The 115,343-nt window shown below is 42.7% G+C and carries 90 protein-coding genes, 5 tRNA genes, 3 rRNA genes, 1 pseudogene and 1 other annotated feature (1 of these 100 cut by a window edge); of the genes and pseudogenes, 31 read left to right on the plus strand and 68 right to left on the minus strand.

What is annotated here, in order from left to right; translation table 11 throughout:
- Positions 1–149 precede the first annotated feature (149 nt).
- Together I1A42_RS01035 and I1A42_RS01040 are read left to right on the plus strand one after the other, a co-directional pair.
- A protein-coding gene (locus I1A42_RS01035) for an IS630 family transposase (protein WP_196122387.1) occupies positions 150–1,176 on the plus strand; the annotation gives its coding sequence in 2 pieces (ribosomal slippage) (positions 150–599 and positions 601–1,176; 1,026 coding nt in all).
- 15 nt (positions 1,177–1,191) lie between these two features.
- A pseudogene (locus tag I1A42_RS01040) lies at positions 1,192–1,590 on the plus strand (transposase); the annotation flags it as partial.
- 80 nt (positions 1,591–1,670) lie between these two features.
- Here I1A42_RS01040 and I1A42_RS01045 read toward each other — a convergent pair.
- The 9 genes from I1A42_RS01045 to rluD form a co-directional block, all read right to left on the minus strand.
- Positions 1,671–1,747: transfer RNA gene (locus I1A42_RS01045), tRNA-Trp, on the minus strand.
- A gap of 8 nt (positions 1,748–1,755) precedes the next feature.
- Positions 1,756–1,832, minus strand: a tRNA-Asp gene (locus I1A42_RS01050).
- A 97-nt stretch (positions 1,833–1,929) separates the two neighbouring features.
- Positions 1,930–2,045, minus strand: a 5S ribosomal RNA gene (rrf, locus tag I1A42_RS01055).
- Between the two features lie 111 nt (positions 2,046–2,156).
- A 23S ribosomal RNA gene (locus tag I1A42_RS01060) occupies positions 2,157–5,046 on the minus strand.
- A gap of 345 nt (positions 5,047–5,391) precedes the next feature.
- Positions 5,392–5,467, minus strand: a tRNA-Ala gene (locus tag I1A42_RS01065).
- Positions 5,468–5,558: 91 nt separating this feature from the next.
- A 16S ribosomal RNA gene (locus tag I1A42_RS01070) occupies positions 5,559–7,111 on the minus strand.
- Together the 16S, 23S and 5S rRNA genes with 3 tRNA genes alongside form the textbook arrangement of a ribosomal RNA operon.
- Positions 7,112–7,584: 473 nt before the next feature.
- Positions 7,585–10,158: an ATP-dependent chaperone ClpB gene (clpB, locus tag I1A42_RS01075; protein ID WP_161157089.1), complete on the minus strand. Its 2,574-nt coding sequence runs from the start codon at positions 10,156–10,158 to the stop codon at positions 7,585–7,587.
- A gap of 120 nt (positions 10,159–10,278) precedes the next feature.
- On the minus strand, positions 10,279–11,007 hold the full coding sequence (gene pgeF / locus I1A42_RS01080) for a peptidoglycan editing factor PgeF (RefSeq protein WP_196122391.1): 729 nt from the start codon (positions 11,005–11,007) through the stop codon (positions 10,279–10,281).
- A 24-nt stretch (positions 11,008–11,031) separates the two neighbouring features.
- Positions 11,032–12,006 carry a 23S rRNA pseudouridine(1911/1915/1917) synthase RluD gene (gene rluD, locus I1A42_RS01085; RefSeq protein WP_161157091.1) on the minus strand — a complete coding sequence of 325 codons (975 nt, stop codon included), beginning with the start codon at positions 12,004–12,006 and terminating at the stop codon, positions 11,032–11,034.
- Positions 12,007–12,164: 158 nt separating this feature from the next.
- On the opposite strand from rluD, the gene bamD reads away from it, so the two are divergent.
- From bamD to yjjX, 6 genes are all read left to right on the plus strand, one after another.
- Positions 12,165–12,893, plus strand: coding sequence for an outer membrane protein assembly factor BamD (gene bamD / locus I1A42_RS01090; RefSeq protein ID WP_161157092.1), 729 nt, complete (start codon positions 12,165–12,167; stop codon positions 12,891–12,893).
- Positions 12,894–13,260: 367 nt separating this feature from the next.
- A complete protein-coding gene (gene hpf / locus I1A42_RS01095; protein ID WP_161157093.1) occupies positions 13,261–13,575 on the plus strand; it encodes a ribosome hibernation-promoting factor, HPF/YfiA family in 315 nt (104 codons plus the stop codon).
- Between the two features lie 105 nt (positions 13,576–13,680).
- Positions 13,681–13,802 (plus strand) — a sequence feature (Phe leader region).
- Positions 13,803–13,816: 14 nt separating this feature from the next.
- Entirely contained in the window at positions 13,817–14,992 is a 1,176-nt protein-coding gene (gene pheA, locus I1A42_RS01100; protein ID WP_196122393.1) for a prephenate dehydratase, read from the plus strand.
- A gap of 184 nt (positions 14,993–15,176) precedes the next feature.
- Positions 15,177–16,220, plus strand: coding sequence for a polyamine ABC transporter substrate-binding protein (locus I1A42_RS01105; protein ID WP_230389323.1), 1,044 nt, complete (start codon positions 15,177–15,179; stop codon positions 16,218–16,220).
- Entirely contained in the window at positions 16,204–18,561 is a 2,358-nt protein-coding gene (locus tag I1A42_RS01110; protein WP_196122395.1) for a putative bifunctional diguanylate cyclase/phosphodiesterase, read from the plus strand. Before I1A42_RS01105 ends, I1A42_RS01110 begins: the two co-directional genes overlap by 17 nt.
- On the plus strand, positions 18,524–19,054 hold the full coding sequence (yjjX, locus tag I1A42_RS01115; protein WP_161157097.1) for an inosine/xanthosine triphosphatase: 531 nt from the start codon (positions 18,524–18,526) through the stop codon (positions 19,052–19,054). Before I1A42_RS01110 ends, yjjX begins: the two co-directional genes overlap by 38 nt.
- A gap of 48 nt (positions 19,055–19,102) precedes the next feature.
- Here the strand turns inward: yjjX and trpR are convergent, their stop codons facing one another.
- Both trpR and I1A42_RS01125 read right to left on the minus strand, forming a co-directional pair.
- Positions 19,103–19,405, minus strand: coding sequence for a trp operon repressor (trpR, locus tag I1A42_RS01120; protein ID WP_161157098.1), 303 nt, complete (start codon positions 19,403–19,405; stop codon positions 19,103–19,105).
- 54 nt (positions 19,406–19,459) lie between these two features.
- Entirely contained in the window at positions 19,460–21,403 is a 1,944-nt protein-coding gene (locus tag I1A42_RS01125; RefSeq protein ID WP_161157099.1) for a transglycosylase SLT domain-containing protein, read from the minus strand.
- Between the two features lie 285 nt (positions 21,404–21,688).
- On the opposite strand from I1A42_RS01125, the gene ettA reads away from it, so the two are divergent.
- Together ettA and I1A42_RS01135 are read left to right on the plus strand one after the other, a co-directional pair.
- Positions 21,689–23,356 (plus strand): energy-dependent translational throttle protein EttA, encoded by a 1,668-nt coding sequence (ettA, locus tag I1A42_RS01130; RefSeq protein WP_161157100.1) that lies wholly within the window; start codon positions 21,689–21,691, stop codon positions 23,354–23,356.
- Between the two features lie 170 nt (positions 23,357–23,526).
- Positions 23,527–23,889: a PilZ domain-containing protein gene (locus I1A42_RS01135; RefSeq protein WP_329604794.1), complete on the plus strand. Its 363-nt coding sequence runs from the start codon at positions 23,527–23,529 to the stop codon at positions 23,887–23,889.
- A 52-nt stretch (positions 23,890–23,941) separates the two neighbouring features.
- On the opposite strand, the gene tyrA is transcribed toward I1A42_RS01135, so the two are convergent.
- Together tyrA and I1A42_RS01145 are read right to left on the minus strand one after the other, a co-directional pair.
- Positions 23,942–25,069 (minus strand): bifunctional chorismate mutase/prephenate dehydrogenase, encoded by a 1,128-nt coding sequence (gene tyrA, locus I1A42_RS01140; protein WP_196122397.1) that lies wholly within the window; start codon positions 25,067–25,069, stop codon positions 23,942–23,944.
- A 13-nt stretch (positions 25,070–25,082) separates the two neighbouring features.
- Complete coding sequence (locus I1A42_RS01145; protein WP_196123757.1) at positions 25,083–26,159, minus strand: 3-deoxy-7-phosphoheptulonate synthase; 1,077 nt, start codon at positions 26,157–26,159, stop codon at positions 25,083–25,085.
- Between the two features lie 243 nt (positions 26,160–26,402).
- Between I1A42_RS01145 and I1A42_RS01150 the strand changes: the two genes are divergently transcribed.
- Both I1A42_RS01150 and btsR read left to right on the plus strand, forming a co-directional pair.
- Complete coding sequence (locus I1A42_RS01150; protein ID WP_196122399.1) at positions 26,403–28,100, plus strand: sensor histidine kinase; 1,698 nt, start codon at positions 26,403–26,405, stop codon at positions 28,098–28,100.
- Entirely contained in the window at positions 28,093–28,815 is a 723-nt protein-coding gene (gene btsR / locus I1A42_RS01155) for a two-component system response regulator BtsR (protein WP_161157105.1), read from the plus strand. The genes I1A42_RS01150 and btsR overlap by 8 nt, the downstream gene beginning before the upstream one ends.
- Before the next feature lie 5 nt (positions 28,816–28,820).
- Here btsR and nagZ read toward each other — a convergent pair whose 3' ends face one another.
- Complete coding sequence (gene nagZ / locus I1A42_RS01160) at positions 28,821–29,804, minus strand: beta-N-acetylhexosaminidase (protein WP_196122401.1); 984 nt, start codon at positions 29,802–29,804, stop codon at positions 28,821–28,823.
- 105 nt (positions 29,805–29,909) lie between these two features.
- Between nagZ and I1A42_RS01165 the strand changes: the two genes are divergently transcribed.
- Entirely contained in the window at positions 29,910–31,022 is a 1,113-nt protein-coding gene (locus I1A42_RS01165; RefSeq protein ID WP_196123758.1) for an anhydro-N-acetylmuramic acid kinase, read from the plus strand.
- A gap of 17 nt (positions 31,023–31,039) precedes the next feature.
- Positions 31,040–31,966: an N-acetylmuramic acid 6-phosphate etherase gene (gene murQ / locus I1A42_RS01170; protein ID WP_161157107.1), complete on the plus strand. Its 927-nt coding sequence runs from the start codon at positions 31,040–31,042 to the stop codon at positions 31,964–31,966.
- 44 nt (positions 31,967–32,010) lie between these two features.
- Here murQ and I1A42_RS01175 read toward each other — a convergent pair whose 3' ends face one another.
- Positions 32,011–33,849: a cation:proton antiporter gene (locus tag I1A42_RS01175; protein WP_161157133.1), complete on the minus strand. Its 1,839-nt coding sequence runs from the start codon at positions 33,847–33,849 to the stop codon at positions 32,011–32,013.
- Positions 33,850–33,878: 29 nt separating this feature from the next.
- Entirely contained in the window at positions 33,879–34,217 is a 339-nt protein-coding gene (locus I1A42_RS01180) for a DUF2799 domain-containing protein (protein ID WP_161157108.1), read from the minus strand.
- 236 nt (positions 34,218–34,453) lie between these two features.
- On the opposite strand from I1A42_RS01180, the gene I1A42_RS01185 reads away from it, so the two are divergent.
- Positions 34,454–35,926, plus strand: coding sequence for a carbon starvation CstA family protein (locus I1A42_RS01185; RefSeq protein ID WP_161157109.1), 1,473 nt, complete (start codon positions 34,454–34,456; stop codon positions 35,924–35,926).
- Positions 35,927–36,003: 77 nt separating this feature from the next.
- On the opposite strand, the gene ispH is transcribed toward I1A42_RS01185, so the two are convergent.
- The 6 genes from ispH to murJ all read right to left on the minus strand — a co-directional run bounded on the left by ispH (position 36,004) and on the right by murJ (position 43,599).
- The gene (gene ispH / locus I1A42_RS01190; protein ID WP_161157110.1) at positions 36,004–36,966 is read right to left on the minus strand and encodes a 4-hydroxy-3-methylbut-2-enyl diphosphate reductase; all 963 of its coding nucleotides are present in this window, start codon (positions 36,964–36,966) and stop codon (positions 36,004–36,006) included.
- A 31-nt stretch (positions 36,967–36,997) separates the two neighbouring features.
- Positions 36,998–37,429: an FKBP-type peptidyl-prolyl cis-trans isomerase gene (gene fkpB / locus I1A42_RS01195; protein WP_161157111.1), complete on the minus strand. Its 432-nt coding sequence runs from the start codon at positions 37,427–37,429 to the stop codon at positions 36,998–37,000.
- A gap of 173 nt (positions 37,430–37,602) precedes the next feature.
- Positions 37,603–38,109, minus strand: coding sequence for a signal peptidase II (gene lspA, locus I1A42_RS01200; RefSeq protein WP_196122404.1), 507 nt, complete (start codon positions 38,107–38,109; stop codon positions 37,603–37,605).
- Positions 38,110–38,124: 15 nt separating this feature from the next.
- Positions 38,125–40,968 (minus strand): isoleucine--tRNA ligase, encoded by a 2,844-nt coding sequence (gene ileS / locus I1A42_RS01205; protein ID WP_196122406.1) that lies wholly within the window; start codon positions 40,966–40,968, stop codon positions 38,125–38,127.
- A 62-nt stretch (positions 40,969–41,030) separates the two neighbouring features.
- The gene (gene ribF, locus I1A42_RS01210; RefSeq protein ID WP_196122408.1) at positions 41,031–41,966 is read right to left on the minus strand and encodes a bifunctional riboflavin kinase/FAD synthetase; all 936 of its coding nucleotides are present in this window, start codon (positions 41,964–41,966) and stop codon (positions 41,031–41,033) included.
- A 70-nt stretch (positions 41,967–42,036) separates the two neighbouring features.
- The gene (gene murJ, locus I1A42_RS01215) at positions 42,037–43,599 is read right to left on the minus strand and encodes a murein biosynthesis integral membrane protein MurJ (protein WP_196122410.1); all 1,563 of its coding nucleotides are present in this window, start codon (positions 43,597–43,599) and stop codon (positions 42,037–42,039) included.
- Between the two features lie 259 nt (positions 43,600–43,858).
- On the opposite strand from murJ, the gene rpsT reads away from it, so the two are divergent.
- The gene (rpsT, locus tag I1A42_RS01220) at positions 43,859–44,119 is read left to right on the plus strand and encodes a 30S ribosomal protein S20 (protein WP_161157116.1); all 261 of its coding nucleotides are present in this window, start codon (positions 43,859–43,861) and stop codon (positions 44,117–44,119) included.
- 127 nt (positions 44,120–44,246) lie between these two features.
- Here rpsT and I1A42_RS01225 read toward each other — a convergent pair whose 3' ends face one another.
- The 7 genes from I1A42_RS01225 to rppH all read right to left on the minus strand — a co-directional run bounded on the left by I1A42_RS01225 (position 44,247) and on the right by rppH (position 51,146).
- Positions 44,247–44,549 (minus strand): ArsR/SmtB family transcription factor, encoded by a 303-nt coding sequence (locus I1A42_RS01225; RefSeq protein WP_161157117.1) that lies wholly within the window; start codon positions 44,547–44,549, stop codon positions 44,247–44,249.
- 251 nt (positions 44,550–44,800) lie between these two features.
- A complete protein-coding gene (nhaR, locus tag I1A42_RS01230; protein ID WP_161157118.1) occupies positions 44,801–45,691 on the minus strand; it encodes a transcriptional activator NhaR in 891 nt (296 codons plus the stop codon).
- A 169-nt stretch (positions 45,692–45,860) separates the two neighbouring features.
- The gene (locus tag I1A42_RS01235; protein ID WP_196122412.1) at positions 45,861–46,712 is read right to left on the minus strand and encodes a thymidylate synthase; all 852 of its coding nucleotides are present in this window, start codon (positions 46,710–46,712) and stop codon (positions 45,861–45,863) included.
- Positions 46,713–46,721: 9 nt separating this feature from the next.
- Entirely contained in the window at positions 46,722–47,540 is an 819-nt protein-coding gene (gene lgt, locus I1A42_RS01240; RefSeq protein ID WP_196122414.1) for a prolipoprotein diacylglyceryl transferase, read from the minus strand.
- A gap of 33 nt (positions 47,541–47,573) precedes the next feature.
- A complete protein-coding gene (locus I1A42_RS01245; RefSeq protein WP_196122415.1) occupies positions 47,574–48,368 on the minus strand; it encodes a sulfite exporter TauE/SafE family protein in 795 nt (264 codons plus the stop codon).
- A gap of 12 nt (positions 48,369–48,380) precedes the next feature.
- Complete coding sequence (gene ptsP, locus I1A42_RS01250) at positions 48,381–50,618, minus strand: phosphoenolpyruvate--protein phosphotransferase (RefSeq protein WP_196122417.1); 2,238 nt, start codon at positions 50,616–50,618, stop codon at positions 48,381–48,383.
- Between the two features lie 9 nt (positions 50,619–50,627).
- Complete coding sequence (gene rppH, locus I1A42_RS01255) at positions 50,628–51,146, minus strand: RNA pyrophosphohydrolase (protein WP_161157123.1); 519 nt, start codon at positions 51,144–51,146, stop codon at positions 50,628–50,630.
- 596 nt (positions 51,147–51,742) lie between these two features.
- On the opposite strand from rppH, the gene mutH reads away from it, so the two are divergent.
- Positions 51,743–52,408, plus strand: a complete 666-nt coding sequence (mutH, locus tag I1A42_RS01260) for a DNA mismatch repair endonuclease MutH (protein WP_161157124.1) — start codon at positions 51,743–51,745, stop codon at positions 52,406–52,408.
- Positions 52,409–52,420: 12 nt separating this feature from the next.
- Here mutH and I1A42_RS01265 read toward each other — a convergent pair whose 3' ends face one another.
- On the minus strand, positions 52,421–52,723 hold the full coding sequence (locus tag I1A42_RS01265; RefSeq protein WP_161157125.1) for a DUF6482 family protein: 303 nt from the start codon (positions 52,721–52,723) through the stop codon (positions 52,421–52,423).
- A 220-nt stretch (positions 52,724–52,943) separates the two neighbouring features.
- On the opposite strand from I1A42_RS01265, the gene I1A42_RS01270 reads away from it, so the two are divergent.
- Positions 52,944–53,978, plus strand: coding sequence for an NADP(H)-dependent aldo-keto reductase (locus tag I1A42_RS01270; protein WP_161157126.1), 1,035 nt, complete (start codon positions 52,944–52,946; stop codon positions 53,976–53,978).
- A gap of 387 nt (positions 53,979–54,365) precedes the next feature.
- Here I1A42_RS01270 and I1A42_RS01275 read toward each other — a convergent pair whose 3' ends face one another.
- The 6 genes from I1A42_RS01275 to brnQ form a co-directional block, all read right to left on the minus strand.
- Positions 54,366–54,620 (minus strand): DUF1127 domain-containing protein, encoded by a 255-nt coding sequence (locus I1A42_RS01275; protein WP_196122419.1) that lies wholly within the window; start codon positions 54,618–54,620, stop codon positions 54,366–54,368.
- Between the two features lie 130 nt (positions 54,621–54,750).
- A complete protein-coding gene (locus I1A42_RS24960; RefSeq protein ID WP_268982040.1) occupies positions 54,751–54,876 on the minus strand; it encodes a hypothetical protein in 126 nt (41 codons plus the stop codon).
- Positions 54,877–55,146: 270 nt separating this feature from the next.
- Complete coding sequence (gene vpsR / locus I1A42_RS01280; RefSeq protein ID WP_161157128.1) at positions 55,147–56,484, minus strand: cyclic-di-GMP-binding transcriptional regulator VpsR; 1,338 nt, start codon at positions 56,482–56,484, stop codon at positions 55,147–55,149.
- Positions 56,485–56,783: 299 nt separating this feature from the next.
- Positions 56,784–58,316, minus strand: coding sequence for a lysine--tRNA ligase (gene lysS, locus I1A42_RS01285; protein WP_161157129.1), 1,533 nt, complete (start codon positions 58,314–58,316; stop codon positions 56,784–56,786).
- Between the two features lie 34 nt (positions 58,317–58,350).
- Positions 58,351–59,449 (minus strand): peptide chain release factor 2 gene (gene prfB / locus I1A42_RS01290; RefSeq protein WP_161157130.1). Its coding sequence is split into 2 segments (ribosomal slippage): positions 58,351–59,373 and positions 59,375–59,449, totalling 1,098 coding nucleotides; the frame shifts between segments, so codons are not numbered across the junction.
- 290 nt (positions 59,450–59,739) lie between these two features.
- Positions 59,740–61,056: a branched-chain amino acid transport system II carrier protein gene (gene brnQ / locus I1A42_RS01295; RefSeq protein WP_196122421.1), complete on the minus strand. Its 1,317-nt coding sequence runs from the start codon at positions 61,054–61,056 to the stop codon at positions 59,740–59,742.
- 322 nt (positions 61,057–61,378) lie between these two features.
- Between brnQ and I1A42_RS01300 the strand changes: the two genes are divergently transcribed.
- Both I1A42_RS01300 and srmB read left to right on the plus strand, forming a co-directional pair.
- Positions 61,379–62,092 carry a tRNA1(Val) (adenine(37)-N6)-methyltransferase gene (locus tag I1A42_RS01300; protein ID WP_196122423.1) on the plus strand — a complete coding sequence of 238 codons (714 nt, stop codon included), beginning with the start codon at positions 61,379–61,381 and terminating at the stop codon, positions 62,090–62,092.
- A gap of 86 nt (positions 62,093–62,178) precedes the next feature.
- The gene (gene srmB, locus I1A42_RS01305; protein ID WP_196122425.1) at positions 62,179–63,405 is read left to right on the plus strand and encodes an ATP-dependent RNA helicase SrmB; all 1,227 of its coding nucleotides are present in this window, start codon (positions 62,179–62,181) and stop codon (positions 63,403–63,405) included.
- Positions 63,406–63,531: 126 nt separating this feature from the next.
- On the opposite strand, the gene prfC is transcribed toward srmB, so the two are convergent.
- Positions 63,532–65,121 carry a peptide chain release factor 3 gene (prfC, locus tag I1A42_RS01310; RefSeq protein WP_196122427.1) on the minus strand — a complete coding sequence of 530 codons (1,590 nt, stop codon included), beginning with the start codon at positions 65,119–65,121 and terminating at the stop codon, positions 63,532–63,534.
- A gap of 202 nt (positions 65,122–65,323) precedes the next feature.
- Between prfC and I1A42_RS01315 the strand changes: the two genes are divergently transcribed.
- Entirely contained in the window at positions 65,324–67,384 is a 2,061-nt protein-coding gene (locus tag I1A42_RS01315) for a putative bifunctional diguanylate cyclase/phosphodiesterase (protein WP_196122429.1), read from the plus strand.
- On the opposite strand, the gene rimI is transcribed toward I1A42_RS01315, so the two are convergent.
- From rimI to ubiT, 4 genes are all read right to left on the minus strand, one after another.
- Positions 67,381–67,830: a ribosomal protein S18-alanine N-acetyltransferase gene (gene rimI, locus I1A42_RS01320; RefSeq protein WP_161153900.1), complete on the minus strand. Its 450-nt coding sequence runs from the start codon at positions 67,828–67,830 to the stop codon at positions 67,381–67,383. The two genes, I1A42_RS01315 and rimI, sit on opposite strands and share 4 nt — an antisense overlap.
- Positions 67,830–68,234: a DNA polymerase III subunit psi gene (locus I1A42_RS01325; RefSeq protein WP_161153899.1), complete on the minus strand. Its 405-nt coding sequence runs from the start codon at positions 68,232–68,234 to the stop codon at positions 67,830–67,832. The genes rimI and I1A42_RS01325 overlap by 1 nt, the downstream gene beginning before the upstream one ends.
- Positions 68,235–68,324: 90 nt before the next feature.
- Complete coding sequence (locus I1A42_RS01330; RefSeq protein ID WP_196122431.1) at positions 68,325–68,831, minus strand: GNAT family N-acetyltransferase; 507 nt, start codon at positions 68,829–68,831, stop codon at positions 68,325–68,327.
- Positions 68,815–69,342 (minus strand): ubiquinone anaerobic biosynthesis accessory factor UbiT, encoded by a 528-nt coding sequence (ubiT, locus tag I1A42_RS01335; protein WP_196123759.1) that lies wholly within the window; start codon positions 69,340–69,342, stop codon positions 68,815–68,817. The genes I1A42_RS01330 and ubiT overlap by 17 nt, the downstream gene beginning before the upstream one ends.
- A 187-nt stretch (positions 69,343–69,529) precedes the next feature.
- Between ubiT and I1A42_RS01340 the strand changes: the two genes are divergently transcribed.
- The 3 genes from I1A42_RS01340 to I1A42_RS01350 all read left to right on the plus strand — a co-directional run bounded on the left by I1A42_RS01340 (position 69,530) and on the right by I1A42_RS01350 (position 73,589).
- Entirely contained in the window at positions 69,530–71,587 is a 2,058-nt protein-coding gene (locus I1A42_RS01340) for an EAL domain-containing protein (protein ID WP_196122433.1), read from the plus strand.
- Between the two features lie 94 nt (positions 71,588–71,681).
- A complete protein-coding gene (gene ubiU / locus I1A42_RS01345) occupies positions 71,682–72,695 on the plus strand; it encodes a ubiquinone anaerobic biosynthesis protein UbiU (RefSeq protein ID WP_161153895.1) in 1,014 nt (337 codons plus the stop codon).
- A gap of 15 nt (positions 72,696–72,710) precedes the next feature.
- A complete protein-coding gene (locus tag I1A42_RS01350) occupies positions 72,711–73,589 on the plus strand; it encodes a U32 family peptidase (protein ID WP_196122435.1) in 879 nt (292 codons plus the stop codon).
- A 90-nt stretch (positions 73,590–73,679) separates the two neighbouring features.
- Here I1A42_RS01350 and I1A42_RS01355 read toward each other — a convergent pair whose 3' ends face one another.
- The 16 genes from I1A42_RS01355 to rlmE all read right to left on the minus strand — a co-directional run bounded on the left by I1A42_RS01355 (position 73,680) and on the right by rlmE (position 90,495).
- Positions 73,680–74,057: a MarR family transcriptional regulator gene (locus I1A42_RS01355; RefSeq protein WP_161153893.1), complete on the minus strand. Its 378-nt coding sequence runs from the start codon at positions 74,055–74,057 to the stop codon at positions 73,680–73,682.
- A 157-nt stretch (positions 74,058–74,214) separates the two neighbouring features.
- Positions 74,215–75,141, minus strand: a complete 927-nt coding sequence (gene nlpI, locus I1A42_RS01360; protein WP_161153892.1) for a lipoprotein NlpI — start codon at positions 75,139–75,141, stop codon at positions 74,215–74,217.
- A 235-nt stretch (positions 75,142–75,376) separates the two neighbouring features.
- A complete protein-coding gene (gene pnp, locus I1A42_RS01365) occupies positions 75,377–77,515 on the minus strand; it encodes a polyribonucleotide nucleotidyltransferase (RefSeq protein WP_161153891.1) in 2,139 nt (712 codons plus the stop codon).
- Between the two features lie 284 nt (positions 77,516–77,799).
- Positions 77,800–78,069 (minus strand): 30S ribosomal protein S15, encoded by a 270-nt coding sequence (gene rpsO, locus I1A42_RS01370; protein WP_161153890.1) that lies wholly within the window; start codon positions 78,067–78,069, stop codon positions 77,800–77,802.
- Positions 78,070–78,202: 133 nt separating this feature from the next.
- Complete coding sequence (gene truB, locus I1A42_RS01375) at positions 78,203–79,144, minus strand: tRNA pseudouridine(55) synthase TruB (RefSeq protein ID WP_161153889.1); 942 nt, start codon at positions 79,142–79,144, stop codon at positions 78,203–78,205.
- Complete coding sequence (gene rbfA, locus I1A42_RS01380; RefSeq protein ID WP_161153888.1) at positions 79,144–79,539, minus strand: 30S ribosome-binding factor RbfA; 396 nt, start codon at positions 79,537–79,539, stop codon at positions 79,144–79,146. The genes truB and rbfA overlap by 1 nt, the downstream gene beginning before the upstream one ends.
- A gap of 97 nt (positions 79,540–79,636) precedes the next feature.
- Positions 79,637–82,348 (minus strand): translation initiation factor IF-2, encoded by a 2,712-nt coding sequence (infB, locus tag I1A42_RS01385; RefSeq protein WP_161153887.1) that lies wholly within the window; start codon positions 82,346–82,348, stop codon positions 79,637–79,639.
- 23 nt (positions 82,349–82,371) lie between these two features.
- A complete protein-coding gene (gene nusA / locus I1A42_RS01390) occupies positions 82,372–83,859 on the minus strand; it encodes a transcription termination factor NusA (protein ID WP_161153886.1) in 1,488 nt (495 codons plus the stop codon).
- An 18-nt stretch (positions 83,860–83,877) separates the two neighbouring features.
- Positions 83,878–84,333, minus strand: coding sequence for a ribosome maturation factor RimP (gene rimP, locus I1A42_RS01395; protein ID WP_161153885.1), 456 nt, complete (start codon positions 84,331–84,333; stop codon positions 83,878–83,880).
- 205 nt (positions 84,334–84,538) lie between these two features.
- Positions 84,539–84,615 (minus strand) — tRNA-Met (locus tag I1A42_RS01400).
- Between the two features lie 54 nt (positions 84,616–84,669).
- Positions 84,670–84,752, minus strand: a tRNA-Leu gene (locus tag I1A42_RS01405).
- 26 nt (positions 84,753–84,778) lie between these two features.
- A complete protein-coding gene (secG, locus tag I1A42_RS01410) occupies positions 84,779–85,153 on the minus strand; it encodes a preprotein translocase subunit SecG (RefSeq protein WP_161153884.1) in 375 nt (124 codons plus the stop codon).
- A gap of 335 nt (positions 85,154–85,488) precedes the next feature.
- On the minus strand, positions 85,489–86,829 hold the full coding sequence (glmM, locus tag I1A42_RS01415) for a phosphoglucosamine mutase (protein ID WP_161153883.1): 1,341 nt from the start codon (positions 86,827–86,829) through the stop codon (positions 85,489–85,491).
- Between the two features lie 11 nt (positions 86,830–86,840).
- A complete protein-coding gene (folP, locus tag I1A42_RS01420; protein WP_161153882.1) occupies positions 86,841–87,692 on the minus strand; it encodes a dihydropteroate synthase in 852 nt (283 codons plus the stop codon).
- A gap of 77 nt (positions 87,693–87,769) precedes the next feature.
- Positions 87,770–89,767 (minus strand): ATP-dependent zinc metalloprotease FtsH, encoded by a 1,998-nt coding sequence (gene ftsH / locus I1A42_RS01425; RefSeq protein ID WP_196122437.1) that lies wholly within the window; start codon positions 89,765–89,767, stop codon positions 87,770–87,772.
- 98 nt (positions 89,768–89,865) lie between these two features.
- Positions 89,866–90,495: a 23S rRNA (uridine(2552)-2'-O)-methyltransferase RlmE gene (gene rlmE, locus I1A42_RS01430; RefSeq protein WP_161153880.1), complete on the minus strand. Its 630-nt coding sequence runs from the start codon at positions 90,493–90,495 to the stop codon at positions 89,866–89,868.
- A 119-nt stretch (positions 90,496–90,614) separates the two neighbouring features.
- Between rlmE and yhbY the strand changes: the two genes are divergently transcribed.
- Positions 90,615–90,911: a ribosome assembly RNA-binding protein YhbY gene (gene yhbY, locus I1A42_RS01435; RefSeq protein WP_161153879.1), complete on the plus strand. Its 297-nt coding sequence runs from the start codon at positions 90,615–90,617 to the stop codon at positions 90,909–90,911.
- Positions 90,912–90,971: 60 nt separating this feature from the next.
- Here the strand turns inward: yhbY and greA are convergent, their stop codons facing one another.
- Positions 90,972–91,445 carry a transcription elongation factor GreA gene (greA, locus tag I1A42_RS01440; protein WP_161153878.1) on the minus strand — a complete coding sequence of 158 codons (474 nt, stop codon included), beginning with the start codon at positions 91,443–91,445 and terminating at the stop codon, positions 90,972–90,974.
- Positions 91,446–91,982: 537 nt separating this feature from the next.
- Here greA and I1A42_RS01445 point away from each other — a divergent pair.
- Positions 91,983–93,017: a porin gene (locus I1A42_RS01445; protein WP_196122439.1), complete on the plus strand. Its 1,035-nt coding sequence runs from the start codon at positions 91,983–91,985 to the stop codon at positions 93,015–93,017.
- Between the two features lie 98 nt (positions 93,018–93,115).
- Complete coding sequence (gene dacB, locus I1A42_RS01450; RefSeq protein WP_196122441.1) at positions 93,116–94,522, plus strand: serine-type D-Ala-D-Ala carboxypeptidase; 1,407 nt, start codon at positions 93,116–93,118, stop codon at positions 94,520–94,522.
- Between the two features lie 37 nt (positions 94,523–94,559).
- Here dacB and I1A42_RS01455 read toward each other — a convergent pair whose 3' ends face one another.
- On the minus strand, positions 94,560–94,964 hold the full coding sequence (locus I1A42_RS01455) for a magnesium transporter (RefSeq protein ID WP_161153875.1): 405 nt from the start codon (positions 94,962–94,964) through the stop codon (positions 94,560–94,562).
- Positions 94,965–95,614: 650 nt separating this feature from the next.
- Complete coding sequence (gene tyrS, locus I1A42_RS01460; protein ID WP_196122443.1) at positions 95,615–96,802, minus strand: tyrosine--tRNA ligase; 1,188 nt, start codon at positions 96,800–96,802, stop codon at positions 95,615–95,617.
- 129 nt (positions 96,803–96,931) lie between these two features.
- On the opposite strand from tyrS, the gene I1A42_RS01465 reads away from it, so the two are divergent.
- Positions 96,932–98,233: a peptidoglycan DD-metalloendopeptidase family protein gene (locus I1A42_RS01465; protein ID WP_161153873.1), complete on the plus strand. Its 1,302-nt coding sequence runs from the start codon at positions 96,932–96,934 to the stop codon at positions 98,231–98,233.
- A gap of 91 nt (positions 98,234–98,324) precedes the next feature.
- On the opposite strand, the gene erpA is transcribed toward I1A42_RS01465, so the two are convergent.
- A complete protein-coding gene (gene erpA / locus I1A42_RS01470) occupies positions 98,325–98,666 on the minus strand; it encodes an iron-sulfur cluster insertion protein ErpA (protein ID WP_161153872.1) in 342 nt (113 codons plus the stop codon).
- Between the two features lie 435 nt (positions 98,667–99,101).
- Here erpA and hemL point away from each other — a divergent pair, with 435 nt between their 5' ends.
- The 3 genes from hemL (at position 99,102) to rsmC (ending at position 102,918) form a co-directional block, all read left to right on the plus strand.
- A complete protein-coding gene (gene hemL / locus I1A42_RS01475) occupies positions 99,102–100,391 on the plus strand; it encodes a glutamate-1-semialdehyde 2,1-aminomutase (protein WP_196122445.1) in 1,290 nt (429 codons plus the stop codon).
- Positions 100,392–100,700: 309 nt separating this feature from the next.
- Positions 100,701–101,786: an AI-2E family transporter gene (locus tag I1A42_RS01480; RefSeq protein WP_161153870.1), complete on the plus strand. Its 1,086-nt coding sequence runs from the start codon at positions 100,701–100,703 to the stop codon at positions 101,784–101,786.
- A 106-nt stretch (positions 101,787–101,892) separates the two neighbouring features.
- Positions 101,893–102,918, plus strand: coding sequence for a 16S rRNA (guanine(1207)-N(2))-methyltransferase RsmC (gene rsmC, locus I1A42_RS01485; protein ID WP_196122447.1), 1,026 nt, complete (start codon positions 101,893–101,895; stop codon positions 102,916–102,918).
- Between the two features lie 89 nt (positions 102,919–103,007).
- On the opposite strand, the gene I1A42_RS01490 is transcribed toward rsmC, so the two are convergent.
- The 7 genes from I1A42_RS01490 to hrpB form a co-directional block, all read right to left on the minus strand.
- On the minus strand, positions 103,008–104,237 hold the full coding sequence (locus I1A42_RS01490) for an ammonium transporter (RefSeq protein WP_161153868.1): 1,230 nt from the start codon (positions 104,235–104,237) through the stop codon (positions 103,008–103,010).
- A 29-nt stretch (positions 104,238–104,266) separates the two neighbouring features.
- Positions 104,267–104,605: a P-II family nitrogen regulator gene (glnK, locus tag I1A42_RS01495; protein WP_161153867.1), complete on the minus strand. Its 339-nt coding sequence runs from the start codon at positions 104,603–104,605 to the stop codon at positions 104,267–104,269.
- 216 nt (positions 104,606–104,821) lie between these two features.
- The gene (locus I1A42_RS01500; RefSeq protein ID WP_161153866.1) at positions 104,822–105,193 is read right to left on the minus strand and encodes a YacL family protein; all 372 of its coding nucleotides are present in this window, start codon (positions 105,191–105,193) and stop codon (positions 104,822–104,824) included.
- Positions 105,194–105,340: 147 nt separating this feature from the next.
- A complete protein-coding gene (acnB, locus tag I1A42_RS01505; protein WP_196122449.1) occupies positions 105,341–107,938 on the minus strand; it encodes a bifunctional aconitate hydratase 2/2-methylisocitrate dehydratase in 2,598 nt (865 codons plus the stop codon).
- A gap of 251 nt (positions 107,939–108,189) precedes the next feature.
- The gene (locus I1A42_RS01510; RefSeq protein ID WP_161153913.1) at positions 108,190–110,460 is read right to left on the minus strand and encodes a patatin-like phospholipase family protein; all 2,271 of its coding nucleotides are present in this window, start codon (positions 110,458–110,460) and stop codon (positions 108,190–108,192) included.
- 123 nt (positions 110,461–110,583) lie between these two features.
- Positions 110,584–112,920 carry a penicillin-binding protein 1B gene (gene mrcB, locus I1A42_RS01515; protein ID WP_196122451.1) on the minus strand — a complete coding sequence of 779 codons (2,337 nt, stop codon included), beginning with the start codon at positions 112,918–112,920 and terminating at the stop codon, positions 110,584–110,586.
- A protein-coding gene (gene hrpB / locus I1A42_RS01520; protein WP_196122453.1) for an ATP-dependent helicase HrpB crosses the window boundary here: on the minus strand, positions 112,917–115,343 show its 3' portion. 39 nt of this gene lie beyond the right edge of the window; the window shows 2,427 of its 2,466 coding nt (coding positions 40–2,466); its start codon lies off the right edge, out of view; the stop codon is at positions 112,917–112,919. Before hrpB ends, mrcB begins: the two co-directional genes overlap by 4 nt.

Consider the following 115,343-nt stretch of genomic DNA (forward strand, 5'->3'; position numbering starts at 1 on the left):
GGAACTGGGTCGGCATTCCGGAGATTCGACTGGACCAACAGTCCAGCTTCCAAGATTCGCAACTCCATTAATTAGATAACGAGTAGCTCTATCAATTATACCAATCGCACTAATTTTATGATCTAATATCAGCTTCGATAGGAGCTGATATGAACCCCCCTGACTTCCCAAAACTTATTCGTGAAACATCCGATGCGAGGATGCGTACGAGACTTCTTGCTATATCTCATTTCGTGGATGGAAAAAGCCGCACTGAGATCGCCAAATATTTAAAAGTCAGCCGTACCAGTGTCAATAACTGGGTTGCGACTTATTTAAAGAATGGTGTTGAAGGTTTAGTAGAAAAGCAGCATACAGGCCGTCCTCCACGACTGACTGAAGATCAGCTATCTCTGTTAAAGCTGTACATCACTTCCAATGCGATTAAACCTGAAGGTGGAAGACTACAAGGGACTGATATTATTGAATTCATCCATGAGGAATTTGGCCTATCTTACAGCTTATCAGGCATCTATAAGATATTGAGAAAGCTTAATTTAGTTTGGATAACCACTCGTTCAAAGCACCCAAAGCAATCTGTAGAAGCGCAAGAAGCTTTTAAAAAAATTCCCAATAGAAACGATCCTTAAGATCCCTGGGCATGTTGCTTTAAAAGATGTTCAAATCTGGTTTCAAGATGAAGCCAGATTTGGCCAGCGCAACACAACAACCCGAATCTGGGCAAAAAAAGGGACTCGTCCTAGGGCGGTACAACAACAGCAATTTGAGTATGCGTACTTATTTGGAGCGGTGTGCGTTAATACCGGAGAAACTGAAGCTATTGTTGTTCCTATGAGCAACATGGAAGCAATGAAGGAACAACTCAGACTCATTTCTCAATCAACCCCCACAGGCAAACATGCTGTCGTCATCATGGATCAAGCCAGTTGGCATCAAAGCTATCTAGCGGATTCATTCAAGAACTTGACTGTCATTCATCTACCTCCTTATTCACCCGAACTCAACTCAATAGAGCAGGTATGGAGTTGGTTGCGTCAGAAAGAAATAGCCAATAGGTGTTTTGAATGTTACGACGATATTGTCGACAAGCTGTGTAGTGCTTGGAATCGTTTTTGTGCAGACAAAAGCAGAGTCATTTCGCTCTGCTTTAGAGATTGGACCATATTGACCAGTTAATTAGTGTGATTGGTATTATTTGGAGCGGTGTGCGTTAATACCGGAGAAACTGAAGCTATTGTTGTTCCTATGAGCAACATGGAAGCAATGAAGGAACAACTCAGACTCATTTCTCAATCAACCCCCACAGGCAAACATGCTGTCGTCATCATGGATCAAGCCAGTTGGCATCAAAGCTATCTAGCGGATTCATTCAAGAACTTGACTGTCATTCATCTACCTCCTTATTCACCCGAACTCAACTCAATAGAGCAGGTATGGAGTTGGTTGCGTCAGAAAGAAATAGCCAATAGGTGTTTTGAATGTTACGACGATATTGTCGACAAGCTGTGTAGTGCTTGGAATCGTTTTTGTGCAGACAAAAGCAGAGTCATTTCGCTCTGCTTTAGAGATTGGACCATATTGACCAGTTAATTAGTGTGATTGGTATTAGGAACAATTCACCATGATTCAGACATAAAAAAGCCTTAGCATTTCTGCTAAGGCTTCAATTATGGCAGGGGTGGAGAGATTCGAACTCCCAACACGCGGATTTGGAATCCGCTGCTCTGCCAATTGGAGCTACACCCCTAAAGTAAGTGGCGGAACGGACGGGATTCGAACCCGCGACCCCCGGCGTGACAGGCCGGTATTCTAACCAGCTGAACTACCGCTCCGCTATGTTCAGTTGCATCTAAATAAAGTCTTATAGTTAATCACTGCTTTATCTAGAAATTTGCTTGTAAATTATAAAATCTAAAAGCAAGGATTAAAGCCTGGCGATGACCTACTCTCACATGGGGAAGCCCCACACTACCATCGGCGCGATTTCGTTTCACTTCTGAGTTCGGCATGGGATCAGGTGGGTCCAAAATGCTATGGTCGCCAAGCAAATTCTTGTTGTTACCGCTACGCAGCAACAATTAATTCAGAAAGCTGTCGTTCTCACACAATCAAGTGTCTCTTATATCGAGTCCGATACAAAACCTTTTTGGTGTTGTATGGTTAAGTCTCACGGGCCATTAGTACAGGTTAGCTCAACGCCTCACAACGCTTACACACCCTGCCTATCAACGTTCTAGTCTCGAACAACCCTTTAGGACGCTTATAGCGCCAGGGAAGACTCATCTCAGGGCTCGCTTCCCGCTTAGATGCTTTCAGCGGTTATCGATTCCGAACTTAGCTACCGGGCAATGCGTCTGGCGACACAACCCGAACACCAGAGGTTCGTCCACTCCGGTCCTCTCGTACTAGGAGCAGCCCCCTTCAATCTTCCAACGCCCACGGCAGATAGGGACCGAACTGTCTCACGACGTTCTAAACCCAGCTCGCGTACCACTTTAAATGGCGAACAGCCATACCCTTGGGACCGACTTCAGCCCCAGGATGTGATGAGCCGACATCGAGGTGCCAAACACCGCCGTCGATATGAACTCTTGGGCGGTATCAGCCTGTTATCCCCGGAGTACCTTTTATCCGTTGAGCGATGGCCCTTCCATTCAGAACCACCGGATCACTATGACCTGCTTTCGCACCTGCTCGAATTGTCATTCTCGCAGTCAAGCGGGCTTATGCCATTGCACTAACCTCACGATGTCCAACCGTGATTAGCCCACCTTCGTGCTCCTCCGTTACTCTTTGGGAGGAGACCGCCCCAGTCAAACTACCCACCAGGCACTGTCCTCACCCCAGATAATGGGGCCAAGTTAGAACATCAAACATACAAGGGTGGTATTTCAAGGTCGGCTCCACAATCACTAGCGTGACTGCTTCATAGCCTCCCACCTATCCTACACATGTAGGCTCAATGTTCAGTGCCAAGCTGTAGTAAAGGTTCACGGGGTCTTTCCGTCTAGCCGCGGGTACACTGCATCTTCACAGCGATTTCAATTTCACTGAGTCTCGGGTGGAGACAGCGTGGCCATCATTACGCCATTCGTGCAGGTCGGAACTTACCCGACAAGGAATTTCGCTACCTTAGGACCGTTATAGTTACGGCCGCCGTTTACCGGGGCTTCGATCAACCGCTTCGAGTTACCTCTAACAGCATCAATTAACCTTCCGGCACCGGGCAGGCGTCACACCGTATACGTCATCTTACGATTTTGCACAGTGCTGTGTTTTTAATAAACAGTTGCAGCCACCTGGTATCTGCGACTCTCAATAGCTCCAAGAGTAAATCTCTTCACCGTCAAGAGCGTACCTTCTCCCGAAGTTACGGTACCATTTTGCCTAGTTCCTTCACCCGAGTTCTCTCAAGCGCCTTGGTATTCTCTACCCGACCACCTGTGTCGGTTTGGGGTACGATTCCTTACAATCTGAAGCTTAGAGGCTTTTCCTGGAAGCATGGCATCAATGACTTCATCACCTTAGTGACTCGACATCGTGTCTCGGCCTTAGAGGAAACCGGATTTACCTAATTTCTAAGCCTACGCACTTGAACCTGGACGACCGTCGCCAGGCCCACCTAGCCTTCTCCGTCCCCCCATCGCAATTGTAAGAAGTACGGGAATATTAACCCGTTTCCCATCGACTACGCTTTTCAGCCTCGCCTTAGGGGTCGACTTACCCTGCCCCGATTAACGTTGGACAGGAACCCTTGGTCTTCCGGCGTGGAGGTTTTTCACCCCCATTATCGTTACTCATGTCAGCATTCGCACTTCTGATACCTCCAGCAGACTTTACAATCCACCTTCAACGGCTTACAGAACGCTCCCCTACCCAATACCTTAAAAGGCATTGCCGCAGCTTCGGTTTACAACTTAGCCCCGTTACATCTTCCGCGCAGGCCGACTCGACTAGTGAGCTATTACGCTTTCTTTAAATGATGGCTGCTTCTAAGCCAACATCCTAGCTGTCTAAGCCTTCCCACATCGTTTCCCACTTAGCTGTAATTTGGGACCTTAGCTGGCGGTCTGGGTTGTTTCCCTCTCCACGACGGACGTTAGCACCCGCCGTGTGTCTCCCGGATAGTACTTACTGGTATTCGGAGTTTGCAAAGGGTTGGTAAGTCGGGATGACCCCCTAGCCTTAACAGTGCTCTACCCCCAGTAGTATTCGTCCGAGGCGCTACCTAAATAGCTTTCGGGGAGAACCAGCTATCTCCGAGTTTGATTGGCCTTTCACCCCTAGCCACAGGTCATCCGCTAATTTTTCAACATTAGTCGGTTCGGTCCTCCAGTTGATGTTACTCAACCTTCAACCTGCCCATGGCTAGATCACTCGGTTTCGGGTCTATATCCAGAGACTGGGCGCCCAGTTAAGACTCGCTTTCGCTACGGCTCCCCTAAACGGTTAACCTTGCCACTGAATATAAGTCGCTGACCCATTATACAAAAGGTACGCAGTCACCCCATAAAGAGGCTCCTACTGCTTGTACGTACACGGTTTCAGGTTCTATTTCACTCCCCTCACAGGGGTTCTTTTCGCCTTTCCCTCACGGTACTGGTTCACTATCGGTCAGTCAGGAGTATTTAGCCTTGGAGGATGGTCCCCCCATATTCAGACAGGATATCACGTGTCCCGCCTTACTCGATTTCACCATAAATACGTTAACGGTTACGGGGCTATCACCCGGTATCGCGTGCCTTTCCAGACACTTCACCTGACGCATAAATGGCTTAAGGGCTAATCCGGTTTCGCTCGCCGCTACTACCAGAATCTCGGTTGATTTCTTTTCCTCGGGGTACTTAGATGTTTCAGTTCTCCCGGTTCGCCTCTTTAACCTATGTATTCAGTTAAAGATAACTGCTTATGCAGTTGGGTTTCCCCATTCGGACATCGTAGACTCAAGTGGCTCTTACTGCCTCATCTACGCTTATCGCAAGTTAGTACGTCCTTCATCGCCTCTGACTGCCAAGGCATCCACCGTGTACGCTTAGTCACTTAACCATACAACCCAAAAAAGTTTTGGATTGAACTATTTGTCTCCACTTTGAAAAAGTGAAATCAAAGGTTAGTCACCAAGGTTGTCTGCATTTTTATACATGTTGCAGACTCGATATTGCCGGACTCAATTTTGAATACTTACTTAAAAAGTAAGCTTCCCAAGAACACTTGAATGTGTGTTGGTTATTTTCATAAAGAAAATAATTGAGAACTTTTACAAGTAATTTTCTATTTCATTGAAATAAAAGATTACTTTGTCAGCTTTCCAAATTTTTAAAGAGCATGGAATCAGTATCAACTAAAGATACTAACCATTTTTAAGAACACTTAAGTAAATGTGCTTAAAGATGGTGGAGCTATGCGGGATCGAACCGCAGACCTCTTGCATGCCATGCAAGCGCTCTCCCAACTGAGCTATAGCCCCATTCCTTTGCTAGTAACTAAGTTACTGGCCAAACTCGCTCTATTAAACCGTATCAATCTGTGTGAACACTCATCGCAATAATCTATATCGTTAAGGAGGTGATCCAGCGCCAGGTTCCCCTAGCGCTACCTTGTTACGACTTCACCCCAGTCATGAACCACAAAGTGGCAAGCGTCCCCCCGAAGGTTAAACTACCTGCTTCTTTTGCAGCCCACTCCCATGGTGTGACGGGCGGTGTGTACAAGGCCCGGGAACGTATTCACCGTAGCATTCTGATCTACGATTACTAGCGATTCCGACTTCATGGAGTCGAGTTGCAGACTCCAATCCGGACTACGACGCACTTTTTGGGATTCGCTCACTTTCGCAAGTTGGCCGCCCTCTGTATGCGCCATTGTAGCACGTGTGTAGCCCTACTCGTAAGGGCCATGATGACTTGACGTCGTCCCCACCTTCCTCCGGTTTATCACCGGCAGTCTCCCTGGAGTTCCCGACATGACTCGCTGGCAAACAAGGATAAGGGTTGCGCTCGTTGCGGGACTTAACCCAACATTTCACAACACGAGCTGACGACAGCCATGCAGCACCTGTCTCAGAGTTCCCGAAGGCACCAATCCATCTCTGGAAAGTTCTCTGGATGTCAAGAGTAGGTAAGGTTCTTCGCGTTGCATCGAATTAAACCACATGCTCCACCGCTTGTGCGGGCCCCCGTCAATTCATTTGAGTTTTAATCTTGCGACCGTACTCCCCAGGCGGTCTACTTAACGCGTTAGCTCCGAAAGCCACGGCTCAAGGCCACAACCTCCAAGTAGACATCGTTTACGGCGTGGACTACCAGGGTATCTAATCCTGTTTGCTCCCCACGCTTTCGCATCTGAGTGTCAGTATCTGTCCAGGGGGCCGCCTTCGCCACTGGTATTCCTTCAGATCTCTACGCATTTCACCGCTACACCTGAAATTCTACCCCCCTCTACAGTACTCTAGCCTGCCAGTTTCAAATGCTATTCCGAGGTTAAGCCCCGGGCTTTCACATCTGACTTAACAGACCACCTGCATGCGCTTTACGCCCAGTAATTCCGATTAACGCTCGCACCCTCCGTATTACCGCGGCTGCTGGCACGGAGTTAGCCGGTGCTTCTTCTGCAGCTAACGTCAAATGATGAGACTATTAATCTCACCACCTTCCTCACTGCTGAAAGTACTTTACAACCCGAAGGCCTTCTTCATACACGCGGCATGGCTGCATCAGGCTTGCGCCCATTGTGCAATATTCCCCACTGCTGCCTCCCGTAGGAGTCTGGACCGTGTCTCAGTTCCAGTGTGGCTGATCATCCTCTCAGACCAGCTAGAGATCGTCGCCTTGGTGAGCTCTTACCTCACCAACTAGCTAATCTCACCTGGGCATATCCTGACGCGAGAGGCCCGAAGGTCCCCCTCTTTGAGCCGAAGCTATTATGCGGTATTAGCCATCGTTTCCAATGGTTATCCCCCACATCAGGGCAATTTCCCAGGCATTACTCACCCGTCCGCCGCTCGACGCCGTTAACGTTCCCCGAAGGTTCAGTTAACTCGTTTCCGCTCGACTTGCATGTGTTAGGCCTGCCGCCAGCGTTCAATCTGAGCCATGATCAAACTCTTCAATTAAAGTTTTTTGTGGCTCAATGAATACTGAATAAATTGACTGTGCCAAGTCTTTCGACTTGATTGGTCACTCAGTTCATTGAAACCAATTGGAAACCGAAGTTTCTCATTTGATTATCATCAACGAGTGCCCACACAGATTGATAGGTTTAAATTGTTAAAGAGCTTGCTTTTCAAGAAATTTTCTCTCAAAGCGGACGATTATTCTAGCGATTAATTCTTTTCAGTCAACCACTTTTTTCATTTAATTTCTTAAACTTAAAAACCGTCTTGTTGTAGGCGAGATAACTATCTTGTGCCTGACAACGGAAGCGAATTATAGGGACTTTCTAATACTTGGCAATAGCTAATTGCTAAATTATTCCAGAATTCAGTCTGAATGGTTAAAGGATATTCAAAACGTTCATTTATCCCCCTAAAAACAACAAAGGAAAGGCTAATAGCCCTTCCTTTGCTGCGGTTATAACAGGCAAATATTACTGTCTCGCGTCTATATGCCCATCTTTAACACTCAGATAAATAGGTTGTCCTGGAACAAACTCCCCTGCCAACATTGATTTTGCTAGTGGGTTTTCCACATTTTGTTGAATTGCACGTTTTAATGGACGCGCACCATAAACTGGATCAAATCCAACTTCGGCAATCAATGCTAATGCTTCATCATCAACTTTCAATTCATAGTCGCGATCAAGCAAACGAGCACGTAGACGGTCAAGCTGAATAGACGCAATCGAACGAATATGCTCTTGGCCTAATGGGTGGAACACGACGGTTTCATCCACACGGTTTAAGAACTCCGGTCGGAAATGCTGAGTAACCACTTCCATTACCTGTTCTTTCATTCCCTGATAATCAACATGAGCGAAACTTTCTTGAATGCGCTCTGACCCCAAGTTAGACGTCATGATCACGACTGTGTTACGAAAATCGACAGTTCGACCTTGACCATCCGTCAAACGACCATCATCCAGTACTTGTAATAAGATATTAAAGACATCTGGGTGAGCCTTTTCCACCTCATCAAGTAAGATGACTGAATAAGGTTTGCGACGCACGGCCTCAGTTAAATAGCCGCCCTCTTCATACCCGACGTAACCTGGGGGCGCACCAACCAAACGAGCCACTGAATGTTTTTCCATAAATTCGGACATATCAATACGAACCATGGCATCTTCGCTATCAAACATAAAGTTAGCGAGTGTCTTACACAATTCAGTTTTACCTACCCCAGTTGGACCTAAGAATAGGAACGAACCAATTGGACGGTTCGGATCAGATAAACCTGCACGGCTACGACGAATAGCATTAGCGACAACTTCAACAGCCTCTACCTGACCAACCACACGCTCATGCAGAACATCTTCCATGCGTAGCAGTTTTTCTTTTTCTGCCTCCAACATTTTCGAAACCGGAATCCCCGTTTGCCTAGAAAGCACTTCCGCTATTTCCGCATCTGTTACTTTGTTACGCAACAAGGTCATCTCTTGCATTTCTGCTTGCGCGGCTAAGTCGAGTTGCTTTTCTAACTCAGGTATACGCCCATACTGTAATTCAGACATGCGGCTTAAATCACCGGCACGACGAGCAACTTCCATATCCAATCGAGCTTGTTCTAACTCAGATTTAATATGCTGTGTACCTGATAATGCAGCTTTTTCAGCATTCCAAACTTCTTCTAGCTCTGCATAATCACGCTCTTTTTCTTCTAACTCTTCGTTTAAAATACCTAAGCGTTTTTCGCTCGCATCATCATGCTCGTTAGTTAATGCTTGCTGTTCGATTTTTAACTGGATAATTTTTCGTTCCAGTTTATCGAGCGCTTCTGGTTTTGAATCTATTTGTAGACGAATGCTAGAAGCCGCTTCATCAATTAAGTCAATCGCTTTATCAGGCAACTGACGATCAGAAACATAACGATGAGATAGCGTTGCAGCAGCCACAATTGCTGGATCGGTAATTTCCACATGATGGTGCAGTTCGTATCGCTCTTTCAAGCCACGTAAGATGGCAACTGTATCTTCAACACTTGGTTCATCCACCAGCACTTTTTGGAAACGACGTTCTAATGCTGGGTCTTTTTCGATGTATTGACGATATTCATCTAATGTTGTCGCGCCCACACAGTGAAGTTCACCGCGAGCCAGTGCTGGTTTAAGCATATTACCAGCATCCATTGAGCCTTCGCCTTTACCCGCGCCGACCATAGTATGGAGTTCGTCAATGAACAGAATAACATTACCTTCTTCTTTCGAAAGTTCATTAAGTAATGATTTCAAACGTTCTTCAAACTCACCGCGATATTTAGCACCAGCAACCAGTGCTCCCATATCTAACGCCAATACACGACGACCCCGTAGTCCTTCTGGCACTTCATTGTTAATGATACGTTCAGCTAACCCTTCAACAATTGCAGTCTTACCAACCCCTGGTTCACCAATGATAACCGGGTTATTTTTCGTACGACGCTGCAATACTTGGATAATACGCCGAATTTCATCGTCACGGCCGATAACAGGATCTAGCTTGCCTTGTTCAGCTCGTTCAGTCAGATCGATAGTATATTTTTCTAATGCTTGTCTTAATTCCTCAGCATTTGGATCATTGACAGTTTGACCACCGCGGATTTTTTCAATTGCGGCACTCACTGTTTTTTCGGTTAGACCGAACTCTTTTAGTAGGTCCCCTAATGGACCACGATCTTGTAATGCCGCTAACAAAAATATTTCAGAAGAGATATACGCATCTTTACGTTTCTGAGCGACTTTATCGCAAACATTAAATAGAGTGCCTAAATTGTTAGAAAGCTGAACATCACCACCAATGCCAGTCACTTTTGGCAAACGGTCGAGCATCTCACCGAGTTTAGAACGCAACTGCATTGCATCGACGTCAAGCATGGTGAGTAAAGGACGAATTGGACTGCCATTTTGATCCATCAGTGCTACCATCAAATGTACTGGTTCGATGTACTGATGATCCCGCCCAAGTGCGAGTGACTGAGCGTCGGAAATGGCTACTTGAAATTTACTTGTAAATCTATCAAGACGCATAACAACCTTCCTAACCTCAAATGAGTTAAATTGATTACGTTAGGAAAATGGTCACCCGACAAGACAATTTCAAGGGAAATGGACGAATTTATTTACATTTAGTGAACTAGATAAGTGACTTTATTGTTCAATCCAAATAAAAGTAGCTTGCCGACCTGTGACACCATCGCGGCGATAAGAATAAAACTGCTCTGCATTTTCATAAGTACACAGATTCGAGGAATAAACATCCGTGATACCCAATGCTTTTAAACGGATTCGGGTAATTAAGTCCATATCAGCCCACCACTTACCCGCTTTATTACCTGGTTTAAAGGCTTGCTCAGTCTCTGAGTGCTCACAAGTAAATGCCTGAAGAACATCCTCACCAACTTCAAATGCCCTAGGTCCAATCGCCGGTCCCAACCATACCATGGGGTCCTCGGAAAAATGACGCAGAGCTTGTTCAACAATACCACCAGCAAGTCCTCGCCATCCGGCATGCACAGCAGCAACACGTGAACCTGAACGATTAGTAATTAAGACAGGTAAACAATCTGCTGTCATCACAGAGCAAACCACATTAGGCTTATCTGTCACACTACCATCGGCATCAAGAATCTGCGTTGTTGGTGCTTGCAATATTGCAACTTGAGTTGAGTGAGTTTGATTTAACCATACAGGAGCGGAAGGCATATTTGCCTCCGCTTCTACTACTTGCCGATTACGCTCAACAACATTTGGATCATCCCCAACGTGCAACCCTAAATTCAGCCCTTGGTAAGGGGCTTTAGAGCATCCACCAATACGAGTAGAAGCAAATGCTTTAATAGAATTTGGGGCTGGCCAATTAGGGATAATGTGTGTCATTAATGTCAACGTCTCATCAAGTAATTAGTATTCTTCTAATGGATTTTGCTTTGCATCTTCACGCAATGCTTCTGCCATAACCACCATATCATTAGGGACTGGAGCATGGAACTCCAAAAGCTCACCTGTAATAGGGTGATCAAAACGCAGCATAGCTGCATGGAGAGCCTGGCGATCAAAGCCACGAATCATAGCGGTTAGTTCTTCAGAAGCGCCTTTAGGAATTCTAGCTCGACCACCATATGCAGAGTCTCCTAACAATGGATGCTGGATATATGACATATGGACACGAATCTGGTGAGTACGTCCTGTTTCTAGGCGAAGACGAATACGCGTATGTTCACGAAAATGCTCTGCAACACGATAATGTGTGACTGCGTGACGACCCGTTGGAGTAACTGCCATTAACGTTCGTTTAGTTGAGTGACGACCAATCGGCTTATCGACCTTACCACCTGCAGTCATGCTACCAATAGCAATGGCTTCATATTCACGAGTGATATTACGTTTTTGTAACTCTCTCACTAAGTATGTTTGAGCAGGAACTGTTTTAGCCACCACCATCAAACCAGTCGTGTCTTTATCTAGACGATGCACAATACCCGCACGTGGTACTTCTGCAATTGCCGGGTAATGAAAAAGCAATGCATTAAGCACAGTACCATCAGGAGTACCAGCACCAGGGTGAACAACGAAATCACGAGGTTTATTGATAACAATAATATCGTCATCTTCATAAACAATGTTCAATGGGATATCCTGCGCTTCCCAACGTTCTTCATCTTCTAGCTCAGCTAATACGGTTAATACTTCACCACCAAGAACTTTGGTTCTTGGTTTAGTGACGACTTCGCCATCGACCGTGATTTTGCCTTCAAGTAGCCAATCTTTAAGTCGAGAACGTGAAAAATCACTGAAGAGTTCAGCCACAGCTTGGTCTAAACGTTGACCAAGTTGGCTTTCTTTTACTGTTTGTGTAAGTTGAATCTGTTGCGCCATATCGAACTTTTTCAAAAACCGTGGGACTAATGCCACTAGTATGGATAATATATGACGCCATTGTATCTGTTACTGCTAAGAAAGTAACGTCACGTTTTACGGAGCACATTCGCTCCTAATGTTTAAGAAGCACTAATTTCAAGGAAGCATCTCCTGACATGAAATATCAGACTATAACGGGCCTACTCGCTGTTACACTTTTATTTGGCTGTTCAAGTAGCAAGAAAGTAGTTCCTGATGTACCACCTTCACAACTTTACTCAGAATCTCAAGAGTCCCTACAGTCTGGTAACTGGGAAACTGCGATTTCCAAACTGGAAGCCTTGGATTCTCGCTATCCTTTTGGCGCCTATTCAGAACAAGTCCAGCTCAACCTTATCTACGCCTATTACAAAAGCGATGATCTTGCTATGGCAAGTGCGGCTATTGAACGTTTTATCCGTTTAAACCCAACTCATCCGCAAATGGACTGGGTACTTTACATGCGCGGTCTTACTTACATGGCACAAGATAGCAACTTCATGCAAAGTTTATTTGGCATTGATCGTAGTGATCGTGATCCAGAACCCGCTAAATCAGCATTTGCAGATTTTAAGAAGCTATTAGAACGTTACCCTAATAGCCTTTATGCTAAAGACGCTGAAAAACGTATGTTCGCACTTAAAAACCGCCTAGCCGACTATGATTTGGCAACGGCTGATTTTTATTTACGTCGCGAAGCTTGGATAGCAGCGATCAATCGTTGTCAGGAAATCCAAAAAACCTATCCAGATACTGAAGCTGCGCGTAAGTCACTAGAAATAGAAGCGAAAGCCTACAAAAAGTTAGGATTAACTAAAGCAGTGCAACGCACAGAGAAATTAATACAATTAAATCCTGAAATTTAATTAGTATTCAGATTCAAAAAATAGAAAAGGGCCACTTATAAAAGTGGCCCTTTTTATGAAATACTCTGTGATAAAAAGTGATAAACATCACGTTTTATCAGCGAGCATTTCTTGCACAACCTTATTTTCAGCACGAGACAATCCACTAAATAATCAGGGATTTTTAGTCTCTACTTACACCAATGTAACCCGTATTTTGTGGATCTCAAGCTTTTTCTACTTCTTTTTTGGCCACTCCTTGCGGAAGATCACGTTCAGTTTCAAACCCCAAAACTCCATGTTATAAAGTGATCTATATCACATAAATCCAGTATTACATCCTGCAGTCTGGAGTCATCCAATAAGGGACATAACAGAGGAAATTTTTATGCAATTGAACATCACTGGTAAAAACATCGACGTTACCTCTGCCATCCGTAATCACATTGAAAGTAAATTTAAAAAGCTAGAAAAATGGCAAGTGGACATAATTAGCTGCCAAGCAAGCTTTAGTGAAGCACCGAATAAACAGAAAAAATTCGATGCTAATGTGAGTATCCCAAAAGGTCAGTTGAATGCATCTTCGACTCATGAAGACCTCTATGTCGCCATTAACGACGTAGAACAAAAATTGGAACGCCAACTCAATAAGTTGCGTCACAAACCAGAAGCCAGACGCTCTTCACCGACGGCTCTTTTATAACGAATACTTTAGCAATAGCGCCTTTTGGCGCTATTTTTTTGCTTGACGCTTTAACTGGCCTTGCTTATTGTGAGGGTACTAACCAAATTTGGATTTCATAAACAATATGAATCATCGCCTGTTCTTTTTTGACTTCTTTTTTCTCCGCTAATGCTCGGAGGCTGGTCGTTGGCATAAAGAAAGTCAAAAGCGAACAGAAAGCCTCCCAAACGGGAGGCTTTTTTTATAAGGATAATTTACAATGACAGACAAATCTTACTCCTTAGAGGAGATTAGATTGCGCCTAAATGAACTGGATGATCAACTACTCTCTCTGCTATCGGAACGCCGTCAATTAAGCATTGAAGTAGCCAAAAGCAAAGTCAAAACATCAAAACCTGTTCGTGATGCAAAACGAGAGCAAGAACTGTTAGTAAAACTTATCAACAAAGGTAAAGAACACTACGCCCTAGACGCTCAATACATCACAAAGATCTTCCACACAATTATTGAAGATTCCGTGTTATTGCAGCAATCCTATTTACAAGAATTGGCCAACCCGAATTACAGTAAACCTTTAGCTCGAGTTACCTTTTTGGGAGCAAAAGGCTCGTACTCACATTTAGCAACACGTGAGTATTTCAGTCGTAAGCAAACAGAACTCATAGAATTAAACTGCCAACATTTCCGAGATATCACTGAAACCGTTGAAGCAGGTCATGCTGATTTTGGTGTTTTGCCAATAGAAAACACCAGTTCCGGCTCTATCAATGAAGTGTACGATATTCTACAGCACACCACCCTTTATATTGTGGGTGAAATAACTCAGCCGATCGAACACAGCCTACTCGCGACTGCTGATGTAAGTTTAGAAGATATTAAAGTTCTCTATTCTCATCCCCAGCCACACCAGCAATGCAGTGAATTTTTGCGTCATATGAAAGATGTTCAACTGGAATCCTGCGCAAGCACTGCCGACGCAATGAAGAAAGTTCACGAAATAAATCGCCCTGAAGTGGCAGCAATTGGTAGTGCTGCAAGTGGTAAACTGTATGGGTTACAACCAATAAAATCACACATTTCAAATCAAACTGAAAACTACACTCGTTTTATTGTTGTGGCACGTAAACCTGTCGATGTCTCATCACAAATACCGGCTAAAACAACCTTGATAATGTCAACGGGTCAGGAAGCTGGCTCTCTCGTTTCTTCTTTATTAGTTCTACAACGTTATGGAATTAATATGACTAAATTAGAATCACGCCCAATAATGGGCAACCCATGGGAAGAAATGTTTTATGTTGATTTAGAATCTCATTTAGAATCACCTGAAATGCAGCAAGCTTTAAGTGAACTAACTAAATTAACTCGGCATTTAAAAGTACTTGGCTCATACCCAATTGAAAACGTTAAACCGACACAAATTAAATTGAATTAATAGTTGGTATATCAATATAGAATAAGAAAAATGCTGACACGAACACATTGCTTACTTTACAATCGTTTGCATAAAAGTAACTTGGTATCAATGGGTTTTGTGTCAGATTTTCTTTAATTGGCACCTTTCACTCCTGATCATTTCTCTAATTGCTGTCTACTTTAAAAGGTTAAACAACTTTATTATGAAGAAGGGTGTTATCATTTCCTTACTAGCAAGTTTGCTGTTTGTGAAATTTGCTACTGCGACTGAACTTAACATTTATTTATGGGAAGACACGTTATCGAAACGCGTTATAAACAAATGGAACGAAAGTCACAATGTAAAATTAAATTTATACCATTTTGATAACGATGATGAACGTAGTTTATTAATGCTAAAAAGTTTACAACTACCTTTTGATATTGTGGTATTAGATAACATTTCTGCTCATCTTTTTTCCCGTCAGAATGTATTCGAAAATTTGAAAGATTTGCCTAATCGCAAAAACAACCTTCCTCGCTGGAATCAAGCCTGTGGTACTCACGCCATTCCTTATTTTTGGGGTTCAGTGGGTATTGCATACCGTAAAAGCAAGGTCGACCATATTCCAACAAAATGGAATGACGTCGTACAAATGTCGGACAAGCAAAAAGGCCATGTGGGCATGATTCAAGATAGTGTAGAAACACTACTACCCGCTCTTTATAGCCTTGATTACTCACCGATTACTGATAATGAAAACGCTTTAAAACAAGCTTATCAGAAAATGCTGAAAGCAAACCCGAATATACTGACATTTGAATATTTACTTAGCTACGTTCGCAGCCATAAAAACAGTGATAAATTGCATTTGGCCGTCGCCTACAGCGGTGATCAGTACTCTCTAAATCGTTTTTTTGGCAATGATGACTGGGATTTTGTGACACCGGATGGAGAACCGTATTTATGGATTGACTGTATGGCAATAAACAGTAATTCTCACGTCAAGAAAGAAGCAAAAGAGTTTTTGGAATTCTTAATGGATCCAGAAATAGCAAAAATAAACGCGCTGGATATTCGAGCTGCAACACCTAATACTGCAGCCCTAAAAATATTGCCAAAGTCATATGTGAATGATAAATCTATTTTTCCTCCCGCTGCAGCACAAGGCGGTGGTCTTATCGACAGTGAACTTTCACCAGCAAATTTAAACGTCAGAGCAAAAATTATAAATAGTATAATCAATCAACATGAAGCTAAACCATAGAATACTTTTGTTGATCGCTCCGGTTATTCTACTGAGTTCGGCTGCGTCAAATTACATCATATATAACAGTCAAAAAGATGCGTTAATCAAACGTACGGATAGTTATCTTCAATTGAATATGGAAAAACTGGCCAGCCACTTTCGTCAAACGAAAGCACTGGTCAGTAGCTATTCATTCACCTTAGCCAAAAGTGACATTATTCGTTACTACTTCTCTCACAAACAAAACCCTTACCGAGAGCTAGAACTTGTCGACAATATGCATGAAACACTGCATATTTTGCAGCCAAGTGAGCAAAAATTTGTTGCATTATCCATTCTCGATGGCAACAAAAAGGTGCTTTATTACGCTGAGAACAGCAATGATCCATTTGCTCAAATAGACCCCACGGTAAAAAAATACGTTGATGCGCGCTTTGAGAAAACACGCAGAACATCGGATGTGAGTTTTACCACTAACTCTTCAGGAGATGGCGTATTAGTTCGCTATGATGTCCTTGATACACAAACGTTAGAAACGCCGCTGAGCTACAATCGTGATGAAGTGTTCTTTGTTGTGGTTTATGTCAAACTTGATCAGTTCAACGCCTTAAGGCACAAGATGGAGTATGACAATAAAACCCTTGTGTATTTCGCCCATACTCCACCGAAACACAATTACCCATTATTACAAAGTGTTGAATTACAACCAGGGCTATATGCGATATTTGACCCTGCCCCAATGTTGTTAAAAAACCAGCTGAGTTCGATTCAAAAAGATCTTTTGGTCTCTTTTAGCGTTTCAGCCTTTGTCACAGTATTGCTACTCTTGATATTGCTCTATCGTCACGTGATTAACCCAATCTTACGTCTCGATTCTCAGCTCCAAGAAGTGGAAAATAAACAGCGACGTAACATAGAAAAGCTCAACACAAATGATGAAATTGGGCGTTTATCGACTCGTTTTTATGTCATGTACACCGAATTAGAAAGTACTTATCAACGTACTAAAATTCTGGCAGAAAATGATCACCTGACTAAGCTTGCTAACCGCCACCAATTCCAAGTTCAAGCCCAGAAAGCTCTAGCCGAATTGCCACCAAAGCACCACGCTTGGGTGCTATATATAGATTTAGATAATTTTAAATATGTAAACGACAAGTATGGTCATCAAGTTGGAGATTCTCTTCTCATTAGTTTTGCCACTCACATGCGGCTACTTTGTGATGAATTCCAGCGAGAAGATGGTGTGGTCAGTATTCCTGCACGGTTATCTGGAGATGAGTTTGCCATTATCATTTGTAGTCCACATAGATTGCCGCACTCAGCGCAAAAGTTTGCAGAACTACTGTTGGAACCGATTTTAAATAAATCAAGTACCGCTTTGTCTAACCTCCCGATAACGGCCAGTGTGGGGATTTCCACCTATATTCAAGATGGCGATCATATAGATAAACTATTAATACATGCCGATGCGGCCATGTATCAGGCTAAAAACTCAGGTAAAAACCAAATTTCTTTCTATTCCAGAAAACTGGATAAAGAAGTACAACGCCGTAATCGTATCGAACGCGCTCTACGTTCAGGAAATTTTGATGACGAGTTTACACTTTATTATCAGCCTTATTTTTCTCGAACTGATGGCATGATAGCCGGTGTAGAAGTACTGCTAAGATGGCATTCCAAGCATCTAGGTGATGTTTCACCGAAAGAGTTTATCCCTGTGGCAGAGCAAACTGGTTTGTTCAATTTACTTGACCGCTGGGTAATCAAAACGGCCTTTAGCCAATATACTACGTTACGGAAAGTACTGAATGAATCACTTCAGCTATCAATTAATTTATCAACAGCAACACTAACTTCACTTGAGTTGGCAAACTTTATTGATAAGCAGGCTCATAAGCATCAAATATCACCTAATATGGTCGCATTTGAAATCACTGAGACTTTTACAGCAGATAAACAGAACTATTTACTGCTGACCGAATTGAATCACTTAGGATTTGGTCTGACAATTGATGATTTCGGTGTCCATCACACCTCTTTAGCACAGCTACTTCAATATCCCGTGAAGAATATTAAGTTTGGTCGACACTTCCTAGAGACATTGTCTGAGAAGAATAAGCAGAGTGTGATTAAACCACTGATTGAACTGTGCCATTCACAAGGCATGACGGTAACAGCTCAGGGAGTGGAAAATTACGATAGTCACCATTGGGTATCTTCCCACCAGTGTGACTATCTACAAGGCTATTTTTATGCCCAACCCATGTCTTACAGTGGCATAATTGAGTGGCACACTAATAAACAAGAAACGGTAAATCATGCAAAAGGTCATCATTTCATCACTCAATCCAGCTAAAATCAGTGCGGTTCAAACGGCTTTCGAAACCGTATTTCCCGGAAATATGTTTGAGTTTAGTGGTGTCAGCGTACCTAGCGAAGTCTCTGATCAACCGATGAGTGATCGTGAGACTCATCTTGGAGCCATCAATAGAGTCCGCAACGCTAAAGAAGCTCAACCTGATGCTGATTTTTATGTTGGTATTGAAGCTGGCATTGAAGGGAAAGCAACATTTGCTTGGATGGTTATTGAAAATTCACAGAATCGTGGTGAATCTCGCTCAGCAAGTTTAGAGCTTCCTCCTTTGGTTCTAGCCAAATTAGCCAAGGCCCATGAACTTGGTGATGTAATGGACGAACTTTTTGCTACCGAAAACATCAAGCAAAAAGGGGGAGCAATAGGCCTTTTGACTCAATTTCAATTAACGCGAAGTTCTGTATATCACCAAGCACTGATCTTAGCGTTAGTCCCTTTTCTTAATCCCGCTTATTTCCCTGCAAACCTCGTATAAAGGTATTTTTCTAATAAAAAAGGCTAACTCATCGTTAGCCATTTTTATTTAAGCTTCTGGTTGCTTTATCAAGCTATCAAGAACTTTTTTATCTTCTTCAGAGCAAGACTTCAATTCATTCGAACCTCGAGTGATTGTTGCAATACCAACTCCCAGCATTTGGCTGATCTGCCTTTGCGACAACTCACCTTTCATTAATTCGCTGAAGATATTTACTCTAGCAATCAAAGCATCTCTTTCATCAGCAGTCATCAGCATGGTTAATAACATTTCGTGCTGTCCAGTCTTGGCCGCACGTTCAACTAATGCCATCAACTGCTGCCACTCAGTGTATTCTGGTTGTTGTGACATAACAGTTCTCATAAATTGATATATCAGCCTATTGTAGATGACCGACCTAAAGAATCAATATCTTGCTTGCGTCTCCATTGAAGTTAAAAACCGCCCTTGCGTGCCAGTCAAATCACGATAGTAAACTTCAAACATCAATATGTTTTGTACGTAACCACGCGTTTCTTTGTAAGGGATAGATTCAATAAAAGCATATGGACCTAGTTTACCTTGAGTTTCTGAGCGCCAACGATCAACTCTAGCGGGACCTGCATTGTATGCAGCTAGAGCAAAAATACGATTTTTATCATACCGTTTTAATAGGCTTTTGAAGTAATGACTACCTATTTCAATATTTTTACCTACATCATAAAGTTCATCGGCTCCCGAATAATCGAGTTGGTATTTTTTCGCTGTATAACGCGCAGTTGAAGGCATAATTTGCATAATACCTCTTGCCCCAACAGAGGAATGGGCATCCGCATCTAATGCACTTTCTTGGCGCGCAACCGACATTAAAGTAATAGGATCGACATTGTGCTTATTGCCCCAAAACTTAAACCACCATTGATGGGCTAATGGAAAACGCAATTCAATATTATCCCATAGGCTTGCAGAGATAGACGCTGTCACAGTGAGGTGATACCAATGCTGGTTTGCCGCATAAACAGCAAGCATCTCCTTTTCGGTATGATTGACACGATCCAGTAACCACCCCCACTCACGCTTAGCGGCAGCAATTTTGTCCCGCTTGATGAGTTCATCAATGCGGTCAAGAGCTTTAGTATATGGAGCAACAACCCCCGCTCTGTAATTCACCTCGTGGTTTGGATAATGAATCGACTGTTTTAATGCGTTTGCCGCTGCGACACTGTAAAAGTTGCGTTGACCAATGACCTTACTTAATCGCTTGGTTCCTTGCGCTTTTAAACCTAACTCCATATCGCTACGACCTAACCAATATTGCCAGCGAAGCGATTCTTGCTCATGTTTCGGTAATAAGCTGATCCATGCTTTAACTCCCTGCCAATCAGCATGTCGAATGGCAAGGCGGGTCCGTATTTGTACTAACAGCGGATCTTTGCTGGCAGCAACGACACTGTCGCGCCATTGAACTAAGGTTTGGTCATCATCATGCAGTAATTGTAAGGTAATATATCGCGCCAAATTGTGGGTCTGTTTTTCACGCCAATGTGGCAGCTCTTTAACGCTATTGAGCAATCGTCTCGCTTTCTTTGCATCACTTCTAGCAACTTTCTTGATGGACAATTCGATTAAATCGCCAAGCTGGGAAGTATGTGGAAACCGCTTAGCAAAATAGACAATTCGTTGTGGGTGAGAATATAGCTCTAACATATTCATCCCCCATTGCATCATATCTTGGTCTTGCAGTTTTTGAGCAAGATAACTGATTAAATTGGGGTTTCTGGCATCAAACGCCAACAGCATCCGTTGATAAATTAACGCATCAGTACGTCCACCAGATTGTGCCCAAGCACGAAACAGAGGATCGCACTCATCAGCAATACTATCGCCTTTTAACCATAAAGCTCGCGCACCGCGAAAAGCAGATTTCTGATCACCGGTCACCCATTTAGCGTAATAGTAATCACACTGAAATGACTCTCCGATAGGTTCATGATGCTGAAATGCTAAAAATTCTTGCCACTTTTTTTCTTTGGCAAGCGCTGTTAAATAAGGAGCACTGATACGAGCTGAAAATGGATAATCTCGATAATTGTGAACAAATTCCCGAACTTGTTGCGGAGATTTTTTCCCAATATTAACCAACATCGCACGATAATCGAGATATGGCGCGAGTGGATAGTTTTTTAGTTTTGCGCGTACTTTTTGGTATGCAGCGACATCGTCTTCATCAAGCCAATCTTGCGCTTGATCGTACAAATTTCTCTGCTGTTCAAGAGAGATTGCTGCAGATGACGAACTGCTAAAAACCAGGCCACAAACAAATAAGGCCGGTACTACCTTTGGCAGCCGGAACACAGAGAGTAATGACATGAAATAAAATCCTTAACTCCTTTACTAGACCATCCATTACGCAAACTATAGGAAAAAAAGTAAACACGTGGGAAGTTAACTTGATGTAAAGAATTGGACATTGCTTACATTTATTGATGATTGTCCAATTTATTTTCAATCTTCATCTAAGGTATTTAATGGTGAGATATCGCTGTGAAGACACAGTGGAATTACCATTATGCTAACAATAAGCACCTTGAGGTTGTTTGGGTATAGTATAGAATGACGGTTTTATTTTATTGAAAAGATTAGGAACGATCGGCAATGGCTGAATACGTATATACCATGTCTCGGGTGAGCAAAATTGTGCCGCCTAAGCGTCAAATACTAAAAGACATTTCGTTGAGCTTTTTCCCGGGCGCTAAAATCGGTGTTTTAGGTCTAAATGGTGCGGGTAAATCAACTTTATTACGCATCATGGCAGGTATTGATAAAGATTATGATGGTGAGGCTCGTCCGCAACCCGGTCTAAATGTAGGTTATCTACCTCAAGAACCTGTACTAGATGAGAGCAAAACAGTTCGCGAAATCGTTGAAGAAGCAGTGGCCGATGTGGCTGGAGCACTAACTCGCCTTGATGAAGTTTATGCCGCATACGCAGAGCCAGATGCCGATTTTGATGCTCTTGCTAAAGAGCAAGGCGAACTAGAAGCACTTATTCAAGCCAAAGACGGTCATAATCTTGAAAACTCATTGGAACGCGCAGCAGACGCTCTACGTCTTCCTGAGTGGGACCAAAAAATTCAACACCTTTCTGGTGGTGAACGTCGCCGTGTAGCCATCTGTCGCTTACTGCTCGAAAAGCCAGACATGTTGTTACTTGATGAACCAACCAACCACCTTGATGCCGAATCTGTTGCTTGGCTGGAACACTTCCTTGTTGACTATTCTGGTACCGTTGTGGCGATCACCCACGACCGTTATTTCCTTGATAACGCAGCTGGATGGATTTTAGAGCTTGACCGTGGTGAAGGTATTCCATGGGAAGGTAACTACAGCTCTTGGCTTGAACAAAAAGACGCTCGCTTGAAGCATGAGGCCGCTCAAGAGAAAGCTCGTCAAAAAACCATTGAGAAAGAACTGGAATGGGTTCGTCAAAACCCTAAAGGTCGTCAGGCAAAATCAAAAGCACGTATGGCGCGCTTTGAAGAATTGCAAAACACTGATCACCAAAAACGTAACGAAACCAACGAACTCTTTATTCCACCAGGTGAACGCTTAGGTGATAAAGTACTCGAGGTGAATAACCTCACTAAATCATTTGATGGCCGCGTTCTTATCGATGATCTTTCATTCAGTATGCCTAAAGGTGCCATTGTCGGTATCGTCGGTGCCAACGGTGCAGGTAAATCGACGCTGTTCAAAATGCTGAGTGGCGTAGAACAACCAGATTCAGGTTCTATAGAATTGGGTGATACTGTGAAACTGGCATCAGTTGATCAGTTCCGCGATAGCATGGACGATAAGAAAACCGTTTTCCAAGAAATTTCTGAAGGAAACGATATCATCCGTATCAACAACTACGAAGTTCAAGCGCGCGCTTACTGTTCTCGCTTCAATTTTAAAGGTGTCGACCAACAAAAAATCATCGGTGAACTATCTGGTGGTGAACGCAACCGTGTGCATTTAGCAAAATTGCTGAAAGCGGGTGGTAACGTATTACTACTCGACGAACCAACCAACGATCTTGATGTAGAAACGCTACGTGCACTAGAAGAAGCGTTACTTGAGTTCCCTGGTTGTGCCATGGTTATCTCGCATGACCGCTGGTTCTTAGACCGTATTGCTACTCACATCATCGATTACCGTGATGAAGGCAAAGTTAACTTCTATGAAGGTAACTACACTGAGTATATGGAATGGCTAAAAGCCACTGAGGGCGCTCAAGCAGCTGAGCCTCATCGTATTAAATACAAACGTATTACCAAGTAATATTATGAAATAAAGATAGGCTGCATATTTATTGCAGCCTTTTTTATATCGGGAAAATACCTAACCGAAGACATGTAAATAAGACCTTCTATTTGCAATAACTTTGCTATGCTTAGGTGAGTAGATTTGTATCTTTCGATAAAAAGCTTAAGTTAGAGGATAGAATCTTGATGGAAAGACGTCGCTTTCTACGCGTAATTTATCAAGCCCCAGTGACTTTAAAACAAGGCGATCTTACTTTCCCAGCAATGGTAAGAGATATTTCCTTACACGGCATGTTGGTGCATTGTGAGGCTCCACAATCACTATCGACAGACACTGTAATAGAAGTATCATTACAGCTCCCGGACAGTGATGTTGAGATTAATCTTATTGCTAACATTGTCGATTTAAAAGCTAATATATTACGTTTAAAAGTCGATCATATTGATTTAGAAAGCCTTGCTCACCTGAAAAGGTTAGTCGAACTTAATATGGGAAATGACGATATGTTACATCGCGACCTCGACCATTTAATGGACCAAGATAGCTAAAAGATGCAATAAAAAACGCTGCTCAAAGCAGCGTTTTTTATGAATTGTTCCATTAACCTCGATGAATCGCATCGTGGGCCTGTTTCAATAAATTCTGACTTTCACGCATAAACTGTTCAGAGTAATCACCAAACCACTCACTGACTTTGCCAAAATTATCGATAAACCCTTGCTTGTCACCACGCTTAATCAGTTCAACCGACTCAGTAAAACTCTTATGAAAACGTTCTATCATATCCACGTTCTCTTGAGAGGAAAGAATAATATCTCCATATAAATTAGGATCTTGTGCAAACAAGCGCCCAACCATAGCAATCTCAAGACGGTAAATAGGTGAACTTAATTGCAGTAATTGAGCCATATTCGGTTTCACTTTGGATAAATGAACACCGTAAGCAAACGTCGTAAAGTGGCGCAGCGCTTGAATCATAGTCATCCCATGATCATGATCTTCTGCGGCAATGTTACAAATACTAGCGCCCCAAATACCCAACTGTTCAAGTAGCCATTGATAATGCTCTGCCCCACGGCCATCACAACAAACGACCACCTGTTTAGCTAAACTTGGGACGTCTGGTCCAAACATAGGATGCAATCCGACCACTGGACCTTCATGCACATCGAGCATCGCTTTTAGTGGCTTAGACTTAATCGACGTAAAATCAGCAAGAATACAGTCTTTGGGAAGTTTGTTTAGTTTACCTATCACCTCTAAGGTTAGGTGAATTGGCACGGTCACAATCACTAACCCAGCATCGTGCAAAATTTCATCGGCTTGGCTCCAGTCATCTTTTTCGATCACTTTCACCTCATAACCAGACAAACGGAACATTCGCCCAAATAACGTTCCAAGTTGTCCTCGACCACCAATTAAAACAACTGAACGCAGCTCAGGTTTTAAACATTTAAAACCTGAATCTTTTTCACTTGAGTAAGATTCACGCATTGTACGGCGTAAAATGTCTTCAATTAATTGTGGTGGAACACCTTGGCGCTCCGCTTCTTCACGGCGAGAAGCTAACATGGCCGCTTCACGGTCCGGTGCATAAATAGGTAAACCATGCTGACTTTTAACCACTCCAACCTGTTCAACTAATGCTAAACGGCGAGAGAGCAATTCAACCATCTGTTTATCTACTGCATCAATTTGATCGCGTAATGCACGTAACTGTTCGGCCATGTTTTCTACTTCCTTAACTATTCTTTAGTCGATCTTCTAATACTGGTGTTAGGTCACGATGTGCTGAACGTAATAGCTCTTCAGTTGTATTCCAATTAATACACGCATCAGTAATAGAAACACCATATTCCATATCTTCTAGAGCAAGATCTGCAGATTGACTACCTTCATTAATATGACTTTCAATCATCAAACCAATAATAGAAGTATTACCTTGACGAATTTGTTTGAATGCATCATTCGCCACTAAAGGTTGACGACGGTAATCTTTACGTGAATTTGAATGACTACAGTCAATCATTAATGACGGTTCCAAACCTGAATCGCGCATCTCCTGTTCACACTCAGCCACAGACACTGAATCGTAATTGGTCTGTTTACCACCACGTAAAATCACATGACCATTATGGTTACCACGAGTAGTCAATAACGCAACTTGCCCCTCGCGGCTAATGCCCATGAAACGGTGACTAGAAGCAGCAGCTTGCATCGCATTAATGGCTGTAGATAAGCTACCATCAGTACCATTTTTGAAACCAATTGGCATGGATAAACCACTCGCCATTTCACGGTGAGTTTGTGATTCAGTAGTACGAGCGCCAATCGCAGCCCAACTGAAGGTATCTGACAAATATTGAGGACTGATTGGGTCAAGTGCTTCTGTTGCCAGCGGGATTTCCATTTCGGCTAAATCAACCAATAACTGACGACCAATATGCAGACCTTGTTCAATATCAAAGGTCCCATCTAAACGAGGATCGTTAATTAATCCTTTCCAACCTACTGTGGTACGTGGTTTTTCAAAGTAAACCCGCATCACTAAGTAAATTTGATCTTTCAATTCTTCCGATAGAGCTTTCAGGCGACGAGCGTAATCTTTAGCGGCTTCAATATCATGGATTGAACATGGACCACAAACCACTAATAAGCGGTGATCTTTCTTATGAATGATGTCTGCAATCTCTTGGCGAGATTGACGGATAAAACGTCGCGCCTTATCACTCAATGGAATTTTCGCTTTTAGTACGTCTGGAGTGATCAATATCTCTTCATCAACGATATGGATATCACTTAAATCACTTTTTTTCATCTCGATACCTGTAATATTTTTTTTACACTCAGTTGTAAACATTAGTTCCTCAAACTCTATAGGCAAACAAATTATCAGTCTTTTAAAACATTGCAAGTGTAAATAACAAAAAACATATAGTGTACAAAATTATTTACATTTAATTTTTACTGCTATCTGTTAAAAATGGTGCTCTTTTAATATTTTCTCTTCCGTAAGTTATTTACAATAAGCACTCTTATTAATAAGGACTCGATCTATCTTATGGAGTTAATACTCTCTTTAATGCAGCAGATGTGTGTGTATCTAGTTTTAGCATACATGCTGAGTAAAACTCCTATTTTTCTTCCTCTTCTCAATATTTCCTATCGAAGAGGCCATAGATTCTGCCTTTACATCCTATTTTCCTTATTTTGTATCACTGGAACGTACTTTGGTCTACAGATAGATGATGCAATTGCTAATACACGTGCGATTGGTGCCATTATGGGAGGGCTATTTGGTGGACCTTTACTCGGTTTTACCGTTGGTTTTACTGGGGGCATTCATCGTTACATGCAAGGTGGGTTTACTGATGTCGCATGTGCAGTTTCAACCACGGTTGAAGGTATCATTGGCGGAGTGTTTCATTCCTACTTTATTTATCGTAATAAATCTGAAAAATTATTTAGCCCGGTGATCGTATTTGTCATCACACTTGTGGCAGAAATCGCTCAAATGGCAATCATTCTATTACTTGCCCCTCCTTTAGATGAAGCATTTCATTTAGTACAAAAAATTGCCGCCCCAATGATCATCACGAATTCGATTGGTGCCGCGCTCTTTATGAGTATTTTAGTTGACCGTAAAACCATTTTCGAAGAGTACTCGGCCGCCTTCTCAAGACGAGCACTGAACGTAGCTGAACGTTCAGTTGGAATCCTATCTGAAGGATTCACCCCAGATAACGCTAAAAAGATTGCACGAATTGTTTATGAGCAAACGAACGTAGGTGCCGTCGCTATCACCGATACACAAGAAATTCTTGCGTTCATTGGTATCGGTGATGATCACCATATTCCAGGCAGACCTATTTCTTCTTCAAGTACAACAGAAGCCATTAAAATGAATCGAATTATTTATTTAGATGGTAAAGAACACCCTTACCAGTGTTCGATTCGTTCAGACTGTAAACTTGGATCTGCGCTAATTATTCCTTTACGTGCTGGTGATCGTGTCATTGGCACCATAAAGATGTACGAACCGCGCCGTAAGCTTTTCTCAACAATCAATATGTCAATGGCGCAAGGCATTGCACAACTCCTATCGAGTCAGATTTTGTATGGTGAGTACCAACAAAAACAGATGTTGTTGTCTCGTGCTGAGATAAAATTACTGCAAGCTCAAGTTAACCCTCATTTTTTGTTTAATGCGTTAAATACCATTAGTGCTGTTATTCGTCGTCAGCCAGATACAGCTCGAGAACTCATTCAGCAATTGTCTCACTTCTTCAGAAGTAATCTTAAACAAAACGTTGAATCGGTTTCTTTACGTGAGGAGTTAGACCATGTGCGTTCTTATTTAGCGATAGAGCAAGCCCGCTTTGCTGACCGATTGAGTGTAGACATTGATATTGATGCATCGGTATTAGACCGGAAGCTCCCCACGTTTACTTTACAGCCATTAGTTGAGAACGCGGTAAAACACGGCATATCAAACTTACTTGAAGGGGGAAATATTCGGATATATAGCCAACCCCATGATGAAGGCACAAGGATCATCGTTGAAGATAATGCCGGTAGTTTTGATGATAGCCACAAAGAACTCAAGGCTGCACATAGCGGGCTTGGAATACAAATTGTGGATAAGCGTCTGACCAACCAGTTTGGCCCAGTTGCTCATTTACAACCTTTTGTAAATCCAGGATATTACACCCAAATGAGTTTTATCATTCCTCATGTAGGACAACCTCACAATGAATGACAAATTTTCTGCTCTAATCATTGATGATGAGCACTTTGCACGTGAAGAACTTATCGACCTACTACAAGAAAGCCACGATATTGAGGTAATAGGTGAAGCAACTAATGCGATTGAAGGGTTAAAAAAAATCCACCAGCTAAAGCCTGATGTCGTATTTTTAGATATTCAAATGCCAATGGTGACAGGGATTGACCTGATCGCAATGCTTGACCCTGAAGTCATGCCCAAGATTATTTTTGTTACCGCGTACGATCAATATGCTGTACAAGCTTTTGATGATAATGCCTTTGATTATCTCCTCAAACCTATCGATCCCAAACGCTTGAATAAAACACTTCATCGACTTCAGGAAACGCGTCACACTCAGCCTAACTATCAAACTATCACACCACAATATATTGAACAGATTCCATGCATAGGTCATCAAAGAATTATGTTGGTCAATATCGCAGAGGTCGAATTTGCTTGCAGTGAAGTCGGTGGTGTAAAAATCCAAACCATGGATCAAAAATTGACAACTCAACTCACGTTGAAGGTATTAGAAGAGAAGACACCGCTTATGCGCTGCCATCGGCAATACCTTATTCACTTAAAAGCCATTAAAGAAATTAAACTGATTGATAACGGTCTGGCAGAAATCGTCACCCATTCCCACCACACCGTTCCAGTAAGCCGCCGATACTTCAAAGAACTCAAAGAAAGGCTCGGCTTTTGAAGAGACTATTGCTCACAATACGGTGCTAAGGCGGCGGTAGCCGCTTTCCAGAGCGTTGTATGAACCAAATCAGAGTAGCGTATCGATTGTGTTTTTCTTAAGCGCATTGCTTTATCTACTTCGGTGATTGGCAAGTGATCAAGCACTTCTACTGCAGAATTACGATTGTTGCACATCAGTAACATATCACATCCCGCTTCGAGCGCCTGCTGTGCTCTATCAGTAGGCCCGCCCATGATCGCAGCACCTTCCATACTCAGATCATCAGAAAAAACCACACCTCTAAAGTTCAGCTCTCGGCGTAATACATCTTGTAACCAATACTTTGAACCACTTGCAGGCTGTGAATCATAAGCGGGATAAATGACATGGGCCGGCATCATCGCATCTAATAGTTCATGTTCAATCTGATGACGGAATATTTCCATATCCGCCATAATAGAATCACGGTGATCGTAGGGTGTTTCTAGGTGAGAATCAGCCACAACACCACCATGACCAGGAAAATGTTTACCAGTAGTAGCCATTCCCGCACTTTTCATCCCGCGCATAAATGCTGAACTATGCGCAATAATCGTTTTAACATCTTCACCAAATGCACGATTCCCAATAGCACGGCACTCATAGCCTTTATCTAGTACAGGAGCAAAACTAAGATCAATATCGTGAGCCACTAACTCTGCTGCCATCAACCAACCACCGAGTTCGGCAAGCTTTTCTCCTTCCGGTACTGAATGGTACAAGGCTGCAGGAGGTAAGCGAGAGAATCCCTCTTTAAATCGCTGTACACGTCCACCCTCTTGGTCTACACCAATGAGTATTGGACGTTTTGCCGCCTTACGAATACTCTCGTTTAACGCCAATAGCTGGCCACGATCATGATAGTTACGCGAAAAAAGTATCACGCCACCTACAGTAGGATGAGCGAGCATTTCACGCTCTTCCGCATCCAATTCAAAGCCAGTAACATCGAGCCATAACGGACCCATAATTGCTCCTTGGTGATCTGAGAAATATTTAACACTCAGGAAGATTATTTAGTTTGTTTTTCAATTACAATGCCTTGGTAAAGGTTATAACGAAGGGATGACATAATCATGCAGCGCGAACTCTATATCGGCCTCATGTCAGGAACCAGTCTTGATGGCATTGATGTTGCCATCACCGCCATTGACTCAAAGGCAATCTCGTTAGTTGCCAGCGATTGTTTGCCTATCCCTGAAACCTTAAAAGCCGGGTTACTCAGTATCGCCCTAAATGAACCCTCTACCATTGCAAATATAGGCATGTTAGATCATCAATTAGGCCTGCTATACAGTAATGCTGTTATGCACATTCTCAAGCTAGCGAACCTAACACCAAAAGACATTACTGCCATTGGCTGTCACGGGCAAACAGTATTTCATCAGCCGCTAGGGCCACACCGTTTTACCGTTCAATTAGGTGATGCGAATCTCATCGCAGCCCAAACTGGTATTACTACTGTCGCTGACTTTAGACGCAAAGATATGGCATTGGGCGGACAAGGTGCGCCGTTAGTTCCTGCATTTCATCAACATTTATTTGGTCAAAATCACTCCAACGTTGTGATTCTTAATATAGGTGGAATCGCCAATATTTCCATTTTGGAAACAACAGGACATGCACTTGGTTTTGATACAGGGCCAGGCAATATGCTTATGGATGCTTGGTGCCTAAAGCATCATAACCACCCTTTTGATCAAGACGCTAAATGGGCTCAGCAGGGTCAAATTATTCCTGAATTATTACAGCACCTTATGCAAGACAAATATTTCGCGTTACCCTCACCCAAAAGCACAGGGCGTGAATACTTCCATCTAGGTTGGCTAGAACAGCATATGGGACTAGAGAGTTACTCACCAGTTGATGTACAACGAACACTATGTGAATTAACTGCATTAACGGTTGCAGAGCAAATTCAGCCGTATCAATCAGGAGATCACCCTTCTGTTTATGTTTGTGGTGGAGGCGCTCAAAACCCATTATTAATGGAACGACTAGCGCAATTGCTACCCAATTGGCACATAACAACAACCAGTCAACAAGGCGTAGATAGTGATGCCATGGAGGCAATGGCCTTCGCTTGGTTAGCAGAGAGAAGAATTCATAACCAACCAAGCAATCTACCCAGTGTCACTGGCGCTTGTCGCCCAGCCTCATTGGGCGTAATTTATTACCCAGATTGAAAAAGACAAGGACACTTATGACTAATGATGCGCTGCTGACAGCACTCTCCCATTTAGTATCAGAAAAACGTAATCCTGACACTATGGATATTGATCTGCTTAGCTCACAAGAAATCGTATCTCGCCTCAACCAACAAGATAAACTCGTACCGTTAGCCGTTGAGAAAGTGTTACCTCAAATTGCTCAAGGTGTCGATGCCATTACCGAAGCATTTAAACAAGGTGGCCGCCTGATTTATCTTGGAGCTGGTACGAGTGGGCGTTTAGGCGTTCTCGATGCTGTAGAATGTCCTCCGACATTTAGCGTTAGTGATGAAATGGTTGTGGGGTTAATTGCTGGCGGCAAAGAAGCCATGTTTAAAGCTCAAGAAGGTGCTGAAGATTCAGCCGTCTTGGGGGAAACAGAGTTAAAAAATATCAACTTCAATGCGAATGATATTTTAGTGGGAATCGCAGCGAGTGGTCGCACACCCTATGTAATTGGTGCAATAGATTATGCAAAACGAATTGGCGCAACAACTATCGCTTTATCGTGTAACCCCAACTCGCCTATCGCCGATATTGCCCATATTGCAATTTCTCCAGTGGTAGGCCCAGAAGCTTTAACCGGTTCAACACGATTGAAATCTGGTACCGCGCAGAAGCTCGTACTTAATATGCTAACAACAGCAAGTATGATCCGCTTGGGTAAGAGTTATCAGAACTTAATGGTTGATGTAAAAGCAACCAATAAAAAACTTGTCGCAAGAGCAATACGTATCGTTATGCAGGCTACCGACTGTTCAAGAACTGAAGCAGAAAACCTTTTAGAACAGAGCCATAATAACGCAAAAGCAGCCATACTAATGCACCTAACGGGCATCAGTTATGCTGAAGCAGAAGAAAAATTGCACGACTCAGATGGTTTTCTTCGCCGTGCAATCGAACCGGATGAGATTGAGTGAATCATGAACGAAAGCCTTAATCAGGCTTTCGTTTTACTCATTATTTATTTACCACCATGACCATCATCATTGCTGTTACCACCATTATTGCTTCCTTTTGGTAACGTCATTAATGACACTACGGTATCTCCCGTCACAGGAGCAAACGTAGGAATGTCATAACACATCTTGATTCGGCCTTTCCCATTAACCAAAAATAGCGGCAAAAAGTAACGATCTTTATGTTTCTGCAGATAATCTTGATAGGTGAATTCATCGCTAATGCGAGTGTGTTTAATTTCAGCGCCTTGGTTCACCAAACTCGCTAATTTCTTGTAACTTACATCACCACCCAAGAAAGGTAACCCATGATATTCTTGCGCCACATTGTGCTTATCATTAGGGTCCGATTTTACTTTATCATGTAAGCAAAATACCCGTTCTTCACCAAAATCCTGCAAAAACTGCATACAAGCCATTGCGTTAAAATGCTTATCTGCTGTTATAGCCACTACGTGACCAATACCAATTAAATTCAAGTAGTTATCAGCATGGCTCGAGATAGGATTTCCATAGTAATGCTCTAAGCCCATCATGCGAGCTTGACGAATATAATCCCAGTTAGAATCAGTCACAACGACTCGGCAATCATATTTCCGAATAGCATCAGCGACTAAGCGCCCTACATCGTTTGCACCAATAATCAAAAAGCCTTTTGGTGCTGGTTCAGCCACTTTTAACCACAAAGCAAATGGTCTAGCCGTTGCACTTTGTAATACAACGGTACCAATAATCACCATAAACGTTAGCGGCACTAACATTTTCGCCCCAGGAACACCAAGGTTAACCAATTTAATCGCAAACAGTGATGAAATAGAGGCAGCAACAATGCCTCGAGGAGCTACCCAAGAGAGGAACACTTTTTCATTGAGTGACAATTTACTGCCAATCGTGGTCAAAAAGATCGATACTGGACGAGAAATAAGCTGCATAAATACAAACATCCCCGCAGCGCCCCAGCCAAAGACGAGGAAATCATCGGGATCAATACGTGCCGCCAGTAAAATGAAAAGCCCCGAAATAAGCAATACCGTCAGGTGCTCTTTAAAGTGCAGAATATGACGAATGTTGACACCCTTTGCGTTTGCCAACCACATCCCCATCACCGTAACAGTCAATAATCCAGACTCAGACTCAATCGCATTAGAAATAGCAAAAACGCCTAATACAATACTCAGTACAGCAAATGGCTGAAGGTATTCGGGAATCATACGGCGTCGCAACGCAAACGCGACGAATGCACCGGAAATAGCGCCGATGATCAACCCAACTGCCAATATCATCGCTAAAACATGAAGGCTATGAGCTTCACTGCTTGAGACTAAGAACTCGTAAACCATGACGACAAACAAAGCGCCCAATGGATCGATGAGGATGCCTTCCCAACGCAAAAAATTAGATAACCTTGCATTGGGTCTGACCGTTCTCAGCAAAGGAACGATAACCGTTGGCCCAGTGACGACCGTTAAGCTTCCGAATAAGAATGCAAGAGTCCAATCTAAACCAATAAAATAGTGTGTTGCTGCGCTGGTCAACACCCAAGAGATCAATGCTCCAACAGTGACAATTGTCCACACTGTATGGCTTACACCGCGTATCTCTTTAAAGTTGAGCGTTAAACTCCCTTCAAACAGGATGACAGCAACCGCTAGTGAAATTAGAGGGAAAAGCAGATCCCCCAATAATGTTTGAGGGTTGAGAATACCCGCTACAGGGCCGACAATAATGCCTGCGAGTAGTAGAAATAAGATAGCAGGTAAACGTAAGCGCCATGCCAACCACTGACAAGCCAAACCAACCACGCCAATACCTGCAACCGACAATGCAATCATCTCTCCGTGCATCATCACTCCTTTAAAAACTGTTGTTTAACTTATTGATTATAGTCGCGCCAACCACGCTGCCACTCCATTCTAAATTTTTGACCACTTTTTAAATGATCACACACTCCCATATATTCCTGACCATTCAAACCTATTTGATAAGCCACATTAGGGTTACAGTACTCAAGGATGCCTTCTTCATAACCTTGGTCATATTCAGCTTGATTCGCTGCACCTAGCTTGCTTAAAGCTCGATATGAGCGCTCGGTGTGCCCTTTTACACCATCTTGATAACCTATCTGATGCCAATTTCCATCCGCGGCCAATTGCGTCTCACTAGACACACAACCCGCTAATAACACAACTAACACGCTCAATAGTTTCTTCATACCGAACCTTTTTCTTCTTGGTAACGCAATATCTTACCATCTCGTTTTTCTGTTTAGGAAAACTTACATTGCAATAGTGTATCGTTTTATGACAAACACCACCGTTACAACCATTCAATGGGCTGAAAAACCGTTTAAATGACTATTCGACCACTCACATTAAAATCAAATGTAACCTTTATTTAACAGTTTTAAAATCAACTCTGTACCAATCTAATAAAACAAAAGGTCTTACTATGTTGTGGTTTCTTACCTGTGTAGCAGCTTTGATTGCCGGCTACTTTATCTATGGCGCCTTTGTAGAAAAAGTATTTGGCATCAACGAAAAACGTTTAACACCAGCCCATACCAAAGCTGACGGTGTTGATTATGTTCCGATGTCGACTCCTAAAGTATACTTGGTTCAATTACTGAATATTGCGGGTGTAGGTCCGATTTTCGGCCCTATTATGGGCGCACTGTATGGCCCAGCGGCAATGTTATGGATTGTCATTGGCTGTATCTTCGCGGGAGCAGTACATGATTATTTCTCAGGCATGCTGTCTGTTCGTAATGACGGAGCCTCTGTACCCAGCATTACAGGTAAATATTTAGGTAATGGCGCCAAACATTTCATGAACATTTTTGCCATTGTCTTATTGCTGCTTGTCGGCGTGGTTTTTGTTTCAGCACCAGCCGGTATGATCACAAACCTGATCAATGAACAAACTGGATTTCATGTCAGTATGACCTCAATGGTCATCGTGATATTTGCCTATTATATTTTGGCGACTATTGTCCCAGTCGATAAAATTATTGGCCGTTTTTATCCACTATTTGGTGCCCTATTAATCTTCATGTCGGTTGGGTTGATTGGTGCCATTGCGGTATCAGATCAGCACCAAATTCTAGCTGGCTTCCAAGTCAGTGACATGTTCCATAACCTTAACCCTCACGATATGCCATTGTGGCCAGCGCTATTTATCACTATCGCTTGTGGTGCTATTTCAGGCTTCCATGCCACTCAATCGCCTTTGATGGCTCGGTGTATGGAAAACGAGAAGAATGGTCGCTTTGTTTTCTTCGGTGCCATGATAGGCGAAGGAATCATTGCGTTAATCTGGTGTGCAGTGGCGCTATCATTCTTCGGCTCATTAGACAATTTATCCGATGCTGTGCGACACGGTGGGCCTGGTAATGTTGTTTACTCAGCTTCATTTGGTTTACTTGGGGTATTTGGTGGTGTGCTGGCCTTCTTAGGTGTGGTTATTCTGCCGATCACATCGGGTGACACCGCATTCCGCTCCAGTCGTCTCATCTTGGCTGAATACTTCAATATGGAGCAAAAGACACTGCGCAATCGTCTTTTGATGGCTGTGCCACTATTTATTATCGGTGGGATCCTGACTCAAGTCGATTTCGGCATTATCTGGCGTTACTTCGGTTTTGCGAACCAAACAACAGCGGTAATGATGCTCTGGACTGCGTCAGCTTATTTGCTCAAACACAATAAGCTTCACTGGATCTGCACCATTCCAGCAGTATTTATGACCGCCGTGTGTATCACATTTATTTTAAATAACCATACTCTAGGCTTTGGTATGCCAATGACGATTTCTACACTAATTGGTACTGGGTTATCTTTAGTCGCGATGGTGTATGTGATGGTCACTTCAAAATCTAAAGCCAATTCTGATGAATTGAACGCTTCAGAATCTAAACACGCGTAATGTATACCCAAGTAACCTTGTTTAGAAAAGCAAGAGGGCGTCACTTTGTGACGCCCTCTTTAGTCTTTAACTCAAGGTTAATCAACTTGCTTTATTTGCAGCTCTTTAGGCACTTCAAAGAACATATTTTCTTCACGGCCTAATACATTTTCTACAGCTGTAGCACCGTAAGCCTTAATACGATCAAGAATTTGATCCACTAATTCTTCTGGTGCTGAGGCCCCAGCTGTCACACCAACCAGTTGCGCACTATCAAACCAATGCTGTTCCATATCTTCAGGACAATCAGTGAGATATCCAGGGGTGCCTAACTTTTCTGATAACTCTTTTAGACGCGTGGAATTTGATGAGTTCTTCGAACCAACCACTATCATGACATCAACCTGAGACGCCAACGCACGTACCGCATCCTGACGGTTTTGGGTCGCATAACAAATATCATCTTTACGCGGCCCCTGAATTTTAGGAAAGACTACGCGTAATCGATCAATAACGTCTGCGGTTTCATCTACAGATAGAGTCGTTTGACTCACATAATGAAGATTATCTGGGTGCTTCACCTTTTTCTGTAATGCATCCACATCCGCAGGGTTCTCTACAAGGTACATTCCACCTTCATCGCTGGTGTACTGCCCCATCGTACCTTCCACCTCAGGGTGACCAGCATGACCAATCAATACGACTTCCATATGCTTACGACTCGCACGAGCCACTTCCATATGAACTTTAGTCACGAGTGGACAGGTTGCATCGAACACGGTTAAATCACGTTCTTTTGCTTCCTGACGCACGGCTTGCGATACTCCATGAGCGGAAAAAATCACAATATTATCGTCTGGAACTTCATGTAATTCTTCCACGAAGATAGCGCCACGTTGTTTTAAGCCTTCCACCACAAAACGGTTGTGAACCACTTCATGACGAACATAAATAGGTGGCTCATAGATTTCTAAAGCGCGTTCAACAATGCTGATGGCACGATCAACACCCGCACAAAATCCGCGTGGGTTTGCTAACAGTATTTTCATTTCTTTGCTCATGGTTATATTTTGGCTGGTATTCTACGGTAAGTTACTCAACAGATAAAATTTCTACATCGAAGATAACATCTTGCCCAGCAAGTGGATGATTGAAATCCACCGTAACAGAATCACCCGCAATTTCAGTAATGATGCCCGGAATCTCATGACCATCGGGGCCACTAAAAGCCATAATGGTGCCAATCTCAACTTGCGCTTCACCGACAAACTTAGCTCTATCCATATATTGAATATTATCTGGGTTAGGTTGACCAAATGCATCAGCTGCTTTGAGCTCAACCGCTTTTGTTTCCCCAGCTTTCATCCCTATCAGATGACGTTCAAAATTATCACTGATATTGCCATCGCCAATGACAAATTGGGCCGGTTTTCCCATGTTATGGGTGCTATCAGCTATCGAACCATCTTTTAACTTAATAGTGAAATGTAGGGTGACTACAGAATGCTCAGTTATCGCTGTCACGAGAAATGTCCTTGCGTTATGCGGAGTGTATACCGCCTATGTTTACCAAAATACCAATTGTAGTACAGAGTATTATCAAATAAACAAAACAGAGGCGACGTATCACTTCTAACAAAAAGCGCCATCCGAATCAACGGACAGCGCTTGTGGTTATTTCATTTTACGCAGCGATATCACTGGCTTTTTTTCTTACCAATAAAGCCATCTAATACGATCATTATCGCCCCAATGCAGATAGCACTGTCGGCAAGATTAAAGGCTGGCCAATGGTAATTTCCCCAAAAGACATCAAGGTAATCCACCACATACCCATGAACTATGCGGTCAAACACATTACCCACAGCGCCACCAATAATCAGTGCGTAAGCGATGTTACTCCACTTTTCTTTGGCCTCTGAACGACGCATCGTCAGAATGAGAAAGACCACCACTGCAAAGGCTATAAGCGTAAATAACCAGCGCTGCCAACCTGCTTGGTTGCTTAAAAAGCTAAAAGCAGCCCCATGGTTATGCACATACACTATGTTAAAAAATGGTAAAACCGACACGTGGTTTTCCCAGCCATAGCCTACAGAGCCCATTACTATGAATTTAATAGCAATATCAGCAATGAATACGAGTAGCGCTAGCGCTAACCAGCGCACTCCCGATTGTTTGAGCGTTATAGCCTGTTTTGTCATGAATACCGTCTTTTATTATGCGTACTTACGTACTTCACCTTCGCCTTCAACGTTAGACACACAACGACCACAAATAGTTTCGTGGCCTTTAATTGTGCCTACATCGTCGGTATGGTGCCAGCAACGTTCACATTTATGAGCTTCAGTTTTAACCACTTCAACAAACAGACCTTCATGATCAGTCTCTTGAGCGTTCGCGGTTTTCTCTGCAAGAGGTTTTACTGTTGCACCAGAGGTAATAAGAACAAAACGCAATTCGTTTTCAAGCTTATTGAGTTTCTCAGTTAAAGCATCATCAGCAAACAAGGTCACTTCTGCTTGTAGAGAACCACCAATCACTTTTTCACTGCGTGCCGCTTCCAATAGTTTGTTCACAGAGCCACGTACATGCTGAATTTCCGTCCAGAACTCATTATTAAGCTCTTCGCCTTCGGCAAGGCCGAATAGACCATCGAACCACTCTTCAGTGAAAACATACTTAGCACGGTTTTCACCATTTGCTTGTTTCACTGGCATTGCGTTCCAGATCTCATCAGCAGTGAACGACATAATAGGTGCCATCCAACGAACTAGAGCTTCAACAATGAAGTACAGGGCAGTTTGACAACTACGTTGTGCATGGCCACCTTGTTTTGCTGTGTACTGACGGTCTTTGATTACATCTAGGTAGAAAGAACCCATTTCAATTGAGCAGAAATGCATCAAACGTTGAACAACATTGTGCATGTTGTATTCTTCGTATGCTTTGAGGATGTCATCTTGGAACGCTTGTGCACGGCCAACAGCCCAACGATCCAACGCAACCATTTCATCAGCAGGAACAACGTCAGTTTCTGGGTTGAAACCATTTAGGTTAGCCAAGAAGAAACGCGCTGTATTACGAATACGGCGGTATGCATCAGCACTGTGTTTCAAAATTTCATCAGAAACAGCAACTTCACCGGTATAATCCGTTGAAGCAACCCACAAACGAAGAATGTCTGCACCTAGCTTGTTCGTTACATCTTTTGGTGCAACCACGTTACCGATGGACTTAGACATTTTACGGCCTTGACCATCAACCACGAAACCATGCGTTAATACTTCTTTGTAAGGTGCTTTGCCTTTCGTTGCTACAGCAGTAATCAAAGAAGATTGGAACCAACCACGGTGTTGGTCAGAACCTTCAAGGTACATGTCAGGTTCATTACCGTTGAACTCTTCACGAGCATCCACAACTGAGTAATGAGTAACACCAGAATCAAACCATACGTCTAGAGTATCCAATACTTTTTCGTATTGCTCAGCATCGGCACCAATTAACGTTTCTGGCTCAACATCCCACCATGCTTGAATACCTTTTTCTTCAACGAGTTGAGCTACTTTTTCAATAATAGCTAGCGTATCAGGGTGTAGTTCAGCAGTCTCTTTGTGTACGAATAGAGTAATTGGAGTACCCCAAGTACGCTGACGAGAAATACACCATTCAGGGCGACCCTCAACCATACCTTCAATACGGCTTTGACCCCAATCAGGCATCCATTTTACGCCTTTGATCGCTTCAAGGGCATTTTTACGCAGGCCATTTTGGTCCATAGAGACAAACCACTGTGGCGTTGCGCGGAAAATAATTGGCGTTTTGTGGCGCCAGCAATGAGGGTAGCTGTGCACAAACTCTTCGTAATGAAGTAACGCGCCTTTTTCTTTTAGTAGCTCAACCACAGCAGGGTTAGCTTTAAAGACATGTTGACCAGCAAAGAACTCAGTATCAGGTAGATAAACACCGTTAGAACCAACTGGGTTCGCTACTTCTAGACCATATTTTTGACCAACAACAAAGTCTTCTTGACCATGTCCTGGCGCAGTATGAACCACACCGGTACCGGCATCAGTCGTTACGTGATCACCAAGAATCGCAGGTACGGTAAATGCTAGGAATGGATGTTGGAATTGCAGTAATTCCAAATCAACACCTTTGCTGTAACCAAGTGCACGGTAATTTTCGATGCCCGCGCGAGCCATCACATCTTTAAGTAGCTCTGTTGCAACGATAATACGCTCAGGGTTATCGCCTTCGACTTGAACCAACACATATTCAAGGTCTTCACGAACACAAACCGCACGGTTTGCCGGAAGAGTCCATGGTGTCGTTGTCCAGATAACGATTGAGATATCACCTTCACCTTGTTCACCTTCGAAAGCAAATTTGCTCAGAAGTGCTGCTTCATCAGCCACTTTAAAGCGAACATCAATAGATGGCGATGTCTTATCTTTATATTCAACTTCAGCTTCCGCTAGAGCAGAACCACATTCTGTACACCAGTGAACAGGTTTAAAACCTTTGTGTAGGTGGCCATTATCCGCAATCTTACCTAAAGCACGAATAATGTTAGCTTCTGTAGCAAAATCCATAGTGCGATATGGTTTATCCCAATCGCCCGTAATTCCAAGACGCTTAAAGCTCTCTTTTTGGCCTTCAACTTGGCCCGCTGCATATTCACGACATTTTTCACGGAATTCAGCGGCAGTCAGTTTCTTGCCTGGTTTGCCAAATTTTTTCTCTACCATCAATTCGATAGGTAGGCCGTGGCAGTCCCAACCTGGGATATATGGAGCATCAAAACCTGAAAGTGTTTTGGATTTAATAATAATGTCTTTAAGAATCTTATTCAGTGCGTGACCAATATGAATGTCACCGTTGGCATACGGAGGGCCATCGTGTAATACGAAAGATTTTTTGCCTTTTTTGGCTTTACGGATCGCACCGTAAAGATCTTCTTCATACCAACGCTGAAGCATTTCTGGCTCACGATTGGCCAGATTGCCACGCATCGGAAACCCTGTTTCAGGTAGGTTCAGGGTATCTTTATACTCACTCATCGATTCTTAATTCCGTTAGTTGGGCGAAGTTAGACATTATGTTGAAAGGTAGATATTTCCAATCAACCCTTACGCTGACGCAGCCACACCCTTGCTGCCTCAGCATCCAATTCGATCTGTTGTTTTAGTTCATCAAACGACGCGAATTTTACTTCGTCACGCAATTTATGCAAAAGGAGAACTTCTAACTGTTTACCGTATAAATTGTCATGAAAGTCGAATAAATGAACTTCTAATTGTTGGCGGACACCGTTAACTGTTGGTCGTTGGCCAATATTAGCCACGCCACCAATCGCAGTATTCCCGAGCCCTTTTACTTCTACGACATAAACACCAGAAACGGGAGAAACACAGCGTTTCAATGGTATATTCGCAGTAGGAAAACCTATTGTTCTTCCAAGTTTTCTACCGTGAGACACTCGACCACTAATACTGTAATCACGACCTAGCATATCGGCTGCAGAGGCCAAATTATCACTAGCAAGTGCTTCACGAATTGCGGTACTACTTACTCGTAAGCTGGATAGGCAAAAGCTCTGCGTACTGACGACTTCAAAGCCATATTGTTGGCCTGCTTGCTGCAATATGGCAAAGTTGCCCTGTCTTTCTCGGCCAAAGCAGAAGTCATCACCTACTACGAGAAACTTAACACCCAATTGCTTGACCAACAAGTCATGGACAAAGCTTTCCGCCGTCATAGAAGCAAAATGGTAATTAAAATTCACACATAGCAAACGATCAATCCCCAGTTTATCGAGCTGAACGAACTTATCTCGTAAGCGCGTCAGTCGAGCGGGAGCTCGATCTTTTGCAAACAATTCCATAGGTTGCGGTTCAAATGTCATCACCACAGAGTCGAGCCCAAGTCGCTCAGCTCGTTGTGAAACCTGACGAAGAACTTGCTGATGCCCAAGGTGAACACCGTCAAAGTTCCCTATCGTCAATACACAGCCATGATGGTGTGATTTGATATTATGTATGCCGCGAACGAATTCCATCAGAATCTGTTTAAAACCTACTTTTATTATTGTTAGAGCGTGAAACTGGCGGATTATACCCTAAAGCACCTTAATCTGTCGCCGCTTTTAAATCTTTTAAGCGAACACCCAATATAAGAGCTGAAACAATATACACACCAGCACCAAGTACAATTAATCCGATTAGCATTGACGCTCGGTGCGATAAATCCCAGGTTAACCAAACAGACATATCAGCTAATTGCCATTCCACTGCTGCGACCATAAGCGCACCAGCAAGAATCAAACGTACAATAAAGCCAATCGTTTTGCGAGTCACAATATAGACTCGTTGCAGATGAAGACCACGATACAGCAAGGCCATATTCACAAATGCCGAACACGCAGTAGCGATAGCTAAGCCGATATAACCAAAGAACCAAGCAAATATCGCATTCAAAACCATGTTAGTGACCATTGCGACAATACCGTAACGCACTGGAGTTTTAGTATCTTGCCGTGAGTAGTAACCAGGAGCTAGGACTTTGATCAACATAAAGTTAAGTAAGCCCGATGCATAAGCTAATAGTGACAGCGAAGCTTGGTGAACATCTTCCGGAGAGAATGAACCGCGCATAAAAAGCACCATGATCATTGGCTTAGCTAGAACCATCAAGCCTAACATGGCAGGAATACCTAATAGCGTGACCATCCTTACTCCCCAGTCCATCGTTTCGGAGAACCCCGAACGCTGAGCATCAACATGCTTGCGAGACAAAGCTGGAAGAATCACAGTGGCAATCGCAATGCCAAACATTCCCAAAGGGAATTCAAGTAAACGATCAGAATAATAGAGCCAACTAATTGAGCCGGTTTGAAGAAAACTAGCGATAAAAGTGTCGAACAGTAAATTAATTTGACTGACGGAAACACCAAACAGAGCTGGGATCATCAAGGTTCGTATTTTTACCACTCCCGGATCTCGCCATCCCCATTTAGGACGAGATAACACGCCCGCTTTTATTAGGAAAGGCAATTGGAAGAAGAACTGCACCATGCCGCCTAAAAACACACCGATCGCTAAGCCAATTTCGGGCTCCGCTAATCGAGGTGACAAAAATAGTGCACAAGCAATGATCATCACATTGAGAAATACCGGGGTAAATGACGAGACCGCAAATTTCCCCATCGTATTTAAAATAGCGCCAGATAAAGCAACAAAAGTGATGAACCACAAATATGGGAACGTAATCTTAAGTAATAAACTCGCCAGCTCAAATTTAGCAGCAGCCGGTCCTCCATGGAGCCAATCGATAAACCACCCAGCACCAAATACAGCAGTCACCGCACCTGAAAACAGTACTCCACAAATAGTGACGAGACTAACAATGACACCTAATGTGCCAGAAGCTCGAGCAACCAGTTCACGTGTTTTATCCATGTCTCCCGAGGCATGATATTCAGTGAGAACAGGAACAAAGGCTTGAGAAAAAGCGCCTTCAGCAAAAAGACGGCGTAAAAAATTAGGAATTTTATTGGCAAAGAAAAAGACATCAGCACTCGCGCCAGCACCCATTAGGTTCGCAACCACAACATCACGAACTAGGCCAAGCACCCGAGAAATCAACGTCATAGCGCTGACAATAATGCCAGACTTGAGCAAGCGTCTACTCACAGCTACCTCGAAAAAAACCGCTAAAGTCACATTATCGTGATCAGATAAAAAAGAATGTCAGTTCCTGATTAGATAAGTATTAGCAATGGAAAAAAAATACTGTTAGAATCCACGCCATCTTAACCGCGAAGCTCTTCCGAATCCAAACTTGTTTGGCTTAGGCGGGTTTTTGCACAAATCATTTGACATTTGAGTGCAAATAAGGGATATTTCCGGCCCTTAAATTGTCACCGAACTAAAGTTTTTGGGAGTTAGACCCTTGGCAAATAATAAATCTGCTAAGAAGCGCGCTATCCAATCTGAAAAACGTCGTCAGCACAACGCTAGCCGCCGTTCTATGATGCGCACTTACATGAAAAAAACTGTAGCTGCAATCGCTGCAGGCGACAAAGAAGCTGCAACTGCAGCATTCGCTGTTGTTACACCAATCCTTGACCGTATGGCAACTAAAGGCCTTATTCACAAGAATAAAGCTGCACGCCATAAGTCTCGTTTCGCTGCTGCTATCAAAGCTCTTTAATCAGAGTCAGATACTACAGTGACAAAAAAAACCGGCTCACGCCGGTTTTTTTATTTCTGCCTGTCTAAAAAAATATACCAATCACAATGATGTTGTGGTGCTTACCACTGTGACTGGTATCTTGTTATTACGCTTCTGCCACGCAATATAATCCGTGCAACGCTTCCATTAAAGAACGAACTTCAACACTACTCAATGTGTAATACACAGTTTGCGCTTCTTTACGGGTTTCAACTAACCCATCACGACGTAACCATGCTAAATGTTGAGATAGTGCCGATTGACTCAAAGACAATTTACCACACAACTCTCCCACAGAGAGTTCCTGATTATGTAGCATACAAAGAATCTGTAAACGTCTTTCATTTGCCATCGCTTTAAGTAATACGACTGCTTCGGCGGATTTGCTTTCTATTTCTTGTAAGTTCATCAGTATAAAGGCCTCATAGGACAACTGTTAAAAACACCGTTCATTCGGGCCCAAGTTTCTGAAGTAATTGAAAATACAAATAAGACTTAAGTAATCGGGGAGTACTACCTAAGACTTAAATAACGACCTCTCACTGACCCGAACACTAGGCGTAACAACAAACCAGTAATAAATGCATCATTATGGGGAATTAATGATACTCCTTACTGGGTAGAGAGATATTAATCGATTTATTCGCTCTAATAAATGAATTAATCGAATAAATTAATAAAATTTCGTTCGCACACGTTTTTTACTGCCGGGTGTTGAATCATCCTTTCAGCAAATATTACATAGTATTCTTCTTTTAACTCATCAATTTGTTCTAGTTTAATTAATGGTGTTTCGTCTGATATTTCTTGTGCGTAAAATGATGGCGCAAGAAATAAAGTATTCGGTTGATAACGAGCAAAGGCATTCATTAATGCTGCGTCATCAAATTCGCCTAAAATATTCGGGTTAATACCTTGACGATCAAACCATTGATGAACTTTTCTCCCCATTGCAGTACGACTACCAGGAATCAATAAACGGCTATTTTCCAATATTTCAGGAAAGCTTCCTGAATCAATAGGAGAGCGAGAAAAGAAACTCATATGAACTTCACCTAGCTTTTTACTAAATAGACCAGGACTTTGACTTGAATCGACTGGGCAGTCGGAAAGAATCATGTCTAACTTGTGCTGTGAGAGCTGTTCTAACAGCATTTCATGGGTAGATTCGAAACATCGTAGGTGGAGACGGTTATCTTCTGGTATAGCCGTGCTGAGAACCTTACTGACAAGTCGTTTAGATAATGAATCCGCTACGCCAACATCAAATAATATATTAGAACGCTGACTGTAGTTCACAATATCCATCATTTCATAGCTTAAGCCAAACATGCGATCGGCATATTTAAATACCAATTGGCCTAATTCTGTGGGTTCAATACTCCGACCATTACGTTTAGTTAACTTACCACTCATTCTTTCTTCTAAGGCTTTTATTTGCCCTGTCACCGTTTGAGGAGTGAGAAATAATGCATCAGCAGCTTTCGTTATTGAGCCTTGCTTACACACCATCCAAAAATAGTAAAGGTGATTATAATTAAGGTGAGACATCCTATTTCTTCCGAGTATTGTTATTAAATATAATTTATATGTAATAAAACACAGCTATTAAGCAATAATAAATTCAATAATTGCCATCTAATAAATAAGCCTAGCTATTAAATGGTATTTTATGAAACTGATTATATAATAAAAAAGCGCCAACCATGGCGCTTTTTTATTAAACAGAAAACGGATACTTTATGGGTTCATGGTACTCATACCCAATAACCTCAAAATCATCTAATGTCACCCATGTTTCAATATCTTCTAAGGTTTTGATATCTGGATTAATTTTAAACTGAGGCGCACCTAAAGGTTCACGTTTGAGTTGCACATCACGCATCAATTCTAATTGATCTTCATAAATATGTGCATTGACTATCTTATGGTAGGCCTGACCCGCTTTCTTCCCTGTAATCTGAGCCATAATGGCTAAAAAGGCATAAACCTGAACCATATTGAAGTTCAACCCCAACGGCACATCACAAGAACGCTGAGTGCTATTGAGATATAGAGTATCACCTAATAAAGAGAAATGATGGCTATACATACATGGACGTAAGCACCCCATGTGAAACTCACCAGGATTATAGAAATTTAGAATTTCACCACGATCATCAACACCTCGAGTAAGGTCATCAACGATTTTTTTCAGTTGATCAATATGGCCACCATCAGGTTTCGCCCAAGTGCGTCCCTGAACGCCGTATACACGCCCCATATCATCTTCACCTTTACGGTAAGGATTATTTAGCCATGCATCATTTTGGTTAGCGTTGGCATCCCATGTTTTCGCCCCCAACTTGCGAAAATCTGCAGCATTATCATAGCCTCGTAGATAACCGAGCAACTCTGCGACTGCTGCTTTCCAAAAGCTTTTTCGGGTTGTCACCAATGGAAACTGATTAGCAGCAACGTCATAGGTTAAATCCGCATTGATAACCGTTAGACAACGTTTACCGGTACGTTCATTATTAATCCACTGCCCTTCATCAACGATACGTAGGCAAAGCTCTAAATACTGTTTCACATTTAACCCTTACTTTTCTACTGCGGGTGCATCTTTGTATACACCACGTTTGTATGACCAGATAATCAACGCTAATCCACAAATAATCATAGGGATAGAGAGTATCTGTCCCATTGAAATAACCCCATCAAACAAGCCTAATTGCGGATCAGGTTGACGGAAGAATTCAACGAAGGAGCGGAATATACCATAAAGCATCAAAAACAGACCAGAAACAGAACCTAATGGACGAGGCTTGCGAATAAACACATTGAGTACAAGCAGTAGCACCACACCTTCTAAGCAAAACTCATAGAGCTGAGACGGGTGACGAGGATATGGACCGCCGCCAGGAAAGATCATCGCCCAAGGAACATCGGTGATACGGCCCCAAAGTTCACCATTGATGAAGTTACCCATGCGCCCTGCCCCTAAGCCAAATGGAACAAGTGGTGCGATAAAATCAGCAATACTAAAGAACGAACGCTTGTGTTTACGGCCATATAGGAACATTGCTGTAATAACACCTAATAACCCGCCATGGAATGACATACCACCAGTCCAAACCTCAAACAAGTACAGTGGGTTATCAATAAAAAGCCCTAAGTTATAAAACAAGACATACCCAACACGTCCACCGATGACAACACCGAGAAAACCAGCAAACAGTAAGTCGGATACTTGATCTCGAGTCCAACCACTTCCTGGTTTATCTGCACGGCGGTTGGCTAACCACATAGCAAAGAGGAAACCGACCAAGTACATTAATCCGTACCAACGCACAGATACGGGTCCAATCGAAAAAATGACAGGATCAAAATCGGGAAAATGGAAATAGTCTTGCGACATAAATAAAGCTCTCTTTTACTAGTCTACAACTGATTATTGCACCAGCATACTGGTCGCAACGCATATCAAAAATAATGAAAAAAACTTCTTCAGTACTGGGGCCGGTAAACGGGTTGCTAGTTTTGCTCCAATACGAGTCGTGAATACTGACGTTATAGAAATGGCCACCAGCGCAGGTATATACACATATCCAACACTATATTTAGGCAAGCCTTCCACATGAAAACCATGGAAAATGAACCCTAACATTCCCGACAAAGCAATACCAAAACCACATACAGAAGAAGAACCAACAGCCTGACGTATTTCTACTCCGTGCCGGTTAAGAAATGGCACAGATAGTGAGCCTCCACCTATTCCGGCTAGGCTAGAAATAATCCCTATACCACTTCCCCAAAGTGAGGTGATTAGGGCATTGGGCATGCAACCTTGCGTCACCGTTTTAATAGAACGATACATTTGCACCGCTAACCCAAACACAATCACACCAAATACTTTCGGTAAATATTGGGTTGGAATCCACTCAGTCAGTGTTGCTCCTATGTAACCACCGATTAATACCCCGGGCATTAACCATTTAACGACAAAAAAGTCGACATTACCTAACCGAAAATGATTAAAGGAGGAAGAAGCAGAAGTCACGATAATAGTGGCTAAAGATGTCGCTAATGCCAAATGCATGACAAGATTTTGAGAAACATCAGCAAAAGGAAGAATAAACACAAGGGCAGGAACAACAACGAGCCCACCACCAATTCCTAACAAACCAGCAAGGACACCAACAATAGACCCTAAACACAACATTAGAGCCAGCAATTCTAAGTTCAAACTGTATTCCTATTATTTACCTGCGCGCACAAAACCCGCAAAGCCTTTTTCTTCAAAGTACATTAACATCATATTATAAATGTCTTTTCCATATGATTGCATTAAGGCTTGCTCAGAGAGTTTCTTCAGATCATTCAGATCGGAATTACGCAGCAAATATTTAACGCGGGCCACATTCGACGTGTTCATACTCAATGACGTGAATCCCAGCCCAGTCAATAGTAATGAGCCCATTGGGTCTCCAGCTAACTCACCACATATACAAACTGGTAGCTGATACTGATCACAGGTCTTTTGAATTTGCTGCAAAACCATTAATACGGCTGGATGCATAGGATCATAGACATCAGCAACCCGCGTATTGTTCCGGTCGACGGCTAAAAGGTATTGTGTCAGGTCGTTAGTCCCCACAGACACAAAGTCGATCTTATTCGCAACATTAGGCAATAAATACAGCATAGAAGGCACTTCTAACATAATGCCAATTTTGGGCATGACAACGCGCTCATCAGCTTGTACGGCATCTTCGTATGCTTGATGTAATAAACCTAAAGCATCATCAAGCTCTTTGACGTTAGATATCATCGGTAACATGATGGAAAGATTTTGATGTTCCGCACTCGCTTTAAGCATAGAGCGCAGCTGAATTAGGAAAATATCAGGATGATCGAGTGTAAAACGGATCCCACGCCAACCAAGAAAAGGATTATCTTCTTCTATTGGTAAATACGGTAATGGTTTATCTCCGCCTACATCTAACGTACGCATAACGACGCGTTTTTTAGGATAAGACGCTAATACAGTTTGATAAAGCTGAATTTGTTCTTCTTCTGAAGGGAAACGATGCTGCATCAAGAAAGAAATTTCAGTTCGGTATAACCCGACCCCATCTACTCCCTGACTAATCGCAACATTGGATTCACCCGTTAACCCCGCATTGAGTAATAACTCGATACGCTGACCATCCTGGGTAATGCCGGGTTCAGAAACGGTCTTATTGACTATTTTCGCCAGTTCGCGTTCTTCATTCGCTAACGCTTTGTACTCACGTAATACTTGTCGATTAGGCGAAATAAATAACTTGCCACTGTAACCATCAACAATGCCACGCTTGCCGTTTAACTCTTTTAAATTAAGTTTAACTCCCACAATCGCAGGGACACCTAACGCCCGAGATAAAATCGCAGCATGTGAGTTTGCCGCACCTTCAAGCGAAACTACCGCGAGTAATTTATCTTTAGGTAAAGTAGCGAGCAGTGAAGCAGTTAGCTCACGTACCACTAAAATAATTGGCTTTTTAAGGTTTTGCTCTTGTTCAGAATTGTATAAAAAGTACAGTAAACGTTGACCTAATTCACGGATGTCTTGTGCTCTTTCACGCAAATATACATCGGACATTCGAGCAAAACGATTAGAATACGCTTCGACCACTTGGCGTAACGCCCAGTCAGCTCGATCGCCTTTTTGCACTTGCTCTTTAAGATCCTTACGCAACATAGGATCATTTAACAAGTGAGTAAATAAATCAAAAATCGCTAACGTTTCTTTGTGTATTTCACTATCCAACCGCTTACGCATTTTACGAAAATCCGCTAAAGCGTTTTCAATAGCTCGGTTAAGCCATTCCTGCTCACGACTAATATCAACGGTGGATGCAGGAAATACATCAGATAAAAGCGGTTGAGAGTCGTCCCACCAAAAATCGCCAATAGCCACGCCAGGTGAGGCAGGGATACCACTGACTGTTTTTTGTTTAGAGAGTAACCATTGGCCCTGAGTTTGAGCATGAGTCACGATAACAGCCAACTGAGCGGCTAATGTGACTAAGAAGGAAACTTCCATTTCACTAAACAAGCGTGGTTTCTTCTGTTGAACAACCAGAATCCCAAGAACTTGTTTACGATGAATGATAGGAGTGCCAAGGAAGGAGTTGTAAACTTCTTCTCCAAGCTCTTTGAAATATTTAAAGTTGGGATGTTTTGAGGCTTCCGCGACATTTAAAGGTTCAGCCGAGCGTTTTACTAACCCAACCAAACCTTCATCGAAGCCTATATGAATCTTATCACCTTGGAACTTTAGGCCTTGCGTCGCCATTAATTCCAAACGTTGCTGCTCTTCATTAGCTAAGTACACAGTGCAACAGTCAGTGCCCATTGCGGCACATGTCTGCTTAACAAATGTATCTAAAGCTAGGTGGACATCTTCAACTTTAGAAACCTGTTCAACTATATCCCTTAGCTGAGAAAGCATGCTGTTAGATTACCCTCTTCGGAATTTACGTTTACCTTTCACTTTACGTTCTTTGAAAGGCATCGCTATCGATACAAACTCTTTCATGGCACGACGATACACATCGCGCTTAAAAGAGACGACTTGCCTTACTGGATACCAGTAACTTACCCAGCGCCAACCATCAAATTCAGGGGTTGAACCGCTCTGCATGTTGATTTTTGATTCATCACATTCAAGACGCAGTAAAAACCATTTCTGTTTTTGTCCAATACAGACAGGTTGCGAATCCCATCGAACAAGGCGTTTGGGCAATTTATATCGCAACCAATGACGACTTGTCGCTATGATCTTCACATCTTTTTTCGTTAGACCGACTTCTTCATAAAGCTCACGAAACATCGCTTGCTCGGGAGTCTCACCATCGTCAATCCCCCCTTGAGGAAATTGCCACGAGTGCTGTCCATATCGTTTCGCCCAGAATACCTGACCATGGTTGTTACATATCACGATACCAACATTAAGTCGGTAACCATCGCCATCTATCACTGGCAAACCTCTAATAAATTTTAATTACAGTGATTTTTCCACATATCCCCAGCCGGAGCAAACTAACTCGTAAATTTCCGGCAATATTTATGGGCGACATGGCAAAAACTCCACATTTTCGCAGCGATTATTACTTATCAACAACGCAATGAGACCTAGACCACATTTATTCACGTTTTCTGTGAATAAGTGTGTGAAGAAGCCTGTTTTTCGATTGAAAAAACACCAATACGAACAAAAAAGATCCTATTCCAATATATAGAATAAATATAAATAATCATTAATAAACATAAAGTTAAAACAAAAATAAGGCATGATATATGTGCTCTTTTTTGTAAAGATCATTTCAATACAAAAATCGAACAAAGATCCATCAATATGCGGGTTATCCACATTTATAAAAAAGGGGCACCACAACGCTAGCAAATTTCAACTATTTTCGTCCGACTAAACCCCTGTTTATTCATACATGGAAAGAGTAATTAACCACATAACAGTGCCTAAGTTGTGGATAAGTTTTTTATTTAGGATCCTATTCACACCAACCAGCAATCGTGTACGATCCTCTCTAGACATTGTTAAACATTAATGAACAGATGAAACCAGAACCACAATCCGAACAAGAACTGATGGAAAGAGCTCGTGCGATTGCAGGAAGCTCCTTTGAACAGTTAGCTGAAGAAGCACAAATGACTGTCCCAAACGATCTACGTCGCGATAAAGGATGGGTAGGACAACTACTTGAGTGGCATTTAGGTGCGACAGCTGGCAGTAAACCAACCCAAGATTTCGCCGATCTAGGGATCGAACTGAAAAGTATTCCGATCAGTTATCACGGAACACCACTAGAAACCACTTTCGTCTGTGTAGCCCCTCTCACAGGTATTCACGGTTTAACGTGGGAAACAAGTCATGTCCGTAATAAGTTATCACGAGTATTGTGGGTCCCCGTCGAAGGAGAAAGAGAAATTCCATTAAATCAACGTCGTGTCGGAATGCCGCTTATATGGAGTCCTTCAGAACAAGAAGAAGCTCAATTGAAAGCCGATTGGGAAGAACTGATGGAATTCATTGTTCTTGGTCAGTACGATAAAGTTACCGCTCGGCATGGTGAAGTACTGCAGCTACGCCCTAAAGCGGCAAATGGTCGGGTACTCACCGAAGCCTATGGCTCAAACGGCAAGCCGATTCGCACCCTACCACGTGGCTTTTATTTACGTACTCAGTTCACGGCTAATATATTGCAAAATTACTACGCATAATCGTGAAAACAATTATGAGTACAATGGCAACGGAATATCACTGTATTTGTTATCTCCCGGTATACCACACTCCTCATACGGTGTAGACAAACGTAAGTAAGCACTTTTTAAACCAAACTTCATTAACTGTAATTTCGCTTCATCGAGTGATGAAAAGTGCAACGTTACATCACGATCTCTTAATGGTTCTAAATGATGTTTGTGTTCGACTAAAATACTGTACTGCCGAGCATCAGCGCACCCCATGATAAAAACTTTGGGTTGATCCTCATTCTGTTGATTGCGTAACCATTGATTAAATTGTGCCTTTTCCATTTCTTCGCTCCAACATAAACCAGTGTCGACACGTTTATACGTGCCAAAGATCGACTCTGGACACATTTCTGTTTTCTTTTTTTCTTGTTATTCGCTTATAGTGAGTACTACGCTGAGAAAGTAGTCGATATATCAAACGGCTAGAGAACAATACCAACAAACGGATACTCACTTTACGGTGAGCAACCGTTCGAATCTGTCCTTGTGACAAGGAAGTGCTATGCAATATACAAAACTGCCCAACTCAAGTTTAGAAATCAGCCCTATCTGTCTTGGCACCATGACTTTTGGTGAACAAAATAGTCAATCAGATGCTTTTCAACAACTGGACTACGCATTAGAACGTGGAATCAATTTTATCGATACAGCAGAAATGTACCCCGTACCGCCTAAAACAGAAACTCAAGGAAAAACAGAAGAGTACATCGGAAATTGGTTAGAAAAATCGGGAAAGCGTGAAAAAATTGTTCTCGCGACTAAAGTATCAGGCCCTAGTCGGGTCAATCATATCCGCGACAATATGGCACTTGATCATCGGAATATCCATCAAGCTATTGACGATAGCTTACGCCGCCTCAAAACGGATTATATCGATTTATATCAAGTTCACTGGCCACAACGTAATACGAATATGTTTGGTACTTTGAACTTCCCCGATCAAGAAGAACAAAGTTCAGTGAGCCTGATTGAAACATTAGAAGCACTGAATGATGTCGTTAAAATGGGGAAAGTTCGTTATATCGGTGTTTCTAATGAAACACCTTGGGGTTTGATGTCTTACCTTCGTCTTGCCGATAAACACGATTTACCAAAAGTTGTATCGATTCAAAATCCTTACAATTTATTAAATCGGACCTTTGAAGTGGGGCTTTCTGAAGTTTCTCATTATGAAGGCGTCAAGTTACTCGCCTACTCTCCAATGGCGTTTGGCATTTTAAGTGGTAAGTACCTTAATGGAGCACGGCCTAAAGGCGCTCGGTGTTCCCTATTCGAACGCTTCCAACGTTACTTCACACCACAAGGTATTAAAGCCACTGAAGCCTATGTCAATTTAGCCAACGAGTTTGGCCTTGATCCCGCTCAAATGGCACTAGCATTCGTGAATCAACGTCCATTTGTTGCCAGTAACATTATAGGTGCAACCACCATGGAACAATTGAAAGCAAATATCGATAGCTTAGATGTTACTTTGAGTAATGAGTTACTACAAAAAATCGATGAAATAGCAGCGGTTTATTCTAACCCTTGTCCATAGATATTTTATTTACCCATAAGTATACCCAAATGACCTCAAGATGCAGGATTCAGAGCTTCATCAACGAGCCTAGGTCAAGCCCAATCACGGTAGGAATGGCTATTCCCTTTCAACGTGATTGAGCGCAGAAATAGGTTTGTTGATGAGCTCCCGAAGGGCGAGTTTTATTCGCTCTTATGCTGTGTTACTGATTTTCAACGTAGAATGACTATGTCTTCAAATCAAAGCCTTGCCTAAGAGCGAATACATTCTCGCTGAAACAGCATCTTGAGGTTACTTGGGTATAAATGAATACACGATCAATCAAATAGGGCTAGCAAATGCTAGCCCTATTTCTATAACGCCAACCTCGATAATGATGTCATTCTCCTCGAGATTGGCTGACGATCACGTCGGTATTCGCGATGTTAAAACCCGACGGATATGACGAATACGACGTTCGGCTTTAACAGAGTCCGGAATACTGACTGTACCAATAGCTCGACCATCAGGTTCAAGACCAATATCGCGCAGTAAATGGGCATTATCCCATGGTACATCATAGGCACTACGACGAACTTGACGTCGCCATTGACGTTCTTCACGGCGTAGATCCGCGCGAACAAACAATACAGCAATTTTTAGATAGATTGATTGAGACATTATTGCTCTCCAGCATTTAATGGTTAAGGATGCTGGGGAAACAGGCGAAAGCCTAATAAAGGGAAAAGCTATAGATACAATAACCCCTTGTTCAGCTGCTTGTTTCCGCAGCCTAAAAAGAGGTTACGGACTAATCTTCGGCGTAGTTACCCTTATCCATCGCTAGCTTAGAAACTAACTGACAGGTAAGAACGTTCTTGGGTGAACGTTTAATTGCAGACGCATGCGGTTTGATTGCGGTAAATCGTTTCATCATGCGCCTCCTAGCGAAAATTAATCCAAAAATATTTAAATTCAGTGAGTTAAGCTCACGAATAAATAATAACCCACAACGATGATTATTCAACCGATAATCGTCAGTTATCCAAAAAACAACCAATCACTCCATGAATAATCAGAAAAAGCCCTTAATTCAGGGGATATGCAGAGCGTTTCACTAATAAATCAGTGCAATACTCTGCAAAAGATAAAATTAATATTGTTATATAACGTTAACTATTTATATTTTAGTGATATAAGTAATCAACTATGACGTGTAATGAGTATCAGATATTAATTTATGTTTATTTAATAGCCGATACATAGTGGCCCGAGATATTCCTAATTCTTTTGCGGCTAAAGAAACTTGTCCAGCGTTAGACTCCAGAACTAACAGTAATGCATCGCGTTCAGAGCGTTCACGAATGCTCTTCAAGCTACGCTTACCATCAATACGCTTGGGCAGATCTAAGTCATCTTCTTTAAGCATGACGCTATCAGACATCAACACAACACGCTTAATTTGATTCATCAATTCACGAACATTGCCAGGCCAGTAATAACGAGTTAAAGCTCTTAAGGCGTCCTCTGAGAAACTGCGAGCCTGTGCATTATATTCTTTAGAATAGATTTGTAAGAAATGCGTCGCTAATGGCGAAATATCAGCCGCTCGCTCTTTCAAACTAGGAACATTGATCCTCAGTACATTAATGTAATGATAGAGTTCATCATTAAAATCTCCATCAATTAATGCCTTTTCAATATCCGATGAGTTAGCCGCTAATACGCGGACATCGACTTCTTTAGAACCTTCCGGAGTTTCAATAATGCCTTCTTGCAGAAAACGTAATAAATTAATCTGCTGCTGTTTTGGTAAGGTCAAAATATCATTGAGTAGGATGGTGCCACCATCGGCTTGCAGTGGAAGGATGGTATTAGGATCTGCATTACCGATACCAAATAATTCACTTTCTAGGCGCTGCTCAGACATCGCTCGGCAATTCACCGAAATAAAGTTCTTTTGTGCTCGTGACGATGTTTTATGAATAGCTTTGGCAACCGTTTCTTTACCTGAGCCACTTTCGCCATAAATCAAAATACTCACATCGGTTGGACCAATCCGTTTGATTTGATCTCTTAAGCGTTTCACCGCTGTCGATTCACCCAATAGCCCCATATTGCCTATTGAGCCATAGCTCGGCCATACCTTCTTCTCTAATTTAAGCATTCCCAGTTGGTGACCAATAGTACTTAGCAGCTGAGCATCTGGAATAGGAGCGGTAAAAAAGTCGATACAGAAGTTAACGATAAATTGGCAGATAGTATCGGAACTCAATTGAGTTTCTCGAATGAAAGCGAGCCAACGCACTTGTTTGTGGCTACTCACCAGGTTTGCGATTCCGTTAAGACTAAACTCGTCTTGACTCAAATCAACAATCCCAATACACGGACCGGTTTCTGTAAAAAGCGTATCAGCCTTGCGCAGATCCGAACACAGCTTACAGCTCCATCCTGCTTGTTCAAGCACTGACAACCAAGGTTCGTATGTTCCCCCGACGAGAATTAATGAACCCGGTGCTGAATCCATCCGAAAGTTGTTCCCCATGAATCAGTTCCTTTTTTAAACTAAATGTTGCTATCTAACTTTTGGCATTTGTATTTAACGGTAAACCGTTACAATAACGAGACTTGAGACAGATATCTGTCTCACTTTTAAGACTAGTAGGCAATTACTGACTTTTCCACACAAAAACTAAGTTTTTCTAAATTTTCTGCATAGACAGATAGATAGCTAGATAAACTCCCATATATTTACCGATTATCATGCGAAAACAAAAAAACCGCCTTCTTGACAGAAGACGGTTATCAACGAGGTGTTTGCCTTATATTTTTAAAGGCTGGTGATTAGTGCTGCGGACGCATTGCTGGGAACAAAATCACATCACGGATAGTGTGTGAGTTAGTAAATAACATAGCTAGGCGGTCGATACCGATACCTTGACCCGCTGTTGGTGGAAGACCATGTTCTAACGCAGTAATATAGTCTGCATCGTAGTACATTGCTTCGTCATCACCCGCATCTTTCGCCGCAACTTGTGCTTTGAAACGAGAGTCTTGGTCTTCTGCATCGTTCAACTCAGAGAAACCATTTGCCACTTCACGGCCACCGATGAAGAATTCAAAACGGTCAGTGAAGAATGGGTTGTCATCACTACGACGAGCCAGTGGAGAAATGTCTGCTGGGTAGCCAGTGATGAAGGTTGGTTGAATCAGTTGAGGTTCCGCTGTTTCACCGAAGGTTTCTTCAAGAAGCTGACCACAAGTCCAGAATGATTCAACTTCAACACCCACAGATTTCGCTATACGAACCATTAGGTCACGATCTTGCACGCTATCTTCAGTCATTGCTTGAATTTCAGCGTGGTCTGGGTTGTATTTCTTGATAGCTTCTAGCATGGTCATACGTGCGTATTGACCGCCGAACTCAACCATTTCGTCACCGTAAGGTACCGCAGTTGCACCTAGCACTTCCATTGCCACTGAGCTTAGCATTTCTTCTGTCAGATCCATCAGATCTTTGTAGTCAGAGTAAGCTTGGTAGAATTCCATCATGGTGAATTCTGGATTGTGACGAACAGAAAGACCTTCGTTACGGAAGTTACGGTTGATTTCGAATACGCGATCAAAACCCCCCACTACCAAACGTTTTAGGTAAAGTTCAGGGGCAACACGTAGGTACATGTCGATATCCAATGCATTGTGGTGAGTCACGAATGGACGTGCAGTTGCACCGCCAGGAATCACGTGCATCATTGGCGTTTCAACTTCTAGGTAGCCTTTGGTTGTCATGAATTGACGAATTGCAGCCACCAATTTAGAACGAACGATAAACGCATTACGAGAATCTTCGTTCACGATTAGGTCAACGTAACGCTGACGGTAGCGCATTTCTTGGTCGGTTAGGCCGTGGAATTTTTCTGGGAGCGGACGAAGTGCTTTCGTTAGCAATTCATACTCTTCCATGTTCACGTAAAGATCGCCTTTACCTGATTTATGAAGCGCACCTTTCACACCGATGATGTCACCGATATCTAAACCTTGGTATTTCGCTTTAAGCTCTTTTTGCACATCTTTAGCCGCGTATGCTTGGATACGGCCAGACGTTTCTTGAAGCACGATGAATGGACCACGCTTTGCCATAACACGGCCAGCAACTGCAACGATGTGGTTTAATTCTTCTAGCTCTTCCTTGGTCTTTTCACCGAACTCTTTCTGAAGATCACCCGCTAGACTGTCGCGACGAAAGTCATTTGGGTGACCATTCGCCTTTGAGTCTTTACGGATGTGCTCCAGCTTGCTACGACGTTCTGCAATTAGTTTGTTTTCTTCTTGCGCGATTTGAGCTTGGCTCTTTTCGTTGTGAACAGCATCAGTCATTTTGCATGTATCCTGTTATTTGTCGGTAAAAAGCTTAAAGGCCAGATTTAAGGCTAGCTTCTATAAATTTGTCTAAATCACCGTCGAGAACCGCTTGAGTATTACGGTTTTCAACACCTGTGCGTAGATCTTTGATTCGGGAGTCATCTAGTACGTATGAACGAATTTGGCTACCCCAACCGATGTCTGATTTCGCATCTTCATTTGCTTGTTTTTCAGCATTTTGCTTCTGTAATTCATACTCAAACAATTTTGCACGAAGTTGTTTCATCGCCTGATCTTTGTTCTTATGCTGGGAACGATCGTTCTGACATTGAACAACAATATTGGTCGGTAAGTGGGTAATACGTACCGCAGACTCAGTGGTGTTAACGTGCTGACCACCGGCACCAGAAGCGCGATATACGTCAATACGCAAATCTGCCGGGTTAATATCAATATGAATGTTGTCATCAACCTCAGGATAAACAAACGCAGAAGCAAACGAAGTGTGGCGACGACCGCCTGAATCAAATGGCGATTTACGAACTAGGCGATGAACGCCAGTTTCGGTACGTAACCAACCATAAGCATACTCACCAGATACTCGGATTGTTGCAGATTTTAATCCTGCGACTTCCCCTTCAGAAACTTCGATAACTTCTGTCTTGAAACCTTTCGCTTCAGCCCAACGCAAATACATTCGAAGCAACATTGATGTCCAATCTTGCGCCTCTGTACCACCGGAGCCTGCTTGAAGATCCACATAACAATCAGAAGAATCATGATCACCAGCGAACATACGACGGAATTCAAGCTGTGCGAGTTTATTTTCCAACTCTTCTAATTCAGGGCCAATCTCATCGAAAGTTTCTTGATCTTCCGCTTCAACAGCTAATTCAAGTAAACCATCAACATCATCAACCCCTTGATCTAAAAGATTAATGGTTTCAACGACAGCTTCAAGTGCAGAACGTTCTTTACCTAACGCTTGTGCGCGATCAGGCTCATTCCACACATCTGGTTGTTCTAATTCTGCATTGACTTCTTCAAGACGCTCTTTTTTCGCGTCATAGTCAAAGATACCCCCTCAGGACATTAGTGCGATCTTGCACATCCTGAAGACGATGTTTAATTGGATTGATTTCAAACATATTTTCTTAATATTTATGAATAGAATTTAACCGCAGAATTCTACTGAAAAACAACCTTAAGATACAGGAAAAAATCGAGGAATTCGCCCTTTCCACCTAAGTTAGCGCCACTTTTCATTGTTTTATAAACCGTTATCCCCAAGTCTCCTCAAGATACAGCTTCTGCGACAATGAATAAGCTCTTAGGCAAGACACTGATTTGAAGATAAAGTCATTCTACGCTGAAAATAAAAAAGGCAGTGATGTCACCATCACTGCCTTTAGATTAATCAATGTTGTGTCGTCAGAAATTACGCGATTTCTTGACTCACTTTCTCTGATTTTTCTTCAGGGCTTAAAAACATAGCCACCACTAAAGCCGCCGCAGTGGGTAGCACCCATCCCATACCGTCTTGGAACAATGGAAGGAAGTTAAATACAGAAACATTTACACCAATCTGTTTAGCAGCATCAACCAAAGCAAATAGCAGTGAAACCAGCAGGACTACACGATACGCCAGTGTTGGATTTGGTAAGAATTTGCGAACAAAAGCCAGCACGACAAGCGCAATCGCTACAGGGTAAAGAGCAAACAACACTGGAACAGATAGTGAAATCAGCTGATTTAAACCAACATTAGCAACAACGGCACAAACAATACCGATAATTACGACCCATTGACGATAGCTGATTGGTGTAATTCCACTAAAGTAATCAGATACAGAAGAAAGAAGACCGATAGCCGTAGTCAAACAAGCCAATGCCACGATAATAGATAGAACGATTTGACCGTAACTGCCAAACAGCGCTTGGATATAGATACTTAAAATCTCACCGCCGTTAGCTGAATGAGCTGCGATACTGCCACTCGTCGCACCAAGGTAAAACAAAGAAATATAAACAAATGCCAGCCCCGCAGCAGCGATGACTGCAGCACTGATTAAATATTTTGTCGTGGCTTTAGCATCTGTGATGCCTTTTCCTTTTAAACCTTCTACCACCAAGATACCGAACATCAAAGACGCAAAGGTATCCATCGTGTTATAGCCTTCAAAAAAACCAGTGGTAAATGGCGCAGTCGCATAAGCCTTTTGTGCCGCCATAATATCCCCTTGAGGAGCCACAAATACGGCGATAGCTAAAATTGCTAAGCATAAAAACAGCACAGGCGTCAGAATCTTACCAATCATGTCGATCAATTTGCCTTGCGACCAAGAGAAGAACATAGCGATAGCAAAGAAAACCACGGAGAAGATGGCCAGCGACACTTTATCAGGATTACTTAGTAATGGTTTAACTGCCATTTCATACGCAACCAGCCCTGTACGCGGAGCGGCAAACGCAGGACCAATAATAATAAAGATCAGTGACGCCATTAATGTCGATACTTTAACTGGTAGATCTTTCGTTAGATGTTCCCAGCTACCACCAGCAATAGCCACGGCGATAATACCAGAGAGAGGAAGACCAACAGCAGTCAAAAGGAAGCCACCCATTGATGGCAAAAGGTTGTGACCGGCTAATTGTCCAGCCATTGGTGGAAATATAATATTGCCTGCACCCAAAAAGAATGCAAAAAGCATAAAACCAATAGCAATAATATCTGTTAATTTTAAACGCTGATTCACAGATAATCCTTAGTAAATTTTTGTTAGATGTTGTGTGCAACACAGTGAATAATTTGTGATTTACATCACTTATATGAAGGACAGAATAATGAACAAATTGATAATTTTTAGCAACCCCAAAGAAAAAATCGCTAGATTAATTTACATTTTTAGCTAAAAGCCAGTTTATATATCTAAATAATTGGGTTATATGCAGAATAAAATTCTGGTTAATTTTAATATAAAAACACACCCAAATAGAATTAATTACCATATTATTCATACAGTTTAGATACATTGACTTAAAAATAATGCAAACACGATATTTCACTACTTAGCGAACATGAACAAAAAAGACTTTAGATTCAAACAATTTACCGTAAGTGACTTTGAACAGATTGGAATGCCAGTCAGTACCGATGGCGTTTTGATTGGCTCATGGGCCTTTCAATCAGCTCCCGACTCCCTGTTAGATATAGGCACAGGGTCAGGACTGTTAGCTCTTATGTGCGCGCAGCGTTTTAATCTAACTGAGATTACAGCCATCGACATTGAACCGGCCGCCAACCATACAGCACTGAAAAATTTTATCGCTAGCCCATGGAACAAAAGGCTTAAAGCAGTATTAGGTAATATTTTAGATATGGATTTTCAAATTCAATTCGATGCTATTATTTGTAATCCACCCTATTTTACTTCGGGAGAACAAGCGCATAATAAGCAGCGTGCAACGGCCAGACATACAAACACGCTAGACCACAATGAGCTCATTGCGACTCTGGATCGATTAACCGCTCCTAATGCGAAAGCGGCTTTCATTCTTCCCAAAGTAGAAGGCGAAGTGTTTATTAACTTAGCGAAACATCATGGTTGGCAAGTAAGTCGACTCTGCTCAGTGAAACCATCGGAAAAAAAACCTGTTCACCGACTAATGTTTGAATTGATTCAAACAAAAAATGAGATTATTCCCCAATTAGAATCACTTATTATTCATGAACAACAAGGCTATAGCGCCGAATTTATCGCTCTTACTCATGAGTTTTATCTTAAGATGTAGAAATTAAGATGTGATCTCAACAAGATCCCTCTATAATGTGCGACCTATTTTTAGACTGAGCAATCCATACCTGTGGAGACAACACTGTGATCAAAACCTTTGCTGACCTAGACCTGGATCCAAATATTATCGAGGCCATTGAAGAAATGGGCTTTTCTCGCCCAACTCAAATTCAGGCAGAAGCGATCCCTCAAGCCCTAGATGGTAGAGATGTTTTGGCATCCGCTCCTACAGGAACGGGTAAAACCGCTGCGTTTGCTATTCCGGCACTGCAATACTTGCAAGACTTTCCGCGCAAGAAAGCGGGTCCTGCACGTATTCTGATTTTGACTCCAACTCGCGAACTTGCGATGCAGGTAGCCGATCAAATTCGTGCGTTGGGTAAAAACTCACGTTTGAATGTCATTACCATCACAGGTGGTGTCCAATACCAAGAACACGCTGACATCCTCGCACAAACACAAGATATCGTTGTGGCAACTCCAGGTCGTCTTTTGGAATACATCGATGCAGAGCGTTTCGACTGCCGTGCCATCGAATGGCTAATTCTTGATGAAGCTGACCGTATGCTAGACATGGGCTTTGGTCCTGTTGTTGACCGTCTATCTTCCGAATGTCGCTGGCGTAAACAAACGCTACTTTTCTCAGCAACATTAGAAGGCAAAGGGGTTGAAGGCTTCACTGCCGATCTACTGAAAAACCCTGTTGATATCGATGCAGAACCATCACGTCGTGAACGCAAAAAGATCTCACAATGGTATCACCGCGCAGACACCCTAGAGCACAAAAATGCCCTACTGAAAAAGATCCTGACCGAGCAATCGGAAAAAGCGATCGTCTTCGTGAAAACGCGTGAACGTTTAGCCGAATTACGTTCTGAACTGGAACGTTCGCAGATCCCTTGTTCTTGGATTCAAGGTGAAATGCCACAAGATCGCCGTAACAACGCTATCAGCCGTTTCCGCAGTGGTGAGATCAATGTGTTGTTGGCAACCGACGTTGCTGCTCGTGGTATCGATATTCCTGACGTTAGCCACGTGATCAACTACGACATGCCGCGTACTGCTGATGTGTATTTGCACCGTATCGGTCGCACTGCTCGTGCAGGTAAGAAGGGTTCTGCGATTTCTATTGTAGAAGCACACGATCAGCCAATGATTGATCGCGTTAGCCGCTATATTGAGGAAGAGATCAAAGAGCGCTACATCAAAGACATGCGTCCGCAACACAAAAAACCAGTGTTCAAAAAGAAAAAGAAAAAAGACACGGATAAAAAGAAAAGCGCGAAAAAGAACGTGAAGAAGAAAAAGTAATGCTTACTTCGCAGCGCGTTGTTGCTCACTGAACAAAACGTGCTGAAAGAGATAAAAAAACCGCTGCCAGAGCAGCGGTTTTTCTTTATTTATTGTTCAGACTTGAACAGCATTACTAAATAGAAATTAGTGCTCACGAGTTGCGCGGAAATCCACTTCAGGGAAACGCTCTTTCGCTAAGTTCAAGTTCACCATAGTCGGCGCGATATAAGTCAAGTTATCACCACCATCAAGAGCTAGGTGAGTTTGGTTCTTACGTTGGAACTCATCGAATTTCTTCTCATCTTCACACTCAACCCAACGTGCAGTTGCAACGTTGACGCTTTCGTAAATTGCTTCGACGTTGTATTCGGATTTCAGACGAGCCACTACCACATCAAACTGTAGCACACCAACTGCACCAACAATCAAATCGTTGTTTTGTAATGGACGGAATACCTGCACCGCACCTTCTTCAGAAAGCTGTACCAACCCTTTCAGCAATTGTTTTTGCTTCAATGGATCACGCAGACGAATACGACGGAACAATTCTGGCGCGAAGTTAGGAATACCAGCAAACTTCAAGTTTTCGCCTTGTGTAAACGTGTCACCAATTTGAATCGTACCGTGGTTATGCAAACCGATAATGTCACCTGCAAACGCTTCTTCAGCACGTGCACGGTCCCCCGCCATAAAGGTAACCGCATCCGAGATACTTACCGTTTTACCAGTACGAACATGGTTCATCTTCATACCTTGCTTGTAAGTACCTGATACCAAACGCATAAATGCGATACGGTCACGGTGTTTAGGATCCATGTTCGCTTGGATTTTGAATACAAAACCAGAGAAGTTTTCTTCTGTCGCTTCAACGACACGTTCATTGGCATTACGAGCTTTTGGCATTGGAGCCCACTCGGTCAAACCATCAAGCATATGGTCTACACCGAAGTTACCTAATGCAGTACCAAAGAATACTGGCGTTAATTCACCGCTTAAAAATAGGTCTTCATCGAACTCATTTGATGCACCAATCACAAGCTCAAGTTCATCACGTAGTTGTGCCGCTAGGTCGCTACCTACTTCAGTATCAAGTTCTGGGTTATCCAGACCTTTCACTATGCGCACTTCTTGAATCGTGTGACCTTGGCCCGTTGAGTACAGAATCGTTTCGTCACGGTGAATGTGGTACACACCTTTAAACTCTTTACCACAGCCAATTGGCCAAGTGATTGGAGCACAAAGGATGTTCAATTCATTTTCTACTTCATCCATCAATTCCATTGGGTCACGGATATCGCGGTCCAATTTGTTCATGAATGTGATGATCGGTGTATCACGTAAGCGTGTTACTTCCATCAATTTACGGGTACGGTCTTCGACACCTTTTGCCGCATCGATAACCATTAGACATGAATCCACAGCGGTTAGAGTACGATAAGTATCTTCAGAGAAGTCTTCGTGTCCGGGAGTGTCCAATAGGTTAACCAGCGCATCACCGTATGGGAACTGCATTACCGATGTGGTAACAGAGATACCACGTTCTTTTTCCATCTCCATCCAGTCAGATTTAGCGTGATGGCTCGAACCACGCCCCTTTACCGAACCCGCAGTTTGAATAGCGTGTCCGAATAACAGGACTTTTTCAGTGATAGTGGTCTTACCCGCATCCGGGTGAGAAATAATGGCGAAAGTACGACGTTTACCGACTTCGCTGACAAATGGACTATTTGACATGAGAGAATAATCTTCTTTTTTAACCAGACAGAACGCCCAAACAGCGCTCTTGGCTATTCGGTTCAAATTTGGGCAGTATTCTCGCCTATAATCACGTTTGGGGCAACTTAAAGCCCAAAATGTATGTAAACAGCAAGGAAACCCTTTCTTAACAGAGATTTTGAGCTATACCTGTTAAATGTCATAACAACAATCTTTGCATATGGTGCACATCAAACCGACTCATTCGCTCGCCTTTAAACAAGCTTTAACCGTGTTCATCGTCTCCATGCTTTTGGGGATGGCTTTCAGTATCAATTACACACTTGTTGATCTTCACCGCGAGCAAAACAGAGTTGAAGAACATTATCGGTTTAAGCTTATGCAAAGTTATACTGACGCGAGTCAGGCAGCTTATCGACTCAACCCAATTCTGGCAGAGCAAGTTGCAAATAGTTTAATGAATGATCCGGCCATTGTGCACGTGCAAATACTTGATGATTTTAACGATGTATTAATCCAACGCCAAAGAAAAACAGCCGATGATAACCGTTTTATTCGCTTAGTCTCTTCATATATAGAACCGCCCAAAGAAACATACCAAACGTCACTGCATCAGCCTAACTCAGAGAAAATTGTCGGCTCGCTACTATTCTCAATTAATGTTTATTCGATCGCCCAACAATTTGTTCAAAAACATGTACATATTATTTTGTTAGATTTTTTGCGTACCTGTTTACTGACCACAATCTTGCTTACTTTTTTTTATTACAAACTCTCGCTACCCATTATTCGCTTAATTCGTTGGGTACGTTCATTACAAGAAAAACAGCACGCTTCGCCAGAATCCCAATTTAAACGTAACAATGAGTTAAGAGAGCTGGCGACCACATTTCACCGATTATGGCTTGAAAGAGAAGAAGCAGAAACTCAACTCAACCGTCTCGCTTTTTATGACACATTAACAGGGCTGAGTAACCGCAGTATGTTAATGACTCGTCTCAGCACTTATATCGAACAGGCATCACGAGACAATCAAGAAGGCGCTTTGCTTTATCTCGATCTAGATCGTTTTAAAACCATTAATGACTCGCTCGGTCACACGATTGGCGATGAACTACTCATTGCTGTTGCGAAACGAATTGAACAGTGGGCCGATTATAACTATTTAATTGCGCGTATCGGTGGCGATGAATTTGCGATAATTCTGCCACTCACGACTCATCTTGATTTGGAAAAAACGGCACAATCGCTGATTGACGAACTATCCGCTCCCTATACTATCGATACTCACCAGCTTTACTGTACCGTCAGTGTAGGAATCGCGACCTATCCATCTGACAATAATGTAAATATAGACATTTTACGCCAAGCCGATACTGCGCTTTACCGATCCAAAGTCAGTGGGGGCAACAGCTACAAACGCTATCAGTCGGAAATGCAATCCCAAGTTAATGCGTTCTTAGATTTAGAAAAAGGTTTGCACCAAGCATTAGCAAACCAAGAGCTAGAACTGTATTACCAGCCCCAAGTAAACGAACGGTTCGAAATTGTTGGTGCAGAAGCATTGATCCGCTGGAATCACCCAACAAGAGGTCTACTACCGCCAGGTGTATTTATGTCGATTGCAGAAGAAACCGGACAAATCATTCCAATTGGTCGTTGGATTCTAGAAACGGCATGTCGTAAATTGGCTCAATGGAAAAAAGACAATCGATTACCCGTCACCTTTCGCCGCTTAGCTATCAATATCAGTCCAATGCAATTTGCTCAAGATAACTTCATTGAACAAGTCACCCAAATTATTGATGAAGTAGGAATATCAGGCAAAAATATCGAGCTAGAAATCACCGAAAACCTGTTATTAGAAAACATGGAAAGTGCCGTTAAAAAAATGGCCAAATTGAAAGAATTCGATATTCATTTATCGATTGATGATTTTGGTACCGGTTATTCCTCATTACGCTATTTAAAACACCTTGATGTCGATATTTTAAAAATAGACCGCTCTTTCGTGACCAAGTTGCATCAAAACGATAACGATAAGGCGATTGTCGACACAATATTGATGATTGCTAAGCGCTTAAATCTCGGTGTCATCGCAGAAGGTGTGGAAGATAGTTTAGAGTTAAACGTTCTTAAAGACATGGGATGTAAACAATTTCAAGGGTATCTGTTTGATAAACCGTTGACAGAAGAACAGTTACTCAATCGTTTTGCTTACAGCCCTTACACTATCGATGGTTTACAGGAACTCGATACTCACGCATCACGCAATATCTAATCCGCCAGATAGTAACTCATGATGACAGCATCTTCACGTCCACCAGCGACCGGATAATAATGAGGACGAGTGTCTACATCACTAAACCCAAGTTTATGGTACAACTTGATCGCGCGATAGTTGCTCTCTCTCACCTCTAACCAAATACTTTCTGCTTGCTGTGATTGACAATAAGCACAGAAAAACTCGGCTAATTGAAAGCCTAACCTTTGACCTTGATATTCGGGAGATACGGCAATGTTTAGTAGAGATACCTCTCCAACAACATTTTGGGCATAGAAATACCCGACAACTTGGCCATCCAGTAACATCACATGATGGCATTGAAAGCGATTACCTAAATCATAAATAGACTTTTTTGCCCATGGGTGCGTATGCGCCAATTTTTCAATGTGCCAGACGGATGATAAATGTCGCTCAGAAAGAGGTTCAAACGTAACTGCCATTATGCATCCTTCTGTGCAAGTATCTGCTGCCAAAGTTCGCGTCGGTGTTGATTATTGCCCTCAATATCGGCTAAACGAGGAGAAACCAACTGCTTAGGTACTGTATTAGTGACTTCATCACACCCTGCAAACCAAATCCAGTCAAGGCCTTGCACATTTATCTGGTTAAGCTGATGAGGATAGATAAAACAAGCCTGTTCTATATTAAGGTGGAAACTTTTGAGTACTTTCTCGAATAATGTTTTTTCTGCAAATGAGGGCTCGATTGGGCTGACTAATAGCAGAACACATTCTTGCGGCAATGCAATTAATTGAGGTTCATAACCTTGTAAGCGTTCAGGATGGGTAAGTTCCCAGCTTTGAATGCCCATTTCCTGCAAATAAGAGACAAACGAGTTTGGCATGGTAAGAGTTCATTATTGATAACGCGAACATGCTAGCAACAAGGTATCACTGACTCAAGCGCTCATTACCTTGTTGCGGACAAATAATCTTTATTGAGCAGATAAGTAATGGTCGAACTCAACGCCGAACTTAATCGCACCAGTTGGGTTTGGCGTATGATCTTCCCACAATGTTAAGATTTGACAAACCAAAGTCTCATTACCTGCCACACTCAATGATGGATCAGTTTTGAAACCAAGTTGTGACCAGAACTCACTGTTTTCAGACGTAATGCACCCTGGGTAACCAAGTTCAGATAAAGAATCTAACCCTTCACGGATCAACTGAGAACCAATACCTTGATGGCGAAATTCAGGTTTAACACAAATAGGCGCAATCCCCTGCCAACTGCTTTCTTCACCATCAATATGGAGAGGACTGAACACAGCATGGCCAATAACGTCACCTTCATCTGTACATGCCACCAAAGATAAGGTGAAATGACCATTTTCTCGTAATGACATCACCAGCTGGGCTTCTGCTTCCGTCTCAAACGTCTCTTTAAGTAGACGGTCAATCGACAAGATATCGGCAGGAGCTTCAGTTCGAATAAGCATGTATAACCTCGTGTTCGGTATTTGGGACAGACATGCCTTTATGCACAAAATCTGCTAATTGGTGAAGTAAAATTTGCATCGGCTTTGGTAATTGTTCAAAATCGATGCTGTCCATCAAGTTTTTTACTTCTAAACCTAACTCCGTGTCCCCTTCTATGATAAGGCGGCGTTGGAAGAAAAGCGTATCGGGGTCTTCTTTACGCCCAGCAATTAAGACTAAGTCATTTAGATCCCCGCTAAAACTCACGTCATCTTGCACACTTTTATTCGCAATCACAAGTCTGCCGTGTTGGTAACTAATAAACCAACGTAATTGCATATCTTTAATTTCTACTTTTAGCCATTTATCAGTCAAAAATTCAAAGTCTCCATCCTCTAGAGCTTCTTTAAAAACCAATAACAGACTGTCTAACATGATTTTTTTCTGAACAACTTGCGGAATGAAATGCATAGGAGGTCGCAAAATTGAAGACGCATTTTGCACTAATTGTGCTCGTATCTTGTTAATCACTAAAGTAACCCGTAATGTAGAAAACATTGCTACATACTAGGGCAGTTTTTAAACATACATTCTGTTACGTATCAAAAAATAAACACATAGTACTGAGCACTCAGTTTTGATACACCAAATTTATAGAGCGTACATCTCATATTTTGTAATATTTAACGGAATATCATTCTTAATAGTTGGTAATAATATGTCTGCTCAAACATTTTCAGACAATTTGCAGCATTGGTTTTCTAAATTGACGTCAAATCGTACGTGTTTTTTCGCTGTTCTCGATCGCCAACACCACTATGTGATCGTGAGTCAGCGCTATGCAGACATTGCACAGCAACCGATTGACCAACTGATAGGACAAAATGATCACTCTGTACTTGGAGAGGAGTACTATCAAGCGCTGCAACCTTTGTATGAACTTGCGTTTCAAGGAGAGTACGTTGAAAAAGAAATAGAGATTCAACATATTAATGGCAATCGCACCTTTCTTATTTCAGTCAGCCCACTTAATAATGGGGATGATATTGAATCTATAATTTTTCAAGCATTTGATACGTCAGAGAAACAGGCTCTCCTTCAATCTTTAGATGAATCTGAGCGTAAATTTTTGACACTTTCTTCCATTCTTACCGATGGCGTGCTTTTAGTAGAAAACAACACTATTATTTCGGCCAACCCAGTGGCTGTTCAGCAACTAGGTTTCGAAGACGTAACGGTATTATTAGGAGAAGAGTTTTCCAAATTATTTTTGGATAAAAAAACGGGCTTACCCGTTACTGCACACTCTTCAATGATGGCAGGCCAAACACAACTCTGCCAAACCAGTATCCGATGTGGACTAGAACGCACACTACTATTGACTAGTGCTTGGACAGTACTGTGGGGCAATCGTTCACAGATAGTGCTAATACAAGATACGACGAGTCCTAGTAGCTATACCTTCGATTATCCTCAGCCTTTGGATGTCCACATTGATCCTCTTACCGAACAGTACAATCGTTTGGGATTCACCAAACGCGTAGAACAGTACATCAAAACCAAAACTCCCTTTGTGATGCTCTACCTTGATGTCGATAACTTTAAGAACATTAATGATTCTTTAGGTCACCACGTGGGAGACAAAGTGATTCGTGAAGTGGCTGCACGGCTCAAAAGGCTGCTCCCCACTCAAGCTATATTGGGACATTTAGGTGCTGATGAATTTGCGATTATTTGGCCAAATGCAGAATACAGTAATGCCGAAGAAGCTTTAGCCGAACGCATTATTTCTTTGATCAACCAACCATTTGACTTACAGCACTTTTCAAAACATCTGTCTTGTTCTATCGGTAGTGTTCGCTATCCAGAAAATGGTAATAGTGCTCGAGTACTATTGCAAAATGCGGATACGGCCATGTACGAAGCAAAAGCTCGTGGTCGTAACAGGTTGGTCGTCTATACCAATCAAATGAGCAAAGAAGCTCGAACCAGGCTTTGGTTGGAAATAGAACTTCAAAAAGCATTGATGCAAAATGGTCTTGAAGTTTGGTATCAACCAAAGGTTAGCGCACGTGATTTCAGTATCAACGGTGCTGAAGCATTAGTGAGATGGAAGCATCCTGTTGAAGGTTATATCAGCCCCTCAGCATTTATCCCAGTTGCCGAACAGTCCGGACTCATCGAGCACTTAGGTAAAGTCGTCATCCGAGAAGTATTCACCACCGTTAAGCATTGGCAAAAACAAGGAATTTTACCCGGTCGAGTCGCGATCAACCTCTCACCAGAGCAGTTTGGCAATACACGTCTGATCGAATACCTAGATAAACAGGTAAACATCACCGGCGTCGATCCAAGCTGGATCACTTTTGAATTAACCGAAACGGCAGTCATGAGTGACAGTAAGCATACTCTGCAAATGCTTAATGCGATTAAACAATTAGGTTTTGCGCTATCCATTGATGATTTTGGTACAGGCTATTCATCATTAGCCTATCTTGCGCGCTTCCCGCTCGATGAACTGAAAATTGACCGCGAATTTATCAGCGATATCGATACATTGCCTAAGCAGGTCACTGTCATCGAGAACATCATCAATCTGGGTAAATCATTAGAGCTAAGTGTGGTTGCCGAAGGTGTTGAAACACAGCAACAAGCTACCTTACTCTCCAATTTAAGCTGCAACACTATTCAAGGTTTTCATTTTTATCGCCCTTTACCTAAAAATGAGGTTGAGGAATTATTCATTAAAAACGTGCATCACAGAAAAGGGTTATGAGCACTTTAGAATGAACTAAACCTGCCTTATATCAAATTCCACTCATAGCATTCTCCATAAAATACCGATATTTAGACACAAAAGTCCTTAAATAATGGAATTACTATGCCCAGCAGGGAACTTACCCGCCCTTAAAACAGCGATTGATTGTGGCGCTGATGCGGTTTATATCGGCTTTAAAGACGACACAAATGCCCGCCATTTTGCAGGATTAAATTTTGCCGGTAAAAAGCTAGAAAAAGCGGTTAATTATGTAAAAGATAACGGTAAAAAACTGCATGTTGCGATCAATACATTTGCGCATCCAGATCGATTCGATCGTTGGACCAAGGCTATCGATCAAGCAGCGAATTTAGGCATTGATGCGCTTATCGTCGCGGATATCGCTTTATTGGATTACATCTCCAATCATTACCCACATATTGATATTCATTTATCAGTACAAGCTTCAGCGACTAATACCAAAGCCATCGAATTTTATCATCAAAATTTCAATATCAAACGTGTAGTATTACCGCGTGTTTTATCCATCCATCAAGTCAAACAACTATCTAAAACCATTCCAAACAACGTAGAGTTAGAAGTTTTTGCTTTTGGCAGCCTCTGCATTATGTCGGAAGGTCGTTGTTATTTATCTTCTTACTTAACCGGTGAATCTCCCAACACTGTCGGTGCTTGCTCACCCGCAAAATATGTCCGTTGGCAGGAAACAGAAACCGGACTTGAATCTAGGCTGAATGAAGTTCTTATCGATCACTACTCTCATGGTGAAAATGCTGCTTATCCGACCCTATGTAAAGGGCGTTTTATTGCAGAAATTGAGGGACAAAATAAACGCTATCATGCACTAGAGGAACCAACAAGTCTCAATACCTTATCCGTATTACCCGAGTTATTTAAAGCCAATATAGCGTCGGTGAAAATTGAGGGGCGCCAACGTAGTCCCGCTTATGTGGAACAAGTAACGAAGACTTGGCGCTCAGCCATTGATAGTTACCTTTCCTCGCCAGAAAAATACCAAGTAGTACAACAATGGAATAACACGCTTGCCAATGTATCAGAAGGGGTTCAAACCACTCTTGGTGCTTATCACCGTAAATGGCAATAATATCGGAGAACAACCATGAAATATGCCCTTGGCCCTTTACTCTACTTTTGGCCTAAGCAAGATGTGGAGCAGTTTTATCTCAAGGCTGAATCCTCAGCCGCTGATATTATTTACTTGGGAGAAACTGTTTGTTCTAAACGTCGCTCAATCAAAGCTCAAGATTGGCTTGAGATAGCCAAATCTCTTTCAGATGCAGGGAAACAAGTGGTGCTATCGACTATGGCATTACTTGAATCTTCGAGTGAAATCAATGAAATGAAGCGCTATATCGAGAATGGTGACTTTGCGATTGAAGCAAATGATATGGCAGCAGTGCAACTCGCAAGTGAAAAGCACATCCCTTTTACTGTTGGCCCCGCCGTTAATGCTTATAATGCTCACGCGCTTAAACTATTACTTAAGCAAGGTATGGTACGTTGGTGTATGCCAGTTGAACTGTCTCGTGACTGGCTAATAAATACATTAAATCAGTGTGATGAACTGAATATTCGTCATCATTTCGAAATAGAGGTATTTAGCCACGGCTACCTCCCCCTCGCTTATTCAGCGCGTTGTTTTACTGCTCGAGCAGAAAACCGAGCCAAAGATGAGTGCGAAACTTGCTGTATAAAATACCCCACAGGATTGCCGGTCGATAGCCAAGAGGGGCAATGCGTCTTTAACCTCAACGGTATACAAACCCAATCCGGGTATTGCTATAACCTAATTAATGACGTGACACATATGCAAGGATTAGTGGATGTGGTCAGGCTTAGCCCACTCGGTGTTGAAACTTTTCAATCACTAGAACAATTTAAAGCGAACGAGCATGGCGAGAACCCGGTTCCCCTAGAGAACAGAGAATGCAATGGCTATTGGCACCAACTCGCTGGGCTAAAAACGTTTAACGAATAGTGCATCATATGGGGAAGTTAATATGCCATGTGTCGTGCACTGGATATATCCAAGTATAACGACGCATAAAACTTCCTCATCATGGCCTACCTAATACTTATGCAATAAAGTATCCAGAAATACGGCTTCTTCATCAGACATACGATCGGTCATTTCTAAAGCCATTAATGCATAAACCTTACTACCATTAGATAGTAATTCTGACGCTTGTTCGGTTAATTCTAGAGAGGCGTTTTGACCTCGCCAAACTAATAACTCACGACTAATAAAACGTTCCACCCACTCAGTTGCCTGATCAGGAGAAACGTCAAGAAGAGAGCTAACCTCAGCTACAGTAAAGGCATGACCTTCATTCTGTAGTGTTCTTAGTTGATCGTACTCTTCAAACGTTAAATGGGAAATTGGATCTTCCGTGACATGCTTGCGCCGTACCTTGGCAGAAAAACGCTCTAGCTGTTCTAAGTTCATGTCAAACTCATTGAATGTTCAATGCTGATACCACCAGATTACCAACGCTCCAATCAAACATCATACAATGACTAGACTGCTCAATAATCAGGCACCCATATAAAAAAGGCGACTCTATAGAGTCGCCTTCCAATAGTCAATCACAATGTCATTATCTTCATGCTTGATCAGACTCTTTATCTGATTTTTGTGCTTTATTTTCAGCTTCTTGAGCATCCCTTACGTGTTTGTAAATTCGCTCTAATTCCAAGAATGAGTAACGGTGTTCAACATAATCATAAACGTTAAACGAAATCGCCAATTTATACAGTGAAATTGCATGGGCCAATTCACCGTTTAATTGATACCGCTTACCTAGATAAAAATACGTTTCGGTTAAACGACGAGCGAGTAGTTCATTATCGTGAGTCTGCTGTAAGATCGTTTCAAAAGCATTTTGCTCAGAGACTTCATCAAGCATCAAAGCAACAATCGTCCAGCCCCATTGATCCGTATGAACACTGTATTTGGCTTCGAGATCTTGCTTGGCTTTAGCTGGATTTAAATCATATTGCATGATGTATTCCCAAAGTGCATTGAAAGGATCATTCTTTTGCTGTTTATCCAGCTTATGCATGTCTTCCAAGCCTAACTCTGGCCGTTCACCATAATAAAGCGCAACCGCTCGATTACGCAGCGCAAATAGGTTTTTCGGATCCATTTCTAACGCAGTATCGAACGAGTCGTAAGCGGCATCATGTTGATCAACACCCGTATAATAAACACCAAGCAGATTAAACACTTCCGGCTGCTTAGGATCAATTGAGATCGATTGAGCAAAGTCCAGACGCGCAAGATCTTGCAGGCCAACGTTATCGTACGCTTCACCACGTTCATTAAGCATTCTGGTCCGTACTTTATCACTCAAATCTTGACGTTGTAATAATTGAGTGAGTCTTGCTATCTGCACTTCATCTTGTACTGAGTGTTGCAGAGGAATAGCCATTGGTGGATATACCCACTGCGCTTGATGTGAGTTACGTGATACACAGCCAGCTATAAGTAGCAGTGCGATCCCCACCGTTGCGGTACGAAACCATTTCACAGATAAATACTCCTGTTATCCCGCGATAATACCAACCTCAGAGATACCAAGGTTAGCTTAATAATTCATGGTAAATAGTTAGACATTGTATTGCTGATCAATAGCCTAACCAGTATTCCGACAGTATGACAAACTTCCCGTGTGATTACTCATAAAAAAAGGGAGCGTCATGCTCCCTTTATATCATGCTTTAGGGGCACAATGCGAAATTCGCATTGCTACCTAAACCAAAACCTTATTCAGATTTAGACTCAGCGTTATCTGCTGCTGGTGCTTCTTCTGCTGGTTTTTCTACCGCTTCTTTCATACTTAGACGAATACGGTTTTGACGGTCAATTTCAAGTACTTTCACTTTCACTTCTTGACCTTCAGTTAGGTAGTCAGACACTTTCTCTACGCGTTTGTCAGCAATTTGAGAGATGTGAACTAGACCATCTTTACCAGGAAGAACAGTAACGAATGCACCAAAGTCTGCAAGACGTGCAACTTTACCAGTGTAGATTTTACCCACTTCAACTTCAGCAGTCAGCTGTTCGATACGAGCAATCGCATCTTTAGCTTGATCGCCATCAGTTGCAGCAATCTTGATGGTACCATCTTCTTCAATTTCGATCGTTGTGCCAGTTTCTTCAGTTAGCTGACGAATCACTGCACCACCTTTACCGATAACATCTTTGATCTTATCAGTGCTGATCTTCATTTTGTGGATACGTGGAGCGTATTGAGAGATATCATCGCGAGCACCTGCAATCGCTTGATCCATTACTGATAGGATGTGCATACGTGCACCTTGTGCTTGGTTAAGCGCAATTTGCATGATCTCTTTAGTGATACCTTCGATCTTGATATCCATTTGTAGCGCGGTCACACCGTTAGAAGTACCTGCTACTTTAAAGTCCATGTCACCTAGGTGGTCTTCATCACCCAAGATGTCTGAAAGAACAACGAAATCATCACCTTCTTTCACAAGACCCATTGCGATACCTGCAACAGAAGCTTTAATTGGCACACCAGCATCCATTAGTGCTAGAGATGAACCACATACAGAAGCCATTGAAGATGAACCGTTTGATTCTGTGATTTCAGAAACAACACGTACTGTGTATGGGAATTCATCAACAGAAGGCATTACGGCTGCAATACCACGTTTTGCTAGACGACCGTGACCAATTTCACGACGTTTTGGTGAACCAACAAAACCAGTTTCACCTACACAGTATGGAGGGAAGTTGTAGTGTAGTAGGAAGTGGTCTTTACGCTCACCTGTTAGCTCGTCGATGATTTGCGCATCACGTTGAGTACCAAGTGTTGCACTTACCATTGCCTGAGTTTCACCACGAGTGAACAACGCGCTACCGTGAGTACGAGGAAGAACACCTGTGCGAACATCTAGTGCACGAACCATGTCTTTTTCACGACCATCGATACGTTTTTCGCCAGCGATGATACGACCACGAACTACTTTCTTCTCTAGAGAACCAAGCATGTTCTTGATGGTGTTTTCATCGATAGTTTCGTCTTCAGCTACAACCGCAGCAACAACATCAGACTTGATGTTACCTACTTGCTCGTAACGAGCCATTTTATCTGTGATTTGGTACGCATCAACGAAACGAGCTTCAGCAAGTTCAGCAATTTTTGCTTTCAATTCAGTGTTTTCAACTGGTGCAACCCACTCCCATGCTGGAGTAGCAACTTCAGCTGCGAATTCGTTGATTGCTTTGATAACAGTTTGCTGTTGATCATGGCCATATACTACTGCAGAAAGCATTTGTTCTTCAGAAAGAACGTCTGCTTCAGATTCAACCATAAGAACAGCACTTTCAGTACCAGCAACAACAAGGTCTAGGCGAGAGTTTTCAAGTTCAGTTTGGCTTGGGTTCAATACAAGTTGATCGTTGATGAAACCAACACGTGCAGCACCGATAGGACCATGGAACGGGATACCTGAGATAGCTAGAGCAGCTGAAGTACCAATCATAGTTACGATGTCAGGTTGTACGTCAGGGTTTACAGATACAACTGTTGCGATAACTTGAACTTCGTTTTTGAAGCCGTCTGGGAAAAGCGGACGGATTGGACGGTCGATAAGACGTGCAGTTAGTGTTTCGCCTTCAGAAGGACGACCTTCACGCTTAAAGAAGCCACCAGGGATTTTACCTGCAGCGTAAGTACGCTCTTGGTAGTTAACTGTTAGAGGGAAGAAGTCTTGGCCTTCAACCGCTTCTTTTTTACCAACAACTGAAACGAATACTGACGTATCGTCCATTGTTGCCATAACCGCTGCCGTTGCTTGGCGAGCCATTACACCTGTTTCTAAAGTAACGGTATGGTTACCGTACTGAAATGTTTTTACTACTGGTTTTTCGAACATGAGTATTCCTTGTCTCTAGAGAATATCTCTAGATAATTCATTGAAAACTCACAGCATCGCTCATCGCGACTAGTAAAAAGAGACTGGCATAAACCCAATATCAATCTACTTTTTAATAGCCGCGACCACTTGGTCGACTAAGGTGACAGCTATGCAGTGAGTCATTTTTCTATTCAACAATTCATCTTGCTGAATGGCGGGTAGTATAAACTACTTACCCTAAGTTGTGCCAAATTTAGATAACAAAAAAGGGGCACGAGGCCCCTTTTTCAAACAAACTGATCTTAGCGACGTAGGCCTAGACGTTTGATTAGGTCTTGGTAGCGTCCTAGATCTTTACCTTTTAGGTAATCTAGAAGTTTACGACGACGAGAAACCATGCGTAGAAGACCACGACGGCTGTGGTGATCGCCTTTGTGCTCTTTGAAGTGATTTTGTAGGTGGTTGATAGAAGCTGTTAGTAGAGCTACTTGAACTTCTGGTGAACCAGTATCGCCTTCAGCACGTGCGTAATCAGCAACGATTGCTGCTTTAGTTTCTGCATTCAGAGACATAATTTTCTCCTAAGAGTTAATATTTACAAGGTGTGCCAGCCAATCTCTGATTCAGCCGACACGAGAAGCGCGAATTATAAAGAATAAAACTCACGCCGACAAGCGATATCCAATGTTATCGCATGCCATTAACTTAGTCGCGTGAATACACGACCAAACGCTTTGGTGCTACTTTGCCATCATCGTCAATGTCACCAACGCCAAGGAACAAACGTTCCTCACCGCCAGTCATCCGAACCTGACCTTCTAACGGGGCTCCAGAGACTTGTACAGACTGACCATGCTGAACCATATCCACTAACTCTGGAATCATGTTCACTTCAGGTAAATTTTGTACTGCGGTATCCATTGGTAATAATAAAGGATCCAGTAGCTCTTTTGGCTGAATATCCTGCTGCTGGGCTTGCTCAAGTAACTCATTAAGTTGCTCAAGGGTAACCATGCGCTCATATGGGTAATTGGCTACGCCGGTACGACGCAGATAAATGACATGAGCACCACAGCCAAGCAATTCACCGAGATCATCTACGATCGTTCGAATGTAAGTGCCTTTAGAACAATGCACTTCCATCTCGACTTCATCCCCTTCAAAACGCAGTAACTGAATATCGTAAACGGTAATTTTACGTGACTCACGAGGCACTTGAATGCCTTCACGAGCATATTCATATAACGGACGACCTTGATATTTCAATGCTGAAAACATTGAAGGGATTTGATCGGTTTCGCCACGAAATGACTCAATGTGACGTAATAAATCGTCTTGATTCACGTTAACAGGACGCGTTTCAACCACTTCACCATCAGAATCAGACGTATTAGTACGTTGACCTAACTTAGCAATAACGCGGTAGCGTTTATCGGAATCAAGCAAAAACTGAGAAAACTTGGTCGCTTCACCCAAACAAATAGGCAACATACCTGTAGCTAAAGGATCGAGAGCACCGGTATGTCCTGCTTTCTCAGCAAAATAAATGCGTTTTACTTTTTGCAGTGCGTCGTTAGATGAAATACCCGTTGGTTTATCGAGTAGTACTACGCCGTTTACTGCACGACCTTTACGTCGTCTTGCCATTACTCTTCGTCCCCGCGGCCTGACTCAGATTGTTTACGTTTATCTTCGCTCACTACATCAGAAACAAGGTTAGACATACGCATACCTTCAACCAAAGTAGAGTCGTAGAAGAAACGAATTTCAGGAGTCAAACGCAGACGAATGCGTTTACCTAGCATCATACGAATATGAGCTTCATGCTCACGTAAAGCAGCAAGGCAAGTTTCTGGTGTTTGTTCACCTACGCAAAGAAACGTTACGAATACTTTTGCGTAAGAAAGATCACGCGAAACCTCTACATCAGAGATCGTCACCATTCCTAAACGGGAGTCACGAACTTCACGTTGCAGAATCATCGCGAGCTCTTTTTGTAATTGCTGCGCCACTCGTTGAGTACGGCTAAATTCTTTTGGCATATCTTTTCTCACTTACAGAAAGAATGGGGGGATGGTTTCCCAGCCCCCCATGGTGCATTCAACAACCTATATTGCCTTACGAGCAATTATAGTGTTTTTAGTCGTCGATAGAACGTTGAATTTCAACAGTTTCGAAGACTTCGATCTGGTCGCCTACGCGTACATCGTTGTAGTTCTTAACACCGATACCACATTCGTAGCCGTTCTTCACTTCTTGTACATCATCTTTAAAACGACGTAGTGATTCTAGCTCGCCTTCGTAAATAACCACGTTTTCACGTAGAACGCGAATTGGGTTATTACGTTTGATCATACCTTCAGTCACCATACAACCAGCGATTGCGCCAAGTTTTGGAGATTTGAAGACATCACGAACTTCAGCTAGACCAATGATTTCTTGTTTGAACTCAGGTGCAAGCATACCGCTCATCGCTTGTTTCACTTCATCAATCAATTGGTAAATGATTGAGTAGTAACGAAGATCAAGGTTTTCAGACTCAATAGTACGGCGAGCTGATGCATCAGCACGAACGTTGAAGCCGACGATGATCGCATTTGAAGCTGCTGCAAGAACTGCATCAGTTTCAGTGATACCACCAACACCCGAACCAACAATGTTCACTTTCACTTCTTCTGTAGAAAGCTTACGTAGTGAATCAGCAATTGCCTCTACCGAACCTTGTACGTCAGCTTTCAGTACAATGTTCAACTCAGCAACATCACCAGCAGCCATATTAGAGAACATGTTCTCTAGTTTAGCTTTTTGCTGACGAGCCAGTTTCACTTCACGGAATTTACCTTGACGGTAGTTCGCTACTTCACGCGCTTTACGCTCATCACGTACAACAGTTGCTTCATCACCAGCTGCTGGAACACCAGATAAACCAAGAATTTCTACAGGAATTGATGGACCTGCTTCAGTCACTTCGTCACCGCGCTCATCACGCATAGCACGAACACGACCGTATTCTTGACCACAAAGAACGATATCGCCTTTATGTAGAGTACCTGATTGAACCAAGACTGTAGCAACCGGACCACGACCTTTATCAAGACGAGACTCGATAACCACACCAGATGCCATTCCATCTGCTACTGATTTTAGCTCAAGAACTTCTGCTTGTAGAAGAATCGATTCTAGAAGCTGGTCAATATTAGTTCCTTGTTTAGCAGAGATGTGAACGAAGATGTTCTCACCGCCCCACTCTTCAGGAATAACATCGTATGCAGCCAGTTCGTTCTTAACGTTATCTGGATTAGCACCTTCTTTATCAATCTTGTTCACAGCAATAATCAAAGGTACACCTGCCGCTTTCGCGTGCTGGATAGCTTCGATTGTTTGTGGCATTACACCATCGTCTGCAGCAACAACAAGAACAACGATATCTGTCGCTTGAGCACCACGAGCACGCATTGACGTAAACGCCGCGTGTCCAGGAGTATCAAGGAACGTAATCATGCCGTTAGGTGTTTTCACGTGGTAAGCACCAATGTGCTGTGTAATACCACCGGCTTCACCAGAAGCAACGTGTGTGCGACGAATGTAGTCAAGTGTCGATGTTTTACCATGGTCAACGTGACCCATGATGGTAACAACTGGTGCGCGAGATACGGCTTTCGCAGAAGAATCACGATCGTTCATGATAGCTTCTTCAAGTTCGTTTTCTTTGCGCAGAATAACTTTGTGACCCATTTCTTCAGCGACAAGTTGTGCTGTTTCTTGGTCAATTACTTGGTTAATCGTTGCCATCGCACCCATTTTCATCATCACTTTGATGACTTCAGTGCCTTTAACAGACATTTTTTGAGCCAGCTCAGACACAACGATAGTTTCGCCAATGACAACATCAGATTTAGCTACTTTAGCTGATTTATCAAAACCTTGTTGCATTGAAGATGGCTTATTCATGCGGCCTTTACGACCACCTTTGCCGCCACGTGTGCGAGAGCCGCCACGTTCTTGACGATCGTCACGAGAAGACATTTTCTTCTTGTTTGATTTCGTAGAACGACGGTGACCACCCTCTTCGCGACGGTCTGCCTCATCTTCAGCTTCACGAGCATAGTGTGAAGTTGTCACGTGGTAATCTGTTTTCTCTTCCATATCACCCTTTTTCTCTTCTTCAGCAGACCAACGCGCTTCGTTTTTCTCTGCCAATTTGCGTGCTTCTTCAAGCTGACGCTGGCTTTCTTCTTCAGCCTTACGCTTAGCTTCTTCTTCCTGACGACGCTTCAGCTCTTCGGCTTCTAGACGTGCTTCTTGCTGACGAGCTTTTTCTTCATCAGTAAGAGAACGTTTCGCTTGGTCTTGAGCTTCACGTTTCGCTTTTTCTTCAGCTTCACGTTTCGCTTTTAGTTCTGCTTCTCGCTTCGCCTTTTCTTCAGCTTCACGTTTGGCTTTTTCCTCAACCTCACGTTTTGCTGCTTCTTCAGCTTCGCGTTTTGCTTTTTCTTCAGCTTCACGTTTAGCTGCTTCTTCAGCTTCACGTTTCGCTTCGTCTTCAATTGTGCTGCGCTTAACATACGTACGTTTTTTGCGCACTTCAACCTGAATATTTTTACTTTTACCACCACCGGCATTCACGCTTAAAGTACTGCGTTTTTTGCGTTGTAGTGTTAGACGGGTTGGCTCTGAACCTGCCCCGTCAGAATGCCCTTTGCGTAAATAGCTGAGAAGTTGCTGTTTCTCACCTTCAGTCACGCTATCCGAGCTAGATTTAGGCATACCTGCCTCAGCAAGTTGTTCTAATAAGCGGTCAACTGGCGTACCAATTTCATCACTCAGTGCTTTAACTGTTAGTTGTGTCATGCCGCTTCCTCCCCTTGCCGAAATTATGCGTCTTCACCAAACCAGCAGATGTTACGGGCAGCCATGATTAACTCACCGGCACGCTCTTCGGTTAGGCCTTCAATTCCCTCTAAATCATCGATACCTTGGTCTGCAAGATCTTCCAGAGTTACAACACCTTTGGCAGCGAGTTTAAAGGCTAATTCACGCTCAAGGCCTTGCAGATTCAATAAATCCTCTGCAGGTTCAACGCCCTCTAAAGACTCTTCTTGTGCTAGCGCGATAGTTGTAAGCGCTGTTTTTGCACGACTGCGCAGCTCTTCAACAAGATCTTCATCAAGGCCGTCTACTTCCAGTAGTTCATTTACTGGTACATACGCGACTTCTTCCAATGTTGAGAAACCTTCCTCAACTAGAAGTTCAGCGAAGTCTTGTTCAATATCTAGATACTTCATGAAGTTTTCGATTGCTGCCATCGATTCTTCTTGATGTTTTTTCTGTAGATCTTCTACAGTCATCACGTTCAATTCCCAACCTGTCAATTGAGAGGCTAGACGAACGTTTTGGCCATTACGACCGATCGCTTGAGCTAAGTTATCAGCTTCAACTGCGATATCCATTGCGTGAGCATCTTCATCTACGATGATAGACGCTACATCAGCAGGAGCCATTGCGTTGATCACGAACTGAGCTGGATTGTCATCCCAAAGAACGATATCAATACGTTCACCGCCTAGCTCGCCAGATACAGCTTGTACACGTGCACCACGCATACCAACACAAGCACCTACTGGATCGATACGTTTATCATTGGTTTTCACTGCGATTTTCGCACGAGAACCTGGATCACGTGCCGCACCTTTCAATTCGATGAGTTCTTCACCAATTTCAGGCACTTCTACACGGAATAGTTCAGCCAACATTTCTGGCTTAGAACGTGTAATAAATAGTTGGAAACCACGCGCTTCAGGACGTACTGCGTACAATAGACCACGTACACGGTCACCTGGGCGGAAGTTTTCACGTGGAAGTTGGTCTTCACGAAGAATCACTGCTTCTGCGTTATTACCAAGGTCCAAAATAATGGTATCACGGTTTACTTTTTTAACCGCACCAGTTACTAGTTCACCTTCATTATCAATGAACTGCTCAACGATTTGTGCACGTTCAGCTTCGCGAACTTTTTGAACGATAACCTGTTTAGCCGTTTGAGTCGTAATACGGTCAAACGTAACAGATTCAATCTCTTCTTCCATGTAATCGCCTAATTCGATGCTATCGTCATCGAATTGAGCCGCTTCTACAGAAATTTCTTTTGTTGGGTTTTCTACTTCATCAACCACTAACCAACGACGGAAAGTATCAAACTCACCCGTTTTACGATCGATGGCAACACGTACGTCAATTTCAATTTCGTACTTTTTCTTTGTTGATGTCGCTAAAGCAATCTCAAGCGCTTCAAAAATACGCTCACGAGGTACGGCTTTCTCGTTAGAAACCGCCTCTACAACCGCTAAAATTTCTTTACTCATTTTTATAGCCTCTAAGACTTAAAATTTAGGGATCAGGTTAGCTTTTGCGATATTACTTAACGCAAAGTGTTCTTGTTGCCCATCTACAGTAATCGAAACGGTCTCGCCATCAACAGAGTCAATGATACCTTTCCATTTACGACGGTTACCTACAGCCATTTTAAGAACGATGCTGACCTCGTGACCAGTAAACTGCTCATAATGCGCTGCTTTGAATAGTGGTCTTTCCATACCTGGAGAAGACACTTCCAAGTTATAAGCTACTGATATCGGATCTTCCACATCCAGCACTGCACTAACTTGACGACTCACTTCTGCGCAATCATCAACTGTGATACCGTTTTCGTGGTCAATAAAGATACGTAATGTCGAGTGCTGTCCTGCACGAACAAATTCCAATCCAACTAGTTCATAACCTGAAGCTTCAACTGGAGCTTCAAGCAATTCGGTAAGTTGTCTCTCTAAACCAGTCATTTTTTAACCACTCCAGAAACAAAAAAAGGGCATAGAGCCCAATTTAAATTCCAAGCAAGAACCTGAATTTGTTTCATAAAATTCAGATAACAAAAAACCCCGAAAGCCGGGGTTTTATGATGCTGGACCCTGATAAATTGAGAAGAATCTTCTCAATTGCAGTGAGGTTAACACTGCCAAACTTGCATCCAAACCTAGAGGAAATTGGTTGCGGGGGCCGGATTTGAACCAACGACCTTCGGGTTATGAGCCCGACGAGCTACCAAACTGCTCCACCCCGCGTCCGACTTGCTATGCATTATACGCACAACAGTATGATTTACAAGTTTGTAAACATGGTGCCGAGAGGGGGACTCGAACCCCCACACCGAAGCGCTAGCACCTCATGCTAGTGTGTCTACCAATTTCACCATCTCGGCATAAACCTGACTTATCTTACGATAAGTTATTGAGGAATTTCGTCGCTGTTACTTTTCTTCTCAGCGGGAACTTCACTCGCAGCTTTCGCTGCAGTATCGTCAGCTTGTTCAACAGTAGTCGTTGTTGTTTGTGCTTGACCTTGTGAAGGGTCAACCCACTTAGACTCTGCTTTGTTGGTTGATAAATTACCTAACACCAAGCTAGCGACTAAAAAAATCAATGCAAATATTGCAGTCATTCGGGTAAGGAAGTTACCTGAGCCACTGGAACCAAACACTGTGTTTGACGCACCAGCACCGAATGAGGCTCCCATGTCTGCGCCTTTACCTTGCTGTATCAACACTAGGCCAATGATACCAACCGCTGCCAACAGGTAAATCACAAGTAGAGCTGTAAACATAACATCCACCTATGTTCCAAATTGTTGAGCCAGCGCCGTCCTAATCAAGTGACTCGAACAAGGCTAGCGGCCTCCTTATTGAAGGCGGAGCCAATACTAACCAAAGCAAACTCAACTGACAAGGATAATTTGCTAAAAACTATCCTCTTGCCGTTTAAATGATTAAAAAAAAGTCAAAACAATCAATCAAACAACAGTTTTATCGATAAGCATAAGTAATATGGTCACTTTCTCTTACCAACAACCTGCTGCTTTAACAAAAACCGATGTTCAAAATCACCAACACAGTTCATTAACAGCCCAGGTCTTTGAGTCTGGGCTAGGAAAAATCAGCGTTAGCAGCTTTCTTTAACAACCTGAGCAATATCTAATGCTGATTGTTGTACCAGTTCAGCGTCTTCGCCTTCTACCATAACGCGGATGAGTGGTTCGGTACCTGACTTACGTAAGAGCACTCGACCTTTATCCGCTAATGTTTGTTCCACTTTAGCAACAGCAGCTAACACTGCGGGTTCCTCAAGAGGATTGGAGTTACCACTGAAACGAACATTTTCTAATACTTGTGGATAGAGCGTCATACCTTTAGTTAACTCATGAAGAGGCATTTCACTATCGACAATAGCAGTCAAGACACGTAACCCTGACACAATCGCATCACCCGTTGTCACGCTATCAAGCAAAATAATATGCCCAGAGTTTTCAGCACCGATATTCCACCCTTTTTCTAACAGTTTTTCCATTACATAACGGTCACCAACTGCAGCTCGAGCGAATGGAATACCTAGCTGTTTCAACCCATTTTCCATGCCAAGGTTGGTCATGAGAGTCCCGACCACGCCGCCTTTCAGCGAGCCACGACGCAATGCATCACGAGCAATAATATAGGCCAACTGATCGCCATCCACTTTTTCACCAAGTGCATCAACCATGATTAGACGGTCACCGTCACCGTCAAACGCTAACCCTAAATCAGCCTGCTCTTCTACGACGCGTTTTTGTAACGCTCTAACATCAGTAGCACCGACTTCATCGTTGATATTCACGCCATTAGGTTCAACGCCCATCGCAATAACATTAGCGCCGAGTTCTTTAAACACATTAGGGGCAATGTGATAGGTAGCACCGTGCGCACAATCCACTACTATTTTTAAACCAGATAGGCTCAAACGGTGAGGAAAAGTACTTTTACAAAATTCGATATAACGGCCTGCTGCATCCACCAAACGAGACGCTTTACCTAACATCGAAGATTCAACACATTCGATATCTTTGTCCAGTTCAGCCTCAATAGCTAATTCGACCTCATCTGGGAGCTTAGTCCCTTCAGATGAGAAGAATTTAATACCATTATCATGGTATGGGTTATGCGATGCTGAAATCACAATCCCCGCTTCGGCGCGAAATGTTTGCGTTAAATAGGCTACTGCTGGAGTTGGCATTGGCCCAGTAAAAATCGCTTTGAGTCCAGCGGCAGCGAGCCCCGCTTCCAGTGCTGACTCAAGCATATAACCGGAAATACGAGTATCTTTACCGATGATGACTTTGCGCGTACCTTGTTTTGCTAACACACGGCCAGCCGCCCAACCAAGTTTGAGTACAAAATCTGGTGTAATTGGGTATTGACCAACATGACCACGCACACCGTCAGTACCGAAATAACGTCTTTCTTGAGACATATCGATCACCCTTAACTATTTTTAGCGATTTGTTTATTTTTATTTGTCATTGCAACGACTTTCATTGCCTCTAAAGTTTGCTCAAAGTCATGCACACGAATAATTTGAGCGCCCTTTTCTGCCGCAATAGTGGCACAAGCGACACTCGCTGTCACACACTCAGCTGGCTTCTTATTCAGTAATTTAAACACCATAGATTTACGCGACATGCCCGCTAATACTGGTAATCCGTATTGGTGAAAACTTTCAAGATTAGCAAGCAGTTGATAATTATGGTCAATAGACTTACCAAATCCAAATCCAGGATCCACAACAATATTACTACGTTTGATACCCGCAACTTCACAAGCAGCAATGCGCTCTTGCAAGAACGAATCGACTTCTTGCATAAGATCATCATATTGTGGGTTCACTTGCATTGTTTTAGGTTGACCTTTCATGTGCATGATACATACAGGAACCTGTGCCTTGGCCACCACCTCTAACGCACCAGGTTCGGTCAGTGAACGTATGTCATTGATAAAATCTGCACCCGCTTCAATGGCTTGTTTCATCACTTCCGCTTTACTTGTATCGATTGAAATCCATACATCTTGATTGAACTGACGAATTTCCTTAACGATAGGCACTACACGGTGCAATTCTTCTTCTAATGAAACTTCTGGTGCGCCAGGGCGTGTTGATTCACCACCAATATCAATAATCGAAACGCCCGCCTCAATCATCGCTTTAGCATGTGACAGTGCTTTTTCTAGGTCAGTATAACTGCCACCATCTGAAAAAGAGTCTGGCGTGGTATTTAAAATACCCATGACATGTGGGCGATCGAGTTCTAGAGTTTTCGATGGAGTCTGAATGTTCATAATGCTAAGAGAATAATTCCTAATATATAGAAAAACCCCGAATAAATCGGGGTTTCGTCTTTACTGCTCAAACACGACTATTCCGCGTTTGAGTCTTTTTTATCTGTACCTTCATCAGCAGACTCTTGAGGCTTCGTATCTTTACTTTCCTCTGGAGCTTTTGCTGGTTCAGATGCTTCCGCTTTTGGTTGTTCAACTGTTGTTGCAGTGTCAGCGTCTTTTTTCGCCGCACTGGCAACATGATCAGCCCAACCGGCAGGTTCACGAATCACTTCTTTACGTGCCATCAAGTCATCAATCTGACCTGCATCGATAGTTTCATACTTCATCAATGCATCTTTCATTGCATGCATGATATCCATATTTTCAACCAAGATTCGGCGCGCACGTTCGTAGTTGCTGTCGATAAGCTTACGAACCTCATCGTCGATCAATTTTGCAGTATCATCAGACATGTGCTTGGTTTGTGTCACACTACGACCTAAGAACACTTCGCCTTCGTCTTCAGCGTAAAGCATTGGACCTAACTTATCTGAGAAACCCCATTGGGTTACCATCTTACGTGCAATATCAGTTGCACGCTCAATATCATTTGATGCCCCAGTGGAGACTTTATCAACACCGTAAATCAATTCTTCTGCTAAACGACCGCCATACAAGCTCGAAATCATCGATTCTAAGTTTTGCTTAGACATACTGATACGATCTTGCTCGGGTAGATACATAGTAACACCAAGCGCTCGACCACGAGGAATGATGGATACTTTATATACCGGATCATGTTCAGGAACCAAACGACCAACAATCGCGTGGCCAGCTTCGTGATAAGCGGTCGATTCTTTGGTTTCTTCAGACATAACCATAGAGCGGCGTTCTGCCCCCATCATGATTTTATCTTTTGCTAACTCAAATTCGACCATAGAAACATTACGTTTATTCCCACGAGCCGCGAACAATGCTGCTTCGTTAACTAAGTTCGCAAGATCTGCACCAGAGAAGCCTGGAGTACCACGAGCAATCAGTGATGGTTCAACATCACCCGCTAGCGGAACTTTGCGCATATGTACTTTAAGAATCTGCTCACGACCACGAACATCTGGAAGACCAACCACAACTTGGCGGTCGAAACGTCCAGGACGAAGCAAAGCTGGGTCAAGAACATCAGGACGGTTAGTTGCAGCGATAACGATAATACCTTCGTTACCTTCGAAACCATCCATTTCAACCAACATTTGGTTTAGTGTTTGTTCACGTTCATCGTGACCACCACCAACACCTGCGCCACGTTGACGACCTACAGCATCGATTTCATCAATAAAGATGATACATGGAGACGCTTTTTTCGCTTGTTCGAACATGTCACGTACACGAGATGCACCAACACCAACGAACATTTCTACGAAATCTGAACCTGAAATAGTAAAGAACGGTACTTTCGCTTCACCAGCAATAGCTTTAGCTAGCAAAGTTTTACCTGTACCAGGAGGACCTACCATCAACACACCCGTTGGAATCTTACCACCGAGTTTTTGGAAGCGGCTTGGATCACGTAGATAATCGACCAGCTCCTTCACGTCTTCTTTCGCTTCATCACAGCCAGCAACATCCGTAAACGTTGTCTTGATCTGTTCTTCGCTCATCATACGTGCTTTACTTTTACCAAAGGACATAGCGCCTTTGCCGCCACCGCCCTGCATTTGGCGCATGAAGAAAATCCAAACACCAATCAGTAGAATCATTGGGAACCAAGAGATGAAAATAGTTCCTAGCAGACTTTGTTCTTCAGGTGGAGTACCCTGAACCTTCACATTTTGATTAATGAGATCATCAAGAAGCTTTTGGTCATACACTGGCATATATGTAACGTAACGTGTACTTCCGCCCCGACGAGTGAATGTAATCTCGCTATTATCGAATTGAGCCTCTTGTATTTGGCCTTGGCCAACTTCCTGTACAAATGTGGTGTAATCGATTGTTCTTCCGTTACTATCCCCAGGACCGAAGCTCTGGAACACAGACATTAAAACAACTGCAATTACCAACCAAAGAATTAAATTTTTTGCCATGTCACTCAAGGTGTCAGCCTCGCGATAACTAGTTGTAATTAAAGGTAGGGTACTACAGTTTTCAGACCGTAGCCACAGTGTTAAATTTCATCGCTACAAAATAATGGTTAACCTTTGTAACCAGTCGCAACAATGTACACTTCTCGGGAACGTGCCCTCGAAGAGTCGGGCTTACGGATTTTCACCGCTTTAAACATGTCTCGGACATCCTTGACATACTGATCAAAGCCTTCGCCCTGAAATACTTTGACCACAAAACTGCCATTAGGTGCTAAAACTTCTCGACACATATCCAACGCCAGCTCAACCAAATACATTGCACGAGGTTGATCCACTGATAAATTGCCCGCCATATTGGGCGCCATATCAGACATCACCACATTCACCATATCCGGTTGAATTCTTTCTAACAGAGCATTGAGCACTGCTTCTTCGCGAAAATCACCTTGTAGAAATGCTACACCGGCAATCGAATCCATTGGAAGGATATCACAAGCTATCACTTGCCCTTCATCACCTACAATACCAGCAGCATACTGAGACCAACCACCAGGGGCCGCCCCTAAATCTACGACCGTCATTCCAGATTTCAATAATTTATCTTTCTCTTGAATCTCTTCTATTTTGAAGATAGCACGAGAACGATACCCTTTCTTTTTTGCCTCGTTAACATACTTATCGTCAAAATGTTCTTTCAGCCAACGGCCTGAGCTGGCTGAGTGCTTCTGTTTACTCATTCGATTCCTAATTGAAAAGCATCTATCAAAGAAAGTATGGTAGAAAATATAGTCTTCGTTGATAGATGGCGTTAAAATGTCGGTTTTCAACCCTAATAGTAAATAAATTTGGTCGCGTAATGAACCTAAGCAATAAACAAAAGCAGCACCTTAAAGCGCTTGCACACAACCTAAAACCTGTTGTGCTCATGGGCGCAAACGGATTAACCGAAGCTGTTTTAGCCGAAATTGAAATCGCGTTGGACCACCATGAACTGATTAAAGTGAAAGTGGTATCAGAAGATCGCGAAACAAAACAGCTGATTGTTGACGCTATTGTGCGCGAGACTGGAGCAGAAAAAGTCCAGGTTATCGGTAAGGTGTTGGTTTTGTATCGTCAGTCAGAACAACGCAAAATCGAACTACCGCGTAAGTAGTATCGCTTATATGGAAATAAAAAAGGTCGCTCAGTGCGACCTTTTTGCATTTCTTAACAACTAAATGTACTGAACCTGATCGATTTCAAATACTTTATCGCCGCCAGGTGTCGAAATCACAACTTCATCACCTTCTTCTTTACCAATTAGGCCACGTGCAATAGGTGAGCTAATGGAAATACGGCCAGCTTTTGCTTCAGCTTCATTGTCACCTACGATTTGATACGTTTTTTCTTGATCGGTATCGACATCTACAACGGTCACTGTTGAGCCAAAGATGACTTTGCCACTGTTTTCTATTTTTGTAACATCAATCACTTGCGCTACTGATAGCTTGTATTCGATATCTCGAATCTGCGCTTCACAAATACCTTGTTCTTCACGCGCCGCATGGTATTCGGCATTTTCCTTCAAATCACCCAGTTCACGAGCTTCTGCAATTGCAGCAGAAATTTGTGGACGTAGTTTAAGAAGTCTTTCAAGTTCGTCACGCAGCAGTTTTTCGCCGCGTACGGTCATTGGAACTTTTTCCATATTCTACCTCTATGCCAAAGCGTTCTTTGGACAAAACAAAACTACCCAGCCTCGAAAGGTTAGGTAGTGTTGATGAAATGATTTATCTACCAGTGTAAACAAACTTGGCGATTAAATCATCCTAAATCCATCTTGAGCCAACAAATCTTAAGAATCCATATACACATTGAATGACATGTGATCAAGTGCACACTAAAAACTCTGATAAATTATGAAAAACCTATCAAAAAATATAAAAAAATAATATTTCACTAGGTGGTAATAGTTATAAAAAAAAGTATAAAAAATATTTTAATACAATAACTTGATGTTTTTATTTTATAATAAAACAGTGTTCAACATTCGTTTTTATATCATTTTACTAACTAACACGGAACTATCATACGAGAATTGGATTAAGAATTTCTCGAAGGAAGCGCTTGGATACTGGCTTGCATTCAATAAATGTATTCAGCGTCATCATCCTATCTGAGTATTCATCAGACGATACAAACGTCTCAATCAACGTTTATGTGGACAATAATTAGGAATTAAAAGATGAAAAAATCCATCATCGCTCTAGCTGTGGCAGCAGCGGCAGTAGCAACTAGCGCTAACGCAGCAGAAATTTATAACGCAGATGGCACTACAGCAAGCATCGGCGGTCGTGTAGAAGCGCGTATCCAATTGCAAGACAGTGAAGCAAATGACATGACTCGCGCTCGTCTAAACTTTGTTGGCCATCAACAAGTGACTGACGACCTTTACGGTTTAGCAAAATTCGAACAAGAATGGAACAGCAACACTGATTCTGGTGAAGCCGACGACGGAGATACTGACTGGACTACTCGTTATATCTACGCTGGTATCGGCACTAGCGCAGGTGAAATCACCTACGGTAAACAAGATGGTGCTCTAGTTAAACTAACCAATTTTACCGATATTATGTCAACTTGGGGTAAAGAAGCGTCAGTAAATAGCGCAGCTGAAGATGATGATGCTATTTCTCTAGCAAGTCGTACTGATAACTACGTCGCTTATAATGCAGATTTTGATGCACTAAGTATTAGTGCAGGCTACCGTTTTGCTGATGGTAGTAACTCAAGTGATGGCGACTCACGTACTGGTAACGACCAAGACGGTTACGCTTTAGCAGCGACTTACGCGTTTGGTGATACTGGCGTTGTTCTAGGCGGTGGTTATGCTGTACAAAATGAAAATGCGCAAGCTATGGTAACCTCTTCATTTACTTATGAAAATCTATACTTAGCTGCTCTATACACTCACATCGACTACGATGATCATGGTGTAGAAAACTACGACGGCTATGAACTAGCAGCGGCTTACACTATCGATAAAACTAAGTTAATCGCAACTTACAACCGTGGCGATCGTGATCGTGCCGATGACACTGCTAACACTATCTCTGTTGAAGCAAACTACTACTTCACTCCTAGCTTCAACGGTTACGTGGGTTACCGTTGGAACCTACTTAACGGTGATGAGGTTTCTTCATCCACAGACGACGGTGTCACTACTGACAATACAGCAGCTCAAGACCAAGCAATGGCTGGCCTGCTATACACTTTCTAATTTAACAGAAAGTTTATCATCTCAAGACGCCTGCTCCCTAGCAGGCGTTTTTTATGTCAGTATACTAAGAACACCCTTGTTTATTTAATGGATCGTATATGCGCTGTCTGCCACTTTGTGGACTGATTTTTTCACTCTTTATTAGCCAATATGTGGTTGCACAACCACTCAACACCGACCAGTTAACACCACATGCGCGATACGCGTTTCAGGTACAAAATATTACTAGTGGTGAAACACTTTTTGCCCAGCGCAATGGCGACTATTTTCCACCAGCCAGCACGCAAAAAATCTTCACAGCTCTCGCAGCTAGATTAGAGCTTGGCGAACATTTTGTCTTTACCACTCAGCTACTCAAACACCGGCAAGACTATGTGATTCGTTTTTCGGGTGATCCTACGCTGAATACTGTTGACCTCAAACAATTGCTTTCTCATCTTAAGCAATCCGGCATTCGAACCATTCGTGGAGACATCTGGCTAGATAATTCAATATTTACTGGATTTGAAAAAGCGGTAGGCTGGCCTTGGGATTCACTCGGGGTCTGTTACAGTGCGCCATCTAGTGCGATCAATTTAGATCACAACTGTATCCCTGCAGCGCTTTACACGGAAAAAAATGGCAAGACTCGCCTCCATATACCTCCACAATATCCAATTCATGTATTTAATAACGCAGTCGCAGTTAGCGCAGATGAGCAGCAGCAACAACACTGTGACCTCGATTTAACCGCAACAGCAACCAATCAATACCAATTATCGGGATGCCTAGTCACTCGCACTAGCCCGATGCCACTTAAATTTGCTGTTCAAGATACTAGCCGCTATACCAAACGTATTATTTATAAACTCCTCAATCAATTAGGTATTGAGCTTAAAGGCACCATTCACATTGGCAAAGCTCCATTTAAGAAGCGACAAATCCTAGCAGAACATCAGTCCGCACCTTTATCTGAATTGCTTTCAATCATGCTAAAACGTTCTGACAATTTGATTGCAGACACCTTAACGAAAACCTTAGGTCATCGACTATTTACCCAACCAGGTAGTTATCGAAACGGCGTTCAAGCAATTCAAACCATCATTAATCAGCACACAGGAATCTCATTTGCAGATGAACAGATGGTTGACGGCTCAGGGTTATCACGGGATAACCGTGTCAATATCGCCACTATGCAGGCTGTGTTGCGTTATATCGCTCTTCATGATGCGTCATTACATTTGATTGAGAAACTTCCTGTAGCCGGCGTCTCTGGCACTCTCAAATACCGCCGCAGTATGTTAGTACCAAGCGTTAAAGGCAAGTTAGCCGCAAAAAGTGGCTCTCTCTACGGTACCTATAATATGGTCGGTTTTGTATTGAATAAGCAAGGTAAGCCGACACGCAGTTTTGTCCAATATGTCACCGACTATTTTCCTACCGACGAAAACGACAAAGAGGAGCCTTTAAAAGACTCCCCTTTAAATCAAATTGAAGAGCAGTATTACCAACAACTGCTCAAATAAATATCATCAGGGCATCTTTGACAGATGCCCGTTGATTTCAATAGATAAATATTCCTGAAACGACACCGACGAGCGCAACAGGTATTACCCAGCCGACACGCTGTTTCACTCGATGCCAAATGGACAGTTCATCCCGCTCTTCTTTTTGCTCACTGTCACTCCTTCCAATAGGCTTACGCTCGGCATACACCATACCTAGCTGCTTAGCATATTGATGAGCCAGTGTTTTATGCCCCTGAGCATCCAAATCACACAACAGATCTTGCACATGAGTAATAGAACAGTGACTTAAAATACCCACTGCTTCATCGGTTGGCATCACCGATAGTAACTCGACCTGTTTAACTGGTTCATATTGTAAAAATGCGTTACGCGCCGCCCCAATTTCATCAATAGAAAATGGTTTAGCGTTATTCATGCAATGATTGTTCATTACCGTCATGGCGAATCTCCCGATTGGCATTGGGTAACGACCACCAATAGCAACTATTCAAAAACTTAGGTGTAAGAAAGACTCACCCTGAATAGATGGTTAGTTGTTATGTACTAGGAGAAAGGAGAAAAATAGAAGGGATTTCATTGAAATATGCCTTACCTGCAAAGATAAGACACCATGTGCCAATACCGTTAGCAGGTTATCTTTCTCCCTTCATACTAGGAGGATGGTCGGTATTGTTCATGTTAATCTCCAAAAGTTGCTACCCATTTGGTAGCCTTTAAAGTGTAACAAATTTTGTTAGAAAAGACAGCTCATCACTAAAGAAAGCCCGCTATCAGATACAAAAAAAGCACCCTCAGGTGCTTTTTATACCCAAATGACCTCGAGATGCAGGATTCAGAGCTTCATCAACGAGCCTAGGTCAAGCTCAATCACGGCAGGAATGGTCATTCCCTTTTAACGTGATTGAGCGCAGAAATAGGTTTGTTGATCAGCTCCCAAAGGGCGAGTTTTATTCGCTCCTAGGCTGTGTTACTGATTTTCAACGTAGAATGACTATGTCTTCAAATCAGTGCCTTGCCTAAGAGCGAATACATTCTCGCTGAAACAGCATCTTGAGGTTACTTGGGTATATCAATAACGAGCTTGCCTATTTATTTAATGGTCACGCGAGCAAACTTACGTTTACCTACTTGATACACATTAGTACCAGCTACTGGAACAAACTTAGTATCTTCGATTTTTTCACCATCGAGTTTGGCTGCACCTTGGCGAATCATACGCAAGGCATCAGATGTCGAATTAACCAATCCTGCGTCTTTCAACAGATTAGCAATAGCAATGCCTGATTCGAATTCGAATTCCGGCATTTCATCTGGCATCGCACCTTTCTGGAATCGGTTAATAAACTCTTGCTCTGCCGCATCTGCATCCGCTTCTGTGTGGAAACGAGCGATGATCTCTTTAGCAAGTAAGATCTTCACATCACGAGGGTTTTTGCCATTTTTCACGTCTTCTTTAAATTGAGTCACTTCTTCTAAAGGACGGAAAGACAATAGCTCGTAGTAGCTCCACATCAGATCATCAGAGATCGACATAATCTTACCGAACATATCACTTGGCGCATCGCTCACACCGATGTAGTTATGTGCTGATTTAGACATTTTCTTCACACCGTCTAAACCAACCAATAATGGCATCATCAATACAACTTGAGGTTTTTGACCGTTTGCTTTTTGTAGCTCACGCCCCATCAACAAGTTAAATTTCTGGTCAGTACCACCCAATTCAACATCGGTTTCCATAGCAACTGAATCATATCCCTGTAGCAATGGGTACATAAATTCGTGAATCGCAATAGGCTGACCGTTTGAATAACGCTTTTTGAAGTCATCGCGCTCTAGCATTCGAGCTACTGTTTGATTCGCCGATAAACGAATCATCCCCTCAGCACCCAGCTCAGAAAGCCATTCAGAGTTAAATTGGATTTTTGTTTTCTCTGGATCCAGAATTTTAAAAACCTGAGTTTTGTAAGTTTCCGCGTTACGTAATACATCTTCACGAGTCAATGGAGGACGCGTGGTATTTTTACCTGTAGGGTCACCCACCATACCGGTGAAATCACCAATCAAGAAAGTCACTTCATGGCCAAGTTCTTGAAACGCACGGAGCTTATTAAGGATCACAGTATGACCTAAGTGAATGTCAGGAGCTGTTGGATCCGCACCCAGTTTAATACGTAATGGACGGTTCTCTTTCAGCTTTGCAATAAGCTCTTCTTCCGGAATTAGCTCTTCAACACCACGCTTGATTTCCGCTAAAGCGGCTTCAATACTCGCCATTCTTCGTTTACTCCCACAGATTTGGCAAAATTTAATATTTGGACATATTACTTGAATAGCGACTATTTTTGAAACCAGTTAGACTAACTAGTAGTGATTTTCTTTTGTCCTTTTTTATCTTGAGTGACTATGACGACAATTTTTGCCCGTTTACCTTGGTTACATAAGCTGCTGATAGTGATGATTACAGCCATCACAGTTGTCGCCACCCTGCTACTTCCCGATCCAGAAACATTAATCCAAACACCAAACCAACTAAAAGTAGGTCAACATTATCCTGTGGCATTGGATTACGATTTATTAGCACAAGAGGAACAATTACCACCAATGGTGGTATTGCAATGGAAGAAGCAAACCGTTCAACCGGGTGAAAGTAGTGCATTACTGTTTAAAAAAGTGGGGCTCTCTGCGCGCTCACTTTACCAGCTCACGTCAAGCAATGAAGATATTCACTATCAGCTCACTCACCTTCGCCCGGGAGATCAACTCTATTTCGGGTTGAATGACGACAACGATATTGTTCAGTTAAGACGCCAACTAAACTCTTATGAAACGTTTGTTATTAATAAAACATCGAGTGGATATGAATCTCATATTGAGGCGAAAGAAGTCTACTTTCAATATAACTACGCACAAGCCACTATCCATTCCAACTTCTGGAATGCTGCATCTCAAGCAGGGCTAACACCAAATCAAATCATGCAATTGGCGGGGATATTTGGCTGGGATATCGACTTTGCTCTGGATATTCGCTCAGGCGATCACTTTCAATTACTGTATCAAGAAAAAGTCGTTGAAGGCGAAGTCATGGAAAGAGGAGATATTATTGCAGCCACCTTCACCAACCAAGGTAAAACGTTTACCGCAATCCGTGATGATGAATCCGGTAATTATTACGATGAAAACGGTAGAGCAATGAAAAAAGCGTTTTTACGCTCACCGGTGGATTTTCGTCGCGTATCGTCGAATTTCAATCCTCGTCGACTTCATCCCGTTACAGGACGAGTTCGTCCTCACAGAGGTACTGATTATGTAGCCCCTGTCGGAACACCTATATGGGCTGCAGGTGATGGTATCGTACAAAAAGCGGGCTATAACCAATTCAATGGTAACTACGTGTTCATTCGTCACAGCAACACGTACGTTACCAAATATTTGCATTTAAGTCGCCGGATGGTGAAAACCGGACAGAGAGTCAAACAAGGGCAGACAATTGGCACGCTAGGTGGAACAGGACGAGTAACCGGCCCTCATTTGCATTACGAATTCCTAGTTCACGGTATTCATAAAAATCCACGTACTGTTGATTTACCACTTTCCAAATCTTTGACCGGTAAAACACGTGATACTTTTATTGCTAATGCCAAATTGCGCCTTGCAAAACTGTCGCGATACAGTGAATTACTATTTGCTACCAGCCCTTCACAATAATTAATCCGTGGACGGTGCGAAAAGGAAATAAAAAAGCAGAACATCATCGATGTTCTGCTTTTTATAAATCCGGAGTAATGATTCACTGTTACTAAACGCTAAATGACGCACCACAACCGCAGGTTGTTTTAGCATTTGGGTTATTCACAAAGAATCGCGAACCTTCCAAACCTTCAGTGTAATCGACTTCACCACCAATCAAATATTGCAGACTCATTGGATCAACAACCAAAGTTACGCCTTCTTTTTCAATGGTCATGTCACCTTCGTTAACACTTTCATCAAAAGTAAAGCCGTACTGGAATCCACTACAACCACCACCAGTGATATAAACACGTAATTTTAGTGCTGGGTTATCTTCTTCTTCAATCAGAACTTTTACTCGTTTAGCTGCTGATTCAGAGAAGGTTAATGGTACATTAATTTCGCTCACGACGACCTCTCCCATTCGTGTCATCGCTTCATTACAGTTCACGTTTCAGAAGAGAACCAGCGATGATTATGATTCTTTTTACAACGGGTCATTATCTAATACCTGACTTAACCGTTCAAGTATTAGATATCCGTTATTAGCTTGCAGTGTAACCTAGCAGGAGTATTTCGCTCGTTGATTTCAGACAACTCCCACGACAGAGCTAACAAATACCAACATTACATTGATGAAAGTGATATCAAAATTTAGCCAATGCACATACTCACCTTAGCACATAACAAACCAGGTTTTCGCATCGTATAATCAGCGAATATCGTTTTTTAGCGGCACTATCTCCTTAAAAATATCGATTTTTAGTCTAACCATTTCGCATCATAGCAGAGAAGCGTACAATGCTCGCCAAGTTGGTCCAGACATTCAAAAGAGGATATATCCATGACCAAATCAGCCGATCTTTATCAACAAGCACAAAGCAAAATTCCTGGTGGTGTTAACTCACCAGTTCGTGCCTTCAACGGTGTTGGTGGTTCCCCTTTATTTATTGACCGTGCTGACGGTGCATTTATCTTTGATGCTGATGGTAAAGCGTATATCGACTATGTTGGATCATGGGGTCCAATGATTTTGGGTCACAACCATGCAGCTATTCGTGAAGCCGTTATCGACACAGCCCAAAAAGGCTTAAGTTTTGGTGCGCCAACTTCGCTTGAAATTGAAATGGCAGAGCTTGTTTCTGAGTTAGTCCCCTCTATGGAACAAGTACGGATGGTAAACTCAGGTACAGAAGCAACCATGAGTGCGATTCGTCTAGCTCGTGGATTTACTGGACGCGATAAAATTGTCAAATTTGAGGGCTGTTACCATGGTCACTCTGACGGCCTATTAGTTAAAGCAGGCTCTGGCGCACTGACCCTTGGTCAACCAAGTTCACCAGGTGTTCCCGCAGATTTTGCTAAATATACTCTCACAGCTCGCTACAATGATCTGGAATCTGTAAAAGCTCTATTTGACGCAAACAAAGGTGAAATCGCGTGTATTATCGTGGAACCTGTTGCTGGTAATATGAACTGTATTCCTCCTATCGAGGGATTCCACGAAGGACTACGTGAACTTTGTGATCAAGAAGGCGCGTTACTGATTTTTGATGAAGTCATGACAGGTTTCCGAGTTGCTCTTGGTGGGGCTCAAGCTCATTATAATATCAAGCCTGATTTAACCACCTTAGGTAAAGTTATTGGTGGCGGCATGCCAGTGGGCGCGTTTGGTGGTCGTAAAGACATCATGCAATACATCGCTCCAACAGGGCCTGTGTATCAAGCAGGTACATTATCCGGAAACCCAATTGCGATGGCCGCAGGCCGTGCCTGTTTGTCATTACTCAAAGAAGAAGGCAATGAAAAACGTCTGGCTAACAAAGCCAAAACCTTAACTGATGGCCTTAAATCTATTGCTACCAAGCACGGGATTGATCTCGTTGTTCATCAAGTAGGCGGGATGTTTGGGTTCTTCTTTACCGATCAAGAAAGTGTTAGTTGCTATGAAGATGTCGCAAAATGTGATGTGGAAAAATTCAAACGCTTCTTTAATCTCATGCTAGATCACGGGGTTTACTTAGCGCCTTCAGCTTTTGAAGCCGGTTTTATCTCTTTAGCACATAACGCAGAAGAAATTGATGCCACTCTTGAAGCAGCAGACCGCGCGTTTGCTCAAATGGCAAATAACTAATTATTACAAATAAAGCTAAAGCAAAATAGGCAGTCATCTGACTGCCTATTTTATTTATATACCTATAAAAAACTCTAATGCCAATTCACAACCACTAGAACGGCTAAAATGGCAATGGCTGTGCCTAACCACGGAATACGACGCTTGGGTCCGTTTTTCCCTTCACAACATTTTTTGTTGTCACAACATCCCATAGCCCCTCCTTGCACATTGCTTCATGATCAATTTATGTCCATTATATACATTATTTTTAGTAGATAACTGCTCTACATCAACGTCGTTGAATGAAAACCCATTGGGATACCTATCGTGCCAGAAAAAATAAGAATATCCTCCAGCCATTGGTTGCTAATTATCGCTCTATTGGCGGCCGCGTTTGCTTGTTATTTACTTATTGAACCTTATATTAACTCTATCGTGATGGCTTTTATCATTTCGATGTTAATGTTCCCCATTCATAACCGTATCGCGACAAAACTCCCGAAACATCAAAATATCGCGGCCTTGATATCATGTTTCATTTTAACTGTTATCGTCGTATTACCTTTACTCACGGTATTTGGAGCCATTGTTCAGCAAGGCTCAAAATTTTCGCAAAGCTTGTATCACTGGGTAACACATGGCGGTATTCAAGCTTTCTTCAATCACCCGCTCGTTGATAAAGCATTCAACTTTGCTAACCACTATCTCCCTTTTGACTCATTAACACCGCAACAAATAAGTGAAAAATTAGCGAATTTCTCGACGTCTTTTGGTACTAAATTAGTGGGAATCAGTGCCAAAGTGTTAGGTGATGCAACAAATTTCATCATGGACTTCTTCCTGATGCTATTTGTGCTGTTTTTTGTTTTGCGAGATAACGACAAAATTATTGGCTCTTTGCGCCATATCATCCCGCTATCGCGTAGCCAAGAAGATCGCTTACTTACTGAAATAGAACAAGTATCTAAATCTGCGGTCATGGGATCGTTCCTTACTGCTATCGCGCAAGGATTCGCTGGCGGTATAGGAATGTGGCTTGCAGGTTTCCCTGGGCTATTTTGGGGAACAATCATGGGATTTGCCTCGTTTATTCCTGTCATCGGGACCGCGTTAGTCTGGGTGCCAGCAACCATTTACCTTTTGGTCACTGGGGACATTAATTGGGCAATCTTCCTCGCTATTTGGAGTATTGCCATTGTCGGTTCCATCGACAACCTATTACGCCCATTCTTAATGCAAGGAAGTGGCGGAATGAATACTCTGATGATCTTCTTTTCACTCTTAGGTGGTATTCAGCTATTTGGTTTAATTGGTTTAATATATGGTCCACTCATTTTTGCCATCACGGTTGTTCTGTTCAATATGTACGATGAAGAGTTTCGATCATTTCTTAGCTGGCAAGACAAAAACTAATCTATTTTGAAGGGCGCATGATGCGCCCTTTTCTTTTCAATCAACGCTTCAAGCGTTGATTGCTTTATGCGAAAATCGGCCACTTCTGAATAACACTGGAATCACCATGTCTCAATACACAGCACCAAGCCAAATTGCTCAGCGCCAGATTGAATATTTCGCAGGTAAACATGTTTTAGTCGCCGGTGAAGCTGAAGATCGCTTCCCTGCTGAACTAGAAAAACATTGTGAATCCGTACAGATTTTTACGACCAATTATGGCTATCATCGCCAATGGTCGGGCCATAAATCTATTACTAGTTTTTTTGGTGCTGAACTCACCCAAGACACACCTGCTGATTTAGTTCTTCTGTATTGGCCCAAAGCCAAACAAGAGGCACAATACTTATTGGCTATGTTATTTGCCAAATTAGGTGTTAATACTGAAATTGTTGTCGTAGGTGAAAATCGTTCTGGGGTCAAAAGTATTGAGAAGATGTTTCAACCCTATGGCATCGTGAATAAGTATGATTCTGCCCGCCGCTGCTCGTTTTACTGGGGCCAGTGTACTCAGGAAATACCCGCATTTTCATTAGATGATTGGTTTAAATCTTATCAAGTTAGCTATCAAGAACATGAGATCACCATTCGTAGTTTGCCCGGCGTATTTAGTCATGGCGAATTTGATATTGGCAGTCGCCTATTACTCGATACGCTCCCAACTCTGAGCGGTAAAGTACTGGATTTTGGATGTGGTGCAGGAGTCATTGGCACGGTCATGGCGACCTTAAATCCTAATATTGAATTACACCAATGCGATATTAGTGCCTTAGCCATTCGTTCATCCCAAGAAACCCTGAAGGTTAATCATTTGCAAGGCCATGTTTTTGCATCAGATGTTTACTCCGATACCGAACAAGATTATCGCTACCTAGTGACAAACCCTCCATTTCATTCTGGGTTAGATACCAGTTATCGTGCAACTGAAACGCTGCTGGCACAAGCTCCATCTGTATTAACAAACCGAGGAGAACTCTTTGTTGTTGCTAATAGTTTCTTAAAGTACCCACCAATTATCGAACAGAGCTTTGGGCATTGTGAAATACCAGCTAAAACCAATAAATTCACTATCTATCATGCGAAGAAAAAGTAAGGTTAAACATTACCTTACTTTCTGGTAACAACGAATAGACATAAAAAAAACCTGCCAACATGGCAGGTTTTTTATTGTAGAAGCTTATATTACTTAACAGTAACAAACTCTGGGTAAGCATCGACACCACAGTCGTGAATATCCATACCTTCCATCTCTTCTTCTTCAGAAACGCGGATACCCATTGTTGCTTTTAGGATGCCCCAAACTACCAAGCTAGCAATAAATACCCAAGCAAAGATAACAACAGCACCTAGGATTTGCGAACCAAATGAAGCATCAGCATTACTTAGTGGTACCGCAAGAAGACCTAGTAGACCACATACACCGTGTACTGAAATCGCACCCACTGGATCATCAATTTTTAGTTTATCTAAAGTGATGATGCTAAACACAACAAGAACACCAGCAACCACACCAATCGCAACAGACATCAATGGTGATGGTGATAGAGGATCCGCAGTGATTGCAACTAGACCAGCTAACGCACCGTTAAGAATCATAGTTAGGTCAGCTTTACCCCAAGTAGTCTTACATACAAGCATTGCAGCAATTGCACCAGCCGCCGCAGCCGCATTGGTATTTAGGAAGATTTGACCAACAGCAGTGGCATTCTCAAAGTTAGAAAGAGCAAGTTGAGAACCACCATTAAAACCAAACCAGCCAAACCATAGGATAAAGGTACCTAATGTTGCTAATGGCATGTTTGAACCAGGAATTGGGTAAACTTCACCGTTTTTACCGAATTTACCTTTACGAGCACCCAGTAAAATCACACCAGCTAATGCTGCGGCAGCACCTGCCATGTGCACAATACCAGAACCAGCAAAGTCACTAAAACCAGCTTCTGAAAGGAAACCACCGCCCCAAGTCCAGTAGCCTTCTAGTGGGTAAATAAATGCGGTCAAAATAACTGAGAAAATGAGGAATGACCAAAGTTTCATACGTTCAGCAACTGCACCAGAAACTACTGACATAGAAGTCGCAACGAACACAACTTGGAAGAAGAAATCAGATTCCAATGAGTGATCAGCACCGTCAGCTTGAGTCCCAATTAATGAACCGAATGATGGCCACCAACCACCGCTAGTATTATCAACGTACATGATGTTGTAACCAACAAACAAGTACATGGTGCACGCTATCGCATAAAGTACAAAGTTTTTAGTTAAGATTTCTGTGGTGTTTTTAGAACGAACTAGACCAGCTTCAAGCATTGCAAAACCTGCTGCCATCCACATCACTAATGCGCCAGAAATCAAGAAAAAGAAAGTGTCTAATGCGTAACGTAATTCTGTTACTGTAACCGACAGTTCCATATAAGCTTCTCCGTCCTAGAAAATAACTATTAAAGGGCTTCCGTGTCCGTCTCGCCTGTGCGAATACGAACTGCGTGGCTCAAATCATAAACAAAAATTTTGCCGTCACCGATTTTACCGGTATGTGCGGCTTTAATTATCGCTTCAACTACTCGATCTACGTTTTCAGCTTGAGTAGCGATTTCTATTTTTACCTTAGGTAAGAAGTCCACTTGGTACTCCGCACCGCGGTAAAGTTCTGTATGACCTTTTTGACGACCGAAGCCTTTCACTTCAGAAACAGTCATACCTTCAATGCCCACATCAGCAAGTGCTTCGCGAACATCGTCAAGTTTAAATGGTTTAATGATTGCATTAATCAGTTTCATCGCGTCCTCTCCAAAATCCAAAATTCTGTCATCCACTTTCAGACTTTCTAATCCAAGGTGCGTGCCAACTTTTTAAGCCATTGATATATATAAAATTTAAAAAGGAAATAGCCTAAAAAACAAAAAAGCCGCACCACTAAGGTGCAGCTTTTTCCCTATAATAAAGCGCTATACCGACCACTCACCATCTGAGTGCATCATCTTGGACAGCGTGATTTAATATCGAGCAATGAACGTTTTCCACTGTTCGAGAAGGGACTCAAAATCTTCCAAACCACATTGTGCGCTACTTTCACTTTCATAAAGTGAAAACTCGCTATCAATATCTTCTTCAAAGCCAGCCATCATGGTATTTTCCTGCACAGTGACTTCAGAGTCACACAGCAGTAAGGAAATCTCTTTTCCAGACCATTTAAGCTCATTTGCTGGATATTGGTGCGCTTGTTCGATCAACTGAAAAATATGATCGATCTTTGTGCAATCGCGACCGATCTCCTCTTGAAGCCACCTTCCGACTATTTGATGTTCCATTGAACATTTAACTTGGTACTCGCCGAGTAAGGTATTTTTTGTAAATTCGAATTCCATAATTGCTGTTATTAGTAATAAATCGCGGAGAGTATATACCGAAAAGGCAGCAAGATGCAGTGTCATTCACTCAGCCATACACATTATGCTCCTACAAAAAGAGGCCGCTCAATGCGACCTCTTTACTCGTTTGAAGATAACGCTCTATTAGGCAGATGCTTGGAAAATAACAGTATCGGCTTTATCGGTATATTGTCCCATTAGATGGAAGTTGAGATATCGATAAGTATCAGCGGCGGTTGCATCTATCTGTTTCGCATATTCCATATATTCTTGTGCCGTTGGGATACGCCCCAAAATAGCGCCAACAGCAGAAAGTTCTGCTGATGCCAAGAATACATTGGCCCCATTACCTAAACGGTTCGGGAAGTTACGCGTTGATGTCGACATTACCGTTGATTTATCCGCAACACGGGCTTGGTTACCCATGCATAACGAACATCCTGGAGTTTCAATACGAACCCCAGCACGACCAAAGATACCGTAATAACCTTCTTCAATCAGTTGGTCTTTATCCATTTTAGTTGGCGGAGCAACCCATAAACGAGTGGTTAACTGACCTTTGAATTTATCCAATAGTTTGCCAGCAGCACGGAAATGACCAATGTTTGTCATACAAGAACCAATGAACACTTCATCAATGCCTGTACCTGCAACATCAGACAATGTGCGAGCATCATCAGGATCGTTCGGTGCACATAGGATAGGCTCTTTAATTTCGTTCATATCGATTTCAAGAACATGAGCGTAATCAGCATTTTCATCGGCTTCCATCAAGCTTGGGTTATCTAACCAATCTTGCATCGCCTTAACTCGTCGTTCAATGGTACGACGATCGCCATACCCTTCTGAGATCATCCACTTCAACATAGTGATATTAGAGTTTAGATACTCAGAGATGGATTCTTTAGACAATTTCACCGTACAACCGGCCGCTGAACGTTCAGCTGAAGCATCGGATAATTCAAATGCTTGCTCTACTGTTAGATGTTCTAGGCCTTCAATCTCAACGACACGACCAGAGAACTCATTAATTTTGCCTGCTTTTTCAACAGTCAAAAGGCCATTTTTAATCCCGTAATAAGGAATTGCATGCACAAGATCGCGCAAGGTAATTCCTGGCTGCATTTTACCTTTAAAACGGACTAATACAGACTCAGGCATATCTAAAGGCATTACACCGGTTGCAGCGGCAAACGCAACAAGGCCTGAGCCAGCAGGGAAAGAAATCCCTAATGGGAAACGCGTATGTGAGTCACCACCAGTACCCACCGTATCTGGGAGTAACATACGGTTGAGCCACGAGTGGATAATACCGTCACCAGGGCGTAGCGATACCCCACCTCGGTTCATAATAAAATCGGGCAAAGTATGGTGGGTTTCAACATCAACCGGTTTTGGATAAGCCGACGTATGACAGAAAGACTGCATCACCAAATCAGCAGAGAAACCTAAACACGCTAAATCTTTCAACTCGTCACGAGTCATTGGCCCTGTGGTATCTTGTGAGCCAACTGTGGTCATTTTCGGTTCGCAGTAAGTTCCCGGGCGGATACCTTCAACACCACAGGCTTTACCCACCATTTTTTGAGCCAAACTGAAACCTTTCCCGTTATCAGAAACAGGGATAGGACGAGTGAATACGGTAGAAGGTTCTAAACCTAATGATTCTCGTGCACGATCAGTCAAACCACGACCAATGATCAAAGGAATTCGACCACCCGCACGTACTTCATCAAGAATAACGTCAGTTTTTAATTTAAACGTAGAAAGTACATCACCCGTTTCATGGTTACATACCTTTCCTTCATATGGATAAACATCAATGACATCACCCATATTTAATTTGGAAACATCAAGCTCAACGGGCAAGGCTCCCGCATCTTCCATGGTGTTGAAAAAGATGGGTGCAATTTTTCCACCAAGGACATAGCCACCAGCGCGTTTATTAGGGACATAAGGAATATCTTCGCCCATAAACCACAACACAGAGTTAGTCGCTGATTTACGTGATGACCCCGTACCAACGACATCACCCACATAAGCGAGTTGATGACCTTTTGCTTTAAGAGCTTCGATCTGTTTAATCGGGCCAATATTGCCAGGATCATCAGGATTAATACCTTCACGCTCATTTTTTAACATCGCGAGGGCATGAAGAGGAATGTCGGGACGAGACCAAGCGTCAGGTGCTGGAGATAAGTCATCGGTGTTCGTTTCACCAGTCACTTTAAAAACGGTAAGAGTCACTTTATCGGCCAGTTTTGGTTTTTCTAAAAACCATTCGGCATCAGCCCAAGACTGCATGACCGTTTTAGCCGCAGAGTTACCTGCTTTTGCTTTTTCTTCAACATCGAAGAAAGCATCGAACATAAGCAGAGTGTGCGATAACGCTTTTACTGCGATGGGAGCCAATTTATCGTTATCTAATAAATCGACGAGTGGGGCAATATTATAACCACCTTGCATTGTTCCAAGCAGCTGCGCCGCTTTTTCTGGACTAATCAAAGGCGAAGTCACTTCACCTTTTGTCACAGCAGCAAGAAATCCTGCTTTTACATAGGCCGCTTCATCAACACCAGGTGGAATGCGATTTTCAAGTAAATCAACAATAAACGCTTCTTCACCTTTGGGAGGGTTTTTCAGCAATTCAACAAGTCCTGCAACTTGTTCTGCATCTAAAGGTTTTGACACAACTCCTTCAGCGGCACGCTCTGCGACGTGTTTACGGTAGGCTTCAAGCACGACATATTCCTCTCATTGCGGTCCACTCTGGTTATTTTTGAATAGAGAGTGGACATCCTTGGAAACTTAGACTCCCTATCAGATTGAGCGTGTTCTTCATCCATTTTTGCAGAAAAACAGCACTCTAGAGAGGCTAAACTTTGGTCGACAGACTAGCAAAACTAACTATATTTTAAAATCTACTCACATTGATCAACATATCAAGTTACGCCTAAACATGCATAATACATGTGGATTTTAGACTTGGATCGCTACTCAAAGCTTGAACCAATGATTAAGTAGACTGAGCTATAATCTTGCTCTGTACGTCCATATCCGAACATTATCGGTCCAATGGGCGAGTCAACACCAGTAAACAGCGAGCCGGCTGCATACAGAGGCGCTGAACTCACATCTTCATCTGGGTCTGACCAAACTCCACCATATTCTAACGAAGCGCCCAGATAGACGGGCGACGTGAACAGGCCAAAGTCATTATCAAACCAACGATAACGATAGACTAAACTAGCAAACGCTTTATTCTGCCCAATCAGGCTATTACGCGGAATACCAGACAGGTTCAAAAAACCACCTATGGTTTTAGGGTCAATCGGGGTTGAAGTGTTTTTACTCTTCACTTGCCCGTAATCGATATGGCCAACTAACGTATGCCGATCAAAGCTATGAGCTAAGATCAGTTTAGTCGACAATTCGTTGACCGTATCAATACTATCTGAAATTAGACGCTGATCCCCATCGTAAATCTCATCATGTGAGAATAAGTATTCTAAATTAAAGTAAATACCGTCGGTTGGAAGTGCATAATTATCTAAAGTATCAATCCGGTAGTTTAAAAATATGCCCGCACGTTTAAAATTAGCATGCCCATAAGAAGGTAAAGTGGAATACTCCGCGTTTCCTTGAATCAATCGCCCACCAATCTGAGCTTCCTGCCATAAATTGCGTTGATAACCGAAAGCAACCTCACCACGCCACTCCGTGTATTCTAAGGCATAGTAGTTTTCGGTCGCTTGCAAGGAGGTATCGTCAAACCCCGTTAAAGGTACACTTCGTTTATCAATGCTATAGCGTACAGATGAGGTAAAGAAAGTCTTCTGTCCAGAAAAAAGCGGCGAGTAAAATTCTGCCTCAATGAGTTTGTCGGTTCCCATATTAAAATTCAGCGTCAACTCTGCGCCTTGTTTATTAATATCGGTGAAGTTAGTCGACATACCGATTGAATATTGACTATCACTATTAAAGTCATCTTCTAAAAAGAAACGAAAGTTGGCGTAATTAGGCCCCCAAGATTTCTCTTTAACATTAACAATCAAATCATTTTCATCATTACTGTCATCATATTCGTAACTGACTTGTTCAAAACGATCGAGTGCATATAAGCTTTCAACGCTCTGCTCAACTTGATCTTGCGGAATAACTTTACCTGATTTTAGGTCTAACCGGTTTTCTAGAAGTTCATTACTATAGTGAGACATATTATTGATAACGACTTTATCTACCTTCATGTCACTGCCGCGTTTCAGGAGCTTTCGTCGTTTCATTTTCTCCGCCACATAAGCCTGATAAGCTTTAGGGGATAACTCAAAAGACTTAAATTTTTCTTTGTTAGCCATGACCGCCTGATACCCTTTTTTAAAGGCTTGCGGCATTTTATTGAATTCTGTTGTTTCCATCATGCCGACATCTGGATGCAACAACACATCTACATCGGTCAGTGTGTCGGCTTGTTTTTGAGTCGAGCTGCGAACCAAATAATTAGATAGCTGGTCAGCGATGGAGAAAAAATTGGTAAAATCTTCAGAATCTTTATAGTCAGTACTGATATCAACAGCAATGACCTTATCTGCGCCCATTTTACGAGCAACATCGACCGGCATATTGTTAGTGACCCCACCGTCAACTAACCAATGACCATCGAGTTCATAGGGCGGCAATGCACCAGGTACAGACATACTTGCCATCATCGCATCAACCAAATAACCATGATCAAGCACCACTGGCTGCAATTTGGTTATGTCAGTAGCAACCGCACGATACGGAATCACTAAATTATCAAAGGATTTAAACGGCAATAAATTATGGGTGCTTTGGCGCAAAATTTTCAGCATGTTTTGTCCCTGCACTACGCCTTTCGGAGCACGGATCTCTCCCCAGCGAATACCTAAATCTGTATACAGTTGATAACGGTCTTCATGTTCTTTGTCCCTAACCCGACGTTCACTTCGGTCAACACGATCGCGATAACCTTCGTTCCAATCAATCGAATTAACCATAGTTTCAATTTGATCAGCATCCATACCTATCGCATAGAGGCCTGCGACATAAGCGCCCATGCTTGTGCCGGTGACAATATCAACCGGTACATGTAATTCTTCTAAGGCTTTCAGTACCCCAATATGCGCTGCACCTTTTGCTCCTCCCCCCGCTAATACCAAAGCAATTTTAGGGCGCGAACTATGCTGAACATGGTCAGTAGCTGCTAGATCGGCTGACCAAACTGAAAAAGCGGGTAATAAACACATTGCAGCCAACACATAGCGGTTCAACAACTTCACTGAAAATCCTTAGAATAATTAGAATATAAGGTGGGATATTACCCGTTGAGGTATGACTGTAGTCAGTCATACCTCAAACAATATTAAAAATTACCACTGAAATAAACGCTTAAGCCAATTAGAGGAACCTTGCTGGCACTGCTCTTTCCATTGACCTTTATCATCCCAAACCGGTAATTTCAGTTCACTGGCACAATCGACACGTAAATCACCATCAGAGGTTTTATCAAACCCTATCGTGCTGATTTCATTTGGCCAAGGCAAGACTAATTTCTGCGGGATACGACGATCGAGATAATCCGCATAAATTCGTAAAGCACCGCTTGCACCAGTTAAATAAGTGGGCTTATTGTCATCTCGTCCAACCCAAATGGTTGTCACCTCGCGACCATCAACGCCGACAAACCAACTGTCTCGAGTATCACTACTGGTGCCCGTTTTTCCAGCTAACGCAGCCCAAGAAAAATGATTCTGTAAATAGCGGCCAGTTCCTTCCAGCACGCCTCGTTTCATCGCGTACGTCGTTAACCATGCAGCCTGTTGTGGTACCGCCTGTGAAACTTTAGGGATAGATTGATACAGAACATTGCCTTTCAAATCCAATACAGAACGCAATGCCGATAGTGGTGCTTTTCGCCCTGAGTTAGTAATGGTCTGGTACATCTGGGCTACTTCCATTGGTGTTAACGTAAATGAGCCTAGGAACATACTTGGCACTGGACGAATCTCATGGTGAGGTACACCTAATTTCACTAAGGTATCCACAACATTTTCGATACCGAGAGACATACCCAGTTCGACTGTTGGTACATTCAATGACTTCGCTAACGCTAAATAAAGAGGCACATCACCGCGATAACGACGATCAAAGTTACGTGGCGACCATACGCTGCCTTCATTACCTTTCAACGTCAACGGTTTATCATGCAATGTTGTCGCTAAGCTGAATTTATCAGGTTGAGCTAACGCGGTTAAATACACAGCCCCCTTTGCCAAAGAGCCAATTTGCCGGCTCGCATTTAACGCTCGGTTAAACCCGTCATAACCTACCCGTTTTCCGCCAACTATAGCGCGAATTTCGCCGGTATTACGATCAACGGCAACAGCAGCGGCCTCTAATTCTTTGCCACCATGACGAGTTAACTGAGGAACCTTATGCTTTATTGCTCTTTCCAAATCCACCTGTGAAACAGGGTCTAAGGAAGTAAATACACGTAAGCCTGTTTCAGATTTAAAGGCATCCCCCACCTTATCATGCAATTCAATCGACAACTGCTGGAAGTAGGCAGGCTGACGGCTAGCAATATGCGGATGTTTCTGTACATCCAGTGGACGAGAAACGGTTTCTTCATATTGCTTAGCGGTAAGAATATCTCTTTCCATCATAAGCTTGAGTACTAGATTACGTCGTTCTCGCGCACGTTCAGGATAACGAACAGGATTATAATAAGAGGGACCTTTCACCATCCCGACCAAAAGAGCGATTTGATCAATACGCAGCTCCTGCAGAGGTTGCCCAAAATAGAGTCGCGAGGCTAACCCAAAACCATGTACTGCTTCACTGCCATTTTGCCCCATATACACTTCATTCATATACGCCTGCAAAATGCGATCTTTGCTATAACGATAATCAATGATCAAAGCCATATAGGCTTCACGCAATTTACGCCAGATGGTCCGATTATTAGATAAGAATATATTCTTAGCCAATTGCTGGGTTAAGGTACTGCCACCCTGCACTGTATGGCCTGCACGTAAGTTAACTAGCATTGCACGCAAGATTGCTAATGGTGCAATACCATCGTGCTGATAAAAATGGCGGTCTTCTGTGGTCAGTAGAGCATCGACCATAATTTCTGGGAACTGATCCCGGCGCAGGAATAAACGTGTTTCCGGAGTATTTTTCTCCAACATACCAAGCATCTTAGGGTCAAGACGCAAATAACCAAGTTCCCCACGTTTTTCTAGTGATTGAATATGGGTTAAACCACCATCATCAAACGTTAGCATCACGTGGCGATCAGGCTCGGGGCCATCAGCAAATTCAAAGGGACGACGAATTAATTCAATACGGCTAGAAGAAGCGGAATATTCTCCTGGATAGTGTGGTTGACGAACCTTACGGTATTTCAATACATCCAGTTCATTGCGGACCTCTTCCAAACTGATGTCCATACCGGGTTCCAGTTGCAAGATACGAGCATATACCACCGTAGGTAACTGAAAAAGTTGTCCGTCAAATCTCTGCTTGATGACACTGTTTAGATAAATACCAACAAACAAAAGCACCGCTGCTACGGCAATCGAAAGTTTCCACCCGATGCTCCATAACTTACGCCATATTCCTTTTTTTACCGGTTGCTTGTGGCTGGCAGCTTTGTCTTTTGACTGCTTTTTGCTGTTTTTCGGTGTTGTTTTTTTAGTCATGAATTCAATTGTCGTTTTGTTTTCGTTGTCGCTACGTGATTCGCCGGATCATCAGGCCAAACATGTTTGGGATAACGTCCTTTCATCTCCTTTTGCACCTCGCGATATGCACCATGCCAAAATCCCGCGAGATCTTGCGTGACTTGCAAAGGTCTTTGCGCCGGAGACAGTAATTCCATTACAACTGTTTGTGTTCCTTGAGCAATCACTGGTGATTGTTTTTCACCAAAAACTTCCTGCATTCGAACTGAAAGTACGGGTGACATGCCTTGCTGATAGCGAATCTTTTTCTTTGTTCCTGTCGGCATTTGATGATGAGTAGGCAGCCATTCATCAATCTTTTGATTAAGAGGCCAACCTAAGCGAGCACTTAACGCTTCTAGAACCGATACTTTGTGCAATTGCTTGGCTGAAGTACACCCCAGTAAATAAGGCGCTAACCAGTCGTCGACGCTAGAGCGTAGGCTATCATCATCCATCGCAGGCCATCCCTCGTGTGGTAACCACTCAATACCACACCTCACTCGCTCTAACCATGCCAAGGTATCCTGTGTCCAATTTAATACGCCTAATCCTTTGCGTGAGACATAATTGAGCAAAGCTTGCGTCATTTTTTCCTTACTGGGCTCAGGGAGCGCAATGCGCTGAATGACGAGTTGACCCATTTTGGTCTGTTTCTCAGCGGTAAGTCTGCCTGATTTATCATCCCAATCAACCACTTCACTAGTTTTAAATAAAGCGCCAAAGGTATTTTCTAGCTGTTGAATATCCAGTGCTATTGCTGAAAAAATTTGACTAGCCTGCTGTTGATGACGCATTAACTCAGTCACCACTAAATAGTGCTCATTAGCTAATGGCTCACTTTCATGAATCCACGCACCGTGGCCGTTACTTAAACGGAATTGGCCTAATGAATTATCGCGTAACTGAGCAATGCGATCAGGATAAGCCATCGCCACTACCAGCGAGAGTTGACTAGCCGTCACCGTTGCAAGGTTAAATTCGTTATCACAGGCAAAACACAATTGTTGGGCCCGTTTATACAACCATGATGATTTAGGATGGCGTTTTTCCTGCCAGCGATACAAACTATGGCTGATATCAAGACTATTTTTTTCCGGCTCTTCTAATAAGACAGCCGCAGCCACAGCGGCAGAGAAATACAGGGGATCATCTTGAACCTGCAGCAGCATCGCCGCAGTGCGCGGAGGCAAACCGAGTTGATGAGCATCTTGCCCCATAGCCGTTAATTGATAATCTGAACGCATCAAGCATAATTGCTGAAGTAACTCTCTTCCCTGCTGTAACGACGCTTTAGGTGGCGTATCTAGCCAAGATAAACTGGTTTCATCCGTTGTTCCCCATGCAGCTAATTCCATCGCTAACGGAGCCAAATCACTTTGCAAAATTTCAGGCGTGGGAACTTTCGGTTGCTGCTGATACTGACTTTCACTGTAGAGCCTAACACACAGGCCGGGTTCCAAACGTCCAGCCCGCCCTGCTCTTTGTTGTGCAGAAGATTGAGCTATCTTAGTTTCTTGAAGGCGGGTAATGCCTGTTTTTAAATCAAAACTGGCGGTACGTTCTAAGCCGGAATCAACGACTAAACGAATGCCTTCTATAGTTAATGAGGTCTCTGCAATATTGGTAGCCAATACCACTTTTCGCCGACCATCTTTAGCCGGTGAAATCGCTTTTTGCTGTTGCTTGAAATCGAGCTGCCCATAAAGAGGACATACATCGACAACATCATCTAATGTTCCTAACAGTTGCTCTTCTACCTGCTTAATCGCACTAACCCCGGGCAAAAAGGCCAATAGCGACCCTTGCTCAGAATTGAGCAGAGAGCGAATCAGTTTGACCATAGCTGGCGCTAAACGCTCCCCCTGCTTGATAGGGTTATAACGCAGTTCGACTGGATATTGCCGACCCGATGATTCCACATAAGCCGATTCTGGGAGCAACCGACCCAATGCCTGTTGATCTAATGTAGCGGACATGACAACGATTTTTAGATCGTCTCTTAATACCGATTGAGCTTCAAGACTCAACGCTAACGCAGTATCTGCATGAATACTGCGCTCGTGAAATTCATCAAAAATGACCATGTCCACGCCATCAAGCTCAGGGTCATTCTGAATCATGCGTGTCATGATGCCTTCTGTCACAATTTCAAGCTGAGTCGCAGATGATACCTTTGTTTCACCACGGACTCGAAAACCAACACGTTGCCCGACAGGCTCATTGAGTTGCTTTGCTAAATAAGCAGCAATATTTCTGGCCGCCAAACGTCTTGGCTCCAACATGATAATTCTTCCAGAAATACAACCCGATAAAAGTAATTGCAATGGAAAATAAGTGGATTTACCTGCGCCAGGCTCCGCTTTTAAAATGACTTGAGGACGATGTGTTATCTGTTCAAT

Source organism: Vibrio nitrifigilis (assembly GCF_015686695.1).
Classification (GTDB): Bacteria; Pseudomonadota; Gammaproteobacteria; order Enterobacterales; family Vibrionaceae; genus Vibrio; species Vibrio nitrifigilis.

Excerpts from the sequence above, each read along its gene's own strand:
- tyrA (WP_196122397.1), bottom strand. The coding sequence starts at position 25,069 with ATGGCCGAACAGTTACGTGCATTACGCGATCAAATTGATGCAGTAGAT.
- I1A42_RS01275 (WP_196122419.1), bottom strand. The coding sequence starts at position 54,620 with ATGTCTCAATCAATCTATCTAAAAATTGCTGTATTGTTTGTTCGCGCG.
- I1A42_RS01225 (WP_161157117.1), bottom strand. The coding sequence starts at position 44,549 with ATGAACTTACAAGAAATAGAAAGCAAATCCGCCGAAGCAGTCGTATTA.
- I1A42_RS01455 (WP_161153875.1), bottom strand. The coding sequence starts at position 94,964 with ATGACGGTAATGAACAATCATTGCATGAATAACGCTAAACCATTTTCT.
- clpB (WP_161157089.1), bottom strand. The coding sequence starts at position 10,158 with ATGCGTCTTGATAGATTTACAAGTAAATTTCAAGTAGCCATTTCCGAC.
- rimP (WP_161153885.1), bottom strand. The coding sequence starts at position 84,333 with ATGACTGGTTTAGAGAGACAACTTACCGAATTGCTTGAAGCTCCAGTT.
- yhbY (WP_161153879.1), top strand. The coding sequence starts at position 90,615 with ATGAACCTAAGCAATAAACAAAAGCAGCACCTTAAAGCGCTTGCACAC.
- tyrS (WP_196122443.1), bottom strand. The coding sequence starts at position 96,802 with ATGGCGAGTATTGAAGCCGCTTTAGCGGAAATCAAGCGTGGTGTTGAA.
- dacB (WP_196122441.1), top strand. The coding sequence starts at position 93,116 with ATGCGCTGTCTGCCACTTTGTGGACTGATTTTTTCACTCTTTATTAGC.
- ettA (WP_161157100.1), top strand. The coding sequence starts at position 21,689 with ATGGCTGAATACGTATATACCATGTCTCGGGTGAGCAAAATTGTGCCG.
- rluD (WP_161157091.1), bottom strand. The coding sequence starts at position 12,006 with ATGGCGCAACAGATTCAACTTACACAAACAGTAAAAGAAAGCCAACTT.
- I1A42_RS01185 (WP_161157109.1), top strand. The coding sequence starts at position 34,454 with ATGTTGTGGTTTCTTACCTGTGTAGCAGCTTTGATTGCCGGCTACTTT.
- prfC (WP_196122427.1), bottom strand. The coding sequence starts at position 65,121 with ATGTCAAATAGTCCATTTGTCAGCGAAGTCGGTAAACGTCGTACTTTC.
- infB (WP_161153887.1), bottom strand. The coding sequence starts at position 82,348 with ATGACACAACTAACAGTTAAAGCACTGAGTGATGAAATTGGTACGCCA.
- rlmE (WP_161153880.1), bottom strand. The coding sequence starts at position 90,495 with ATGAGTAAACAGAAGCACTCAGCCAGCTCAGGCCGTTGGCTGAAAGAA.
- ubiU (WP_161153895.1), top strand. The coding sequence starts at position 71,682 with ATGGAATTACTATGCCCAGCAGGGAACTTACCCGCCCTTAAAACAGCG.
- glnK (WP_161153867.1), bottom strand. The coding sequence starts at position 104,605 with ATGAAACTGATTAATGCAATCATTAAACCATTTAAACTTGACGATGTT.
- greA (WP_161153878.1), bottom strand. The coding sequence starts at position 91,445 with ATGGAAAAAGTTCCAATGACCGTACGCGGCGAAAAACTGCTGCGTGAC.
- nhaR (WP_161157118.1), bottom strand. The coding sequence starts at position 45,691 with ATGTCTCACCTTAATTATAATCACCTTTACTATTTTTGGATGGTGTGT.
- I1A42_RS01180 (WP_161157108.1), bottom strand. The coding sequence starts at position 34,217 with ATGAAGAAACTATTGAGCGTGTTAGTTGTGTTATTAGCGGGTTGTGTG.
- lspA (WP_196122404.1), bottom strand. The coding sequence starts at position 38,109 with ATGACAAAACAGGCTATAACGCTCAAACAATCGGGAGTGCGCTGGTTA.
- secG (WP_161153884.1), bottom strand. The coding sequence starts at position 85,153 with ATGTTTACAGCTCTACTTGTGATTTACCTGTTGGCAGCGGTTGGTATC.
- hpf (WP_161157093.1), top strand. The coding sequence starts at position 13,261 with ATGCAATTGAACATCACTGGTAAAAACATCGACGTTACCTCTGCCATC.
- I1A42_RS01465 (WP_161153873.1), top strand. The coding sequence starts at position 96,932 with ATGACGACAATTTTTGCCCGTTTACCTTGGTTACATAAGCTGCTGATA.
- ptsP (WP_196122417.1), bottom strand. The coding sequence starts at position 50,618 with ATGCTTTCTCAGCTAAGGGATATAGTTGAACAGGTTTCTAAAGTTGAA.
- I1A42_RS01325 (WP_161153899.1), bottom strand. The coding sequence starts at position 68,234 with ATGCCAAACTCGTTTGTCTCTTATTTGCAGGAAATGGGCATTCAAAGC.
- I1A42_RS01350 (WP_196122435.1), top strand. The coding sequence starts at position 72,711 with ATGAAATATGCCCTTGGCCCTTTACTCTACTTTTGGCCTAAGCAAGAT.
- rpsO (WP_161153890.1), bottom strand. The coding sequence starts at position 78,069 with ATGTCTCTGAATGCAGAAACTAAAGCAGCAATCGTTGCTGATTACGCA.
- I1A42_RS01145 (WP_196123757.1), bottom strand. The coding sequence starts at position 26,159 with ATGAAAAAAAGTGATTTAAGTGATATCCATATCGTTGATGAAGAGATA.
- pgeF (WP_196122391.1), bottom strand. The coding sequence starts at position 11,007 with ATGACACACATTATCCCTAATTGGCCAGCCCCAAATTCTATTAAAGCA.
- nusA (WP_161153886.1), bottom strand. The coding sequence starts at position 83,859 with ATGAGTAAAGAAATTTTAGCGGTTGTAGAGGCGGTTTCTAACGAGAAA.
- truB (WP_161153889.1), bottom strand. The coding sequence starts at position 79,144 with ATGGCAAGACGACGTAAAGGTCGTGCAGTAAACGGCGTAGTACTACTC.
- I1A42_RS01270 (WP_161157126.1), top strand. The coding sequence starts at position 52,944 with ATGCAATATACAAAACTGCCCAACTCAAGTTTAGAAATCAGCCCTATC.
- bamD (WP_161157092.1), top strand. The coding sequence starts at position 12,165 with ATGAAATATCAGACTATAACGGGCCTACTCGCTGTTACACTTTTATTT.
- I1A42_RS01300 (WP_196122423.1), top strand. The coding sequence starts at position 61,379 with ATGAACAAAAAAGACTTTAGATTCAAACAATTTACCGTAAGTGACTTT.
- pheA (WP_196122393.1), top strand. The coding sequence starts at position 13,817 with ATGACAGACAAATCTTACTCCTTAGAGGAGATTAGATTGCGCCTAAAT.
- I1A42_RS01510 (WP_161153913.1), bottom strand. The coding sequence starts at position 110,460 with ATGTGTTTATTACCCGCTTTTTCAGTTTGGTCAGCCGATCTAGCAGCT.
- nagZ (WP_196122401.1), bottom strand. The coding sequence starts at position 29,804 with ATGGGTCCGTTATGGCTCGATGTTACTGGCTTTGAATTGGATGCGGAA.
- yjjX (WP_161157097.1), top strand. The coding sequence starts at position 18,524 with ATGCAAAAGGTCATCATTTCATCACTCAATCCAGCTAAAATCAGTGCG.
- I1A42_RS01315 (WP_196122429.1), top strand. The coding sequence starts at position 65,324 with ATGGTGCACATCAAACCGACTCATTCGCTCGCCTTTAAACAAGCTTTA.
- mutH (WP_161157124.1), top strand. The coding sequence starts at position 51,743 with ATGAAACCAGAACCACAATCCGAACAAGAACTGATGGAAAGAGCTCGT.
- I1A42_RS01500 (WP_161153866.1), bottom strand. The coding sequence starts at position 105,193 with ATGGAATTCGAATTTACAAAAAATACCTTACTCGGCGAGTACCAAGTT.
- lgt (WP_196122414.1), bottom strand. The coding sequence starts at position 47,540 with ATGTCGCAAGACTATTTCCATTTTCCCGATTTTGATCCTGTCATTTTT.
- trpR (WP_161157098.1), bottom strand. The coding sequence starts at position 19,405 with ATGTCACAACAACCAGAATACACTGAGTGGCAGCAGTTGATGGCATTA.
- I1A42_RS01110 (WP_196122395.1), top strand. The coding sequence starts at position 16,204 with ATGAAGCTAAACCATAGAATACTTTTGTTGATCGCTCCGGTTATTCTA.
- pnp (WP_161153891.1), bottom strand. The coding sequence starts at position 77,515 with ATGTTCGAAAAACCAGTAGTAAAAACATTTCAGTACGGTAACCATACC.
- I1A42_RS01445 (WP_196122439.1), top strand. The coding sequence starts at position 91,983 with ATGAAAAAATCCATCATCGCTCTAGCTGTGGCAGCAGCGGCAGTAGCA.
- rimI (WP_161153900.1), bottom strand. The coding sequence starts at position 67,830 with ATGGCAGTTACGTTTGAACCTCTTTCTGAGCGACATTTATCATCCGTC.
- ribF (WP_196122408.1), bottom strand. The coding sequence starts at position 41,966 with ATGGAATTCGTTCGCGGCATACATAATATCAAATCACACCATCATGGC.
- btsR (WP_161157105.1), top strand. The coding sequence starts at position 28,093 with ATGAATGACAAATTTTCTGCTCTAATCATTGATGATGAGCACTTTGCA.
- I1A42_RS01105 (WP_230389323.1), top strand. The coding sequence starts at position 15,177 with ATGAAGAAGGGTGTTATCATTTCCTTACTAGCAAGTTTGCTGTTTGTG.
- hemL (WP_196122445.1), top strand. The coding sequence starts at position 99,102 with ATGACCAAATCAGCCGATCTTTATCAACAAGCACAAAGCAAAATTCCT.
- I1A42_RS01125 (WP_161157099.1), bottom strand. The coding sequence starts at position 21,403 with ATGTCATTACTCTCTGTGTTCCGGCTGCCAAAGGTAGTACCGGCCTTA.
- glmM (WP_161153883.1), bottom strand. The coding sequence starts at position 86,829 with ATGTCTCAAGAAAGACGTTATTTCGGTACTGACGGTGTGCGTGGTCAT.
- ispH (WP_161157110.1), bottom strand. The coding sequence starts at position 36,966 with ATGAGCAAAGAAATGAAAATACTGTTAGCAAACCCACGCGGATTTTGT.
- I1A42_RS01340 (WP_196122433.1), top strand. The coding sequence starts at position 69,530 with ATGTCTGCTCAAACATTTTCAGACAATTTGCAGCATTGGTTTTCTAAA.
- rbfA (WP_161153888.1), bottom strand. The coding sequence starts at position 79,539 with ATGCCAAAAGAATTTAGCCGTACTCAACGAGTGGCGCAGCAATTACAA.
- I1A42_RS01150 (WP_196122399.1), top strand. The coding sequence starts at position 26,403 with ATGGAGTTAATACTCTCTTTAATGCAGCAGATGTGTGTGTATCTAGTT.
- murQ (WP_161157107.1), top strand. The coding sequence starts at position 31,040 with ATGACTAATGATGCGCTGCTGACAGCACTCTCCCATTTAGTATCAGAA.
- I1A42_RS01265 (WP_161157125.1), bottom strand. The coding sequence starts at position 52,723 with ATGGAAAAGGCACAATTTAATCAATGGTTACGCAATCAACAGAATGAG.
- I1A42_RS01490 (WP_161153868.1), bottom strand. The coding sequence starts at position 104,237 with ATGGAACTGTCGGTTACAGTAACAGAATTACGTTACGCATTAGACACT.
- rsmC (WP_196122447.1), top strand. The coding sequence starts at position 101,893 with ATGTCTCAATACACAGCACCAAGCCAAATTGCTCAGCGCCAGATTGAA.
- ileS (WP_196122406.1), bottom strand. The coding sequence starts at position 40,968 with ATGAGTGAGTATAAAGATACCCTGAACCTACCTGAAACAGGGTTTCCG.
- I1A42_RS24960 (WP_268982040.1), bottom strand. The coding sequence starts at position 54,876 with ATGATGAAACGATTTACCGCAATCAAACCGCATGCGTCTGCAATTAAA.
- I1A42_RS01135 (WP_329604794.1), top strand. The coding sequence starts at position 23,527 with ATGGAAAGACGTCGCTTTCTACGCGTAATTTATCAAGCCCCAGTGACT.
- mrcB (WP_196122451.1), bottom strand. The coding sequence starts at position 112,920 with ATGACTAAAAAAACAACACCGAAAAACAGCAAAAAGCAGTCAAAAGAC.
- I1A42_RS01330 (WP_196122431.1), bottom strand. The coding sequence starts at position 68,831 with ATGCTTATTCGAACTGAAGCTCCTGCCGATATCTTGTCGATTGACCGT.
- folP (WP_161153882.1), bottom strand. The coding sequence starts at position 87,692 with ATGAACATTCAGACTCCATCGAAAACTCTAGAACTCGATCGCCCACAT.
- I1A42_RS01355 (WP_161153893.1), bottom strand. The coding sequence starts at position 74,057 with ATGAACTTAGAACAGCTAGAGCGTTTTTCTGCCAAGGTACGGCGCAAG.
- I1A42_RS01175 (WP_161157133.1), bottom strand. The coding sequence starts at position 33,849 with ATGCACGGAGAGATGATTGCATTGTCGGTTGCAGGTATTGGCGTGGTT.
- vpsR (WP_161157128.1), bottom strand. The coding sequence starts at position 56,484 with ATGGGGAACAACTTTCGGATGGATTCAGCACCGGGTTCATTAATTCTC.
- lysS (WP_161157129.1), bottom strand. The coding sequence starts at position 58,316 with ATGACTGATGCTGTTCACAACGAAAAGAGCCAAGCTCAAATCGCGCAA.